At 72.3% G+C, this 113,226-nt stretch carries 104 protein-coding genes, 1 tRNA gene and 2 pseudogenes; 69 read left to right on the plus strand and 38 right to left on the minus strand.

The features are described from left to right. Positions 1–171: 171 nt before the first annotated feature. The 17 genes and pseudogenes from Sru02f_RS01070 (at position 172) to Sru02f_RS01150 (ending at position 17,777) form a co-directional block, all read left to right on the plus strand. Positions 172–1,332, plus strand: coding sequence for a sensor histidine kinase (locus Sru02f_RS01070; RefSeq protein ID WP_109029329.1), 1,161 nt, complete (start codon positions 172–174; stop codon positions 1,330–1,332). Then, entirely contained in the window at positions 1,329–2,075 is a 747-nt protein-coding gene (locus Sru02f_RS01075) for a response regulator transcription factor (protein ID WP_109029330.1), read from the plus strand. Before Sru02f_RS01070 ends, Sru02f_RS01075 begins: the two co-directional genes overlap by 4 nt. A 52-nt stretch (positions 2,076–2,127) precedes the next feature. Further along, positions 2,128–2,998, plus strand: a pseudogene (locus Sru02f_RS01080) (SRPBCC domain-containing protein). Between the two features lie 137 nt (positions 2,999–3,135). Then, complete coding sequence (locus Sru02f_RS01085) at positions 3,136–3,924, plus strand: aldose epimerase family protein (protein WP_109029332.1); 789 nt, start codon at positions 3,136–3,138, stop codon at positions 3,922–3,924. Between the two features lie 10 nt (positions 3,925–3,934). Then, complete coding sequence (pyrE, locus tag Sru02f_RS01090) at positions 3,935–4,483, plus strand: orotate phosphoribosyltransferase (protein ID WP_109029333.1); 549 nt, start codon at positions 3,935–3,937, stop codon at positions 4,481–4,483. A gap of 163 nt (positions 4,484–4,646) precedes the next feature. Beyond that, positions 4,647–5,678 (plus strand): class II fructose-bisphosphate aldolase, encoded by a 1,032-nt coding sequence (gene fbaA / locus Sru02f_RS01095; protein WP_109029334.1) that lies wholly within the window; start codon positions 4,647–4,649, stop codon positions 5,676–5,678. 70 nt (positions 5,679–5,748) lie between these two features. Continuing rightward, positions 5,749–7,218 (plus strand): MFS transporter, encoded by a 1,470-nt coding sequence (locus tag Sru02f_RS01100; RefSeq protein ID WP_109029335.1) that lies wholly within the window; start codon positions 5,749–5,751, stop codon positions 7,216–7,218. Positions 7,219–7,431: 213 nt separating this feature from the next. After that, positions 7,432–7,845 (plus strand): DUF3151 domain-containing protein, encoded by a 414-nt coding sequence (locus Sru02f_RS01105; RefSeq protein WP_109029336.1) that lies wholly within the window; start codon positions 7,432–7,434, stop codon positions 7,843–7,845. A gap of 148 nt (positions 7,846–7,993) precedes the next feature. Continuing rightward, the gene (locus Sru02f_RS01110; protein WP_109029337.1) at positions 7,994–8,809 is read left to right on the plus strand and encodes a tryptophan 2,3-dioxygenase family protein; all 816 of its coding nucleotides are present in this window, start codon (positions 7,994–7,996) and stop codon (positions 8,807–8,809) included. After that, positions 8,802–10,040: a kynureninase gene (kynU, locus tag Sru02f_RS01115; protein ID WP_109029338.1), complete on the plus strand. Its 1,239-nt coding sequence runs from the start codon at positions 8,802–8,804 to the stop codon at positions 10,038–10,040. Before Sru02f_RS01110 ends, kynU begins: the two co-directional genes overlap by 8 nt. Before the next feature lie 165 nt (positions 10,041–10,205). Next, positions 10,206–11,111, plus strand: coding sequence for an alpha/beta hydrolase (locus Sru02f_RS01120; protein WP_109029339.1), 906 nt, complete (start codon positions 10,206–10,208; stop codon positions 11,109–11,111). A gap of 212 nt (positions 11,112–11,323) precedes the next feature. Beyond that, entirely contained in the window at positions 11,324–12,313 is a 990-nt protein-coding gene (locus Sru02f_RS01125; RefSeq protein WP_109029340.1) for an alpha/beta hydrolase, read from the plus strand. Beyond that, the gene (locus Sru02f_RS01130; protein WP_109029341.1) at positions 12,306–13,574 is read left to right on the plus strand and encodes an acyltransferase family protein; all 1,269 of its coding nucleotides are present in this window, start codon (positions 12,306–12,308) and stop codon (positions 13,572–13,574) included. Before Sru02f_RS01125 ends, Sru02f_RS01130 begins: the two co-directional genes overlap by 8 nt. Continuing rightward, positions 13,567–14,982, plus strand: a complete 1,416-nt coding sequence (locus Sru02f_RS01135; RefSeq protein ID WP_239106630.1) for a sensor histidine kinase — start codon at positions 13,567–13,569, stop codon at positions 14,980–14,982. Before Sru02f_RS01130 ends, Sru02f_RS01135 begins: the two co-directional genes overlap by 8 nt. Continuing rightward, positions 14,979–15,665, plus strand: a complete 687-nt coding sequence (locus Sru02f_RS01140) for a response regulator (RefSeq protein ID WP_031085127.1) — start codon at positions 14,979–14,981, stop codon at positions 15,663–15,665. The genes Sru02f_RS01135 and Sru02f_RS01140 overlap by 4 nt, the downstream gene beginning before the upstream one ends. Before the next feature lie 13 nt (positions 15,666–15,678). Beyond that, a complete protein-coding gene (locus Sru02f_RS01145; protein WP_109029342.1) occupies positions 15,679–17,106 on the plus strand; it encodes a sensor histidine kinase in 1,428 nt (475 codons plus the stop codon). Then, positions 17,103–17,777 carry a response regulator gene (locus Sru02f_RS01150; RefSeq protein ID WP_109029343.1) on the plus strand — a complete coding sequence of 225 codons (675 nt, stop codon included), beginning with the start codon at positions 17,103–17,105 and terminating at the stop codon, positions 17,775–17,777. Before Sru02f_RS01145 ends, Sru02f_RS01150 begins: the two co-directional genes overlap by 4 nt. A 24-nt stretch (positions 17,778–17,801) precedes the next feature. On the opposite strand, the gene Sru02f_RS01155 is transcribed toward Sru02f_RS01150, so the two are convergent. Next, positions 17,802–18,314 carry a hypothetical protein gene (locus tag Sru02f_RS01155; RefSeq protein WP_244941728.1) on the minus strand — a complete coding sequence of 171 codons (513 nt, stop codon included), beginning with the start codon at positions 18,312–18,314 and terminating at the stop codon, positions 17,802–17,804. Between the two features lie 46 nt (positions 18,315–18,360). Here Sru02f_RS01155 and Sru02f_RS01160 point away from each other — a divergent pair, with 46 nt between their 5' ends. Then, positions 18,361–19,599, plus strand: a complete 1,239-nt coding sequence (locus Sru02f_RS01160; RefSeq protein WP_109029344.1) for a cytochrome P450 — start codon at positions 18,361–18,363, stop codon at positions 19,597–19,599. Here the strand turns inward: Sru02f_RS01160 and Sru02f_RS01165 are convergent. The 4 genes from Sru02f_RS01165 to Sru02f_RS01180 form a co-directional block, all read right to left on the minus strand. Continuing rightward, positions 19,582–19,875: a hypothetical protein gene (locus Sru02f_RS01165; protein WP_109029345.1), complete on the minus strand. Its 294-nt coding sequence runs from the start codon at positions 19,873–19,875 to the stop codon at positions 19,582–19,584. The two genes, Sru02f_RS01160 and Sru02f_RS01165, sit on opposite strands and share 18 nt — an antisense overlap. Before the next feature lie 57 nt (positions 19,876–19,932). Then, on the minus strand, positions 19,933–20,397 hold the full coding sequence (locus Sru02f_RS01170) for a cupin domain-containing protein (RefSeq protein WP_109029346.1): 465 nt from the start codon (positions 20,395–20,397) through the stop codon (positions 19,933–19,935). Between the two features lie 125 nt (positions 20,398–20,522). Continuing rightward, positions 20,523–22,142 (minus strand): ABC transporter permease, encoded by a 1,620-nt coding sequence (locus Sru02f_RS01175; protein ID WP_109029347.1) that lies wholly within the window; start codon positions 22,140–22,142, stop codon positions 20,523–20,525. Next, positions 22,139–23,059: an ABC transporter ATP-binding protein gene (locus tag Sru02f_RS01180; protein WP_109029348.1), complete on the minus strand. Its 921-nt coding sequence runs from the start codon at positions 23,057–23,059 to the stop codon at positions 22,139–22,141. The genes Sru02f_RS01175 and Sru02f_RS01180 overlap by 4 nt, the downstream gene beginning before the upstream one ends. 88 nt (positions 23,060–23,147) lie before the next feature. On the opposite strand from Sru02f_RS01180, the gene Sru02f_RS01185 reads away from it, so the two are divergent. Then, positions 23,148–23,657 carry a GbsR/MarR family transcriptional regulator gene (locus Sru02f_RS01185; protein ID WP_174854982.1) on the plus strand — a complete coding sequence of 170 codons (510 nt, stop codon included), beginning with the start codon at positions 23,148–23,150 and terminating at the stop codon, positions 23,655–23,657. A 52-nt stretch (positions 23,658–23,709) separates the two neighbouring features. Further along, complete coding sequence (locus Sru02f_RS01190; RefSeq protein ID WP_109029349.1) at positions 23,710–24,300, plus strand: Uma2 family endonuclease; 591 nt, start codon at positions 23,710–23,712, stop codon at positions 24,298–24,300. Positions 24,301–24,318: 18 nt separating this feature from the next. Here the strand turns inward: Sru02f_RS01190 and Sru02f_RS01195 are convergent, their stop codons facing one another. Continuing rightward, entirely contained in the window at positions 24,319–25,224 is a 906-nt protein-coding gene (locus Sru02f_RS01195; protein WP_109029350.1) for a diacylglycerol kinase family protein, read from the minus strand. A gap of 185 nt (positions 25,225–25,409) precedes the next feature. Between Sru02f_RS01195 and Sru02f_RS01200 the strand changes: the two genes are divergently transcribed. The 5 genes from Sru02f_RS01200 to Sru02f_RS01220 all read left to right on the plus strand — a co-directional run bounded on the left by Sru02f_RS01200 (position 25,410) and on the right by Sru02f_RS01220 (position 28,951). Continuing rightward, a complete protein-coding gene (locus Sru02f_RS01200; protein WP_003975310.1) occupies positions 25,410–26,693 on the plus strand; it encodes an adenylosuccinate synthase in 1,284 nt (427 codons plus the stop codon). A gap of 131 nt (positions 26,694–26,824) precedes the next feature. After that, entirely contained in the window at positions 26,825–27,316 is a 492-nt protein-coding gene (locus tag Sru02f_RS01205; protein WP_109029351.1) for a DUF3515 family protein, read from the plus strand. A gap of 76 nt (positions 27,317–27,392) precedes the next feature. Next, positions 27,393–27,593, plus strand: coding sequence for a hypothetical protein (locus tag Sru02f_RS01210; RefSeq protein ID WP_109029352.1), 201 nt, complete (start codon positions 27,393–27,395; stop codon positions 27,591–27,593). 144 nt (positions 27,594–27,737) lie between these two features. Beyond that, the gene (locus Sru02f_RS01215) at positions 27,738–28,622 is read left to right on the plus strand and encodes a sigma-70 family RNA polymerase sigma factor (protein WP_109029353.1); all 885 of its coding nucleotides are present in this window, start codon (positions 27,738–27,740) and stop codon (positions 28,620–28,622) included. A 38-nt stretch (positions 28,623–28,660) separates the two neighbouring features. Next, a complete protein-coding gene (locus Sru02f_RS01220; RefSeq protein ID WP_109029354.1) occupies positions 28,661–28,951 on the plus strand; it encodes a hypothetical protein in 291 nt (96 codons plus the stop codon). Positions 28,952–28,966: 15 nt separating this feature from the next. Here Sru02f_RS01220 and Sru02f_RS01225 read toward each other — a convergent pair whose 3' ends face one another. The 3 genes from Sru02f_RS01225 to Sru02f_RS01235 form a co-directional block, all read right to left on the minus strand. Next, positions 28,967–29,617, minus strand: coding sequence for a hypothetical protein (locus tag Sru02f_RS01225; protein ID WP_109029355.1), 651 nt, complete (start codon positions 29,615–29,617; stop codon positions 28,967–28,969). 116 nt (positions 29,618–29,733) lie between these two features. Continuing rightward, a complete protein-coding gene (locus Sru02f_RS01230; protein ID WP_003975316.1) occupies positions 29,734–30,435 on the minus strand; it encodes a GntR family transcriptional regulator in 702 nt (233 codons plus the stop codon). Positions 30,436–30,561: 126 nt separating this feature from the next. Beyond that, entirely contained in the window at positions 30,562–31,917 is a 1,356-nt protein-coding gene (locus tag Sru02f_RS01235; protein ID WP_109029356.1) for an aspartate aminotransferase family protein, read from the minus strand. A gap of 237 nt (positions 31,918–32,154) precedes the next feature. Here Sru02f_RS01235 and Sru02f_RS01240 point away from each other — a divergent pair, with 237 nt between their 5' ends. Then, positions 32,155–34,335, plus strand: a complete 2,181-nt coding sequence (locus Sru02f_RS01240; protein WP_109029357.1) for a serine/threonine-protein kinase — start codon at positions 32,155–32,157, stop codon at positions 34,333–34,335. 38 nt (positions 34,336–34,373) lie between these two features. On the opposite strand, the gene Sru02f_RS01245 is transcribed toward Sru02f_RS01240, so the two are convergent. Beyond that, positions 34,374–35,138: an SLATT domain-containing protein gene (locus tag Sru02f_RS01245; RefSeq protein WP_030867879.1), complete on the minus strand. Its 765-nt coding sequence runs from the start codon at positions 35,136–35,138 to the stop codon at positions 34,374–34,376. A 270-nt stretch (positions 35,139–35,408) separates the two neighbouring features. Between Sru02f_RS01245 and Sru02f_RS01250 the strand changes: the two genes are divergently transcribed. From Sru02f_RS01250 to Sru02f_RS01280, 7 genes are all read left to right on the plus strand, one after another. Then, on the plus strand, positions 35,409–35,756 hold the full coding sequence (locus Sru02f_RS01250; protein ID WP_109029358.1) for a YbaB/EbfC family nucleoid-associated protein: 348 nt from the start codon (positions 35,409–35,411) through the stop codon (positions 35,754–35,756). A 95-nt stretch (positions 35,757–35,851) separates the two neighbouring features. Beyond that, positions 35,852–36,451 (plus strand): recombination mediator RecR, encoded by a 600-nt coding sequence (gene recR, locus Sru02f_RS01255; protein ID WP_109029359.1) that lies wholly within the window; start codon positions 35,852–35,854, stop codon positions 36,449–36,451. Further along, positions 36,444–37,103: a DUF5063 domain-containing protein gene (locus Sru02f_RS01260; RefSeq protein ID WP_109029360.1), complete on the plus strand. Its 660-nt coding sequence runs from the start codon at positions 36,444–36,446 to the stop codon at positions 37,101–37,103. The genes recR and Sru02f_RS01260 overlap by 8 nt, the downstream gene beginning before the upstream one ends. Before the next feature lie 381 nt (positions 37,104–37,484). Next, entirely contained in the window at positions 37,485–38,762 is a 1,278-nt protein-coding gene (locus tag Sru02f_RS01265; protein WP_003975324.1) for an aspartate kinase, read from the plus strand. Beyond that, positions 38,762–39,850, plus strand: coding sequence for an aspartate-semialdehyde dehydrogenase (locus Sru02f_RS01270; RefSeq protein WP_109029361.1), 1,089 nt, complete (start codon positions 38,762–38,764; stop codon positions 39,848–39,850). Before Sru02f_RS01265 ends, Sru02f_RS01270 begins: the two co-directional genes overlap by 1 nt. Positions 39,851–40,334: 484 nt before the next feature. After that, positions 40,335–40,907, plus strand: a complete 573-nt coding sequence (locus Sru02f_RS01275; protein ID WP_030183825.1) for a SigE family RNA polymerase sigma factor — start codon at positions 40,335–40,337, stop codon at positions 40,905–40,907. Then, positions 40,904–42,241, plus strand: coding sequence for an SNUT3/LISCH7 family protein (locus Sru02f_RS01280; RefSeq protein ID WP_109029362.1), 1,338 nt, complete (start codon positions 40,904–40,906; stop codon positions 42,239–42,241). Before Sru02f_RS01275 ends, Sru02f_RS01280 begins: the two co-directional genes overlap by 4 nt. A 111-nt stretch (positions 42,242–42,352) precedes the next feature. On the opposite strand, the gene Sru02f_RS01285 is transcribed toward Sru02f_RS01280, so the two are convergent. Then, on the minus strand, positions 42,353–43,171 hold the full coding sequence (locus Sru02f_RS01285; protein WP_280524867.1) for an SURF1 family protein: 819 nt from the start codon (positions 43,169–43,171) through the stop codon (positions 42,353–42,355). A 132-nt stretch (positions 43,172–43,303) separates the two neighbouring features. Here Sru02f_RS01285 and Sru02f_RS01290 point away from each other — a divergent pair, with 132 nt between their 5' ends. Further along, on the plus strand, positions 43,304–45,124 hold the full coding sequence (locus tag Sru02f_RS01290; protein ID WP_109029364.1) for a S9 family peptidase: 1,821 nt from the start codon (positions 43,304–43,306) through the stop codon (positions 45,122–45,124). A gap of 91 nt (positions 45,125–45,215) precedes the next feature. Here Sru02f_RS01290 and Sru02f_RS01295 read toward each other — a convergent pair whose 3' ends face one another. Next, positions 45,216–47,129: an NAD(P)-binding protein gene (locus tag Sru02f_RS01295; RefSeq protein ID WP_109029365.1), complete on the minus strand. Its 1,914-nt coding sequence runs from the start codon at positions 47,127–47,129 to the stop codon at positions 45,216–45,218. Positions 47,130–47,362: 233 nt separating this feature from the next. On the opposite strand from Sru02f_RS01295, the gene Sru02f_RS01300 reads away from it, so the two are divergent. Together Sru02f_RS01300 and Sru02f_RS01305 are read left to right on the plus strand one after the other, a co-directional pair. Then, the gene (locus Sru02f_RS01300) at positions 47,363–47,872 is read left to right on the plus strand and encodes an NfeD family protein (protein ID WP_109029366.1); all 510 of its coding nucleotides are present in this window, start codon (positions 47,363–47,365) and stop codon (positions 47,870–47,872) included. Between the two features lie 106 nt (positions 47,873–47,978). Further along, positions 47,979–49,481 (plus strand): flotillin family protein, encoded by a 1,503-nt coding sequence (locus Sru02f_RS01305; RefSeq protein WP_109029367.1) that lies wholly within the window; start codon positions 47,979–47,981, stop codon positions 49,479–49,481. A 39-nt stretch (positions 49,482–49,520) separates the two neighbouring features. Here the strand turns inward: Sru02f_RS01305 and Sru02f_RS01310 are convergent, their stop codons facing one another. Further along, positions 49,521–50,603 carry a PucR family transcriptional regulator gene (locus tag Sru02f_RS01310; RefSeq protein WP_109029368.1) on the minus strand — a complete coding sequence of 361 codons (1,083 nt, stop codon included), beginning with the start codon at positions 50,601–50,603 and terminating at the stop codon, positions 49,521–49,523. Positions 50,604–50,724: 121 nt separating this feature from the next. After that, positions 50,725–51,009, minus strand: coding sequence for a zinc-ribbon domain-containing protein (locus Sru02f_RS01315; RefSeq protein ID WP_109029369.1), 285 nt, complete (start codon positions 51,007–51,009; stop codon positions 50,725–50,727). 282 nt (positions 51,010–51,291) lie between these two features. Here Sru02f_RS01315 and Sru02f_RS01320 point away from each other — a divergent pair, with 282 nt between their 5' ends. The 3 genes from Sru02f_RS01320 to Sru02f_RS01330 all read left to right on the plus strand — a co-directional run bounded on the left by Sru02f_RS01320 (position 51,292) and on the right by Sru02f_RS01330 (position 54,998). After that, positions 51,292–51,582 carry a DUF3040 domain-containing protein gene (locus Sru02f_RS01320; protein WP_109029370.1) on the plus strand — a complete coding sequence of 97 codons (291 nt, stop codon included), beginning with the start codon at positions 51,292–51,294 and terminating at the stop codon, positions 51,580–51,582. Between the two features lie 147 nt (positions 51,583–51,729). Beyond that, a complete protein-coding gene (locus Sru02f_RS01325; protein ID WP_109029371.1) occupies positions 51,730–53,271 on the plus strand; it encodes a potassium/proton antiporter in 1,542 nt (513 codons plus the stop codon). Positions 53,272–53,789: 518 nt separating this feature from the next. Continuing rightward, a complete protein-coding gene (locus Sru02f_RS01330; RefSeq protein ID WP_109029372.1) occupies positions 53,790–54,998 on the plus strand; it encodes a cation:proton antiporter in 1,209 nt (402 codons plus the stop codon). A gap of 42 nt (positions 54,999–55,040) precedes the next feature. On the opposite strand, the gene Sru02f_RS01335 is transcribed toward Sru02f_RS01330, so the two are convergent. Continuing rightward, positions 55,041–55,526 (minus strand): cation:proton antiporter regulatory subunit, encoded by a 486-nt coding sequence (locus tag Sru02f_RS01335; RefSeq protein ID WP_109029373.1) that lies wholly within the window; start codon positions 55,524–55,526, stop codon positions 55,041–55,043. Positions 55,527–55,630: 104 nt separating this feature from the next. Next, the gene (locus Sru02f_RS01340) at positions 55,631–56,170 is read right to left on the minus strand and encodes a helix-turn-helix domain-containing protein (protein ID WP_109029374.1); all 540 of its coding nucleotides are present in this window, start codon (positions 56,168–56,170) and stop codon (positions 55,631–55,633) included. Positions 56,171–56,234: 64 nt separating this feature from the next. Between Sru02f_RS01340 and Sru02f_RS01345 the strand changes: the two genes are divergently transcribed. The 3 genes from Sru02f_RS01345 (at position 56,235) to Sru02f_RS01355 (ending at position 59,053) form a co-directional block, all read left to right on the plus strand. Continuing rightward, complete coding sequence (locus Sru02f_RS01345; RefSeq protein ID WP_109029375.1) at positions 56,235–57,191, plus strand: alpha/beta hydrolase family protein; 957 nt, start codon at positions 56,235–56,237, stop codon at positions 57,189–57,191. Between the two features lie 129 nt (positions 57,192–57,320). Beyond that, positions 57,321–58,190: a CPBP family intramembrane glutamic endopeptidase gene (locus Sru02f_RS01350; RefSeq protein WP_244941730.1), complete on the plus strand. Its 870-nt coding sequence runs from the start codon at positions 57,321–57,323 to the stop codon at positions 58,188–58,190. 11 nt (positions 58,191–58,201) lie between these two features. After that, a complete protein-coding gene (locus Sru02f_RS01355; RefSeq protein WP_109029376.1) occupies positions 58,202–59,053 on the plus strand; it encodes an MBL fold metallo-hydrolase in 852 nt (283 codons plus the stop codon). A gap of 36 nt (positions 59,054–59,089) precedes the next feature. Here the strand turns inward: Sru02f_RS01355 and vanX are convergent, their stop codons facing one another. The 5 genes from vanX to vanJ all read right to left on the minus strand — a co-directional run bounded on the left by vanX (position 59,090) and on the right by vanJ (position 64,352). Then, positions 59,090–59,698: a D-Ala-D-Ala dipeptidase VanX gene (gene vanX, locus Sru02f_RS01360; RefSeq protein ID WP_109029377.1), complete on the minus strand. Its 609-nt coding sequence runs from the start codon at positions 59,696–59,698 to the stop codon at positions 59,090–59,092. Continuing rightward, complete coding sequence (gene vanA-Sc / locus Sru02f_RS01365) at positions 59,695–60,735, minus strand: D-alanine--(R)-lactate ligase VanA-Sc (protein ID WP_109029521.1); 1,041 nt, start codon at positions 60,733–60,735, stop codon at positions 59,695–59,697. The genes vanX and vanA-Sc overlap by 4 nt, the downstream gene beginning before the upstream one ends. A gap of 10 nt (positions 60,736–60,745) precedes the next feature. Beyond that, a complete protein-coding gene (gene vanH-Sc, locus Sru02f_RS01370; protein WP_109029378.1) occupies positions 60,746–61,777 on the minus strand; it encodes a D-lactate dehydrogenase VanH-Sc in 1,032 nt (343 codons plus the stop codon). A gap of 97 nt (positions 61,778–61,874) precedes the next feature. Beyond that, the gene (locus tag Sru02f_RS01375; RefSeq protein WP_109029379.1) at positions 61,875–63,068 is read right to left on the minus strand and encodes a lipid II:glycine glycyltransferase FemX; all 1,194 of its coding nucleotides are present in this window, start codon (positions 63,066–63,068) and stop codon (positions 61,875–61,877) included. 195 nt (positions 63,069–63,263) lie between these two features. Further along, positions 63,264–64,352 carry a teicoplanin resistance protein VanJ gene (gene vanJ / locus Sru02f_RS01380; RefSeq protein WP_373103358.1) on the minus strand — a complete coding sequence of 363 codons (1,089 nt, stop codon included), beginning with the start codon at positions 64,350–64,352 and terminating at the stop codon, positions 63,264–63,266. Positions 64,353–64,439: 87 nt separating this feature from the next. Between vanJ and vanR-Sc the strand changes: the two genes are divergently transcribed. Together vanR-Sc and vanS-Sc are read left to right on the plus strand one after the other, a co-directional pair. Then, positions 64,440–65,135, plus strand: coding sequence for a VanSc-type vancomycin resistance response regulator transcription factor VanR (vanR-Sc, locus tag Sru02f_RS01385; protein ID WP_109029380.1), 696 nt, complete (start codon positions 64,440–64,442; stop codon positions 65,133–65,135). Next, entirely contained in the window at positions 65,128–66,222 is a 1,095-nt protein-coding gene (gene vanS-Sc / locus Sru02f_RS01390; protein WP_109029381.1) for a VanSc-type vancomycin resistance histidine kinase VanS, read from the plus strand. Before vanR-Sc ends, vanS-Sc begins: the two co-directional genes overlap by 8 nt. Positions 66,223–66,271: 49 nt before the next feature. Here vanS-Sc and Sru02f_RS01395 read toward each other — a convergent pair whose 3' ends face one another. Continuing rightward, entirely contained in the window at positions 66,272–67,639 is a 1,368-nt protein-coding gene (locus Sru02f_RS01395; RefSeq protein ID WP_167469287.1) for an erythromycin esterase family protein, read from the minus strand. 139 nt (positions 67,640–67,778) lie between these two features. Here Sru02f_RS01395 and Sru02f_RS01400 point away from each other — a divergent pair, with 139 nt between their 5' ends. Continuing rightward, entirely contained in the window at positions 67,779–68,366 is a 588-nt protein-coding gene (locus Sru02f_RS01400; RefSeq protein WP_109029382.1) for a TetR/AcrR family transcriptional regulator, read from the plus strand. 307 nt (positions 68,367–68,673) lie between these two features. On the opposite strand, the gene Sru02f_RS01405 is transcribed toward Sru02f_RS01400, so the two are convergent. The 3 genes from Sru02f_RS01405 to Sru02f_RS01415 all read right to left on the minus strand — a co-directional run bounded on the left by Sru02f_RS01405 (position 68,674) and on the right by Sru02f_RS01415 (position 70,619). Beyond that, positions 68,674–68,747 (minus strand) — tRNA-Pro (locus tag Sru02f_RS01405). Between the two features lie 67 nt (positions 68,748–68,814). Next, the gene (locus Sru02f_RS01410; protein ID WP_109029383.1) at positions 68,815–69,567 is read right to left on the minus strand and encodes a Pr6Pr family membrane protein; all 753 of its coding nucleotides are present in this window, start codon (positions 69,565–69,567) and stop codon (positions 68,815–68,817) included. A 122-nt stretch (positions 69,568–69,689) separates the two neighbouring features. Beyond that, positions 69,690–70,619, minus strand: coding sequence for a metallophosphoesterase (locus Sru02f_RS01415; RefSeq protein WP_109029384.1), 930 nt, complete (start codon positions 70,617–70,619; stop codon positions 69,690–69,692). 120 nt (positions 70,620–70,739) lie between these two features. Here Sru02f_RS01415 and Sru02f_RS01420 point away from each other — a divergent pair, with 120 nt between their 5' ends. Continuing rightward, positions 70,740–71,204, plus strand: coding sequence for a GatB/YqeY domain-containing protein (locus Sru02f_RS01420; protein ID WP_109029385.1), 465 nt, complete (start codon positions 70,740–70,742; stop codon positions 71,202–71,204). Between the two features lie 116 nt (positions 71,205–71,320). Here the strand turns inward: Sru02f_RS01420 and Sru02f_RS01425 are convergent, their stop codons facing one another. Next, a complete protein-coding gene (locus Sru02f_RS01425; RefSeq protein ID WP_109029386.1) occupies positions 71,321–73,585 on the minus strand; it encodes a transglycosylase domain-containing protein in 2,265 nt (754 codons plus the stop codon). Between the two features lie 460 nt (positions 73,586–74,045). Between Sru02f_RS01425 and wblA the strand changes: the two genes are divergently transcribed. After that, positions 74,046–74,384: a transcriptional regulator WblA gene (gene wblA, locus Sru02f_RS01430; RefSeq protein ID WP_174854983.1), complete on the plus strand. Its 339-nt coding sequence runs from the start codon at positions 74,046–74,048 to the stop codon at positions 74,382–74,384. A 14-nt stretch (positions 74,385–74,398) separates the two neighbouring features. Here wblA and Sru02f_RS01435 read toward each other — a convergent pair whose 3' ends face one another. After that, positions 74,399–75,856 (minus strand): ArsA family ATPase, encoded by a 1,458-nt coding sequence (locus Sru02f_RS01435; RefSeq protein WP_109029388.1) that lies wholly within the window; start codon positions 75,854–75,856, stop codon positions 74,399–74,401. After that, a complete protein-coding gene (locus Sru02f_RS01440) occupies positions 75,853–76,830 on the minus strand; it encodes an ArsA-related P-loop ATPase (RefSeq protein WP_109029389.1) in 978 nt (325 codons plus the stop codon). Before Sru02f_RS01440 ends, Sru02f_RS01435 begins: the two co-directional genes overlap by 4 nt. A gap of 152 nt (positions 76,831–76,982) precedes the next feature. Here Sru02f_RS01440 and Sru02f_RS01445 point away from each other — a divergent pair, with 152 nt between their 5' ends. The 5 genes from Sru02f_RS01445 (at position 76,983) to Sru02f_RS01465 (ending at position 80,744) form a co-directional block, all read left to right on the plus strand. Next, positions 76,983–77,144, plus strand: coding sequence for a DUF4177 domain-containing protein (locus Sru02f_RS01445; RefSeq protein ID WP_003975360.1), 162 nt, complete (start codon positions 76,983–76,985; stop codon positions 77,142–77,144). After that, positions 77,141–77,608: a RidA family protein gene (locus Sru02f_RS01450; RefSeq protein ID WP_003975361.1), complete on the plus strand. Its 468-nt coding sequence runs from the start codon at positions 77,141–77,143 to the stop codon at positions 77,606–77,608. Before Sru02f_RS01445 ends, Sru02f_RS01450 begins: the two co-directional genes overlap by 4 nt. Positions 77,609–77,842: 234 nt before the next feature. Then, on the plus strand, positions 77,843–78,907 hold the full coding sequence (locus Sru02f_RS01455) for an alpha/beta fold hydrolase (RefSeq protein WP_109029390.1): 1,065 nt from the start codon (positions 77,843–77,845) through the stop codon (positions 78,905–78,907). A gap of 59 nt (positions 78,908–78,966) precedes the next feature. Then, positions 78,967–79,905, plus strand: a complete 939-nt coding sequence (locus tag Sru02f_RS01460; protein ID WP_109029391.1) for an NUDIX hydrolase — start codon at positions 78,967–78,969, stop codon at positions 79,903–79,905. Further along, the gene (locus Sru02f_RS01465) at positions 79,902–80,744 is read left to right on the plus strand and encodes an MBL fold metallo-hydrolase (protein ID WP_109029392.1); all 843 of its coding nucleotides are present in this window, start codon (positions 79,902–79,904) and stop codon (positions 80,742–80,744) included. The genes Sru02f_RS01460 and Sru02f_RS01465 overlap by 4 nt, the downstream gene beginning before the upstream one ends. Before the next feature lie 40 nt (positions 80,745–80,784). Here the strand turns inward: Sru02f_RS01465 and Sru02f_RS01470 are convergent, their stop codons facing one another. Continuing rightward, entirely contained in the window at positions 80,785–81,459 is a 675-nt protein-coding gene (locus tag Sru02f_RS01470) for a Crp/Fnr family transcriptional regulator (protein ID WP_003975365.1), read from the minus strand. A 369-nt stretch (positions 81,460–81,828) separates the two neighbouring features. On the opposite strand from Sru02f_RS01470, the gene nth reads away from it, so the two are divergent. From nth to Sru02f_RS01485, 3 genes are read left to right on the plus strand one after another with little or no spacing between them, the layout of a single operon-like run. Continuing rightward, entirely contained in the window at positions 81,829–82,920 is a 1,092-nt protein-coding gene (gene nth / locus Sru02f_RS01475) for an endonuclease III (protein ID WP_167469288.1), read from the plus strand. A 52-nt stretch (positions 82,921–82,972) separates the two neighbouring features. After that, a complete protein-coding gene (locus Sru02f_RS01480) occupies positions 82,973–83,716 on the plus strand; it encodes an NUDIX hydrolase (protein ID WP_109029393.1) in 744 nt (247 codons plus the stop codon). Between the two features lie 45 nt (positions 83,717–83,761). After that, positions 83,762–84,967: a MarP family serine protease gene (locus tag Sru02f_RS01485; RefSeq protein ID WP_109029394.1), complete on the plus strand. Its 1,206-nt coding sequence runs from the start codon at positions 83,762–83,764 to the stop codon at positions 84,965–84,967. A 48-nt stretch (positions 84,968–85,015) separates the two neighbouring features. On the opposite strand, the gene Sru02f_RS01490 is transcribed toward Sru02f_RS01485, so the two are convergent. The 6 genes from Sru02f_RS01490 to Sru02f_RS01515 form a co-directional block, all read right to left on the minus strand. Beyond that, on the minus strand, positions 85,016–85,201 hold the full coding sequence (locus tag Sru02f_RS01490; protein WP_078582024.1) for a hypothetical protein: 186 nt from the start codon (positions 85,199–85,201) through the stop codon (positions 85,016–85,018). A 171-nt stretch (positions 85,202–85,372) separates the two neighbouring features. Beyond that, positions 85,373–86,347, minus strand: coding sequence for an alpha/beta fold hydrolase (locus Sru02f_RS01495; RefSeq protein WP_109029395.1), 975 nt, complete (start codon positions 86,345–86,347; stop codon positions 85,373–85,375). Next, on the minus strand, positions 86,344–86,832 hold the full coding sequence (locus tag Sru02f_RS01500; protein ID WP_109029396.1) for a phage holin family protein: 489 nt from the start codon (positions 86,830–86,832) through the stop codon (positions 86,344–86,346). Before Sru02f_RS01500 ends, Sru02f_RS01495 begins: the two co-directional genes overlap by 4 nt. A 134-nt stretch (positions 86,833–86,966) precedes the next feature. After that, complete coding sequence (gene nhaA / locus Sru02f_RS01505; protein ID WP_109029397.1) at positions 86,967–88,391, minus strand: Na+/H+ antiporter NhaA; 1,425 nt, start codon at positions 88,389–88,391, stop codon at positions 86,967–86,969. A 183-nt stretch (positions 88,392–88,574) separates the two neighbouring features. Next, on the minus strand, positions 88,575–90,530 hold the full coding sequence (gene acs, locus Sru02f_RS01510) for an acetate--CoA ligase (RefSeq protein ID WP_109029398.1): 1,956 nt from the start codon (positions 90,528–90,530) through the stop codon (positions 88,575–88,577). Positions 90,531–90,792: 262 nt separating this feature from the next. Then, positions 90,793–93,270: a SulP family inorganic anion transporter gene (locus tag Sru02f_RS01515; protein WP_109029399.1), complete on the minus strand. Its 2,478-nt coding sequence runs from the start codon at positions 93,268–93,270 to the stop codon at positions 90,793–90,795. 255 nt (positions 93,271–93,525) lie between these two features. Here Sru02f_RS01515 and Sru02f_RS01520 point away from each other — a divergent pair, with 255 nt between their 5' ends. Further along, positions 93,526–94,821 carry a polysaccharide deacetylase family protein gene (locus tag Sru02f_RS01520; protein WP_109029400.1) on the plus strand — a complete coding sequence of 432 codons (1,296 nt, stop codon included), beginning with the start codon at positions 93,526–93,528 and terminating at the stop codon, positions 94,819–94,821. Positions 94,822–94,877: 56 nt separating this feature from the next. On the opposite strand, the gene Sru02f_RS01525 is transcribed toward Sru02f_RS01520, so the two are convergent. Further along, positions 94,878–95,858: an ATP-binding protein gene (locus Sru02f_RS01525; RefSeq protein ID WP_167469289.1), complete on the minus strand. Its 981-nt coding sequence runs from the start codon at positions 95,856–95,858 to the stop codon at positions 94,878–94,880. Positions 95,859–95,969: 111 nt separating this feature from the next. Between Sru02f_RS01525 and Sru02f_RS01530 the strand changes: the two genes are divergently transcribed. Then, positions 95,970–96,794, plus strand: coding sequence for a Fic family protein (locus tag Sru02f_RS01530; RefSeq protein WP_109029402.1), 825 nt, complete (start codon positions 95,970–95,972; stop codon positions 96,792–96,794). Positions 96,795–97,220: 426 nt separating this feature from the next. Here the strand turns inward: Sru02f_RS01530 and Sru02f_RS01535 are convergent, their stop codons facing one another. After that, the gene (locus Sru02f_RS01535; protein ID WP_167469290.1) at positions 97,221–98,078 is read right to left on the minus strand and encodes an HAD family hydrolase; all 858 of its coding nucleotides are present in this window, start codon (positions 98,076–98,078) and stop codon (positions 97,221–97,223) included. A gap of 612 nt (positions 98,079–98,690) precedes the next feature. On the opposite strand from Sru02f_RS01535, the gene ssd reads away from it, so the two are divergent. The 7 genes and pseudogenes from ssd (at position 98,691) to Sru02f_RS01570 (ending at position 104,636) form a co-directional block, all read left to right on the plus strand. Further along, on the plus strand, positions 98,691–99,890 hold the full coding sequence (gene ssd / locus Sru02f_RS01540; RefSeq protein WP_109029404.1) for a septum site-determining protein Ssd: 1,200 nt from the start codon (positions 98,691–98,693) through the stop codon (positions 99,888–99,890). A gap of 404 nt (positions 99,891–100,294) precedes the next feature. Continuing rightward, a complete protein-coding gene (locus tag Sru02f_RS01545; protein ID WP_167469307.1) occupies positions 100,295–101,467 on the plus strand; it encodes a TadA family conjugal transfer-associated ATPase in 1,173 nt (390 codons plus the stop codon). 35 nt (positions 101,468–101,502) lie between these two features. Next, positions 101,503–102,438: a type II secretion system F family protein gene (locus Sru02f_RS01550; protein ID WP_167469308.1), complete on the plus strand. Its 936-nt coding sequence runs from the start codon at positions 101,503–101,505 to the stop codon at positions 102,436–102,438. Continuing rightward, positions 102,435–103,237, plus strand: a pseudogene (locus Sru02f_RS01555) (type II secretion system F family protein). Before Sru02f_RS01550 ends, Sru02f_RS01555 begins: the two are co-directional and overlap by 4 nt. A gap of 79 nt (positions 103,238–103,316) precedes the next feature. After that, positions 103,317–103,544, plus strand: coding sequence for a DUF4244 domain-containing protein (locus Sru02f_RS01560; RefSeq protein WP_109029406.1), 228 nt, complete (start codon positions 103,317–103,319; stop codon positions 103,542–103,544). 7 nt (positions 103,545–103,551) lie between these two features. Further along, on the plus strand, positions 103,552–104,004 hold the full coding sequence (locus Sru02f_RS01565) for a TadE family type IV pilus minor pilin (RefSeq protein WP_109029407.1): 453 nt from the start codon (positions 103,552–103,554) through the stop codon (positions 104,002–104,004). A gap of 146 nt (positions 104,005–104,150) precedes the next feature. Further along, positions 104,151–104,636: an Rv3654c family TadE-like protein gene (locus tag Sru02f_RS01570; RefSeq protein ID WP_167469291.1), complete on the plus strand. Its 486-nt coding sequence runs from the start codon at positions 104,151–104,153 to the stop codon at positions 104,634–104,636. On the opposite strand, the gene Sru02f_RS01575 is transcribed toward Sru02f_RS01570, so the two are convergent. After that, positions 104,590–107,055 (minus strand): DEAD/DEAH box helicase, encoded by a 2,466-nt coding sequence (locus Sru02f_RS01575; protein WP_167469292.1) that lies wholly within the window; start codon positions 107,053–107,055, stop codon positions 104,590–104,592. The genes Sru02f_RS01570 and Sru02f_RS01575 overlap by 47 nt on opposite strands. 82 nt (positions 107,056–107,137) lie before the next feature. On the opposite strand from Sru02f_RS01575, the gene bldG reads away from it, so the two are divergent. The 5 genes from bldG to Sru02f_RS01600 all read left to right on the plus strand — a co-directional run bounded on the left by bldG (position 107,138) and on the right by Sru02f_RS01600 (position 113,131). Further along, positions 107,138–107,479, plus strand: coding sequence for an anti-sigma factor antagonist BldG (bldG, locus tag Sru02f_RS01580; protein ID WP_003975386.1), 342 nt, complete (start codon positions 107,138–107,140; stop codon positions 107,477–107,479). Positions 107,480–107,588: 109 nt separating this feature from the next. Further along, complete coding sequence (locus tag Sru02f_RS01585) at positions 107,589–108,020, plus strand: ATP-binding protein (RefSeq protein WP_106518192.1); 432 nt, start codon at positions 107,589–107,591, stop codon at positions 108,018–108,020. Between the two features lie 336 nt (positions 108,021–108,356). After that, entirely contained in the window at positions 108,357–110,741 is a 2,385-nt protein-coding gene (locus tag Sru02f_RS01590) for a sodium-translocating pyrophosphatase (RefSeq protein ID WP_109029410.1), read from the plus strand. Between the two features lie 219 nt (positions 110,742–110,960). Then, positions 110,961–111,551 carry a hypothetical protein gene (locus tag Sru02f_RS01595; RefSeq protein WP_003975389.1) on the plus strand — a complete coding sequence of 197 codons (591 nt, stop codon included), beginning with the start codon at positions 110,961–110,963 and terminating at the stop codon, positions 111,549–111,551. A gap of 62 nt (positions 111,552–111,613) precedes the next feature. Beyond that, positions 111,614–113,131, plus strand: a complete 1,518-nt coding sequence (locus Sru02f_RS01600) for a DUF7059 domain-containing protein (protein ID WP_109029411.1) — start codon at positions 111,614–111,616, stop codon at positions 113,129–113,131. The last annotated feature ends 95 nt before the right edge of the window (positions 113,132–113,226 follow it).

Below are 113,226 nucleotides of genomic sequence, written 5' to 3' on the forward strand. Positions count from 1 at the left end.
CCCCCCTGTGGATCGCTCGCACCCGGAATCTACGGCCGCCCGCGCGTCCCGGAATCCGGCGGTGGGTGGAGAACGGAGCCAACCCAGCGCGGTAGTCCCCCGGTTCCTGCAACTTCTGCGGTACGGCAGAAGGATGACGCCGACGCCGGGCGGCGGACCTACGCTGCGGGAATGCGCCTGCACCCCCTGGCGGCCGACGGCCTGATCGCCGCGGCGCTGACGACCGTGGCCGTCCTGCTCGGCACCGAGGCCGTCGCCCAGGGGTGGCCCGCGCTCGACCCGCTCGCCTGGACGCTCGTCGCCCTGCTCACCCTCCCGCTCGTCCTGCGCACCCGCGCCCCCGTCACCGTCTGCCTCGCCGTGCACGCCTGCTGGGCGCTCTACATCACCCTCGACTACTGGCCCGTCGTCGGCTCCTTCGGCCCCATGCTCGCCGTCTACACCGTCGCCGCCCAGCGCCCCACCCGCATCGCCGCCGCCTGCGCCGCCCTGCTCGCCGGGGTGTGGATCTACGCCGGGCTGCGCAGCGACTCCGGGGCCATGGCCTCGGTGGCGGGGCAGGCCGTGGGCTTCCCGCTGGTGCTGTGGCGGTTCGGGTACGTGGCCCGCCAGACCGGCGAGCTGACGCTGCGGCTGCGGGCCGAACAGGCCGACCGGGCCCGCCGCGAGGTCGCCGAGGAACGCGTGCGGATCGCCCGCGAACTGCACGACGTGGTCGCCCACCACATCGCCGTCATCAACGTCCAGGCCGGACTGGCCCGCTTCGTCTTCCGGTCCGACGCCCGCACCGCACGCGACGCCCTGGACACCATCGAGGGCGCCAGCGGCGAGGCCCTGGCCGAACTGCGCCGCATGCTCGGCCTGTTGCGCGCCGACGGCGTACAGGGCGCGGACGGCGCCCCCGCTCCCGGCCTCGACCAGCTCGACGAGATGGTCACCCGGGTGCGTACCGGCGGCGTGGGCGTCCGGCTGCGTGTCACCGGCACCCCGCGCCCCCTGCCGCCAGGCGTTCAGCTGTGTGTCTACCGGGTGGTGCAGGAGGCCCTCACCAACGTGCTCAAGCACGCGCCCGGCGCGGACGCCGCCGTCGAACTCGCCTACCGCGCGGGCGAGGTGACCGTCTCGGTGACCGACGACGGACCGGCCGGGGGACCGGATCCGGACACACCTGCCGAAGGGGGCGGCCACGGCTTGATCGGGATGCGGGAGAGGGCCAAGCTCTACGGCGGGACGATCGCCGTCGGCCCGCGCAGCGAGGGTGGATTCGGCGTGCGCCTGACCCTTCCGACGCCGGTACAAGTCGCACGCCGGGGAGACTCCGTGCGGGAATGACCGACGCAGACCGCCCGACGGACGGGCCGCACCACGACGCCGCCGGGCCGATCCGCCTGCTGGTCGTCGATGACCAGTACCTCGTCCGCACCGGCCTCGCCACGCTGCTGCGCGCCGCCCCCGGCATGGAGGTCGTCGGCGAGGCGTCCGACGGCGCCGAGGCGGTGGAGCTGGCCGCCCGGACCCGGCCGGACGTGGTCCTGATGGACATCCGCATGCCCGGCCTCACCGGCATCCAGGCCACCGAGCGGATCCTCGCCGAGGCGGTGGACCCGGCGCCCCGCATCCTCGTCCTGACCACCTTCGACCTCGACGAGTACGTGTACGGCGCCCTGCGGGCCGGCGCGTCCGGCTTCCTGCTCAAGGACGCGGGCCCCGAGCGGCTGCTGGCCGCGGTCACCGCGGTGCACGGCGGCGACGCGCTGTTCGCACCCGCGGTCACCCGGCGGCTGGTGGAGGCGTTCACGCGGATGACGGACACGGGGCGGGCGGACCCGCCGGACGCCGGTCCGCCGCCGCCCGCGCTGACGACGCTGACCGGCCGCGAGGCCGAGGTCCTGCAACTGGTCGGCCGCGGACTGAGCAACGCCGAGGCCGCCGACCGGCTGTTCATCAGCGAGGCCACCGTGAAGACCCACCTCAACCGCACCATGACCAAGCTGGGCCTGACCAGCAGGGCCCAGGCGGTGGTCGTGGCGTACGAGACGGGACTGGTGACGCCGGGGAGCGCGGGCGCCGGGTGACTTTGCGCCGACGGGGGGTGCGGCGGGCCGCCGCTGGGTAGGGTGCCGTGACATGGAGCATGAGGTGTTCGTTCCGGTTCCGGCCGAGCGGCTCAGGGACGTGCTGGCCGACCCCGTCCGGGTCGCCCGGGCGGTTCCGGGGCTCCAGCAGGACGCCGGGGCCGAGCCCGTCGCGGGCCGGCTGAAGGTGCGCATCGGCAGTCACTCCATCACCTACCGCGGCTCCCTGCGCCTGTCCGCGCGCGAGGACGGCACGTACTCCGTCGAGGGCGACGCCACCGAGTCGCGCGGCACCGGCGCGGTCGCGCTCGCGCTGACCCTCCGCGCGGACGACGCCGAGGGCGGCGCCACCCTCACCTTCACCGGGACGGCCACCGCGGACGGGCGGGTCACGGAGCTGCCGCCGGACTCGGTGGCGTCGGCCACGACCCGGCTGCTGGCCCGGTTCGCGGAGAACCTGGGCACGGCGGCGCAGACGCCCCCCGCGCCGGAGCCGGGGCCGGGCCCGCAACCCGAGCCGCGCCCCGCCTCCGTCTTCGACACCGAGGTCCCCCCGTCCTCCCTCGCGGACAGCGACGGCGACGGCGACGGCGACAGCGACGCGGACGAGGACGCAGGCGCAGGCGCAGACGCGCACACGGACGAGAAGACGGAGGCGGAGGCGGAAGGGGACGCGGACCGCGGCGGGCGCACGGACGACGAGCCGGCCGTCCCGCCCCCCGCCGAGGCGGCGCACGCGCGCCGCACGATGATCGGCCGCAGCGCCGAGGAGGTGGACCACGCCCCGCCGCGCGGCCGGTACGCCCCGTGCCCGCGCCCCAGGCGAGCGCGGTCGGCGCCCCCTGCGCTGGGCCGCCCCCGCGGCGGCGCTGGCCGTGGCGTCGGCGATCGTGGTGGGCCGCGCACTGCGCAGACGCCGCTGACCACCGCCGGACCCGCCGCTGGCCACCGCCGGACCCGCCGCGGAGTCACGTCCGTACCCGGCGCGGAGCCACGTCCGGACCCGCCGCGGAGCCACCGCCGGGTGGGGCGCCCTTGATCGCCCCAGTAGGGTCGTGGCGTGAGTAACGAACCCATCACGCTGACCGCGGGCGACGCGGAGGCGACCGTGCTGCCGGGCAACGGCGGCCGGATCGGCGGACTCCGCGTCGGCGGCACGGAGCTGCTCCGCCAGGGCGAGCGCTACGGCTGCTTCCCGATGGTCCCCTGGTGCGGACGCATCCGCGACGGCCGCTTCAGCGACGGCGCCGTGGTCCACCAGATGCCGCTGAACTCCCCGCCGCACGCCATCCACGGCACCGCCCGCGACGCCGCCTGGCGCACCGCCCGCGTCACCGCCGACGAGGCCGTCATCACGTACGACCTCGTCGACCCCTGGCCCTACCCCGGCCGCGTCACCCAGGTGGTCGCGCTCGCCGAGGACGGGCTCACGCTGTCGATGTCCGTGGAGACGTACGAGTCGTCCTTCCCGGCGCAGATCGGCTGGCACCCCTGGTTCAACCGGACCCTCGACGGCACCGGTGTGGAGATCGCCTTCGACCCCGCCTGGCAGGAGGAGCGCGGCGACGACCACCTCCCCACCGGCAACCGCGTCGAGCCGAAGCCCCGCCCCTGGGACGACTGCTTCGGCATGCCCGACGGCGTCGACGTCACGCTGACCTGGCCGGGGCTGCTGGAGCTGAAGGTGACCAGCCGGGAGCAGTGGGCCGTGGTGTACGACGAGCAGGAGGCCGCCGTCTGCGTGGAGCCGCAGACCGGCCCGCCCAACGGCCTGAACACCCTCCCCCGCCTGGTCACGCCCCTGGAGCCGCTGGAGGCCACGACCACCTGGTCCTGGCGCCGCCCTTAAGCTGGCGTACATGACGGACGTACGCGGCGAGCTGCTGCAGCAGATCAAGGACAAGGCCGTGGTGCACGGCAAGGTGACCCTCTCCTCGGGGCTGGAGGCCGACTACTACGTCGACCTGCGCCGCATCACCCTGGACGGCGAGGCCGCGCCGCTGGTCGGCCAGGTGCTGCTGGACCTCGCCGCCGACCTGGAGTTCGACGCGGTGGGCGGGCTCACCATGGGCGCCGACCCGGTCGCCGCGAGCATGCTGCACGCCGCCGCCGCGCGCGGCCGCAGGCTGGACGCGTTCGTCGTCCGCAAGTCCGCCAAGGCGCACGGGCTGCAGCGCCGCGTCGAGGGCCCGGAGATCAAGGGCCGCCGCGTCGTGGTCGTCGAGGACACCTCCACCACCGGCGGCTCCCCGCTCACCGCCGTCGAGGCCGTGCGCGAGGCCGGCGCCGAGGTGGTCGCCGTCGTGACGATCGTGGACCGGGCGACGGGCGCCGCGGAGAAGATCCAGGACGGCGCGGGGGTGCCGTACCTGTACGCGTACGGCAAGGACGAGCTGGGCCTGGACTGACGCCAGGGGTACCAGGGGGACCAGGGGCCGAGACGGGGCCGGGGTCCACTCGGGTATTCCCGTTCCGTCTGGAAGGATGGGGCCGACGATGACGTCGCCCCCCAGTCCTAGGTCAGGGCCATAAGCAGCAACACGCCCACCCGCACATACAAGGAGCGGACAGATGCCCATCGCAACTCCCGAGGTCTACAACGAGATGCTGGACCGGGCGAAGGCAGGAAAGTTCGCCTACCCCGCCATCAACGTGACCTCTTCCCAGACGCTGCACGCCGCCCTGCGCGGTTTCGCGGAGGCGGAGAGCGATGGCATCGTCCAGATCTCCACCGGCGGCGCCGAGTTCCTGGGCGGCCAGCACAACAAGGACATGGTGACCGGCGCCGTCGCCCTCGCCGAGTTCGCGCACATCGTCGCCGAGAAGTACGACGTCACCGTCGCCCTGCACACGGACCACTGCCCCAAGGACAAGCTCGACGGGTACGTACGCCCGCTGATCGCCGTCTCCGAGGAGCGCGTCAAGGCCGGCCGCAACCCGCTCTTCCAGTCGCACATGTGGGACGGTTCGGCCGAGACCCTCGCCGACAACCTCTCCATCGCCGAGGAGCTGCTGGCGCGCGCCCGTGCCGCCAAGATCATCCTCGAGGTCGAGATCACCCCGACCGGCGGCGAGGAGGACGGCGTCTCCCACGAGATCAACGACTCCCTGTACACCACGGTCGACGACGCGGTCCGCACCGTCGAGGCCCTGGGCCTGGGCGAGAAGGGCCGCTACCTGCTCGCCGCGTCCTTCGGCAACGTGCACGGCGTCTACAAGCCGGGCAACGTCGTGCTCCGCCCCGAGCTGCTCAAGGAGCTGAACGAGGGCATCGCGTCGAAGTACGGCCAGCCGGCCGGCAGCAAGCCGTTCAACTTCGTCTTCCACGGCGGCTCCGGCTCCACCGCCGAGGAGATCGCGACCGCCCTGGAGAACGGCGTGGTCAAGATGAACATCGACACGGACACCCAGTACGCCTTCACGCGTCCGGTCGTCGACCACGTCTTCCGCAACTACGACGGCGTCCTGAAGGTCGACGGCGAGGTCGGCAACAAGAAGACGTACGACCCGCGCACCTGGGGCAAGCTGGCCGAGGCCGGCATGGCCGCGCGTGTCGTGGAGGCCTGCGGCCACCTGCGCTCGGCGGGCCAGAAGATCAAGTAGCACCCGGTCGACACGACCGTACGCACGAGCCCGGCGCCCTTCGCGCCGGGCTCGCTGTATACCTGGGGGCATGCCCGACGTCCGGCTGTCCTCACCGCAGGGCAAGTGGATCCTGCTGACCACCGTCCTCGGCTCCAGCATGGCGCTGCTGGACTCGACCGTCGTCAACGTCGCGCTGCCCCACATCGGGCGCGACCTCGGCGCGGACCTGGCCGCCCTCCAGTGGACCGTCAACGCGTACATGGTCACGCTGGCCGGCCTGATCCTGCTCGGCGGCGCCCTCGGGGACCGGTTCGGCCGCCGCCGGATCTTCGTCCTGGGGGTGCTGTGGTTCGCCGCCGCCTCCCTGCTGTGCGGCCTCGCGCCGAACGCCGGTGTGCTGATCGCCGCCCGCGCCCTCCAGGGCGTCGGCGGGGCGCTGCTCACCCCCGGCTCCCTCGCCCTGATCCAGGCCTCCTTCCACGCCGACGACCGGGGCCGTGCGGTGGGCCTGTGGTCGGGGTTCGGGGGCGTCGGCGCGGCGGTCGGGCCGTTCCTCGGGGGCTGGCTGGTGGACGGCGCGGGCTGGCGGTGGGTCTTCCTGCTCAACGTGCCGCTGGCGCTGCTGTGCGCGCCGATCGCGCTGCGGCACGTCCCCGAGTCCTCGGACGAGCGCGCCCACACCCGCTTCGACGTCCTCGGCGCCGCCCTGTGCGCGGCGGCCCTGGCGCTGCTCACCTACGCGCTGATCGAGGCCCGTACGGCGTCCTGGGCGGTGGCGCTCAGCGCGGTGGCCGGGGCGGTGGCCGCCGTGGCCTTCGTCCTGGTCGAGCGGCGCGGCAAGGACCCGATGATGCCGGTCGACGTCTTCTCCTCCCGCCAGTTCACGGCGGTCAACCTGGTCACGCTGTGCGTGTACGCGGCCTTCGGCGGCTTCTTCTTCCTCGCCGCGCTCCAGCTCCAGGTCGTCGTCGGCTGGTCCGCACTGGCCGCCGGTACGGCCCTGCTGCCGACCACCGTGCTGATGCTGCTGCTCTCGGCCCGCTCCGGCGAACTCGCCGAGCGCCTCGGCCCGCGCCTCCAGCTCACCGTCGGCCCCCTGCTCTGCGCCGCCGGGATGGTGCTGATGCTGCGGGTCGGCCCCGGCGCCTCGTACCTCGCCGACGTGCTGCCCGCCCTGCTGGTGCTCGGCCTCGGCATGGTCACGCTGGTCGCCCCGCTGACGGCGAGCGTGCTGGCCGCCGTGGACACCGCGCGCGCCGGTCTGGCCAGCGGCATCAACAACGCGGCGGCCCGTGCGGCGGGGCTCGTCGCGGTCGCCGCGCTGCCCCTGCTCACCGGCATGGGGGAGGAGGCCTACCGGTCGGCCGACGCGTTCGACGACGCGTTCGGGCCGGCCATGCTGATCTGCGCGGGCGTCCTGGTGGCGGGCTCCCTGATCGCCTTCACCACGGTGCGCCGCCCGGCCCCGGACTGCCCCCGCCCCGAGTGCCGCACCCACGGCTCGGTCCTGACACCCCCGCTGGAGCAAGGGGCGCGGGGAACCGCGCACGAAGGGTGACGCAGGGCACCGCCCCGGACCGGCGCCCGGATCATGCCGTCGAGGGGCGCGGGGAACCGCGCACGGAAGGGACTGCGGGGCACCGCCCTGGCCGACGCCCGGGTCATGCCCTCGAGGGGCGCGGGGAACTGCGCGCTCAACCACCACGCACCCGCACCCGACAACGCACCCCACCCCGCCCGGCCGCCCCCGGCGATGCCGCAGACTTGTCCCATGGCCATTCACGAGAACCTTCTCGGGGGACCGCCCCCGACCCACCTCCCCGACGACCCCGGGCCGCGCGAGCTGCTGGCGGGCGGCACCTCCCCCGCCGACGTCGCCGCGAAGTACCCGACGTCCTCGCTCGCCTGGGCCCGCCTGGCCGACGAGGCGTTCGAGCGGGGCAGCGTCGTGGAGTCGTACGCGTACGCCCGTACGGGCTACCACCGCGGCCTCGACGCCCTGCGCCGCAGCGGCTGGAAGGGACACGGCCCGGTGCCCTGGGAGCACGAGCCGAACCGCGGCTTCCTGCGCGCCCTGCACGCCCTCGCCCGCGCCGCCCAGGCGATCGGCGAGAAGGAGGAGTACGAGCGCTGCAGCCAGTTCCTGAAGGACTCCTCGCCGGCCGCGGCCGAGGTGCTGGGCTGACCCGGCCCCGACGCCCCCGGGCCCGTCCGCCGTGCGCGGGCGGGCCTTGCGGTTTCCTGCGACGATTGCGGAGGATGCCGTTGGGGACCGGGGCCCCGTGCCGGTAACGGCAGGGCGGACCGCTACCCGTGCACATCAGGAGACAGCGATGTCCCACGACGCCCCGAATCTCGACTTCGAGGGCAGCACGCCGTACGAGGACTACGTCAAGGCGGACGTGCTCACCCACCTCCAGCACACCCTCTCGGACGATCCCGGAGAGATGGTCTTCCTGGTCACGACCCAGGTCATGGAGCTGTGGTTCACCGTCATCGTCCACGAATGGGAGACCGCCGCCCGCGCCCTGCGCGAGGACCGGATCCCGGTGGCGACCGACGCGCTCAAGCGTTCGGTGCGGGAGCTGGAGGCGCTGAACGCCTCCTGGACGCCGCTCGCGGGCCTCACGCCCGCCCAGTTCAACTCCTACCGGTCCGCCCTCGGCGAGGGCTCCGGGTTCCAGTCGGCGATGTACCGCCGCCTGGAGTTCCTGCTCGGCGAGAAGTCCGCGTCCATGCTCGTCCCGCACCGCGGCGCCCCGCGCGTCCACGCGGAACTGGAGAAGGCGCTGCACGAGCCGAGCCTGTACGACGAGGTGGTCCGGCTGCTCGCCCGGCGCGGGTACGACATCCCGGACGCCGTGCTCCGGCGCGACCTCACCCGGAAGTACGAGGCCGCCCCCGAGGTGGAGGCCGCCTGGACGGCCGTCTACTCCGGCGACCAGAACGGCGAGCTGGCCCGCCTCGGCGAGGCCCTCACCGACGTCGCCGAGCTGGTGTGGCGCTGGCGCAACGACCACCTGGTCGCCACCCGCCGCGCGATGGGCTCCAAGACCGGCACGGGCGGCTCCGCCGGGGTGGCCTGGCTGGAGAAGCGGGCCCGGGGCAACGTGTTCCCCGAGCTGTGGACGGCGCGGTCGTATGTCTGAGCCGACGAGCCTCGCGGGCGAGGCGGAGCAGCTGGACGCCGCCGACGGGCTGGCGGCGGTGCGCGGGCGGTTCGTCCTCGACGACGTGACCTACCTCGACGGCAACTCGCTGGGCGCCCTCCCCGCGCACGTCCCCGCGCGCGTGGCGGACGTCGTGGGGCGGCAGTGGGGCGAGCTGCGCATCCGGTCCTGGGAGGAGAGCGGCTGGTGGACCGCGCCCGAGCGGATCGGCGACCGGATCGCCCCGCTGGTCGGCGCGGCCGCAGGCCAGGTCGTGGTCGGCGACTCGACCAGCGTCAACGTCTTCAAGGCGCTGGTCGCCGCGGTGCGCATGGCGCAGGAGGACGGCGCCGGTGGAGGCGACGGCGGGGCCGGTCCGGTCCGGGACGAGATCCTGGTCGACGCCACCACCTTCCCCACGGACGGGTACATCGCCGAGTCGGCGGCCCGGATGACGGGCTGTGCCCTGCGGCCCGTGGCCCCGGCCGAGGTCCCCGGCGCCCTGGGCGACCGCACCGCCGCGGTACTGCTCAACCACGTCGACTACCGCTCGGGCCGGCTGCACGACCTGCCCGGACTCACGGCCGCCGTGCACGCGGCGGGCGCGTACGCGGTCTGGGACCTGTGCCACAGCGCGGGCGCGCTGCCGGTCGGGCTCGACGAGCACGGCGTGGACCTCGCGGTCGGCTGCACCTACAAGTACCTCAACGGCGGCCCCGGCTCGCCCGCGTACCTGTACGTGCGCCGTGACCTCCAGCCCCGCTTCGACTCCCCGCTGCCGGGCTGGAACTCGCACGCCGAGCCGTTCGGCATGCGGCCCGCCTACGCCCCGGCCTCCGGAGCGGTGCGCGGGAGGGTCGGCACGCCGGACGTCCTCTCCCTGCTCGCCCTGGACGCGGCGCTGGACGTGTGGGACGAGGACGCGGTCTCGGTGGCGGCGGTGCGGGCCAAGTCGCTGGCGCTGACGGACTTCTTCCTGCGCTGCGTCGGGGCGTACGTCCCGGACGGCCGCGTGGAGTCCGTGACCCCGGCGGCGCACGCTGAGCGGGGCAGCCAGGTCGCGCTGCGCTGCGAGGACGCGGGCGAGGTGATGAAGCGGCTGATCGAGCGCGGGGTGGTCGGCGACTACCGCGCGCCCGACGTGCTGCGCTTCGGCTTCACCCCGCTGTACGTCGGCTTCGCGGACGTGGAGCGGGCGGCGCGGGTGCTGTCCCGGACGCTGGCCGGCTGAGTCGCGGCCGGGGCCGCCGAGTGGGGACCGTGCGCATCCGCGTCCGGTCCTCACCCAGCGTCACATCCCCATGTCCGCGCACGTCATCGGCCTGATAACGTCCCGCCAACGGCCGATTTCATTCTTCCGGTCCGCCAACACCGTTCCGCCGCTGAGAGGTTGACCATGCCGGACGCCGCCGCAGAACCGGGCGCCGCTGCCGCGAGGGACGCGGCGGAGGAGAAATCGGCCCTCTCCCACCCGGCGGTCGAACCCGACAGCACCGCCGGTTACGGCGACCACCCCGACCAGGTGATCGACTTCTACGTGCCGCGCGGCGGGACGGGCCCGGGCGAGGCCGCTCCCGTCGTGGTGGTCCTGCACGGGGGCTCGTGGCGGGCCCCGTACGACCGGCGCCACATCAGCCCGTTCGCCGGCTTCCTGGCCCGCCGGGGCTTCGCCGTGGCAAGTGTGGAGTACCGGCGCGGTGCGCAGGGCGCCGCTGCGCAGGGCACGGGTGGTGATCCCGTCGCGGGGCGCTGGCCCGACACGTTCGACGACGTGGCCGCCGCACTGGACGCCCTGCCGGAGCTGGTCCGTCAGCACCTGCCGCGGGCGGACGCGCGGCGCGTGGTGCTCACCGGCCACTCCGCCGGCGGCCACCTCGCCCTGTGGGCGGCCGCCAGGCACCTGCTGCCCGAGGACGCCCCGTGGCGGACCGACCGCCCGACGCCCCTGCGCGGCGTGGTCGCGCTCGCGCCGATCGCCGACTTCGAGGTCGCCGACCGGCTCGGCGTGTGCGATGGCGCGGCGCGCCAACTGCTGGGCGGCGGCGAGCTGTTCGCCGAGCGTCGCCCGTACGCGGACCCCGCCCTCCTGCTGCCCACGGGGATCGCGACGACCCTCGTGCAGGGCCGCGCCGACGTGGACGTCCCGCAGGCGGTCGCCGAGGCGTACGCGGACGCGGCGGCGAAGGCCGGGGAGGTGGTCGGGGTGACGCTGCTGGAGGACGTCGGCCACTATCCGCTGATCGACCCGGCGGCGGACGCGTGTGCGGTGGTGGCGGAGGAGATCGCGCAGTTGGCCTGGTAGGCGGGGAGGACGCGTCGCGAAGAGCGTGACCACTTCCGCCGGGAGTGTCACCGGCCCCCTCGATCGAGCGGACCGCGGGTGCCGTCGTACCCGTAGTACCTGAGAGCTACCCCGCAGGTGAGTTCCCTGGCGGGACGCGGGTTACCCGGCCCGATCCATAACTTCCCTTCCAGACGCGCCCGGTGGGCGGGCGTGCTGGAGGGGGGGCGGCCATGGGGCCCGGGACGACGGTACGTTGGCGGCGGCGGGTGGGCGGATGGCGCCGCGCCGGTTGTGCCGCCCTCATCGCGGGTGCCGTGGCGCTTCCCCTCTCCGGGGCCGCGCGGCCCGAGATCCCCGCCCCGCCGCCCGCCGCGCTCGCGGCCCCGACGGCCGCGACGCTGGAGAAGGCGTACACCGCCAACCGAGCCAACGCGGCCGAGGCCTCCCGGATGGCCGCCGACCACGGCGACCGCCACCGCGCGGCGGCGGACCGCGCGATGGCCGACCGGTCCCGCCACCTCCTCGCCTTCGACGGCCGGGGCGCCGGACTGGCCACCGAGGTCTTCGGCGACCTGGCGCGGGCCGACCGCGTCGCCGTCCTGGTCCCCGGCTCCGACACCGGCCTCGACACCTACGGCCGCTTCCGCGCCGCCGCGTTGGCCCTGCACCGGCAGCTCGTCGCCGAGGCTCCCGCGGGGACCCGCACCGCCGTCGTGGCCTGGCTGGGCTACGAGACGCCGGGCACCGTCAGCACCACCGTCGCCACGACCGACCGCGCCGACCGGGCCGCCCCCGAGCTGCGCGACCTGGTCGCCGACCTGCGCCGGATCACCGGCCCCGGCACCCACCTCGCCCTCCTCTGCCACTCCTACGGCTCGGTGGTCTGCGCCCGCGCCGCCGACGGCCTGGACGTGGCCGACATCGCCCTGGTCGGCAGCCCCGGCACCGGCGCCGACACCGCCGCCGGCCTGCACTCCGAGGCCCGGATATGGGCGGGGCGGGGCGCCGACGACTGGGTGGAGCACGTGCCGCATGTCAGCGCCGACCTCTTCGGCACCACCGTCGGCTTCGGCACGGACCCGGTCTCCCCGGCCTTCGGCGCCCGGGTCTTCGACGCCGGGGACGGCGGCCACAGCGACTACTTCGACCCCGGCTCCCGCTCCCTGACGAACCTGGCCCGGATAGCCCTGGGCGAGACCACGGAGGTGACCCATGCCTGACCTTGCCCCGACTCCGACTCCGACTGCGACTGCGACTGCGACGGCGACCGTCCCCCCGACCGTCGCACCGTCGTTCGCGCGCGGTGCCCTGCGCGAGGCCGCCGCCCGTGTCGACGCGGCCACCCCCGAGGACCGGGACCGGGCCGTGGACGCCCTGCGCGCCTTCGCCATCCTCGGCGTGGTCCTGGGCCACTGGCTGGTGACGGCCCTGGTCGCCGACGGCACCAGCCTGCACGCGGCCAGCCCGCTGGGGGAGATGCCCTGGCTGGCCCCGGTCTCCTGGGCCTTCCAGACCCTCGCCGTGTTCTTCCTGGTCGGCGGTCATGTCGCCACCCGCGGACACGCGTCGGCCCGGGCCCGGGGCGAGTCCTACGGCCGCTGGCTGACCGCCCGGCTGTCCCGGCTCTTCCGGCCGGTCCTGGCGGTCCTCGCCCTGTGGACGGTGACGGCGGCGCTGCTCCTGCTCACGGGCGCGGACTTCGGGACCGTGCACACGCTGGTGAAGCTGGCGCTGTCCCCGATGTGGTTCCTGCTGGTCTTCGCCGCGCTGACCGCGGCGACGCCGCTGCTGACCCGGCTGCATCCGCTGTGGCCACTGGTCGTCGTCCTCCACGTGGACCTGCTGCGCTTCGGCCTCGGCGCCCCGTCCTGGCTCGGCTGGGTCAACCTCGCCGCCGGCTGGCTGGTCCCGTACACCCTGGGCGCCGCCTGGTCCCGCGGTGAGCTGGACCGCCGCCGATCGGGCTGGATCCTGCTGGCCGGCGGCACGGCGGCGACCGCGGCGCTCGTCGCCTGGGCGGGCTACCCGGCGTCGATGGTCGGCGTCCCCGGCGCGTCGGTGTCGAACCTCAACCCGCCGACCCTGGCCGCCGTCACCTTCGGCCTGGCCCAGTGCGGTCTCGCCCTGCTGCTGCGCGAGCGGCTGCGCCGTGCGCTGCGGCGTCCCGTGGCGTGGGCCGCGGTCGCGCTGGTCAACCTCTCCGCGATGACGATCTTCCTCTGGCACCAGACGGCCCTGATGGCGACCACGGCCACCGGGCTCCTCGCGGGCCGTCTGCCCGGTCTGCACACGCGCCCCGACGGCCTGGACTGGGTCGCGGCCCGGATCGCCTGGCTCCCGGTGTTCGCGCTGGTCCTGGCCGGCTGCTGGGCCACCTTCCGCTCCTGCGAGCAGCACGGCCGGGGACGCGGGCGCTCCCGGGTCGTGCGCGCGCACCGCCCGCGGCGCCGGGCGACCACGGCAGGTGCACGCCATGTCTAGGGTGGACCCCGTGACGCGATGGGGGAAACGGCAGTGGGCCTGGTCCCGGGCCCGGGCCGAGCGTGTACTGAGGGTGCTGCACGACGACCTGTGGACCTGGCGGGCCGACCCGCTGCCGCCGTCGGTGTGGCTGCGCTGGGTCCCGCACGGGGTCGTCCTCCTCGCCGCGTTCGGTGTGCTGGTCGGGGACGCCGCCCAGCTCGGGGACAACGGCGGGATCGAACCGGGGTTCGCCTTCCTCATCGCCGTCGCCCAGGCGGGCGCGATGGCGCTCGCGCTGTGGCGACCGGTCGCGGCGTGGTGGCTGTCGATGGCGGGCATGCTGGTCGGGGCCTTCGCCGTGCGGGCCGAGATGGTCCCGGGCGGCTACGAGTTCACCTGGCCGTGGACGGCCGCCGGGCTCATCGGGCACCTGTTCGTGATGCTGCTGCTCGCCCTGCGGGTGCGTACGCGTGTGTCCCTGGAGGCGCTGGTCCTGACCGCGCTCACCACCTACCTGGTGCAGGGCTTGATGGGCGCGTCGAACTACCTGCCGACCGGTCAGCTCGCCGTCATCCTGTTCACGGTCGTCGTCGTCCTCGGCACCGCCCTGCGAGGCCGCCGTGAAGCACGCAACCAGCTGGCCGAGCAGACCACGCTCACCGCCGAGGAGCGGGCCCGGCGCACCCTGCTGGAGGAGCGCGGCCGCATCGCGCGCGAGCTGCACGACGTGGTTGCCCACCACATGTCGGTGATCTCCATCCAGGCCCAGGTCGCGCCCCTCCTCGTCGAGAACCCGTCGGACGAGCTCAAGGAGAACCTCGCCGGCATCCGGCAGAACGCCCTGGAGGCGCTCACCGAGCTGCGCCGGGTGCTGGGCGTGCTGCGTGCCGAGCACCCGGAGGTGCCGGTGGCCTCCGAGGCGGGCGACGGTGCCGTGCCGCACGCCCCGCAGCCGACGCTCGACCGGCTCGACGCGCTGGTGGACAACATCAGGGCGGCCGGCCTGCTCGTGACCACCGACAGCAGCGGCACGCGCCGACCGCTGCCGCCCGGCGTGGAGCTGTCGGCGTACCGGATCGTGCAGGAGGCGCTCAGCAACGTGTTGCGGCACGCGCCGGGCGCGACTGCCCGGGTCCGCCTCGTCCACCTTCCGATCGGGCTGCGCGTGGAGGTCACCAACACCCGCCCGAAGCGTGCCCCGGCGCCCTCGCAGGGGGCGGGGCACGGGCTGCTCGGCATGCGGGAGCGGGTGGCGATGCTCGACGGCACGCTGACGGCCCACCCGACGCCCGACGGCGGCTACCTGGTGGCGGCGCTCCTGCCGGCCGACGGCCCCGACCTGCCCGCCGGGCCCTTCACCGGTCCTTCGGACCCTTCCCACCCTTCGGATCCCCCCGCCCCTTCCACCGAGGACGACTCCCCATGACGACCAGCAGCAACGGCCGCGTGATCCGCGTGCTGATCGCCGACGACCAGCAGATGGTCCGGCAGGGTTTCACCGTGCTGCTCAACACCCAGCCCGACATCGAGGTGATCGGGCAGGCGGTGGACGGCCTGGACGCCGTGGCCAAGGTCGCCGAGCTGGCCCCGGAGGTCGTCCTGATGGACATCCGGATGCCCGAGCTGGGCGGGATCGAGGCCACCCGGCGCATCACCGGGGCGACCCCGGAGATCAGGGTGCTGGTGCTGACCACCTTCGACCTCGACGAGTACGTGTACGAGGCACTGCGGGCGGGGGCCTCCGGGTTCCTGCTGAAGGACGCCTCCGCCGACCAGCTCGCCGAGGCCGTCCGGGTGGTGGCCGCCGGTGACGCCCTGCTCGCGCCGGGGATCACGCGGCGGCTGATCGCCGAGTTCTCCCGGCTGGACGACCGCCCGCGCGCCCCGCTGAAGGCCCGCGTCGGCGAGCTGACCGAGCGGGAGACGGAGGTGCTCGCCCTCATCGCGCAGGGCCTGTCGAACGCGGAGATCGCCCAGCGTCTGGTGGTCGCCGAGCAGACGGTGAAGACCCATGTGGGCAGGATCCTGGTGAAGCTGGGTCTCAGGGACCGCACGCAGGCGGCGGTGTTCGCGTACGAGTCGGGGCTGGTGCGCCCCGCGGGGTACTGAGGAGCGACGCGCGGTGGCCCCCGTAGTACTTGAGACGGACGCCGGAGAACCCGTCTGCACGGGGACGACCGGCCACTTCCGGTCGGCCTACCGTGTGAGCGTGACCGAGACGATTCACCAGCAGCACGAGGGCGGGGCCCGCAGCCAGGAGTACCGGCTGGCCCGGACCTCCCTGCGAGGGCTGCGCCAGGACCTGTTCCACGAGCCCTTCGCCTACCGCGTCCTGCCGCCCCGCCACACGGACGGCCCGTTCGTCAGCCGACTGCCCGGCCGGCTGCGCTCGGACGCGCAGCACCTCCCGCACGCGGTGATCGGGGTGATCGCGTTCATCACCTTCGTCGTCGGGGCGGTCTCGGGCGACCTGCCCGGCGGCGACGTGCCGGCCCTGCTGAGCGGCATCCTGTGCGCCCTCCCGGTGCTGGCCACGCTGGTGCGGCCGATCGGCGCGTTCTGGCTGTCCCTCGCCGTGACCCCGCTGGTCGCGCTCATCAACGGCGCCGGGTGGGACTGGCCCTGGATGCCGGGTGCGTTCATCTGCCACCTCGCGGTGCTGATCGTCGTGGCGCTGCGCACCCGGCCCCGCACCGCTGTCTGGATGTGGGTCCTGACCTGCGTGTACGGCTTCCTCGCGGACGCCATCTTCGGCGGGTCGTACTCCTACACGAACAGCGGGCCCATGATGGTGACGTCCGCGTTCGCCCTGCTCGTGGTCTGTCTCTGGCACATACGGCAGACCGCCCGCAGGGAGGTGACCGCCCAGCAGACGGTCACGGCGCACGAACGCTCCCGCCGCACCCTGCTGGAGGAGCGCACCACCATCGCCCGCGAGCTGCACGACGTGGTCGCGCACCACATGTCGGTGGTCGCCATCCAGGCGGAGGCCGCGCCCTACCGCGTGGAGAACCCGCCGGAGGAGCTGGAGCGGGCCTTCGCCACCATCCGGGAGAACGCGGTGGCGGCCCTCACCGAGCTGCGCCGCGTGCTGGGAGTCGTCCGCGCCGAGGACTACGAGGCCCCGGACGCCCCGCAGCCGACGCTCGCCGACCTGGACGCCCTGCTCGCCAACGTGCGCGAGGCGGGCCTGGCCGTGGACAAGGCGGTGACCGGAGCGGTGCGTGAGCTGCCGCCCGGTGTGGAGCTGTCGGCGTACCGGATCGTGCAGGAGGCGCTGAGCAACAGCCTGCGCCATGCGCCCGGCGCGACGGCCCGCGTCGAGGTCTCCTACGTCCTGGGCGGCCTGGGCCTGCGCGTGGTCAACACCGCCGTCCCGCCGAACACCCTGGTCAAGGCGTCGCCCGGCGCGGGGCACGGCATCACCGGCATGCGTGAACGCGTCTCGATGCTGAACGGCGAGATGACGGCGGGACCGACGGACGACGGAGGGTACGAGGTGGCGGTGTTCCTGCCGGTCGCCGCTGCCCGGACCGAAGGTGAAGCATGACCGACAGCAGGATCCGCGTACTGATCGCCGACGACCAGATGATGGTGCGCGAGGGCTTCTCGGTCCTGCTGAACGCGATGCCGGACATCGAGGTCGCCGGCGAGGCGGTCAACGGCCGGGAAGCGGTGGCGAAGGTCCGCGAGCTGTCCCCGGACGTCGTCCTGATGGACATCCGCATGCCCGAGCTGAACGGCATCGAGGCGACCCGGGAGATCGTCGCGGCGGACAGCACGTCCAAGGTGCTGGTCCTCACCACCTTCGACCTCGACGAGTACGTGTACCAGGCACTGCGCGCGGGTGCCTCCGGCTTCCTCCTCAAGGACGCCTCGGCCCGCCAGCTGGCGGACGGTGTCCGGGTGGTGGCGGCCGGGGAAGCCCTCCTCGCCCCCTCGATCACCAAGCGCCTGATCACCGAGTTCTCCAAGCTCTCCGACACCCCGCGCCTGATGCCCTCGGCGCAGGCGGCCTACGGCGACCTGACCGAGCGCGAGACGGAGGTGCTGGTCCTGATCGCGCAGGGCCTGTCCAACTCGGAGATCGCCGAGCGCCTGGTGGTCGCCGAGTCGACGATCAAGACCCACGTCAGCCGCATCCTGGTGAAGCTGGGCCTGCGCGACCGCACCCAGGCGGCGGTCTTCGCCTACGAGGCGCGGCTGGTGACACCGGGCTGACCGCAGCGGCGACGCCGCTACCGGTCACCGGCCGCCGTCCGGTTGCTGTTGCCGCCGCAGCTCCCTCTGGCGCTGCCGCCGTTCGCGTCGCCGTCGGCTCCTACGGGCCCGTGCCCGTGCCAGCCGCTCCTCGCGCTGGCGCTGTGCGCGCTCGCGCTGCCTCGCTTCGCGCACCGCGTCGCTGTTCCACCATGTGCACCACGGGACGAGCGCCGCGGACGCCACCAGGACGAGTGCCACGATCCAGTGACCGAGGGAGGTCCCCATGGCCAGGGCGACCACGGCCCCGGCGACCGCGCCGGCCGAGTAGCCCAGAACCGGACGCCAGTCCCTGCGGTGGAAGCCGGTCTTGAACGGGACAACGAGCGGGACGGGCGCGATCATGATCGCGGCGAAGTACTTGCCGCCGCCCTCCGGGACACCGCAGCCTCCCCTCGGATGCGGCGCGCATCCCACCGTCACCGACCCCGCCAGTCCCCACCCGAACCACAGTGCCAGTCCCGCCGCCAAGGCGGCCCCCACCCATTTGGCATGCATCAGCGGAGTGTATGCACCGGCCGGGTCGGGGATCTATCGTCCGTCCATGACGGCTGCATCCGATGATTCGCACGTGTCCGACCTTGCGTTCGACCCCTGGAACCCCGCCTTCGTCGCCGACCCCTACCCCGCCTTCGCCGAGCTGCGGGCCCGGGGGCGCGTGCTCTACTACGAGCCGAGCGACCAGTGGCTGGTCCCGCACCACGCGGACGTCTCCGCGCTGCTGCGCGACCGCCGCCTCGGCCGGACCTACCGGCACCGTTTCACGCACGAGGACTTCGGCCGCACGCCGCCCCCGCCGGAGCAGGAGCCCTTCCACACGCTCAACGACCACGGCATGCTCGACCTGGAGCCGCCGGACCACACCCGTATCCGGCGCCTGGTGTCGAAGGCGTTCACGCCGCGTACCGTGGAGCGGCTGAAGCCGTACGTGCACGGCCTGGCGGACGACCTGGTGGCCCGGCTGGTCGCGGCGGGCGGCGGCGATCTGCTCACCGACGTGGCAGAGCCGCTGCCGGTCGCCGTGATCGCCGAGATGCTGGGCATCCCGGAGTCCGACCGGGCCCCGCTGCGCCCCTGGTCGGCGGACATCTGCGGGATGTACGAGCTGAACCCGTCCGAGGAGACGGCGGCGAAGGCGGTCCGGGCCTCGCTCGACTTCTCGGAGTACCTGCGCGCGCTGATCGCGGCCCGCCGCAAGGAGCCCGGCGACGACCTGATCTCCGGTCTGATCGCGGCCCACGACGAGGACGACGACCGCCTCACCGAGCAGGAGATGATCTCGACCTGCGTCCTGCTCCTGAACGCCGGCCACGAGGCCACGGTGAACGCCACCACCAACGGCTGGCTGGCGCTCTTCCGCCACCCCGACCAGCTGGCCGCCCTGCGCGCCGACCACTCCCTCGTACCGTCGGCCGTGGAGGAGCTGATGCGCTACGACACCCCGCTCCAGCTCTTCGAACGCTGGGTCCTGGACGAGATCGAGATCGACGGTACGACCCTCCCGCGCGGCGCGGAGGTGGCGATGCTGTTCGGCTCGGCCAACCACGACCCGGCGGTCTTCACCGACCCGGAACGCCTCGACCTCACCCGCCGCGACAACCCGCACATCTCCTTCAGCGCCGGCATCCACTACTGCATCGGCGCCCCGCTGGCCCGCATCGAACTGGCGGCGTCCATGACGTCCCTGCTGGTGCGGGCCCCGGGCCTGCGCCTGGCGGCGGAACCGGAACGCAGGCCGAACTTCGTGATGCGCGGCCTGACGGAACTACGCGTGGAACTCTGAGACCCCCGAGGACTCCGAGGGCTCCGAGGACTCGGGGCGGCGGCGCCGTCCCAGCAGCCAGGCCCCGAGCCCCCACACCACGGCGGGCACGACGGCCCCGGCGAGGAAGACGAACGGCAGCTCGGTGAGGACTGCGCCGAAGTCCTGCCCGTTGTTCTCGAACTCGTTGCCGAGGTGCCGCTGGGTGCGCGAGGTCTGCCACCACACGACCACCGCACCCACGGCCCCGGCGAACGAGACCGCACAGCCACCACCCGTCACCGCATCCCGACTCATACCTGCCCTGACGCTCAGACCCGGACGATCGGTTTCACCGCGGGTGCACGGCACGCCCTAGGCGTGGGGCGGGTCGTCCAGGAGGGCCACGCCGTAGCGGGCGAGTCCGTCCACGTGGTCCAGGTCGTGCCGGGCCCCGGCGGGCCCGACCGAGCGGAAGTAGCCCTCGATCGCCCCCGGGTTGTTGATGACCAGCACCTCCGCCGTGGTGGTGAGCGGCTGGAACGTGTGCGGGACCGACCGGGGGCCGAAGACGTAGGAGCCGGGCCCGGCGTCGTGGACCTCGCACGCGTCGAGTGAGGCCGAACCGACCCAGAAGCGGACCCGCCCGGACAGCACCACCCAGCTCTCGTCCTCGCGGCTGTGCACGTGCAGGGGCGGTGCGTCCGCGCGGCGCATGGTCAGCCGCGCGACGCTGACGACTCCCCGGGTCTCGGTGTGCGAGACGACCTGTTCCTGGACGCTGTCGTAGTAGTGGTAGTGGGTGCCTTCGCCGGGGTTGCGTACGAGCGCGACGCTCATGTGGGTGCTCCCCTTCCAGTGTGGTTTAGCGTTCAACTATTTCCGTCGCGCCGCCTCCCCGCAAGAGGGCGCCGCGATCCGCCGCGATCTGTCCGGATTCCGACGTCCCGCAGGCCCCGGGAACGTCACGTCAGGTCCCGCCGCCGCAGCCGGACGAGCCCCGCCCCCACCAGCGCCCCGGCGATCAGCACCAGCACCAGCACCGGCGACCAGCTCATCTCCCCGCCGGGCAGCTTCGGCAGGTGCCCGTACGGGGACACGTCCAGCACGGTCTGCGGCACGTCCAGCGCCGGTCCGACCCACCCGAGCAGCAGCACCGCGCCCGCGACGGCCCACGCGGCCACCGCCGCCCGGGGCAGCAGACCGTGCAGCAGCACCGCCGCCCCGCCGATCACCCACACCGCCGGCAACTGCACCAGGCAGGCGCCCAGGATCGCCCCGAAGTCCTGCCCGTACCCGGCGGCGAAACCGAGCCCGGCGAGCAGCATGATGAGCGCCGCGCCGCCGAAGGCGATCACCAGGTGGCCCGCGGCCCACCGCAGCCGGCCCACCGCGCCCGCCAGCACCGGTTCCGCGCGCCCGGACGTCTCCTCGCCGCCGAGCCGCAGCACCGACGCCACGACGTAGAGCGCGGCGATCAGCCCGAGCATGCCGACCATCGCCGACACGAACGCGTCGGTCAGCCCGGCCTGCCCGCCCATCCGCTCGATGATCTCGCGGGCCTGTTCGTTGTCCCCGACCAGATCGGCCGCGCCCTCCGTCATCCCGCCGTAGACGACCCCGGCGGCGAAGAAGCCGATGCTCCAGCCGAGGACGCCGCCCCGCTGCAGGCGCCAGGCCAGCGCACCGGCCGTACGCAGGCGTCCGGCGGCCGGACCGGGCCGGGTCGGCAGGAAGCTCATGCCGAGGTCCCGGCGCCCCGCCAGCCCGTAGGCCACGGCTCCCTGCGCCACCGTCGCGCCCGCGATCAGCAGCAGCACCAACCAGCGCTCACCGGCGAAGGCCCGCAGGTTCTCCAGCCAGCCGAGCGGCGACACCCAGGTGAGGACGGAGGAGCCGTCGTCCGTCGCGGAGTCGCCCGCCGCCCGCAGTACGAAGGCCCCGCCCAGCACCGCGGCCGTCAGCCCTCGGGCCAGCCGCGCGCTCTCGGTGAGCTGGGCGACGATCGCCGCCATGGTCGCGAAGAGCATCCCGACGCCCGCGACCCCGAGTCCGAGGGCCGACGCGCCGACCGCTCCCTGTCCGGCCAGTCCGACGGCGATCAGCAGCGCCAGTACGGCGTTGGCGACCGCCGCCGCCAGCAGCGCCGCCGTGAGCGGGGCCCGCCGGCCGACCATTCCGGAGGCGACGACCTCCTGCCGACCGCTCTCCTCCTCGTCCCGGGTGTGCCGTACGACGATCAGCAGGCTCATCACCGCGGCGAGCGCCCCCGCGTACAGGCCGACCCGCCAGGCGGTGAGCGCACCGAGACCGTCGTCGAAGACGGGGCCGACCAGCGCGCGCAGCGAGGAGTTGGTCTCCATCTGCCGCATCAGGTCGGCGCGTTCCGCGGCGGTGCCGTACAGGCCCTTGATGGTGCCCGGCATGGACAGCACCATGAGCGCGTTCACCCCGACCCAGACGGGGATCAGTACGCGGTCGCGGCGCAGGGCGAAGCGCAGCAGCGTGCCGGTGCCGGCCAGTTGGCGCGAGCCTCCGGACCGGGCCGCGAAGGTGCCGGCGGCGGTTTCGGCGGTGGCGGTCATCGCGCCGTCACCTCCGCGCCGGACTCCGTCTCGTCGGTGGCCTGGTAGTGCCGCAGGAACAGCTCCTCCAGCGTCGGCGGCGTCGACGTCAGCGAGCGCACGCCCGTCTCGCTCAGCGACCTGAGGACGGCGTCCAGCTTGTCGGTGTCGACCTGGAGCCGGACCCGGTGGCCCTGGACGTCGAGGTCGTGCACGCCGGGCAGGCGGGTGAGGCCGTTCGGGGCGCCCGCGAGTTCGGCGGTGACGCTGGTCCGGGTCAGGTGGCGCAGGTCGGCGAGCGATCCGCTCTCGACGGTCCGTCCCTTGCGGATGATGCTGACCCGGTCGCACAGCTCCTCGACCTCGCTGAGGATGTGGGAGGAGAGCAGCACGGTCCGGCCGCGCTCGCGCTCCTCCGCCACGCAGCGCTGGAAGACCTCCTCCATCAGCGGGTCGAGTCCGGAGGTGGGTTCGTCGAGGATCAGCAGGTCGACGTCCGAGGCGAAGGCGGCCACCAGGGCCACCTTCTGGCGGTTGCCCTTGGAGTACGTGCGGCCCTTCTTGGTCGGGTCGAGTTCGAACCGCTCGACCAGCTCCGCGCGCCGCCGGGTGTCGAGTCCGCCGCGCAGCCTGCCGTAGAGGTCCATGACCTCGCCGCCGGAGAGGTTGCGCCACAGCGTCACGTCACCGGGGACGTACGCGATCCGCCGGTGCGCCTCCACCGCGTCCGCCCACGGGTCGCGGCCGAGCACCTGAGCGGCGCCGGCGTCGGCGCGCAGCAGGCCGAGCAGGACCCGGATGGTGGTGGACTTGCCGGCTCCGTTGGGCCCGAGGAATCCGTGGACCTCGCCGGTCTCGACCTCCAGGTCGAGGCCGTCCAGAGCGTGCGTGCGTCCGAACGACTTGTGGAGTCCGGAGACGCTGATTGCCTTCGTCATGTTTCGGAAAGTACGCTACTTTCAGAAACTTGTGAAGTTAAGAAACCGTCAGGATGATGAGCGACGCAGGGTGAGAGATGATCGACGGATGACGAAGGAAGCAGCGGGAGCGGCGGGGCCGGGGCGCGACCCCGAGGCGGTGTCGAAGTTCGTGGAGGGCTTCGCGGCCCAACTCGTCGAGGCCGGGATGCAGCGCATGCCCGCCCGGGTCTTCGCCGCCCTGCTCGCCTCCGACTCGGGCACGCTGACCTCGGCGGAGCTGGGTGAGAGCCTTCGGGTCAGCCCGGCCGCCGTCTCCGGCGCCGTGCGCTACCTCTCGCAGCAGCACATGGTCTCGCGCGAGCGCGAACCCGGCTCGCGCCGGGAGCGCTACCGGGTGCACAGCAACCAGTGGTACGAGGCGCTCACCAACCGCGAGGCCGTCCTCAAGCGCTGGGAGAGCGCCCTGAGCGACGGCGTCGCCAGTCTCGGCGCCGACACCCCGGCGGGCCGGCGCATGGCCGAGACCCTCGCCTTCTTCGAGTTCGTCGACGGGGAGATCGTGGCGATGATGGAACGCTGGCGGGTGCACCGGGAGGAGCGGTTCGGGCGAGCGTGACCGGTCCGCTACGCCGAGTTGCGACTGGTCCGCATCAGGGGGAGGGCGCATCATGACTGTCATGGCGGAGCGACCGACGATGAGCGGCACTGAGTACCAGGGCTTCGAGGAACTGCTGGTAGCCCTCGACGAACTGGCTGTACCCGACGGCTACAGGGCCGAGATCATGAGGGGGAGCATCGTTGTGTCGCCGTGGTCCAGGGGTTACTACACCCTCGTGATGCGCCTGGTGTGCGAGCAGTTGGAGCCGCACCTGCCAGATGGGCATGTGATCGACCGCGCGCCGAGTCTCTTCGTATTCCCCGGCGTTGAAAGGGCGTTCGGGCCGGACGTCTACGCCGCGGAGGCGACCGCGCTGGCGACCGTCAGCAACCACCTGGACGGGGAAGCCCTCTCCTTCGTGGCCGAGCTGACCTCCTTCTCCACCCGGCACGACGACCTGACCGACAAGGTCGAGACGTACGCGAAGGCCGGCGTCCCCGTCTACCTGCTCCTCGACATGCAGGAGGAGCAGGCCACGGTCCTGTGGACGCCGTCCGCCAAGGGATACGAATCCCGCCTCACCATGCCCTTCGGCGAGAAACTGCCCATCCCCGCCCCGTTCGACTGCCTGCTGGACACCGCCGGTTTCAAGGCGCCCTGAGCGGCCCTACCCCCGGCCCTACCCCGCCGGCAGCGTCAGCCCCCACGCCCCCTCGCGCGCCACCCACGTCCGGGTCCCGACCGGCCCGCACACCACCGCGTCGGCCCGGTAGCGGAAGTGCGCCCCCGACACGGTCACCGTCCGTCCGCTCGCCGTCAGCGGCGACGCCTGCGCGCCCACCGACAGGGGCCGCACCTCCACCACGGCCACCCCCGCCGCGCCCGGCGTCACCGACACCCCCTCGACCGGCTGGTCCAGGTCCACCAGCGTCACCCCGTCGACCTCGACCCGCAGCCGGGCCGGACCGGGCGTCCCCGGCGCCACGGCGGTCCGGGCCGTACGCGAGGAGGCCAGCGTCCGTACGAGCGACTGGCAGGTCCGCAGCCAGGGGCGGACCGACGACGTCCCCTCAGGACCGGGGCCCGCGTCCGCCCGCACCGGTACCGGCACGGGAGCGGGCGGAATCCCCACCGTCCCCAGCACCACCCCGTCGCTGTCGTCGACGAGCAGGTCCAGGCGCCGCTCCGCCCCGTCGAGCACGGCCCGCGCCGCCGCCACCGCCCCCGTCGGCAGCCCCAGGGACCGGGCGAGGCCGAGCGCCGACCCCACCGGAACCACGGACAGCACGCAGCCCGCCAGCTCCCGCCGCCGGTGCAGCAGGGCCACGGCCCGCAGCAGCGCACTGTCGTCACCGATCACCACCGGGCGCCGCGAACCGCGCCGCCCGAGCGCCCGCGCGAACTCCTCCGGGTCGTCCGGCAGACACACCTTCGTGTGCGACGCACCCGCGCTGAGCACGTCTTTCGCGATCCGGACGGACTCCCCGTCCATGCGTCGGGCGACCGGATCGACGACCACCAGAAGCTGATCGGACCTCGCGGAAGAGTTCGCGGAAGAGCTCGCGGAAGTCGCCACCTCGGCCATGCCTCGCTTCCTCGGGTAGCATCTTTGTGCAAGAGCCCCTTGCGCTGTTGCGCCAGGGGCTTCGTCTATTCCGGGGCACCCGGTCCGACGGTTGGCGGCCAACGACGGTCGCGGTGTACGTGGCGGAAACCCGTCGCATACGCCCTCGACCATGGACATGCCCCGCCCGGAAGGGGTGTACGCGCGTGCCCGCACTTGTGCTGCTCGGTGCTCAGTGGGGTGACGAAGGCAAGGGAAAGGCGACGGACCTGCTCGGTGGTTCCGTCGACTATGTGGTGCGCTACCAGGGCGGCAACAACGCCGGCCACACGGTAGTCGTGGGCGACCAGAAGTACGCCCTTCACCTGCTCCCTTCCGGGATTCTCTCCCCCGGCTGCACGCCGGTTATCGGAAACGGCGTCGTCGTCGACCCGTCGGTCCTGTTCTCCGAGCTGAGCGGGCTGAACGAGCGCGGCGTCGACACGTCCAAGCTCCTGATCAGCGGCAACGCTCACATCATCACGCCGTACAACGTCACCGTCGACAAGGTGACGGAACGCTTCCTCGGCAAGCGCAAGATCGGCACCACCGGGCGCGGCATCGGCCCGACCTACGCCGACAAGATCAACCGCGTGGGCATCCGGGTCCAGGACCTCTACGACGAGTCGATCCTCACCCAGAAGGTCGAGGCGGCGCTCGACGTCAAGAACCAGATGCTCACCAAGCTCTACAACCGCCGCGCCATCGCCACCGGCCAGGTCGTCGAGGAGCTGCTGGGCTACGCCGACAAGCTCGCCCCGTACGTCGCCGACACCGTCCTGGTCCTCAACCAGGCCCTCGACGACGACAAGGTGGTCCTCTTCGAGGGCGGCCAGGGCACGCTCCTGGACATCGACCACGGCACGTACCCCTTCGTCACCTCGTCGAACCCGACCGCGGGCGGCGCCTGCACCGGCGCCGGCGTGGGCCCGACGAAGATCAGCCGGGTCATCGGCATCCTCAAGGCGTACACGACCCGCGTCGGCGCCGGACCGTTCCCGACCGAGCTGTTCGACGAGGACGGCGAGGCCCTGCGCCGCATCGGCGGCGAGCGCGGCGTCACCACCGGCCGCGACCGGCGCTGCGGCTGGTTCGACGCGGTGATCGCCCGCTACGCCACCCGCGTCAACGGCCTCACCGACTTCTTCCTCACCAAGCTCGACGTCCTCACCGGCTGGGAGCAGATCCCGGTCTGCGTGGCCTACGAGATCGACGGCAAGCGCGTCGAGGAGCTGCCGTACTCGCAGTCCGACTTCCACCACGCGAAGCCGGTCTACGAGACGCTGCCCGGCTGGAGCGAGGACATCACCAAGGCGAAGTCCTTCTCCGACCTGCCGAAGAACGCCCAGGCGTACGTCAAGGCCCTGGAGGAGATGTCCGGCGCCCCGATCTCCGCGATCGGCGTCGGCCCGGGCCGGGACGAGACGATCGAGATCAACTCGTTCCTGTAGGCACGGCGCACGCACCACGGCGGTCGGGACCCCGCACGGGGCCCCGGCCGCCGCCGTCGGGACGGCGGATACGCTGGCCGGAGCCGCCCTCCCGGCGGACGAACGGCACGGACAGCACGGAGCGAGCGGACATGCGGAAGCCCACCACCCGGACGTGGATCTGGCTGGCCGCGGCGGTCGTCGTCGTGACCGGCGGGGCCTTCTACGTCGACGGCCACCGGGTCTCCGCCGCGCCGCACGCCGGCGACCCCAAGTGCGACGAGGTCGTCTCCCGCCTCCCGGACGACATACCCGGCGCCTCGCGCGACTGGGCCCTCGGGGACGGGGTCGCGTCCTGGGGCGGCCAGAAGGCGGTGTTCCGCTGCGGCGCCGAGGAACTGCAGCCCAACGTCAACCTCTGCGTCACCGCGGACGGCGTCGACTGGGTCCTGGACGAGGCACGGCTCAAGCGCGACGGCGTGAGCGTCCTGCGGACGTACGGCCGCTCACCGGCCGTGGAGTTCACGTACTCCGGTCCGCGCGAGGAGGTGGGCGGCATCCTCGCCGCGCTGGACCCCGCCGTGAAGTGGATCCCGCAGGAACGCAAGTGCATCGGCCTCGACGACGCCGCCACCGTCCTGTAGCCGTTCGCTCCCCGCGGCCCTTCGTTCGGCCCCCTTCGCCGGGCGTCGGCGTGCCCGGTGGTGTCGGATCGGAGACATGACCGACCGCTACAGCGCCGCTTCCTGCCGGGGCCCGTACGGCGGCGAGAACGGCCTCGAGGACTGCGGGGACCCGGTCCGCTTCGAGGTCGCCCGGCACCTGCGGGCGCCGCTGCGGGTGTGCCCCGTCCACCTGGGACCCGCCCTGCTGCTGGCCACCGGGGTGCTGTGGCCGCCGGGCATCGTCCTGGTGCGGTGAGACGTGGTGTGCCGAGACGTGGTGTGCCGAGACGTGGTGCGCCGAGACCTGGTGCGCCGAGACCGCCGCGGTCGCGCGCACGCCGGGATGGTTCACTGGGGCGACGCGCCCCCGAGGGCGCCGGAGGCGGAAGGAACCCGTACGGTGCCCGCACGATCCGACGACATGGCCCGGCAGTTCGAGCTGGACCGGCCCCGGCTGCGGGCGGTCGCGTACCGGATCCTCGGCTCGCTCGGTGAGGCGGACGACGCCCTCCAGGAGGCGTGGCTGCGGGCCGACCGGGCGGACACCTCCGAGGTGGGCAATCCCTCGGGCTGGCTCACCACGGTCGTGGCCCGGGTCTGCCTCAACCTGCTCCGCGCCCGCGACACCCGGCGCGAGGAGCCGCTGGACGACGCGGCCCGCAGGCAACCGGCCGCCACCGGCACCGCCGCGGACCCGGCCGAGGAGGCGCAGCTCGCCGACGAGGTGGGGATCGCGCTGCTGATCGTCCTGGACACCCTCGGCCCCGCCGAGCGGCTCGCGTTCGTCCTGCACGACATGTTCGACGTGCCCTTCGACGACATCGCCGCGATGCTCGACAAGACCCCCGCCGCCACCCGCCAGCTGGCCAGCCGCGCCCGCCGCCGGGTCCGGGGCGTCCCCGCGCCCGAAGCCGACCTGCCCCGCAGGCGCCGCGCCGTCGACGCCTACCTGGCGGCCACCCGCGGCGGCGACTTCGACGCGCTGGTGGCCCTGCTGCACCCGGACGTCGTCCTGAGTGCGGACGCGGCGGTCGTCCCGACGCCCGGACCCGTCACCGTCAGCGGCATGGAGCAGGTGGCCAGGGGCGCGATGGCCTCGATGGCCCGGGCCAGGTCCGCCGCCGTCGTCCTGGTCGACGGCCGGGTGGGCATGGCGATGGCCGAGAACGGCAGGCTGCGCGTCGTGCTCCGCTTCGACTTCGCCGCCGACGGCCGCATCACCGGCATCGACGTGATCGCGGAACCCGCTCGCCTGAACGAACTGGACATCACGGGCATAGGCTGAATTCGTACACGTCGCGTCGGCAGAAGAAGGTGAGTGCGATGCGCGTGCTGCTCAAGGCGACGCTGGACACCGAGAAGTCGAACGAGGTGATCCGCAGCGGCAGGATGGAGGCCCTGATCAAGGAGACCGTCGACCGCATCGGGCCGGAGGCCGCCTACTTCGGCACCATCGACGGACGGCGGACCGCCCTGCTGGTCCTCGACATGCAGGACAGCTCGCAGATGCCGCCGATCGGAGAACCGTTCCTCATGGAGCTGAACGCCGAGGTCGACCTCTGCCCGATCATGAACATCGACGACCTGGCGAAGGGCCTCTCCCAGCTGGGCTGACGGCCCTTCGGCGGATCAGCTGAAGACGATCATCGACCCCTGCGCCAGGCTTCGTGTCGCCGCCGCGTGCAGACCCAGCCACACATGGCGCTCCCGGGCGAACGGGCTGGAGTCGTGCGGTGCGGGCACCGCCGGCTCCTCCAGCTCCGTCGGTGCGAGCGGCGGCTGCGGCGGGGCCGGCGGGTTGGCCGGGTCGATGCCGAGGGCCGGGGCGACGGCCTCCAGTTCCCGCAGCAGGGTGTGCGAGGAGCCCAACGGGCCGCCGCCCGACAGGAGTTCGTCACTGGAGAGCGGGTGCGGGAAGTCGACCGGCACGTAGGCGCCCGCGTGGTCGTAGTGCCAGACCAGGTGGGACTGCTGGGCCGTCGACTCGAACATCTCCAGCAACTGCTCGTAGTCGCCGCCGAGTTCGTCCACCGGCGTCACCGGGAGGCCGCACACCTGGAGGAGGTGCGCCCGGCGCAGGAAGTGCAGCGCGTCGTAGTCGAAGCCGGCCACCGGCGCGACCTCGCCGGAGAGCCCCGGCATGTACTGGTACACCGGCACCGGCGGCAGCCCGGCCTCGGCCAGCACCTTGTCGTACTGCGCGAGTTCCTCGGCGAACGGGTTGTCCGGCGTGTGGCACAAGACGTCGACGAGCGGTACCAGCCACAGGTCACAGGCCAAAAGAGGGCTCCTCACACAGCACGGTGGTCAGGGCAGCGTAGTCGGTGTGCGCCGGGGCGCGTCGCGTGCAGAACCCATACCCATCTGGGGCCGGGCCACGACACGTCCGGCGTTGGTCATTCGCCGGCGAGCCCCTCGATCAGGGCGAGCGAGTGGCTGTTGTACGCGTCGACGAGCGCACGCGCGCCCGGGACGTCCCGCCGGGCCAGGGCGTCGACCAGCGCGGTGTGCCCGGACCACAGCGCGCCGCGCAGCTCGCTGAGCCGGCGCAGGTGCTGCACGGTGCACACCCAGCTCTGCACGCGCAGCCGGTGCAGGAAGTCGCAGAGGTAGGGGTTGCCGAAGAGAGTGGCCAGCTCGCGCCAGTAGCGCAGGTCGTAGCCGATCAGGACGGTCAGGTCCCCGGCCGCGGCGGCGCGCTGGGCCTCCTCGCCTCGCCGGCGGACCCCGGCGAGGGCGGCGGCGATCCGCGGGTCGGCCGGGTCGGGACCCCCCGGCAGGTCGGCGGCCAGCGAGAGGAACATGCCGTCGGTCACGAGACTGCGGGCCTCGATCATGCCGCGGAAGTCGTCGACCGAGTACTCGTGGACGCGGAAGCCGCGGTGGTGGTCGGCGTCCAGGAGTCCCTGCGCGGACAGGTCGACCAGGGCCTCGCGCACCGGCGTCGCGGACACGCCGTACTGCTCGGCGATCTCCTTGACCGTGAACTCCTGCCCCGGCTGGAGCCGGCCGGCCAGCACCTCGTCACGGAGCGCGTCGGCGATCTGCTGCCGCAGGGTGCTGCGCGTGACGGCACCGGTACCGCTGGGACCGGGCATGGGCGGGCGTCTCCTCGTCGCGTTCGGGGCGTCGCCCGGAGGCGTCGCCCGGGGGCGTGCTCGTACACATGTCTACCGCGTACGAGCACGCCACCCTACGCGCTCGGTCCCCTCGGCCCGTTCCGCCTACTCCGTGTACTCGTCCGCCACGGACAGTGCCGTGTCCAGGGCCGCCAGGCCCTCCTTCAGCTCCGCCTCGGAGACGTTGCACGGCGGGACCACGTGGGTCCGGTTCATGTTCACGAACGGCCACAGGCCGTGCGCCTTGGCGGAGGCGGCGAACGCCGACATGGGCGTGGCCGCCTGCCCGGTCGCGTTGTACGGCACCAGCGGCTCCCGGGTCTCCCGGCTGCGCACCAGCTCCAGCGCCCAGAACATGCCGGTCCCGCGCACCTCGCCCACGCTCGGGTGGCGCTCGGCCAGCTCCCGCAGCGCCGGTTCGACGACCTCGGCGCCGAGCCGCGCCGCGTGCTCGACGACGCCCTCCTCCGCCATCACGTTGATCGTGGCGACGGCGGCGGCGCAGGCCAACGGGTGCCCGGAGTACGTCAGTCCGCCGGGGTAGGGCCGCTCGGCGAAGGTCGCGGCGATCTCGGCCGAGATCGCGACGCCGCCGAGGGGCACGTAGCCCGAGTTCACGCCCTTGGCGAAGGTCATCAGGTCGGGCACGACGTCGTACAGGTCGGCGGCGAACCAGGTGCCGGTGCGGCCGAATCCGGCCATGACCTCGTCGAGCACGAAGACGATGCCGTACTTGTCGCAGATCTCGCGCACCCCGGCCAGGTAGCCGGCCGGCGGCATCATGATCCCCGCGGTGCCCGGGATCGTCTCCAGGACGATCGCGGCGACGGTCCCCGGGCCCTCGAAGGCGATCGTCGTCTCCAGGTGCTCCAGCGCCCGCGCGCACTCCTGCTCCTCGGTCTCGGCGTAGAAGCGCGAGCGGTACAGGAACGGCGCCCAGAAGTGCACGACCCCGGCCGTGCCGGTGTCGGAGGCCCAGCGGCGCGGGTCACCGGTGACGTTGACCGCCTGCTGGGTGCCGCCGTGGTACGAGCGGTAGGCGGAGAGCACCTTGGGCCGGCCGGTGTGCAGCCGGGCCATGCGCAGGGCGTGCTCGACGGCGTCGGCGCCGCCGTTGGTGAAGAAGATCTTGTCCAGGTCGCCGGGCGTCCGCTCGGCGATCAGCCGGGCCGCCTCCGAGCGCGCCTCGACGGCGAACGCGGGCGCGAACGTCGTCATCCGCGCCGCCTGCTCCTGGATCGCGGCGACGACCTTGGGGTGCTGGTAGCCGATGTTGGTGTAGACGAGCCCGCTGGAGAAGTCGAGGTAGCGCTTGCCTTCGTAGTCCCAGAAGTACGACCCCTCGGCGCCGGCGACGGCGAGCGGGTCGATCAGCTCTTGGGCTGACCAGGAGTGGAAGACGTGCGCGCGGTCCGCGGCCTTCACGGCGGCGCTGGCCTGGGGGGAGGGCTGAGGGGTCATGCGGCCGAGGGTAGATGTCCGCGATGCGGAAACGGAATCGGCGTCCTGTCTGCGGTCGGGGGCTTTCCACGACAGGTTGTCGACGCGGCGACCGACGCGGCGCGGACGCGGTGCCGACGCGGCGGGGGCGCGCGGGGCCCCTCCGTTACGGAACCGTGGACGAGCGGCGACCTACCGCCGGGCCGCCCCGCACTATCCTCGGCCTGTTGCTCATGTTCGGGGGGAAGGCGGCGCGGCATGCGGAGACTGGGGGACGGGGACCCGCAGCACGTTGGGGCCTACCGGCTCTTGGGCCGGTTGGGCATGGGCGGCATGGGCCACGTCTACCTGGCCCGGTCCGACCGCGGGCGCACGGTCGCCGTGAAGCTGGTGCGCGAGGAACTGGCCGCGCTGGAGGAGTTCCGCGAGCGATTCCGGCAGGAGGTCGAGTCCGCGCGCCGCGTCGGCGGGTACTGGACGGCGCCCGTACTGGACGCCGACACCGAGGCCGCCGTGCCGTGGGTGGCCACCGGGTACGTCGCCGGGCCCAGCCTCCAGCAGGTCGTCGGGCACGACCACGGCGCGCTGCCGGAACGCTCGGTGCGCACCCTGGGCGCCGGTCTGGCGCACGCGCTCCAGGACATCCACGCCGCCGGGATCGTCCACCGCGACCTCAAGCCGTCCAACGTCCTGGTCACCATCGACGGCCCCCGCGTCATCGACTTCGGCATCGCCCGCGCCCTCCAGACGGTGACCGACGGCGGCCTCACCCGCACCGGCGCGCTCGTCGGCTCGCCCGGCTTCATGGCGCCCGAGCAGGTGCGCGGCGACCGGGTCACGCCCGCGTGCGACGTCTTCTGCCTCGGCTCGGTCCTCGCCTACGCCGCCACCGGCAAGCTGCCCTTCGGCGCCGCGAACAGCGGTGCGCACGCCCTGATGTTCCGCATCGCGCAGGAGGAGCCCGACCTGGAGGGCGTGCCCGAGGGCATCGCCGACCTCGTGCGCGACTGCCTGCGGAAGGACCCCGCGGCGCGGCCGGCCCTCGCCGACGTCCTGGAGCGCACGGGCGCGCAGGACACGGTCACCGGCGGCCGCTCCCGCGACCCGTGGCTGCCCAGCGCGCTGGTGGCCCAGCTCGGCCGCCACGCCGTACAGCTGCTGGACACGGAGAACCCCGAAGACCCGGCACGGCCCGGGGGCGGCCCGACCCCTTCCGGCACACCCGCAGCATCGGCAGCGACGCCCGGCGCCGCGCTGCCCGACGGCGCGGCGGTTGGCGGGGTGTGGCCTGGGGGTGCGGGACCCGGCGGTGCGGGGCGAGGCAGTGCGGGACCCGGCGGCGCGGAGCCTGGTGGTGCTGGTCCCGGGGGTGTGGGGCCTGGTGGTGCTGGTCCCGGGGGTGTGGGGCCTGGTGGTGCTGTCCCTGGCGGCGTGGAGCCTGGTGGTGCCGGCCCCGGCGGCGTAGGGCCTGATGGTGCTGTCCCTGGCGGCGCAGGCCCCGGTGGCGCATGGCCGGGTGGCGGTGGGGCCAGCGGCGACGGGTCCGGCGGCGAGGGTGCTGCCCAGGGCACCGACCCGGCGTCCGGCGGCGGGCCGCCTCCTCCGCGTGAGCCGGGCAGCGGCGGTGGCAACCCGCTGAACCATCTCCCCACCCAGGTCGCGGGCCACCCGGCCACGCCCCCGCCCGGCGTCCACGGCCACCCCCGGCCACCGGCCTCGGGGTACGACCCGGCCCCGGCCTGGCACCCGTCGCAGCCCGGACACCAGCACCCGTACGGCGGCGGGGGCGGCCTCGGCCCGACCCCGCCCCAGGGACCCCCACCCCCGTACGGACCGCCGCACGAGCCCGTCCGCAGCGGCCGCTCCACCGCGCTGCTGATCGTCGTCGCCCTGGTCGTCGCGCTGGGCGCGGGCGGCTCGGTCTACGCCCTGATGCGCGGGGACGACGACGGTCGTGCGGGCGGCGACCCCACGCCCACGCGGTCCACCGGCGCGCCGCAGGACCCGGGTACGGGCGCCTCCGGCTCGTCCGGTGCGACGGGGGGCCGGTCGCCGTCGACCGACCCGGCCGCCGACGAGGGCACGGTCCCGGCCGGGTACGTGGGCGACTGGTCGACCAGCATCGACAACGCCTCCGGGACACACCCCCGCACGCTGAGCATCGTGCCGGGCGAGGTCGGCGACACGGTGCTGACCCTCGTGGCGGACGGGCCGACGGACACCGGCACGTACCACTGCGTGTTCGAGGCCGCCCTCACGGCCGAACCGGGCTCCGGTGGTCCGCTGCGGCTCGGCCCGTCCGCGGTCAGGACCGGTCCGTCCAGCAGCTGCACCCCGGGCGGCCCCAGCACCGTCACCCTGCGGCCGGACGGCAGCCTGGAACGCACCAACGACGACACCGGCGAGTCCCTGCTCTACACCCGCGCACAGGGGTACTGACGGGGCGGGCGGCGGCCGGGGCGCGCGCCGCCTCGGGGTCAGCGGGGCTCCGGCGGACGCTGGCGGGGCATGTTCGGACGGGTGCCGTTCTGCGGGGGGAGCGGGAACCGCCCGGTGGCGCCCGTGCCCGCGCCGTCCGGGCGCGGCCCGTCGGCCGCCGCCGCGGCGTGCGGTCCCAGCGGCCCCGGCCCCGGACGGAAGCACACCATCCAGTCCGCCGTCTCCGCCCGCACCAGCTCCGTCACGTCCTCCGAGAACCGCCGCAGCACCAGCAGGCACCGCTCCGCCGCCTCGCTCGCCGTCCCGTCCGCCGGGCCCAGCACCTCCCGCACGCTCTCCGACGCCCAGTCGAACTGGAGCGCCTGGAGCCGCCGCTGCACCGCCTGCGCCGTGGCCACGTCCCGCATCCAGCCGGACGTCACCCCGAAGTACCGGTCGCCCGCCACACACGCCACCGCCCACAGCAGCGCCAGATACCCCCAGGGCGCGACCCCGCCCACCGCGCCCGACAGGTCGAGCAGCGGCAGCGCCGCCCCGGCCGCCGCACCCACCGCGGCCCCGCCCCGCAGCAGTACGGCACCGCGCCGCTTCCACACCCGGTCCGCGAGGTACCAGGCCGCCGTGTCCAGCGCGCCCCGCTCCACCCACCGGTACAGCTCGTCCAGCCGCTCGGCGGGCAGTGCCCAGTCCCCGAGGGGAAACGTCCGCCCGGTCAGGTCGCCCGGCCGCGTCCCGGCCGCCCCGCCCTCGCCGTCCCGCCCGCGCTGCGGCGGCCCCTCGGGCTGCATCTCCGGCTGACCCACCCGGCACTCCCTACTGCTCGCCACTGCTCGCCGTACCGCTCGCCGTCCCTGAGGACTCGTACGCCGGAACCCCGCGCCGGAACCCTTCCTACCGCCCAATGGGTGGCGAAGGGCCGGGTTCCGTCGCTTTTCCGCCCGGAAGAGGGCGTTGATCAGGTATAGGGCACCCAGGGCATCACTCGAAAGAGTGCTGGGGCGAGGGCCGCCCGGACCACGTAGGCTCGTGCCGAACGGCAAAACGGTAGTGACCGGACGCGATGGGAGCTGAACGTGATCCCCGGTGGTGGCCAGCCCAACATGCAGCAGCTGCTCCAGCAGGCCCAGAAGATGCAGCAGGACCTGGCGAAGGCCCAGGAGGAACTGGCACAGACCGAGGTCGACGGCCAGGCGGGCGGCGGCCTGGTGAGGGCCACGGTCACCGGCTCCGGCGAGCTGCGCGGCCTCGTCATCGACCCGAAGGCGGTGGACCCGGAGGACACCGAGACCCTCGCCGACCTGGTCGTCGCCGCAGTCCAGGCGGCCAACGAGAACGCGCAGAACCTCCAGCAGCAGAAGCTCGGACCGCTCGCCCAGGGCCTCGGCGGTGGCGGCAGCGGCATCCCCGGCCTGCCGTTCTGAGTCCGCGTCCCCGGCTTTCCGGGTTCGCCTTTCTCAGACCGGCCGAAGCCATCTACCGTACGTAGTGCACGAACCTCAGGAAGGACGGCAGTCCGTTGTACGAAGGCGTGGTCCAGGACCTCATCGACGAACTCGGGCGGCTGCCCGGCGTCGGTCCCAAGAGCGCGCAGCGGATCGCCTTCCACATCCTCCAGGCGGAGCCGGTCGACGTACGGCGGCTCGCCCAGGCCCTCATGGAAGTGAAGGCCAAGGTCCGCTTCTGCGCGACCTGCGGGAACGTCGCGCAGGAGGAGCAGTGCAACATCTGCCGCGACGCCCGGCGCGACCCTTCCGTCATCTGCGTGGTGGAGGAACCGAAGGACGTCGTCGCCATCGAGCGGACCCGCGAGTTCCGCGGGCGGTACCACGTGCTCGGCGGCGCGATCAGCCCGATCGACGGGGTCGGCCCGGACGACCTGCGCATCCGTGAGCTGCTGGCCCGCCTGGCGGACGGCACGGTCACGGAGCTGATCCTGGCCACGGACCCGAATCTTGAGGGCGAGGCCACGGCCACGTACCTCGCCCGCATGATCAAGCCCATGGGCCTCAAGGTCACCCGCCTGGCCAGCGGCCTCCCGGTGGGCGGCGACCTGGAATACGCGGACGAGGTGACCCTCGGCCGCGCCTTCGAGGGGAGACGACTCCTAGATGTCTGACGCCACGCTGCACGCGACCGACCAGAACCCGGACGACTTCGCGGTCCAGATCGCCGACCAGATCGAGAGCTTCCTGGTGGCCGTCACCGAGGTGGCGAAGGGCGACGAGCCCGACTCGGCCGTCCCCTTCCTCCTCCTGGAGGTCTCCCAGCTGATGCTGGCCGGCGGCCGGCTGGGCGCCCACGAGGACATCGTCCCGGACGAGCGCTACGAGCCCGACCCGGGCCCGGAACTCGACGTGGACGAGATCCGCGAGAACCTGGCCCGCATCCTCGACCCGGTCGACGTCTACTCCGAGGTCTTCGACCCCTACGAGCCGCGCAAGGCCCCGGTCCCGGCCCGCATCTCCGACGACCTCACCGACGTCATCACCGATCTCCGCCACGGCATGGTCCACTACAAGGCCGGCCGCACCACGGAGGCCCTGTGGTGGTGGCAGTTCTCCTACTTCTCCAACTGGGGCTCCACCGCCTCCGCGACGCTGCGCGCCCTCCAGTCGGTCGTCGCCCACGTCCGCCTGAACCAGCCCCTGGAGGAGCTGGACGGCCTCGACACCGACCAGGAGCTGGGCGACGAGACCCTGGAGTCGGAGGCCGGCCGGGTCATGGTCCGGGAGATCGCGGGACCGCTGGGCCTGCGGCCGGTCAAGTAGCGGCGCCTTCCGGGGGTTCCGGGGCATCCAGGGAGTCCGGGCCATCCGCATCAGCGGCGCCGGCAGCACCCGTCGGAACGTGGCGCGGGCGCCGTCTTCGCGGGTGTGGTCGTGAGGCGTCGGACGCACCAGGGGCCGCAAGGGTTGTACGTTCAACCAACCCGGTCTTCCACGTGGCGGGAAGCCACTTGTGAACGTGTGACACACCGCACTTTCCCGAGTGACCCGCGTCCCCCTGGGCATGAGCCACCCCGAACAGTGGGCGGTCCGGAGTCTCACCATGCGATACCGCAGGGGTGAAACCCGGACGCTCGGTAAAATGAGCCGACCGCAGTACATATACGTACGTGCGGAAAGAGACGGATTGAGCGAGGAGCGCACGTGGGCCTTGTCGTGCAGAAGTACGGAGGCTCCTCCGTAGCCGATGCCGAGGGCATCAAGCGCGTCGCCAAGCGGATCGTGGAAGCGAAGAAGAACGGCAACCAGGTGGTCGCCGTCGTTTCCGCGATGGGCGACACGACGGACGAGCTGATCGATCTCGCCGAGCAGGTTTCCCCGATCCCTGCCGGGCGCGAACTCGACATGCTGCTGACCGCCGGGGAGCGTATCTCCATGGCGCTGCTGGCCATGGCGATCAAAAACCTGGGGCACGAGGCCCAGTCGTTCACCGGCAGCCAGGCCGGAGTCATCACCGACTCGGTCCACAACAAGGCCCGGATCATCGACGTCACGCCGGGTCGCATCCGCACCTCGGTCGACGAGGGCAACGTGGCCATCGTGGCCGGCTTCCAGGGCGTCAGCCAGGACAGCAAGGACATCACCACGCTGGGCCGCGGCGGGTCCGACACCACGGCCGTCGCCCTCGCCGCCGCGCTCGACGCGGACGTCTGCGAGATCTACACCGACGTCGACGGCGTGTTCACCGCCGACCCGCGCGTGGTGCCCAAGGCGAAGAAGATCGACTGGATCTCCTTCGAGGACATGCTGGAGCTCGCTGCCTCCGGCTCCAAGGTGCTGCTCCACCGTTGCGTGGAGTACGCCCGCCGGTACAACATTCCGATTCACGTGCGGTCCAGCTTCAGCGGACTGCAGGGCACGTGGGTCAGCAGCGAGCCGATCAAGCAAGGGGAAAAGCACGTGGAGCAGGCCCTCATCTCCGGAGTCGCGCACGACACCTCCGAGGCCAAGGTCACGGTCGTCGGGGTGCCCGACAAGCCGGGCGAGGCGGCCGCGATCTTCCGCGCCATCGCCGACGCCCAGGTCAACATCGACATGGTCGTGCAGAACGTGTCCGCCGCCTCCACCGGCCTGACGGACATCTCGTTCACGCTCCCCAAGAGCGAGGGCCGCAAGGCCATCGACGCGCTGGAGAAGAACCGCCCGGGCATCGGCTTCGACTCGCTGCGCTACGACGACCAGATCGGCAAGATCTCGCTGGTCGGAGCGGGTATGAAGAGCAACCCGGGCGTCACCGCCGACTTCTTCACCGCGCTCTCCGACGCCGGGGTGAACATCGAGCTGATCTCGACCTCCGAGATCCGCATCTCGGTCGTCACCCGCAAGGACGACGTGAACGAGGCCGTGCGCGCCGTGCACACCGCCTTCGGACTCGACTCCGACAGTGACGAGGCCGTGGTCTACGGGGGCACCGGGCGCTGATGTCCGCCAGGCAAGACACCGGCCGGGACGGCGGCCGTACCGGCCGGCCCACGCTCGCCGTCGTGGGCGCGACCGGTGCCGTCGGCTCGGTCATGCTCCAGATCCTGTCCCAGCACGCGGACGTCTGGGGCGACATCCGCCTGATCGCCTCCCCGCGCTCGGCCGGCCGCAAGCTGGCCGTGCGCGGGGAGGAGGTCGAGGTCGTCGCGCTGAGCGAAGAGGCCTTCGACGGGGTCGACGTCGCCATGTTCGACGTGCCCGACGAGGTCGCCGCCCAGTGGGCGCCGCTCGCCGCCGCCAAGGGCGCGGTGGTGGTCGACAACTCCGGCGCCTTCCGGATGGACCCGGAGGTGCCGCTGGTCGTGCCCGAGGTCAATCCGCACGCGGTGCGGATGCGGCCGCGCGGGATCGTCGCCAACCCGAACTGCACGACGCTGTCCATGATCGTGGCGCTGGGCGCGCTGCACGCCGAGTTCGGGCTGCGCGAGCTGGTCGTCTCCTCGTACCAGGCGGTCAGCGGGGCCGGGCGGGACGGCGTGGACACGCTGCGCCGGCAGCTGTCGCTGGTGGCCGGCACCGAGCTGGGGACGCACCCCGGTGACGTGCGGCGGGCCGTCGGCGACGACACCGGGCCGTTCCCGGAGCCGGTCGCGCTGAACGTCGTACCGTGGGCCGGATCGCTGCGGGAGGACGGCTGGTCCTCGGAGGAGATGAAGGTGCGGGACGAGTCCCGCAAGATCCTCGGGCTGCCGAACCTCCCGGTCGCGGTGACGTGCGTACGGGTGCCGGTCGTCACCACGCACTCCCTGACCGTGCACGCCCGCTTCGAGGGCGAGGTCAGTGTCCAGGGGGCCCGGGAGATCCTGGCCACCGCCCCCGGCGTCGTCCTGTTCGACAACCCGGCCGCGGGGGAGTTCCCGACGCCCGCCGACGCGGTCGGCACCGACCCGACCTGGGTCGGCCGGGTGCGCCGGGCCCTGGACGACCCGACCGCGCTCGAACTCTTCGTCTGCGGGGACAATCTGCGCAAGGGCGCCGCGCTCAACACCGCGCAGATCGCGGAGCTGGTGGCGGCCGAGTTCGGCTGAACCGGGATCAGAGAGGCGAAAAGGCCCGGCGGCCGTGGGTTTCGTTTGTAGGATCCATGGACGAGATGTGATCCGGAAGTTGGTCCGGACTACTTGTACCGGGCACCCGCGCCGTCAGAGGATTTCCTCCCCGCCCTCCGCAACCGTGCGAGCGGCGGGGAGCGTCTTTGCGGTCACCCATTCGTGGCGCGGGGCGTGGTTCGGCGCGGGGACGCCGAGGGCGGGCGTGGGGACGCCCGTTCACATGGAACACAGGGGAAGAGCGGACGATGAGGGCCTATGACGCACCGTCAGCCGGGTGGCCGCCCGGGCGGCTGCCCGACGGACACGGGAACGTGACGCCCGGCACGTACAACCCTCACGGGGGTGGACGTGTCCAACTGGCGTGGCAGAGGTTCTCGATTTCACCGCAGGCACGCGGGGCGCGGCTCTGCGCCCTCCCGTCCGGTCCGTCCGTCCCCGTGTGGCCGGTCCGGCCGGTGGCATGCCGGTGATCGCGCCGATGCCCGCAGCGCGGCCGGCCCGCATATCGAACCAGCGCGACGGCGCCGAGGACGTGGCGGCGGGCACCACCGTCGACCACCTCACCGAGACCTACCGGGCGCACTACCGCTCGCTGCTCGGTCTCGCCGCCCTCCTCCTCGACGACACGGCCTCCTGCGAGGACGTCGTCCAAGAGGCCTTCATCCGGGTGCACTCGGCGCGCAAACGCGTCCGCGACCCGGAGAAGACCCTGGCGTACCTGCGGCAGACCGTCGTCAACCTCTCGCGCTCGGCGCTGCGCCGCCGCATCCTCGGCCTCAAGCTCCTCTCCAAGCCCATGCCGGACATGGCGAGCGCGGAGGAGGGGGCGTACGACCAGCTGGAGCGCGACTCCCTGATCAAGGCGATGAAGGGGCTCCAGCGCCGGCAGCGCGAGGTGCTGGTCCTGCGCTACTTCGCCGACATGACGGAGGCCCAGGTCGCCGAGACGCTCGGCATATCCCTGGGCTCGGTCAAGGCCTACGGGTCGCGCGGGATCGCGGCGCTCAGGGTGGCCATGGAGGCTCCCGCATGAGCGACGGCAACGACGCGCGACCGGACGCCCGCGACGGGCGTGATCCGGGGTCGGACGTCCACGACGGGCGTGACCCGGGGCCGGTGGCCCGCGACGGGCGTGACCCGGGGGCGGACGCCCGTGACGGGCACGACGCAGGACCGGACGCCCGCGACGGTCACGACGCAGGACCGGACGCCCGTGACGGGCATGGCGCGCCCGCCGGACCGGCCGGGCGGGAACAGCAGAAGCACACGCACGACACGCACGCTGGGAAGGGAACTGTGAACCACGGCCCCGCCGCGCAGGGCCCCGACGCTCCCGGGGCCGACGGGCCGGCCACCGACGAGGCCGCCCTGCGCGCGATGATGCAACGGGCGGTCCGGGAGATGGAACCGAGCGACGGCACCCTGGAGCACCTGCGGCGCGCGGTGCCCGCCCGGCGGGCCCGCAAGCGCCAGGCACTCGTCGGCGCGGCGGCCGCCGCCCTCTTCCTCGGCACGGCGGTCCCGGCCCTCGTACACGTCTCCAACGCCACCGGCGCGGGAGCCGACCCGTCCGTCGCGGGCAACGCCTCACAGGCCCAGGGCGGCGCCTCCCAGGGCAAGGACCCGGCCGGCGGGCAGAGCGGCGTCGCCGGCTCCGGGGACACGCCCGAGGACCCGGACAAGGTCGGCCCCAAGGAGACGCCCGGCGGCAAGGAGCCCGGCGCCGCGACGGGCGCGCCCCCCTCGGGCGTCCCCAGCGCCAGCAGCCCCGCCGACGTCCCCGCGTGCGCGCCGGGGTCGCTCGGCCCGGCCGTCGCGAGCAGTGCCGAGCCCGACTCCACGGGCGTGGTCTACGGCTCCTTCCGCGTCACCAACGTCTCCTCGGACGGCTGTACCGTCACCGGCCCCGGCAACGTGGTCACCGCTTCGCTGGGCGCCGCCGAGGCCACCAGGATCGGCACCGCACGGCACGCCGCCGGGGACGCCGCGGCCGGACTGCCCGACCCGTCGCTGGAGACCGCCTCGCTGGCCCTGGCGCCGGGCGCCGCGTACGAGGTGCAGTTCGCCTGGGTGCCCTCGGAGACCTGTCCCACCACCGGCGGCACCACGGGAGGCAGCAGCGGCGGGCCCTCGCCCGATCCCTCGCCCACCGCGGACACGACCGCCGCGGGCGGCACCTCCGCGGGCGGTGGCGAGGCCGGACCCACGACCCAGCTGATCACCGAGGACGGCCCGGCCGAGGGCAGCGTGTCGGTGACGTACACGCCGGAGGGCGGTTCCGGATCGGCGACGGCCACGGTGTCCAACGCGTGCGTGGGGACCGTCTACTGGACCGGCCTGCTGGCGGACTCGGGCTCGGGAGCGTAGCCCCCGCGGGGCAAACCGCGCGGGGGAGGTCCCCGTGGGTCAGGCCCCGCGGACGCAGGTCCCGTGGGTCAGGCCCCGCGGACGCAGTTCCCGTGGGTCAGGCCCCGCGGGTCAGGAGACGAGCCCCGCCCTGGCCCGTCCGGCGTCCTCGTCCTCCGTGTCCTCCCCGTCCTCCGCGACCAGGCCCAGCTCGGCGTCCCGGGCGAGTTCGACCTCGCGGCGCAGCAGCCGGAACCACATGAAGATCACGAAGCCGACGAACGCGAACCACTCGGCGGTGTAGCCGAGGTTCTGGAAGGCCTTCAGGTCGAGGCCGGTGTTCTGCGGCGCGCTCACGGGCACGGTCCGCATCCCCGAGTCGCCCTCGTTCAGCGTGACCCAGGCGTCGTACACGTCGTAGGGCACGAGGTTCAGCAGCGTCGCCGCGCTGATCGCGCCGGTCTGCCCGTCGGGCCACCCGGAGCGCCCGCTGACGCCGCCCGCGCCGGGGGACTCGGCGGCCTGGAGCGCCCCGGTGACGGTGACCTCGCCGGTGGGCGGGGCCGGGGCCTTGGCCGGGTCGGGTTCGCCGGGGAGCCAGCCCCGCACGACCGGCAGGGCCTCACCGCTGTCGGTGCGCAGCAGCGTGAGGACGTAGAAGCCCTCCCGGTCGTCGAGCTTCCGCTCCGGGACCAATAGCTGATCGTCGTACCGGCCGGTGACGGTGGTCTGCCTGCCGACCGTCGCCTTGTCCACGGGCAGCAGCTCGGTCAGCGGGCGTGCGGCGTCCCGGGCGGCCGACTCCTGCTGCGTGGAGGCCGTCTCGTGGTCCTGCACCCGGTCCTCGAAACGGCCGAGCTGCCAGGAACCCATGAAGATGCAGAAGGGGATGGACAGGACGACGAAGACGTTGATCCCCCACCATCGGGGCGTCAGCAGAAACCGGTACACGCTCTCCACGGTACGGTGCGCGCCCGGACCACCCGGCCGCGGGGCTGTGGAAAACGTGACGGACGGAGGAGGTTGTCCACAGGCTGGGGATCTCTTCTGCGCGGTGTCGCCGGGTCGGGGCAGTATGGGGCCATGACTGAGAGCAACGGGTTGCGGCAGACGCAGGGCGAGCAGGTGCCCGACTGGGAGAAGCGGTTCCGGGCGCCGAGGGTGTCGCTGCCCGACTGGGCCGAGGACGCCCCGGACCGCTCCCTGTTCGTCTCGAACGCGACGGGGACGTACGAGCTGTACGCCTGGGACCGGTCGAGCGGGGAGCAGCGCCAGGTCACGGACCGGCCCAACGGCACGACGGACGGCGTGCTCGCGCCGGACGGCGACTGGATCTGGTGGTTCGACGACAAGGACGGCGACGAGTTCGGCGTCTGGCGCCGCCAGCCCTTCGCGGGCGGCGCGGACGAGGAGGCCGTGCCCGGTCTCGACCCCTCCTATCCGGCGGGCCTCGCCCTCGGCCGGGACGGCCGCACGGCGGTGATCGGCCGCTCCACCGACGAGGACGGTACGACGATCCACCTCGCGCGCGGGGACGGCGGCGCCCCGGCGGAGATCTACCGGCACCGCGAGTCCGCGGGCGTCGGCGACCTCTCCCACGACGGCTCCCTGATCGCGATCGAGCACACCGAGCACGGCGACGCCATGCACTCGGCGCTGCGCGTCCTGCGTCCCGACGGCAGCACGGTCGCCGAGCTGGACGACACCAGGGGCGGCGAGGAGGAGCTGGGCCTGGAGGTGCTGGGCTTCGCGCCGGTCGACGGCGACACCCGGCTGCTCATCGGCCATCAGCGCCGGGGCCGCTGGGAGCCCCTGGTGTGGGACGTGGCGACGGGCGAGCAGACCGACCTGGCCCTGGAGCTGCCCGGTGACGTCAGCGCCGAGTGGTATCCGGACGGTTCCGGCCTGCTGATCGTGCACGGTTTCGAGGCCCGCAGCGAGCTGTTCCGCTACGACTTCGCCGAGCGCGGCCTGACGGAGATCGACACCCCCGCCGGCACCGTCTCGGGGGCCACGGCCCGCCCCGACGGCAGCGTGGAGTACCTGTGGTCCTCGGCCGCCGAGCCGTCGGCCGTCCGCTCCACCACCGGCCGCGTCGTCCTCGACCCGCCCGGCATGAAGTCGCCCCGCTCGGTCCCGGTGGAGGACGTGTGGGTCGAGGGGCCGGGAGGCCGCATCCACGCCCTGGTCCAGAAGCCGGCCGGGGCGGCCGGTCCGCTCCCGACGGTCTTCGACATCCACGGCGGCCCGACCTGGCACGACAGCGACTCCTTCGCCGCGGGCCCGGCCGCCTGGGTCGACCACGGGTACGCGGTGGTCCGGGTCAACTACCGGGGCTCCACCGGTTACGGCCGCGCGTGGACCGACGCCCTCAAGCACCGGGTGGGCCTCATCGAGCTGGAGGACATCGCGGCGGTGCGGGAATGGGCGGTCGCCTCGGGCCTCGCGGACCCCGAGCGCCTGATCCTCACCGGCGGCTCCTGGGGCGGCTACCTCACCCTCCTCGGCATCGGCACCCAGCCCGAGGCGTGGACGCTGGGCATCGCGGCCGTGCCGGTCGCCGACTACGTCACCGCGTACCACGACGAGATGGAGGGGCTCAAGGCACTCGACCGCACCCTGCTGGGCGGCACCCCCGAGGAGGTCCCCGAGCGCTTCGAGGCATCCTCCCCGCTGACCTACGTCGACGAGGTCAAGGCCCCGGTGTACATCTCGGCGGGCGTCAACGACCCGCGCTGCCCGATCCGCCAGGTAGAGAACTACGTCGAGCGCCTGGAGGCCAGGGGCGCCGTCCACGAGGTCTACCGCTACGACGCGGGTCACGGTTCCCTGGTCGTCGACGAACGCATCAAGCAGGTCCGTCTGGAACTGGACTTCGCGGAGAGGAACTTGCCGAAGAGCTAGCTTCTCGGCCGACCGAGTCGGGTGGTGGGTCGGCACAGGCCGGGGGCCAGGGGGCGGCGCCCCCCCTGGCGGGGCCGTAGGGGCGGCGCCCCTACACGTCCACCCCTCGCCGGGCGGCCCGCCGCCCCAGCAACTCCGCCAGCCCCCTCCGCGTCGCCGCCAGCACCACCCGGTCCGAGCCCCGCAGGACATACGTGTCGGGCAGCTCCCACACCAACCGCGACTCCCGCGCCCGCTCCGGCGCACCGCCCTGCGCCCGCCCACCGTCGGAGACCTCGCCGTCGGGGACCTCGAGCGCCAGTACCCGCCACGCCCCCGCCCGGAACGCCTCCCCGACCGTCTTCCCCTCCAGCTGCGGATGCCCCGCCACCTCCACCGCCGCGAACAGCAGCACCCGCCGCTCCACGGGGATCGCCCCGAGGATCTGCCGGCCCATCATCGCCCCGGCGAAGGACGGCGCCGCCAGGTGCGTCACGCTCCGGCTGCGGGTGAGCGCGCCCGGGTGGGCGGCCCGCAGGGTGCGGTACACGGCGGTCGCGAAGTCGTCGTCGTACAGGCGCAGTACCACCCGCAGCCGCGACCGTACGGACCGCGCGTACAGCACCGCCTCCAGGTTGGTGGTGTCCACGCTGGTCAGCGCGAGCAGGGAGTGCGCGCGGTGGATCTTGGCGGCCTCCAGGACGCCCTCCTGGGTGACGTCCCCGAGTACCACCGGCACCCGCAGCCGCCGCGCGGTCGCCATGCCGCGCGCCTCGGGGTCCGCCTCGACGCACACCACGGGGATGTCCATCTCCCGCAGCCGGGTCAGGACGCGGGTGCCGATCTTGCCGAGACCCAGCAGTACGACATGCCCGCCGAGCCCGCGCGGCGGCTTCCGCAGTGCCGACGCGCTGCGGAAGGTTCCGAGCGCCTCCAGCACGGCGGCCAGCAGGACGGGCAGCAGCAGCAGTCCGACGAACCCGGAGAGGAGCTGGAGGATCTGACGGCCGGTGTCCTTGTTGTGCGCGGGTTCGTTGATGGAGAACAGATCGAGCAGTGTCACGTACGTGGCGTGCAGGGGATGGTCGCCGGTGACCAGCATCAGTGCCACGGCGAGGGCGACCACGCAGGCCGCCAGGCCGGCCAGCGACCACCGCAGCCGCCGTGAGAACAGTTCGCCGAAGGCGGGCACACCGGCCCGCCCGGCGGGCAGCGGCGGCCCGGAGTACGACACCTGCTCCAGGGCCACGGTCCCGCGTCCGGTGGCCGCCTCCACCGCCGCCGCGTCGGGCAGCAGTTGCGGCCCGTGCTCGCCGCTGCCCTCCGAACCGTCCGCACCGGCCGGGTCGTTGCTCGTCGCGGACAGCAGCGCCAGAGTGCACAGCCCCGGGTCGGCCACCTCGCCGGGGCGGGGCGGATTGCGTTCGACCGCGCGCAGCAGCAGACCGTCCGTCTCGACGACCTTGCTGGTGCCGACGAGGGCGGTGGCCGCCAGCGCGGGCGCGGCGGTGTCGGCGTCGGACAGGACGGTCGTGGACCCGGCTCCGGTGCCGGTGCCGGAGCCGGTACCGGACCCGGGCCCGTCGCCCGTCGCCAAGGTCGCGCTCTGATCGAGGAGTTCCTCGATGTGCTGGCCCAGACGCCGGTTGTACAGCCGCAGGACCAGCCGCAGCCGGGGGTTGAGCCGACGGGCGGTCAGGGCGGCCCGGATGTTGGTCTCGTCGTCGTCGTACACCAGGGCCAGCGCGGTGGCCCGCTCGACACCGGCGTCCGCGAGTACGTCCTCGGTCGGCTCGGTGGCGTCCAGTTCTCGGTCGGCGCCGCCCGGATCGGCGTTGCCCGTCCGGTTGACCGCCGCGTTGACCATGTCCAGCAGCGCCGCCGAGGCCGCGCGGGCCCGCCCGACCACCGGCTGGCGCACCCGGCGCCCGGCGGGCGGGACGACGAGTGTGACCTGTTCGCGGTAGACGCCGCGCAGTTCGGCGGCCAGCCGGTGGGCCAGCCCGTCGTCGCCGCACACCACCATGTGCGCGTACTCGTCGCCCTGCGGAACCTGGTTCGGAACGCTCCCCGTATGAGTCCCCATTTGGGGAAGGACAGTACAGGCATCGGGCGCGGTTCCAGGAGCGCCGGAAGAGATCGAGGGCGGCATCAAAGACGCGTAAAGATTGCCGGTACTCGGCAATGACGTGCTGTCGCGCCGCGTGTGACGATTCATCTCACCGAAGCTCAGCGACGGGCGGGAGGGGGACGGCACGCATGGCCTGGTTTCTCGGGCTGGGTATCACGGGGGTCGTGCTGCTCGCCCTGTCGCTGGTCTTCGACGGACTGCTGGAAGGCGTCTTCGACGGAGTGCTGGACGGCGTCCTGGAGGGGTGGCTGTCGCTGCCGGTCGTCGCCGGGTTCGTGGCGATGACCGGCTTCGGTGGCGCCATCGCCCTCGGCACCGGCTGGACCGGTCCCGCGGGCGCCGCCGGCGTCGGCGCGGTCGCCGGAGTGGGGGCCGGCTGGCTGACGTACCGCTTCGGCCGCGCCCTGATGCGCGACCGGACCGCCGTCACGCCTCGTACCGACGACCTCCTCGGCACGTCCGGCAAGGTCGTGACCGCCATCCCGGCGGACGGCTACGGCGAGGTCCTGCTCCGGCTCGCCGGGCAGCCGCTGAAGTGCGCGGCGCGCAGCACGGTGCCGCTGGCGCGGGGCGCCGAGGTGTGGGTCGAGGCGGTGCCGACGGGGACGTCGGTGCTGGTGCGCCCGGTGGACCGCTGAGGCCCGCGCCTTCTCTGCCGTCTCTGCCTTCACTCGTTCTCTGTTTGTTCTGTTCTCTCTGCTCTCTGTTCTCTCTGTTCTCTCTGTGTGATTCGGGGGCGTTGTCATGAGTCCTGTCGTCATCGCGGTGGTGGGAGTCGTCGTACTCCTGGTGCTGCTCGCCCTGGTGGTGGTCAGCCGCTACAAGGTGGCCGGTCCGAGCGAGGCGTTCATCGTCACCGGGCGGCGCGGCAAGAGGTCCACCGACCCGGAGACGGGCCGGGTGTTCACCGACAACAGCGGCCAGAAGGTCGTGGTGGGCGGCGGCGTGTTCGTCGTGCCGTTCGTGCAGCAGCGGTTCACGCTCGACCTCTCCTCCCGGCACATCCCGGTCGCTGTGCGCGGCGCGGTGACGCTGCGCGGGGTGAAGGCCAATCTCGAAGGCGTCGCCATCGTCAAGGTCGGCGGCACGGAGGACGCGATCCGCGCCGCCGCGCAGCGGTTCCTGATGCAGCAGGACGGCATCGTCGGCTTCACCCAGGAGGTGCTGTCCGGCGCGCTGCGCGCGATCGTCGGCCGGATGTCCGTGGAGGACGTCATCCGGGACCGGGCCGCCTTCGCCGGCCAGGTCGCCGAGGAGGCGGAGGCGAGCCTGTCCGGGCAGGGCCTGGTGCTCGACGCCTTCCAGATCCAGGACATCACCACCGAGGGTTCCTACCTGGAGGACCTCGGCCGTCCCGAAGCGGCACGCGCGAAGCAGGAGGCCGACATCGCGGAGGCGGTCGCCCGGCGGGCGGCCGAGCAGGCGCGGCTGAAGGCGGAGGAGGAGATCGCGGTCGCACAGCGGACCCTCTACCTGAAGCAGGCCGAGATCAAGGCCGAGACCGACCAGGCCGAGGCCCGCGCCAACGCCTCGGGTCCCCTCGCGGAGGCGGCCCGGCAGCAGGACATCCTCGCCGAGCAGGAGAAGGTCGCCGAGCGGCAGGCCGCGCTGAAGGACCGCCAGTTGGACACCGAGGTGCGCAAGCCCGCCGACGCCCAGCGGTACGCCGCCGAGCAGGAGGCGGAGGCCCGCCGGGTGGCGCGGGTGAAGCAGGCCGAGGCCGAGCGCGCCGCCGGTATCGCCGCGGCCCAGGCGGAGGCCGAGCGGGCCCGCCTGACCGGTGAGGGCGAGAAGCAGCGGCGCAGCGCCCTGGCGGACGCCGTACGGCTGGAGGGTGACGCCGAGGCCGCCGCGATCGGTGCCAGGGGCGCGGCCGAGGCCGAGGCGATGGAGAAGAAGGCGGACGCCTTCGACCGGTACGGCGACGCCGCGGTGCTGCAGATGCTGGTCGAGGTGCTGCCGCAGGTGGTGGCGAAGGCGTCCGAGCCGCTGGCGGCCGTGGACAAGATGACGGTCATCTCCACGGACGGCGCGAGCCGGCTCACCCGCACGGTCGCCGACAACGTGGCGCAGGGCATGGAACTGCTGGGCTCGACCACGGGCGTCGACCTGGCGTCCCTGCTGAAGGGCATCACGGCCAAGGAGGGCACGGCCAAGGAGGGCATCACGGCCAAGGAAGGCATCACGGCCAAGGGCGAGGCAGGCCGGGACACCTCCGAGAACGGCAAGGTGGAGATCACGGACTGACGCCCCCGGGCCGACCGGTCGCCGGGAGGGCCCGCGAGGCTAGATCTCCTGGGCGGGCCACCCCAGCAGCCGGGCTCCGATGACCGCGGTCTGCAGCGTGTAGCGGTGGACCGGGTCGGAGGCGTTCGCCCCGGTCAGCTGGTGGATGCGGTCCAGCCGGTAGGTGAGCGCCCGCACGCTGAGCGTGAGACGCCGGGCGGCCTCGGCCGCGGTGCAGCCGGCGTCGAAGTACACCTCCAGGGTCCGCAGCAGCGGTTCGGCACCGCCGCGGGCCTCGCGCAGCGGACCCAGCACGCTCAGCACCAGGTCGGCCATCGCCTGCCGGTCCCGGGCCAGGACCGGGTAGACCAGCATGTCCGCGGCACGCACCACCGGCTCCTCCAAGCCCAGCCGGTCGGCGAGTTCGAGGGTGCTGAGCGCCTCCTCGTAGCTGTGCACGACGCCGCCCGCGCCGTTCTGCGGCCGCCCGACGGCCACCCGGTTGCCGTCCGTGGCGGCGTAGGCCTGCTTGGCGAAGAAGGTGAGGACCTCGTCCTGGTCGCCGGGCGCGATGCAGATCAACTGCCCGTTCTTGGTGGTGATCAGGACGCGCCGGTCGCCGAAGCGGGAGATGAGCGCGCTCTCCACGATCCGTGTGACCGGGGCGGTGTCGTCGTACGCCTCGGGCCCCTGGGCCACCGCGACGGCGTGGGCGTGGGAGAGGACGAGCCCGAAGCGCTCGGCCCGTTCGGCGAGGCGGCCGAGGTCGCTGCGCCCGTAGAGCAGGTCGTCGATGAACTCCCGCCGCGCGGCCTCCTCCTGGCGTACGGCGAGCCGCTGCGCGCGTTCGTAGCCCTCCGCGAAGGCGTCCACGGCCTGGGCGACGGCGGCGAGCACGGTGCCCGTGACGTCGGTGCCGGAGACCGCCGCACCGCGGCCGGGCCAGGACGTGCGGGTGGCGTCCAGGTGCAGCCGGACGAGACTGCGCAGGCTGTGACCGGCCTCCGCGGCCTGCTCTCCGAAGAGCCTGCGCTCCTCCAGCTCGTCGCGGGTCAGCCGGCGCCCCGTGTCGGCGACGCCCGCCAGGATCTCGGCGTACCCGGCCAGGTACGTCTCCCGCTGCTCCGTCTGCAGGTCCGTCACCCCGCGCCTCCCCTGCCGTTCACGCCCGGTGCGCGGTGTCCGGCAACGTGAGGGTAGTCAACGCTGCCGGAAACCGGCAACGCGGAAGGCAGGGGGCAGCGGCTAACCTCCGCCGCCCTCGCTAGGGCCGCTGGTACGGCTGCTGACCGGACGGCCCGTACGCCTGACCACCGGCCTCCTGCGCCTGGAGCTGCTCCGCCTGCTCCCTGGTCACCTGCTGCTCGGCGCCGCAGAAGGTGCACTGGGTCGCGTACTTCGTCGAGAAGGGGAACAGCGGCACGAAGAACAGGGTGAACTTCGTGACCCGCTTCCTGAGCGTGTGCGCGGCGGGGTTGCCGCACCGGTCGCACACCAGGGTCAGTATCGCGAGTTGGTAGAGGTATCCCTTGGTGCCAAAAACGATCACGAGCTGGTCCTTCCCGGTCGGCCCCCTGCGGGCGCGCAGGACACCCGGATCACGTACGGATCACGTGCGTCTACACGTACACCTACAGGTCGCAGGCCGCCGTATTTGGGTGCCGCCCCGGATGGCCCGGACATGCCCGTGCGGGCGAGTCTGGAACCCACTCCCCTTACCCGGCCGCTCCGTCCTGGTGTGATCGTGATGCCCCACCCCGCAAGGAGAGCACATGGCCCGCCCCGCTGACCGCGTCGCCCGTCCAGGGCCCCGCGTCGGGAGGAGGACCCCATGCCCGTACCCGAAGACCGTCGGCTCGACGAGATCGAGTCCCGCCTGCACCGCGAGGATCCCCAGTTCGCCCGTGCCATCGCCGACGGCCGGCCCTGCCGCCCGCGCGAGTACCGGTACCACCGGGCTTGGCTGCTGCTCGCCGCCGCCCTGGGCGCGCTGGCCGCCGGCCTGTTCCTGGCCCACGGGCTGCTCATCGCCGCCGGGCTGGTCTTCGCCGGAGTCGCCGGTGAACTCTTCGACCCGCACCGGCGCGAGCGCGGTACCCGGTGCCCGCCGTCCGGGTCCTGAACCCGGCGGGCACGGGGCGGTGGGCACGGGCGTGTACGGGGCGGTGGGCACTGGCGTGTACGTGGTCGTGGAGACGGCCGCGTACGGGACTGCGCACGCCGGTTACGGGGCTGTGCACGCGGGCGCGGGCGGCCCGGAGCGCGTCCGATGACCCTGTCCGAGCTGTACGTGATGCTGCTGATCGGCGGCACGGTCCTGCTGGCCAGCATCGCCGCGGCCCGCGCCGCCCACCGCATCGGCCTGCCCAGCCTGCTGCTGTTCCTGTGCGTCGGGCTCGTCGCGGGCGAGGACGGGCTCGGTCTGCGCTTCGACGACGCCCAGCTGGCCCAGGCACTGGGTGCCGCCGCCCTCGCGCTCATCCTGGTCGAGGGCGGGCTGACCACCCGGTGGAGCGACGTCCGGAGCCTGCTCGCTCCGGCCGGAGTGCTCGCCACGGTGGGCGTGGTGATCTCCGTGGTGGTGACCGCCGCGGGCGCGCACTGGCTGCTGGGGATCGACTGGCGGCTGGCCCTGCTGATCGGTGCGATCGTCTCCTCCACCGACGCCGCCGCCGTCTTCGCCGTACTGCGCGCCCTGCCGCTGCCGCGCAAGGTGAGCGTGCTGGTGGAGGCCGAGTCCGGCTTCAACGACGCGCCCACCATCATCCTGGTCCTGCTCTTCTCCACCACCTCCGATCTGCCGGGCCCGCTCCCCGTCGTGGGCAACCTCCTCTTCCAGCTCGTGGTCGGCGGCGTCCTGGGCGTGGTGACCGGCCGCCTGGGCGTCGCCGCGCTGCGGCACATCGCCCTGCCCGCGACCGGCCTGTACCCGCTGGCCACCGTCGGGTTCGGCGTCATCGCCTTCGCCGCCGCCGGAGCGCTGGGCGCCAGCGGCATCATCGCCGCCTACCTCTCCGGGCTCGTCCTCGGCAACGCCAAGCTGCCCCACCGCGCGGCCACCCGCTCCTTCTCCGAGGGTGTCGGCTGGCTGGCCCAGATCGGGCTGTTCGTCATGCTCGGCCTGCTCGTCGACCCGAGCGAACTGCCCTCCGCGATCCTCCCGGCCCTGGTCGTGGGCCTGGTCCTGCTGCTGCTCGCCCGGCCGGTGTCGGTACTGCTCTGCCTGCTGCCGTTCCGCGTGCCCTGGCGCGAGCAGGTCTTCATCTCCTGGGCCGGTCTGCGCGGCGCGGTCCCCATCGTGCTCACGACCTTCCCGGTCGTGGCGGGGGTGACCGGCGCGCGCGACGCCCTGAACATCGTGTTCGTGCTCGTCGTCCTCTTCACCCTGCTCCAGGGGCCCACCCTGCCCGCCGTGGCCCGGTGGACGGGGGTGACCCGTCCGGACGCGCTGCGCGAGATCCAGGTCGAGACGGCGCCGCTCGACCTCCTGGACGCCGACCTGCTCACCGTGTCCGTCCCGCCGGGTTCACGGCTGCACGGCGTCACCGTCTTCGAACTGCGGCTGCCGCACCCGACGGCCGTCACCCTGGTCGTCCGCGACGGCGCCAGTCTCGTCCCCGACCGCGACACCGTGCTGCGCGCCGGTGACGAACTGCTCCTCATCACCACACCCCAGGTCCGGGAGGCGGCGGAACGCCGACTGCGCGCCGTCGGCCGCCGCGGCAAACTGGCCCGCTGGCTGGGCGAGCACGGCACTCCGGAGTCCGAGCCATTGCTCCCCATGCACCCCGAAAAGCATCACAATGCGTAATAAGTGATGCGGTAAACTTCTTTACCGAGCCGTGATGCTCCGTCGAGCGGACGGGCGATCAGTTCACCCAGACGGTACGGCAGTTCGAGGAGACGGGGGCAAGCCGGATGCACCAGACGCACCGAGCCGCCCCGACCGTCAGCCCCGCCGACCCCGTGAACCCCACGCGCATCGACAACACGGCCCGAGACAGCGTCCCCGAATCCTGACGCACCTCCTCGCTCCACCTCAGCCACGAGCAACGGCAGGCATCCGCCGAACGCCGTGGTAACCGCGGACAGCCGCCACGCCGTCGTTGGCCACCCGCCGCGACACCGGGCATCCGTCGGCCGCTGTCGTAGCTGAGGGCAGCCGCAACGCCGCTGCCGCTGCGGGCAGTCATGCCGTTGGGGGCGGCACGGGTGGACGCAGCGGCGGCCCTGCAACGCCGGGCAGCGCCCCCGCCCGGCCCGCACCCCGTACCCCGCCCCGCGGCCCCGCGCGCCCGCCGCCACCGACCCCCCGGAGGACAGACGCCCGTGCACAACACCACCGCCGTGCTCATCGAACTCGGAGCGATCATCCTCGCCCTGGGCCTCCTCGGCCGCATCGCCGGCCGCGTGGGCTTCTCGCCCATCCCCCTCTACCTCCTGGCCGGCCTCGCCTTCGGCCACGGCGGCATCCTGCCCATGCAGGCCAGCGAGGAGTTCACCGCCACGGGCGCGGAAATCGGCGTCATCCTGCTCCTGCTCCTGCTCGGCCTCGAGTACAGCGCCTCCGAACTGGTCACCAACCTCAAGACCCAGTACCCCTCCGGCGCGGTCGACTTCGTGCTGAACGCCGTACCCGGCGCCGTGGCGGCACTGGTCCTGGGCTGGGGCCCGGTGGCCGCCGTCGCACTCGCGGGTGTCACCTGGATCTCGTCCTCCGGCGTGATCGCCAAGGTCCTCGGCGACCTGGGCCGGCTGGGCAACCGCGAGACCCCCGTCGTCCTCGGCGTCCTCGTCATCGAGGACCTCGCCATGGCCGTCTACCTGCCGATCCTCACGGCCCTGCTGGCCGGCGTCAGCCTGGCCGGCGGCGCCGTCACCTTGCTGATCTCCCTGGGCACCGTCGGCGCCGTCCTCTACCTCGCGCTGCGCCACGGGCGGCTGATCAGCCGCGCGGTCTCCTCCGACAGCGCGGAAACGCTCCTGCTGGTGGTCCTCGGCCTGACCCTCGTCGTGGCGGGCATCGCCCAGGAACTCCAGGTCTCCGCGGCGGTCGGCGCGTTCCTCGTCGGCATCGCGCTGTCCGGCGAGGTCGCCGAGGGCGCCAGCAGCCTCCTCACCCCGCTGCGCGACCTGTTCGCCGCCGTCTTCTTCGTCTTCTTCGGCCTGTCCACCAACCCGGCCGACATCCCGCCGGTCCTGGTCCCGGCCCTGCTCCTCGCCGCCGTCACCGCTCTCACCAAGGTCGCCACCGGCTGGTACGCGGCCCACCGCGCCGGCCTGCGCGGCGCGGGCCGCTGGCGGGCGGGCGGCACGCTGGTGGCCCGCGGCGAGTTCTCGATCGTCATCGCCGGGCTCGCGGTGGGGGTCGAGCCCCGCATCGGCCCGCTGGCGACGGCGTACGTCCTCATCCTCGTCGTACTCGGTCCGCTGACGGCGCGTTTCACCGAGCCCCTCGCCCGCCGCCTCACCCGTGGCCCCCGCAAGGCCGCGCCGGCCACCGCGGCTCCCGCGGAGTCGACGCACGCCAACGCGTGAGGTCGGGGCGGCGGCCCGGCGCACCGGCGCGAGGGGCCGGGTTCACTCCCGCCCGAGGATCTCCGCGGCCGCGTCGACGCCCTCCCGCGTACCGATCACGATCAGTGTGTCGCCGTCGGCCAGCCGGAAGTCCGGCCCCGGGGACGGGAGCGCCTCGGCCCGCCGCAGCACCGCGACGACGGACACGCCGGTCTCGGTACGGGTACGGGTGTCGCCCAGCAGGCGCCCGTTCCAGTGCGACGCCGCCGACAGCCCGATTCGCTCCGCGACCAGGCCCAGCTCGGCCGTCGACAGCAGGCTCGGACTGTGCTGGGCGGGCCTGAGGGCGTCGACGACCGCGGCCGCCTCCTCCGCGTCCAGCCGCAGCGAGAGCGCGGCGTCGTCCGGAGCGTCCCTGCGGTACGCGCTCAGCGTCCGCGCCCCGCCCTGCTCCGCCACCACCGACAGCCGGCGCCGCTCACGGGTGACCAGGTCGTAGCGCACGCCCGTCCCCGGCAACGGTGTCCTGCTCGTACGCGCAGCACCCACGGCCGCCTCCCTGTCTCTCCAGGCCAGTCCTTCCGGCAATCCGGGACACCCTAGATCCTGTCCGGCCGGGCGCCACCATCCCGTGCCACTCCCATACGCCTCCCTTACGCCGTACCGCCCTCCTTGTCCGGCATGACGACGAGACTGATGAGGTGGCGGACGCGGCCGTCGTCCGGTCTGCGCCCGGTGCGACGGGCGACCACGGCCTCCAGCTCCGCGACGAGTTCGGTGAACTCCTCGCCCGTCAGCCAGACCGCGCCCTGCCGGTAGAGGACGCCTTCGCGTACGGGCTCGGTGTCGTCGCGGGAGAGGTAGCGGTCGAAGTCGGCCATGAGGGCGCCGGTGAAGACGGTGAAGGCCTGCCGGTGGTCGTCCTTGGTCATGGCGGCGCGGGCGTCCTCGTCGACGAGGGCCTCGTCCTGGCGGACCCGGTAGCTGCGCTCGACGGTGCCGCGCACCCGCTTCTCCTGGCTCACCTCCAGGACACCGGCCTCGGTGAGCGTGGCCATGTGCCGGTACATGGACGCGGGCGAGACGTCGGGGAGCCGCTCGCGCAGCTGAGCCGTGGTCAGTTCGCCTGCGCCGACCAGGGTTTGGAGGATGCGCATGCGGACCGGGTGGAGGAGGAGATTCGAGGTAGCCATGAGACTCATGTTCTCACATCTGATAACGTTCTCGTAGTTGAGAGCGATCGAGAGAGGCGGAGCCTTGCCCGAAACCGACCTGACGGTCACCGCGGACGACGGGACCTCACTGGCCGGCACCCTGAGCCTTCCCGCCGGCCCCGGACCGCACCCCGCCGTCCTCCTGCTGCACGGTTCGGGCCCCCTGGACCGCGAGGGCAACACGCCCAGGCTGCCGCTGAACCTCGGGCGCCCGTTGGCCGACGCCCTGGCCGCGGCGGGCGTCGCCACGCTGCGCTACGACCGGCGCGGCGCGGGGTCCACGCCCGGCGTCTGGGAGGAGAGCGGCTTCACCGACAACCGCCGCGACGCCAGCGCCGCCCTGCGCGCCCTGGCCGCGCACCCGGACATACGCCCCGACGCCGTCGGCGTCGTCGGCCACAGCGAAGGCGCCCTCCACGCCATGACCCTCGCCGCCCGGCAGGAGGTGGCGGCGGTGGTACTGCTGGCCGGGTTCGCCCGCGAGGGCGAGGCGGCCTTCCGCTGGCAGGCGGCGTCGGTCTTCGGGGGCATGCCCGCCCCGGTCCGCCTCCTGCGCCGCCCGCTGGGCGCTCTGGGCGAGCGCGTCCTGGCCCGCGTCAAGCGCACCCGCACCGACGTGGCGCGCATCGCCGGTCTCCGGGTCAACGCCCGCTGGATGCGCGAGATGCTCGTCCACGACACCCGTGACGACCTGGCCGCCGTTCCGGCCGTGGTCCCCGTGCTCGCCGTCACCGGCGACAAGGACGTCCAGGTTCCTCCCGCCGACCTGGACGAGATCCGGCGCCTGGTGCCCGGCGGTCACGCCGAGATCCACCGCATCCCCGACCTGACCCACGTACTGCGCCGCGACCCGGGCCCGCCCACGCTCCGTGCCTACCGTCGCCTCCTGCGTGAGCCGGTCGACCCGGAACTGCTCGCCCTCGTCGCCACCTGGCTCCAGGCCGGCCTGCGCGAGCCCTCGGGCGCCCCTGCGGCGGAGCGGCGTACGACCCGCTCCTGACCGCAGCGCAACGAAACAGCGTCGGGCGCGCACGACACGCATCACCCACGACATCCGCCACCCACGACATCCACCACCACGACCCCCATTACCGCGACCTCCATCACCACGGACAACCGAAGGTTTGGCATGCCCACTTCACGCACGGCGTCGCACGGCACCACACTCGGCGCATCCGCCCACACCGTCGCACCGGCCCCCGGCCGCAACTACCGCGCCGACCTGACCCTCTTCATGGTCATCGCCTTCGCCGTGAGCTGGCTCTCCTGGGGTACGGCGATCGCGCTGGGCGGCACGGAGACGAACGAAGCCGCCAACGCCCCCTACATGCTCGGCGCCTTCGGCCCCCTGATAGGCGCCCTCGTCATCCGCGTGCGCCGCCGCCGACGCGGCGAACCCGTCCCGGAACACGTGGTCCCCTTTCGGGCGGCACACCTGCTCAAGGCCGTACTGCTGCTGGTACTGGGCTCGGCGACCGTACTGGCCGCCGCCCTGCTCGCGAGCCGCGCGGGCGGCCCCGAACTGAGCCTGGACGTGGCCAAGGACGCCGTCGAGGACTTCGGCGGGCCCGCCGCGTTCCTGGTCGGCATGCTGGTCAGCGGCCCGCTGTCCGAGGAGCCGGGCTGGCGGGGCACCGCCTACCCGCGGCTGCGCGAGAAGCTGGGCACCCTCCAGGTCTGCCTGGTCCTGGGCGTCACCTGGGCCGTGTGGCACCTCCCGCTCTTCTTCATCGACGGCACCGTCCAGCACGACCTGGGCCTCGCCACCCCGAGCGGTGTCCTGTTCGTCGTCAGCAACATCCCGATGGCCATGCTGGTCACCGCCGCCTACGAGCGCGCCGGCATCGCCGCCTCGATCGCCGTGCACTTCGCGGTCAACGCGACGATGATCCTGCTCGCCGTGGAGGAGCCCGAGGTGCAGGCCATGATCCTCGGCATCCAGGCTCTGACGGTGGCGGCCCTCCTGCTCACCCACCGCACGGGACGGCAGCGCTCGTAGACTCCGCGACCATGACGGACGATCTCCGCTTCACGGTCCTCGGCAGCGCGAGCCCGTACCCCCGGGCAGGGAATCCCTGCTCGGGGTACCTCGTCGAAGGCGGTGGCGGTGGCGGTGGCGGTGGCGGTGGCGGTGGCGGTGGCGGTGGCGGTGGCGGTGGCGGTGGTGAGGGCGAGGGTGGGGTCACCCGACTGTGGATGGACGCCGGAAGCGGGACGCTCGGCGCGCTGCGCGAGCACATACGCCTGGACCAGCTCGACGGCATCTGGATCTCCCACCTGCACGCGGACCACTGCGCCGACCTGCTGACCGCGTACTACGGCCTGCTGTACGCGGAAGTCGAACTCGCCGCCCCCGTCCCCCTGCTGGCACCGCCCGGCATCGCCGACCGGCTCGCCGACTTCCTCACCAACGGCCCGGAGCGGAGCCCGGTCGAGGACGCCTTCCGGGTCGTCGAACTCCACGACCGACACCGTGCCCGCATCGGTGGCCTCACACTCACCAGCCGCGCCGTGTCGCACGGGATGCCCGCCTTCGGGGTCCGCGTCGCGACCGAGGACGGTGCACGTCTCGCCTACTCCGGGGACAGCGCCCCGTGCGAGGCGCTCACCGAGCTCGCCGACGACTGCACGGTGCTGCTGTGCGAGGCGGACTCCGCGCAGGCACCGCCGGCCGGTACGGAGGCGGTGCACCACACCCCGGAGGAGGCGGGTACGACCGCCGCCACCGCCGGCGCGCACCGCCTGGTCGTCACCCACCTCGGCCCGTACCTGGAGCCGTCGGCCGCTCTCGCCCGGGCGGCGGCGCGCTACCAGGGCCCGGTGGAGTACGCCGCGCCCGGCCGCACCTTCGTGGTGGCGTGAGCGTGGCTCCGCTCACTCGGCCCCTCGCCCGCACGCCTACGCGATGGGAAAGTCGAAGTAGGTGTCCGGGTGAGGTTCCTTCTTCAGCGTGTAGTGCCACCACTCGCAGTCGTACGAGGCGAAACCGCAGGCGGCCATGATCGAGCGCAGATGCCGTCGGTTCGCCGCCTCGGCCCGCGAGACGGCTGGGGCGTCGTGATGCGATATCGCGTCCATGAGGTCGTGGTCGCCGCCCATGGCCGCGAGTTCACCGGTGGTCAGGTGGTACAGCGTCAAGTCGACGGTGCCACCTCGGCTGTGGCCCGACCTGGCGGCCACGTACCCCCTGTCGAACATCTCGGCCCTGCCGATGTTCGGATAGTGCCGGGCCTTCGTCCGCCCGTCCTCCGGCTGTTGTGACCAGCGGAGGAAACTGTCCACGGCGCGTTGCGGGCGGTAGCCGTCCCAGAGGAGCAGCCCGAAGCCGAGGTCTTCGGCCCGTTCTTGTGCCCTTCCCAGAGCCGCGCACAGGGCCTTGGTGCCGACGATCCGGTTCGCCAGGTATCCGTCCACGGGTTTGCCGGTGAAGTTGTCCCAGGTGGCGTACTTGGCGTCCCACCGGATTCCGGACACCAACTCGTCCACGAAGGCGAAGTCCCCGGTCATCGGAGCTTCCCCGTCAACGCCAGGGACAGCAGCCGGTCGATCACCTCGGACAGTGGCATCCCCGCGGCCGCCATCATTCTCGGATAACGGCTGTACGAGGTCATGCCGGGCAGGGTGTTGACCTCGTTGAGGACGACTTCCCCGTCCTCCTTGAGGAACATGTCCACGCGGGACAGCCCTCGGCATCCCAGCGCTCGGTACACGGTCTTCGCGGTCTCCTGGACGAGCGACCGCTTCTCCGCCGGGATGTCGGCGGGAACGACCGGCGTCGAGTTCTCCGAGCCGTTCTCGGGCTGCTCCTCCTGGTGGATCCGGAAGAATCCGTGGGAGAGCGCGATGCGGTCCACCTCGCCCGCGATCAGGTCGGGGTCGTTCCCCAGGATGGCGCAGCCGATCTCGCTGCCGACGACGGCCGCCTCGATCAGCACCTTCGTGTCGTACCGCCGGGCGGACTCCACCGCGGTCGCCAGGTCTTCCGGCCGGGACACCTTGCTGACGCCGAAGGACGACCCCGAACGGGCCGGCTTCACGAAGACGGGATATGTGAGCCGGCCGGGATCGACGGTCTCGTCCCCCGTCACGGTCCAGAAATCCGGAGTGGCGATCCCCGCGCTCCTGGCGACGACGTACGCGAGGGATTTGTCCATGCACAGGGCGGAGCTCTGGACGTCGCAGCCCACGTACGGAATGCCGGAGAGCTCCAGCAGCCCCTGCGTCGCACCGTCCTCACCGAGGGTGCCGTGCAGGACGGGAAGGACGACGTCCAGGCGGACCGACCGATACCGCCCCTGCTCCAGGACGAGCAGCCCGTGCAGGCTCCGGTCCGGTGACAGCACGACCGGACGGCAGTCACCGTTCTCCCAGTCCGGGCCTGGACCGTCGCAGAGTCTCCAGGCGCCGTCCTTCGTGATCCCCACGAAGAAGGGCTGGTATTTTTCCGTGTCGAGGTTGCGCGCGACCTCCTGGGCGGACTTGACGGAAACGACGTGTTCTTCGGAAGAGCCCCCGAATACAATGCCGACCTTCAACCTGGCCAACTTGTCCGACTCAGCCATACTGTTTCCTGCTTCCGAAATTGAGGCAGTTGATGATGGAGTTCTCGACCGTGTCCCTCAGGGCGTGGTCGGTGTAATAGGCGGTGTGCGGGCTGATGAGTACGTTCGGCATCTTTTGCAGCCGTGAGAGCCACGTGCTTTCGATGGTTCTGTTTCTGCAGTCGGCGTAGAAGATTCCTTCCTCGCCCTCGACGACATCCAGCGCCGCGCCACTCAATTTGCCGCTCTCCAACGCCGGTACCAGTGCCTCGGTGTCGATGAGCGGGCCGCGTCCGGTATTGATGACGAACGCGCCCTTTTTCATCCGTCGGATACGTCTTTGATCGAGAAGGTGATGCGTGTCCGGGGTCAGCGGTACGTGAAGCGAAACGATGTCGCTCGACCGCAGCAACTCGTCGAGCGAGACGTAATCTGCCGCGATGGTGGGCCGATTTCCGTGGGCCAGCACGCGGGAGCCAAAACCCCGCAGCCTGTCCACGACCGCCGCACCGATACGCCCCGTCCCGATCACCCCGACGGTCAGGTCGCGCAGCTCCTTACCGCGTATCTCGTTCAGCCGGTAGTCGTGCAGCTCCACGCGGCGAACGGTGGATTTCGCGTTGCGCACCGCCATCAGCATGAGCATCAGGGTGTAGTCGGCCACGCTGGCGGGGGAGTAGGCGACGTTCTCGACGGATATCCCCAGGCCGGCCGCGTATGCCACATCGATGTGGTTGTAACCGATACTCCGGGTGGATATGTACGTCACGCCGGCTCGGTGGAGTGCACGGAGAGTGGCAGGCGTGACCGGGGCCTTGTGGTCAATGCTGATGCATTGATGTCCGGCCGCCAGCTCGGCGTTCTCTTCGCATACGGCGGCCTCCGTGAGATTTGCATCGACGCCGAAACGGGGCGCCGTGCGGCGGAACAATGCGGCCTCGTCCAGTCCGCAGCCGTAAATCGTGATTTCCGTTACCGGAAGGGGCGATGACGGGGGAGGGGTCGAGGAGGGCGAAGAGGCCGAGGAGGACGAAGAGAAGGTCATGCCTCTATTCAAGGCGTCTCGGTGTTGCCGTCCCGTATGCGCTTTTCGATATCCTGACGATATATTACCTACCAGTAATGTCGGGTGGGGGGGCGGCTCATCGACCACGTCGCTTCATATAGAGGTCGAAGGTCCGGTACACCAACGGCCGCAGCGGCAGGTCCCACTCGCCCACGTACCGCACGGCCCGACCCCCGGTGCCGACCTTGAACTTGATCAGTCCGACGTGCGGATCGTCCGCGTCGAGGGTCGGAGTGATGCCGCGCAGGTCGTAGACGTCGCAGTCGGCGGCGAACGCGTCGCGGATCATCGCCCACTGGCAGGCGTTGGAGCCACGCACCTCACGCTTCCCGGTGGACGAGGCGCCGTAGGCGTACACGGCCCGGGTGCCGACCCGGACCATGACGGTGGCGGCGACCAGGTCGCCGTGGTGGCGGGCCAGGTAGAGCTTGATCCGCTCGGGGTCCTCGGCACCGAGCACGGTGAACATGGTCGCGAAGTAGCTCAGCGGCCGGGGGGTGAAGCGGTCCCGGTCGGCGGTGTGGACGTAGAGGTCGTGGAACGCCTTCACGTCGTCCGCGACCGCCGCCTCCCCGACCGCGGCATACCCAGGCGTGGCGTTACCGAGCGTGACCTCGACGCCCTCCTTGGCTGCCTTCCGTATGTTGCGCCGCCAGAGCTGGTTCATGCCCTTGAGCAGGTCGTCCTCAGTTCTTCCGGCCAGTGGCACCTCGTACTTGAACTGCGGATGCCCGACCCCGAAGCCGTCTTCCGGGCTCTGCGGCAGCCAGCCGGCGTCCCTGAGCCGACCGGTCACGTGGGCGCCGACCGGATCCGTCCACCGAGTGGGCAGTCCGGTGAGTCGCCGCGTGCCCGGATCGGCGATGCCCACCTTGATCTCGTCCGCGCTCCACACGTCCGTGCACACCGGCGGACCGACCCGTATCGCGAACGCACCACGCGCCTTGAGATACGCGGCCAGCGGATCGAGCCACGCGTCGATGTCACCGGTCCAGTCGATGACCGGCCCCTCGGGCAGATAGGCCAGCGTGAAGCGCTCGAGCCGTGGCACCGGCCGGTGCAGGACGAGCCCGGCACCGACCAGCCGCCCGCCGTCGAACCAGCCCAGGGACTCGCTGCGCCACTCGGTCTTGACACGCCCCCAGGCGGGGGTCTGCAGGAAGCTGACCGTGCGCTGCGCCCGCACGAACGCCAGGTGCTCTGCTGCGCTGATCGGCCGGACGGTCGGCCGCGCCGGGGCCGCTGTTCGTACTGGTTCGCTGTAGGCCATGGCCCCAGTCAAGGCGGCGGGGTGTTGTCGACGCGTATGCGGTTTTCGATACGCCGACGATATGTTCCCGGCCGGGCTGGGGGCTGGGGCTGGGGCTGGGCCGGGACGGACCGAACCGACCCCGCCCCCTGCCCCGTCAGACGATGCTCACAATCGGGCCGACCAAGTCGACCAGGCCAACGAGGCTCACCAGGCTCACCAGCTGACCCCGGCCGCCACGGGCAGATGGTCGCTGCCGGTGGCGGGGAGCGTCCATGAACCCGTCGGCTCCACGCCGCGGACCAGGATCTGGTCGATCCGCGCCACCGGGAACTTCGCCGGCCAGCTGAAGCCGAACCCGTCCCCGGCCGTTTCCTGCACCGAGTGCAGCTGCGAGGTGATGCCCGTCAACGCGCGGTCGTCCACAGTGCCGTTCAGGTCGCCGAGCAGCGCGACCCGCTCACTGCGGTCGGCGGCGAGGGCCGCGCCGAGCGCCCGCGCGTTCCGGTCGCGGGAGTCCGTCCAGAATCCCGACCGGGGATTGAGCCGTACAGAGCCCAGGTGGGCCACGTACACCACCAGTGGGCCCTTGTCCGTGGCCACCGTGGTGCGCAGCGCGCGATTGCCGGCCATCGTGACGTCGGCCGGTTTGGTCTCCGCCAACGGCCCGTAGTCCGTCGCGATGTCGACCGGCCGGGTGCCCGACAACGGCAGCTTGCTCCACACCCCGACCGTGCCCTGCACCGTGTGGTAGGGATACTCCCTGGCCAGCCCCTTCTCGTACACCTCCCGGTCCTGGGCGGTGATCTCCTCCAGCGCCAGTACGTCCACTCCGGAGGCGGCCAGGTCGCGGGCGGTGCCGGCCGGGTCCGGGTTCTCGGCGCCAACGTTGTGGGAGGCCATGGTGAGGTCGCCGCCCGAGCCGGACTTGTCGCCGAGCAGTCCGCCGAAGAGGCTCAGCCACACCGTGACCGGCAGCACCAGCGCGGTCACCGCGGCGGGGGAGCGGCGCCACAGCGCTCCGGTGGCCAGCACGGGGAGGAACAGGCCGAACCACGGCAGGAAGGTTTCGACCAGGCTGCCGACGGACCCGAACCGGTTCGGAATCTCCGCGTGCAGCATCATCACGAGGCCCAGCAGCAGCGCCGACACCGTGAGTACCGGCGCACGCCTCCAGAGCTCCGGCCGGGCGGCGCTGCGGAGCGCTGTCCGGGAAAGCCGTCTCCGTGCCGGTGCCGGTACCGCTGCGGTCGGCGGCAGTGGGACTGCTGGTGCTGGCGGCGGCGGTGGTGAGGTCTGACGCATGCGCCCAGTCAACGCGGCGGCGTGTTGCCGGCACGTATGCGGTTTTCGATATGCCGACGATATGTGGCGACTCGTAACCTCGAAACCATGCGTGTGCTGATTGTCGAGGACGAGCCCTACCTGGCGGAGGCGATCCGCGACGGCCTGCGCCTGGAGGCCATCGCGGCCGACATCGCGGGCGACGGCGACACAGCGCTGGAGCTGCTGAGCGTCAACGCCTACGACATCGCCGTCCTCGACCGCGACATCCCGGGCCCGTCCGGTGACGAGATCGCCGAACGCATCGTCGCCTCCGGCAGCGGCATGCCGATCCTCATGCTCACCGCGGCCGACCGCCTCGACGACAAGGCGTCCGGCTTCGGACTCGGCGCCGACGACTACCTGACCAAGCCGTTCGAACTGCAGGAGCTCGCGCTCAGGCTCCGGGCACTCGACCGCAGGCGGGCCCACAGCAGGCCTCCGGTGCGGGAGATCGCCGGCCTGCGCCTGGACCCGTTCCGCAGGGAGGTCTACCGGGGCGGCCGCTACGTCGCGTTGACCAGAAAGCAGTTCGCCGTGCTCGAAGTCCTGGTCGCTGCCGACGGAGGCGTCGTCAGCGCAGAGGAACTTCTGGAACGCGCGTGGGACGAGAACGCCGACCCGTTCACCAACGCCGTCCGCATCACCGTCTCGGCCCTGCGCAAGCGACTGGGCGAACCGGGGATCATCGCCACCGTGCCGGGCGTCGGCTACCGCATCGACACGGCACCCGTCACCGAGCAGGCGGGCGGCGACAGTGGATAGGAGACCCGGCCTGAGCGTCCGACTGAAGCTCACCCTCAGCTACGCGGGATTCCTCATGCTCGCCGGTGCTCTGCTGCTCGCAGCCGTGGGGGTGTTCCTCGTACGACAGGGGTGGTTGATCACCAATGAATGGGGGTCGGTGCGAGCGACTCCCGGCACGATCTTCCTCCGCAGTTTCGCGCCCACGGCAGCCTGGGTCATGGCGTTCCTCCTGGTGTTCGGCCTCGTGGGCGGATGGTTCCTCGCCGGACGCATGCTCGCCCCGCTGGACCGCATCACGGAGGCCACCCGCACGGCAGCGACCGGCTCCCTCGCCCACCGCATCCGGCTGCCGGGCCGCAGGGACGAGTACCGCGAACTGGCCGACGCCTTCGACGAGATGCTCGCCCGCCTCGAAGCCCACGTGGCCGAACAGCGGCGCTTCGCGGCCAACGCCTCGCACGAGCTGCGCACCCCGCTGGCCGTCTCGAAGGCCATCCTCGACGTGGCCCGCACCGACCCGCACCAGGATCCCGGCGAGATCATCGACCGCCTCCACGCCGTGAACACCAGGGCGATCGACCTCACCGAGGCCCTGCTCCTGCTCAGCCGCGCCGGCCAGCGCTCCTTCACCCGGGAGCAGGTCGACCTGTCCCTCCTCGCCGAGGAAGCCACCGAGACCCTGCTCCCCTTCGCCGAGAAGCACGGTGTCACCCTCGAAACCAGCGGCCACGTAACCCTGGCCCTCGGATCACCGGCCCTCCTCCTCCAACTGACCACGAACCTCGTCCACAACGCGATCGTTCACAACCTCCCCGGCCGGGGCAGGGTCTGGATCCACACCGCCCCCGGCCCCCGAACCACGCGGCTCGTCGTCGAGAACACCGGCGACCTGATCAGCCCCGACCAGGCCTCGACCCTCACCGAACCCTTCCAGCGCGGTACCGAACGCGTACACACCGACCATCCCGGCGTCGGCCTGGGCCTGGCCATCGTCAACACCATCACCCAGGCCCATGACGGCACCCTCACCCTCACCCCACGCCACAGCGGGGGCCTCCGCGTCACGGTGGAGCTGCCCGAGGCCGCCCCGTACACCGGCAGATGAGCGCCAAGGCCCGCCCACCGCTGGTGAGCACCGCGTCCCGCACAGCGGCTCAGCGGTGGCTCTGACCGTCCTCGACGCTTGTGAACGCCCGGAGGCGGGCCGCCTCGACGCGGTGCAGGTGGATGACTATGTCGTAGGAGCGGCCCAGGGCGGTCTCCGGATCCTGGTCGGACCAGTACAGGCCGTAGGAACGGGTGGGGCGGGCGGTGTCGAGCCAGGCCCGGGCCGCGGGCGGGGCGGTGCGCAGGTCCAGGGCGAAGTCGCGGTGGCGGACCTGGTCCAGGGTGTGCTCGTTGTGCCCGGCCGGAGCGGGGTCCACGGCGTACTTCTGCGGCTGCTGTGCGGTGAAGTCGGGCAGGGCGTTGAGGCTGCCCTCGTTGAAGGTCAGGCCGACGCTCACGTACTTCCCGCCGAGCTTCCTGCGCAGGAACGCGCCGACCGGTTCGGGAAACTCCTGCGGGTTGTCGCTGGTGTAGGCGACGTGACCGTTGTTGGAGGCGAGCAGGATCCTGCCGTTCGTGTGGGCCAGCCACCAGGCGGTGTTGTCGGCCATGACCTGGTCCCGGTAGCGCATCCGCTCCGGGAACTCCTCGTCGGGAAAGGCATACCCGGTGAAGCTCTGGGCGACGGCGGTGGCGTTCTGGACGGCCCAGTCGTAGGCCCGGCCCGCGGAGCCCCGTGGCCGCCCCGACGCGCGCAGGACGGTGAGGGCCCGCTCCGCACGGTCGGCCTCGGTCCGGCGGGACGCCGGATTCTTGCCCAGCTGCTGCCCCATCCAGGTACCGGCCGACGCGTCCCGGGCAGGCCGTAGCCCGCCGTACAGGGCGGCAATCCGCCCGGCGACACCGGGCCGGTGCGCGGTGACGTACGAGGTGACCTGGTCGAAGGCTTCGGGCCCGGGATAGCCGAGGTCGTTGCCGACGAAACGGAGCGACGGCCGGCCGGGGTGGCTGACGTTGTAGTGCCGCATCCACCGGATGAGATCCAGGTACTCGTCGGTGTTCCAGAAGACGTACTGGCCCTGGAACTCCTCACGCATGATCTGTTCCGGGTCACCGAGACCGCGGGTCACGTAGGTGTCCAGACGCGACCCGGCGCTCCAACTCGCCTCCAGGACGAACGTGGTGAAGCCCCGCGTGGCCAGCCTCTTGAAGAGGCGCGCCTTGAGCGCGAAGAACTCGTGGCCGCTGTGGCTCGCCTCGCCCAGGGCCACCACCCGCGCGTCGCCGAGCATCCGCACGACGCCGTCCAGATCGCCCAGGGGCACGGCGCGCCGCTGCAGCGCGTCGACCACTGGGTCCGGCTTCCCGGCGGCGGCCCCGGCGGAGGCGGTGCTCGCGGAGGCGGTGCCGACGGGCAGGAGGGTTCCTGCGGTGAGTGCGGCGGCGGTGAGCGCGAGCAGACGACGGCGGTTCATGGCAACTCCCGGAGGTCCCGAAGGCATTGGTCGATGCGAACGGGACGACCATAGCCAGCCTTTGCGCGGACGCGCAATACACTTGTATAGATCGCATGCCTAAGGCGTACGCGCCAGCCCTCCGGTAGCCTGCCCTGCCATGGGAAACCGCGAAGATCTGCTCTCCGGAGCCCGGCGCTGCCTGGAGGAAAAGGGCTGGGCGCGGATCACCGTGCGCGACATCGCCGCCGCCTCGGGCGTGAGCATGGCCGCGATCGGCTACCACTTCGGCTCCCGCGAGGCACTGCTCACCTCGGCCCTCATCGAGGCGATCGACGAATGGGGCACCCGGCTCGGCCGGACCCTGTCCGCGTACGGCACCGAAGGCGCGAGCGCAGCCGAGCATTACGAGGCCCTGTGGGCAGCGGTCATCCGGTCGTTCACCGAGGACCGCACGCTCTGGCTCGCCACACTCGAAGCCCTCGTGCAGGCCGAACACTCCGACGACCTGCGCCGCTACCTCGCCACCGGCCAGGCCCAGGGCCGCCGAGGTCTCGCCGCCCTCCTGCGCGGCACCCCCGAGGACGACATCGACGACGCGACCGCTCGCACCCTCGGCTCGACCCAACTGGCCCTCTTCACCGGCCTGATGGCCCAATGGCTCACCGACCCCGATCAGGCCCCCCGAGCCCCCGAGGTCGTCTCCGGCCTACGAGCCCTCACGCGCCTCGTCCACTCGGAGGCCTAACGGCCCGACGTGCACGCGCGAAGCTGCCGCCCAGGAACGCGGCCGCGCTTCGGAATGCTTCCTCTACGACGGCGCGTGCGGCATCAATCGCCTCCATGTGCCAACTATCAGCACGGCTTCGTGTACGTGTCACACAGCGGGAAGGAGACCGCGCGGCAGCGGGGGACTCTCTGCCAGGAAGGCACGTTCAACGGAGGGCAGCTGGTCTGTCGCGGGACAAGGCACGTGCAGAGTGTCCCCTGCCCCCGGAACCACTCAGGGGCCCGACCCGCTAAGCGGATCAGGCCCCTGACCTGGTACTTCACTGTCGGGGTGGCGGGATTTGAACCCACGACCTCTTCGTCCCGAACGAAGCGCGCTACCAAGCTGCGCCACACCCCGATCGTCGCTGCTCGTCGCGGCGACGTCGTTTACTTTAGCCCACCGGTGGCCGGAGACGAAATCCGGTTTATCGGGGGCGGCGGACCGGGTCCGGGCGGATGTGGTCCAGGGCCACGAGGAGTACGGCCAGGGCGTAGAGGGCGAGGCCGACGAGGAGGGCGTTGCCGAGGACGATCTTGTAGCCGTGCTGGGCGACGTCGAGAAAGGGGTAGAGGTAGCGGTCCTGGGCGCCAGGGGGGAGCAGCTCGCCGCGGGCCAGGGTGAAGGCCAGGTAGGCCAGGGGGTACAGGAGCCATGCGGGCGCCTGGCGCAGGTGCAGGCGGCCGGCGGGGGTGAGGAGGAGCCAGTCCAGGGCCGCGGCCACCGGTACCGCCGTGTGGAGGATGTGGGTCGCGGCGGTCTGCCATGCCGTGCCGGTGACGTCGGGCGTGGCGAACGGGCTGGACGCGTGGGCCAGGAGCACGTGGTGGACCAGGGCGGCGGCGATGACGTAGAAGAGGGCCGCGCCCGTGAGGGCGCCCGGCAGCGGGTGGTGGGCGGACCAGGCGCACCGGGCGGAGGCGAGCATGACCAGCGCGAGCAGGATGCCGCTCTGGATCGTGAAGTGGCTCAGGGCCGTCGTGGGCGGGATGTCGGCGGCGAGCAGCTCGATCGCCATGCCGGTCAGGGCCAGCAGGGCGATCAGGCCTCGGAAGGCGGCGACCGTGCGACGGCGGGCCGGGATCAGTACGGCCCGTGCCGGTACGACGGTGGGCGGCAGGACGACGTGGCCCGGGATCGGGGGGAGGTCCGGGATGTCCCTGGGTATCGGGGCTGTCATGGCCTCAACGTAGACAGACCGGACATAGTGGGCTATGTGGGTGGGCCGTGTGGGTTACTCGGTTGCCCGGCTACCCCGGTGACCGTCTGGATCCGCCCGCAACCTCCCCCCCCGGGGGTCGGTCAGCCCTCCCGGCCCACCAGCGTCAGCAGCGTCGCCTCCGGTGGGCAGGCGAAGCGGAACGGGGTGTATCGGTTCGCGCCGCAGCCGGCCGAGACGTGGAGGTGGGCCGTGTGACCGTCGGACGTGTGCGTGGACAGGCCCTTCACGCGGTCGGTGTCCAGGTCGCAGTTGGTGACGAGGGCGCCGTAGAAGGGGATGCACAGCTGGCCGCCGTGGGTGTGGCCGGCCAGGATCAGGGGGTAGCCGTCCGCCGTGTAGGCGTCCAGGACGCGCAGGTACGGCGCGTGGACCACGCCCATCGAGAAGTCGGCCGTGGCGGACGGGCCGCCGGACACCTCGGTGTACCGGTCCCGCTTGATGTGCGGGTCGTCCAGTCCCGTCAGCTCGACCGACACGCCCTCGATCTTGAGCGTGCCGCGGGTGTTCGTCAGGTTCTGCCAGCCCGCGGCGTCGAAACCGTCGCGCAGGTCCTCCCACGGGTTGTGGACGGCACCGACGACGGGCGGGTTGCCGTTGAGGCCGTGGCGGCCCTGGACCTTCTCGAGCAGGTACCGGGCGGGGTTGCGGGGCCGCGGACCGTAGTAGTCGTTGGAGCCGAAGACGTAGGCGCCCGGGAATTCCATCAGGGGGCCCAGGGCGTCCAGGACCTCGGGGACCCCCTCCGGGTCGGACAGGTTGTCGCCGGTGTTGATCACGAAGTCGGGACGCAGCCCGGCCAGCGACCGCAGCCAGCGCTGCTTCTTGCGCTGACCGCCGACCATGTGGATGTCGGAGACCTGGAGCACCCGCAGGGGACGCATCCCGGACGGGAGGACGGGGACCGTCACCCGCCGGAGGCGGAAGGAGCGGGGCTCGATCCCCGCCGCGTAGACCAGACCGGCGGCGCCAACCGCCGTGACTCCCAGGGGTACTCCATATCGCGCGCGCATACGTCCATCGTGTCAGAAGCGGCGGGGGAAGCGGCGCCGGGAGGCCGGCCGCGGTCGCCGTCACCGTGGGCACGGAAATCGGCGGGCGCCGTTCCTCGCGTACCTGCGACAATCAGGTCCATGACCACGCTCAAGGCGAAGCTGCACGACGACCTCAACTCCTCGATCAAGGAGCGCGACGAGCTCCGCTCCTCCACGCTCCGGCTGACGCTGGCCGCGATCACCAAGGAGGAGGTCGCGGGGAAGGAGAAGCGCGAGCTCTCCGACGACGAGGTGCAGAAGGTGATCACCCGCGAGGCGAAGAAGCGCCGCGAGGCCGCCGAGGCCTTCGCCCAGGGCGGCCGCGCCGAGCAGGCCGAGCGGGAGAAGGCGGAGGGCGAGGTGCTGGCCGCCTACCTGCCGAAGCAGCTCTCCGACGACGAGCTGAACGCGATCGTCGCGCAGGCCGTGCAGGAGGCGAAGGCGGGCGGCGCCGAGGGACCGCGGGCCATGGGCGCCGTGATGAAGATCGTGAACCCGAAGGTGGCCGGGCAGGCCGAGGGCGGCCGGGTCGCCGCCGCGGTCAAGAGGCTCCTGGCCGGCTGAGCCGTCGCGGCGTCGTCCTTACGACACGGCCGAAGCCGGTCCCGCCGTAACGTCGGAAACGTGTGAGGGCCCTCTCCGCAGTCGCGGGGAGGGCCCTCACACGTGAAGGGAACGGGTCAGCGTCGTCCGCCGGGTCCGTTGCCCGGGCCCTGGATCAGGTTGCCCGGGAAGCCGCCGTCCCCGCCGCCGTTGCCGGTGCCGCCGTCGGTCAGACCGGCGATGAAGCCGTCGTCGTCGCCGTTGTTCCCGTCGTCGGGCTTGTCCTCGTCGCGGCCCTTGTCCTTGTCCTTGTCTTTGTCCTTGTTCTTGTCGCCGTCCGGGATGTCGACGAGGTTGAACGAGGGGGAGTCCTTGCCCGACAGGGCGCCGGTCATGGCGTCCTTCCAGATCGGGCCCGGGACCGCGCCACCGAAGACGAGGGGGTGGTAGACGCCGCCGATCGTGATGTTCTTCATCTCGACCTCCTGGCTGGCGCTGCCGACCCAGACGGCGCCCGACATGTTCGGCGTGTAGCCGACGAACCAGGCGTTCTTGCGCTCGTCGGTCGTACCCGTCTTGCCGGCGTTGGCGCGGTCGCTCAGACCGGCTGCCTTACCGGTACCGGAGTCGACCACGCCCTGCAGCAGGGTGTTCACGCTGTCCGCGGTCTTCTCCGTCATGGCGCGCGAGCACGTCGACTTCGGCACCTCGAGCGACTTCTGCTTGTTGCCGACCTTCTGGGTGATCGACTCGATCGCGACCGGCGTGCAGTACATGCCGCGCGAGGCGAAGGTCGCGTAGGCGCTCGCCATCGTCAGCGGGGACATACCGACCGAGCCGAGGGCGAGGGCCGAGGGGTTCTGCGGCAGCTTGTCCCCGTTGCCCTGGTGGACGTGGAGCTTGTCCGCCATGGACGCGACCGGGCACAGGCCGATGTCGGCGAGCATCTGGACGAAGTAGGTGTTGACCGACTTGGCCATCGCCTCCTTCAGCCGGTACGGGCCGACCTCCGACTCGTTCTCGTTCTCGAGGCGGTAGCCCGAGTCGTTGATCCAGGGCTTGTCACAGGTCTGGATGGGGCTCGGGTAGTCCATGTCGTACGGCGACGAGTACTCCTTCGTCGCCGGTACGTTCTCCTCCAGGGCCGCGGCCGCCAGGAACGGCTTGAACGTCGAGCCCGTCGGGAAGCCGTAGTTGGAGCCGCCGACCGCGTGGTCGACCGAGTAGTTGATCTCGGTCTCGTTCTTGCCGTAGCCGTACGGCTTCGACTGGCCCATGGCGACGATCCGGCCGGTGCCGGGCTCGACCAGGGTGCTGGCCGCGGCGACCGAGTCCGACTTGTTGACGTGGTCCTTGAGGGACTGGTGCACCGACTCCTGGGCCTGCGGGTCGAGCGTCGTGCGGACGGTCAGGCCGCCCTGGTTCCAGACCTTGGCCCGGTCCTTGCGGGTCTTGCCGAAGACCGGTTCGCTCAGGAAGACCTCGCGCACGTAGTCGCAGAAGAAGCTCGCGTCGTTCACGGCCGTGATGCAGCCGTTCTTCGGCTTGCTGACCTTCAGCCCGAGCGGTGCCTTCTTCGCCTTGTCGGCCTGGGCCGGGGAGATGTCGCCGACCTGGGCCATGCGTGTCAGGACGACGTTGCGCCGCTTGGTGGCCTCCGCCTCGTCGTTGACCGGGTCGTACCGGCTCGGCGACTGGACGATGCCGGCCAGGAGGGCGGCCTCCTGGACGTTGAGGTCCTTGGCGTGCTTGGAGAAGTAGCGCTGCGAGGCGGCCTCGACCCCGTAGGCCTGCTGGCCGAAGAACGTGATGTTCAGGTAGTTCTCGAGGATCTTCTTCTTGCCCAGCTCCTCCTCGACCTGGATCGCGAGCTTCAGCTCCTGGATCTTGCGGCCGATGGTCTGCTGGGTGGCCTGGGCGACCTTCGTCGGGTCGTCGCCCGCCTCCTCCACGAAGACGTTCTTGACGTACTGCTGGGTGAGGGTGGAGGCGCCCTCGGAGACCCCGCCGCTGCGCGCGTTCTTGTTGAGGGCGCGCAGGACGCCCTTCAGGTCGACCGCGCCGTGCTCGTAGAAGCGCGAGTCCTCGATCGCGACGATCGCCTTCTGCATGTACGGCGAGATGTCCTTGAGGTCGACCACCGTGCGGTCGCGCGAGTAGACCGTGGCGATGGTGCCGCCCTCGGCGTCGAGGATGGCGGTGCGCTGGCTCAGCGGGGGAGTCTTCAAGTTGGTCGGGAGGGCGTCGAAGCTCTCCACCGACCCCTTGGCGGCCAGCCCCAGCGCGCCCACGGCGGGCAACGCGATGCCGGCCAGCACTGCTCCCGCGAGCACACTGACACCGAGGAACTTGGCGGCCTGCTGCGTTGGCGACAGACCACCGCCCGAGCGCTTCTTTGGCATGGAGGCAGCCTACGTTCTCATTCGCCGGACACGCGTATATGCCTTGGCCTAAGCTGCACTCAACTGTCACAGCAGTGAGGCCACGTATCAATACGTCCGGCGACCCCGAATCGTTCCGGATCCGCTCGATTTTTTTCCGAGGGGCCCCGCTGGGGGGCGCGTTGGTGTGTACCGGCGCGTGCCACGGCGTGTGGGGTGCGTGTCCGAATCCGCCTTGTGTGTCAATCGGTGTCCGTTGTGGCGCAACAGAGATGACCCGAATGTCTGGATCGTCGCGCATGTCGCCAGCTCACTCCCCCGGGTGATCTGCCGCTTACCCATAGTCCGTTCGGGCCATTCAAGATTGGGCCCGAAGGGGGTGTTGCGCTGTGCCCACCTTCCGTAACGTCCTCAACTGGCGGCGGTGAATATGCCGCTGCCGCCGTGGGGGAGCCTCGATTCGGGAGAGGACGGCGCCGGTATGGGCTGGGTAACCGACTGGAGTGCGCAGGCCGCCTGCCGCACTACCGATCCGGACGAACTGTTCGTTCAGGGAGCAGCGCAGAACAGGGCCAAGGCGGTGTGCACCGGATGTCCGGTGCGGACCGAGTGCCTGGCCGACGCGCTCGACAACCGCGTCGAGTTCGGCGTGTGGGGAGGCATGACGGAGCGGGAACGCCGCGCGCTGCTGCGCAGGCGGCCCACCGTGACCTCCTGGCGCCGGCTACTCGAGACGGCGCGGACAGAGTACGAACGAGGGGTCGGCATCGTGCCCCTCGAGGACGACGAGGTGTACGAGAACTACGCGGCCGTGGTCTGAGCCCCGAGGCCGGATCAGGCGCCCGGCTCGGGCAGCTCGGGTCGGCCGGTGGCCAGGCGTGCCCCGATGTCCCGCAGTCCCGCGAGGTCGTGCACGTCGCCGGGCAGCGCGGCCACCTCGGTGACCGCCACCTCGGGATGACGCGCGGTGAAGCGGTCACGCGTGCGCTGCTCGCGGGCGAGCAGGTGCATGCGCTCCGCGTGCAGCCGTAGCAGGCCCGCGGCGAGCGCGTCGACCGACCGCTCCGCCGAGTCGGAAACCTCGGGTGAGGTGTCGGAAGCCTCCGGTGAGCTGTCGGAAGCCTCGGGAGGGGCGTTGGTGGCCCCGGGTGAGGTGTCGGGGGCCGAGTCGCCGGGCTCGGAGCCGGCCGGTTCTGAACTGCCGTACGTGTCGGGAGAGTTGCCGGAAGAGGTACGAAGTCCAGCTTTCCCGCCGTCCTGATCCACAATGCGGGGATCCTCAAGATTTTCCGCGGCGGCGAGTGCCCGCTCGGCCGACAGTCGGTCGGCGCCGCTGCCGTGGACCCGGTTGAGCACCAGACCGGCCAGCGGCATGTCCTCGGCCGCCAGCCGCTGAACGAAGTACGCGGCCTCGCGCAGGGCGTCCCGCTCCGGGGCCGCGACCACCAGGAACGCCGTCCCGGGCGCCTGGAGCAGCTTGTACGTCGCGTCCGCGCGCGTCCGGAAGCCGCCGAACATCGAGTCCATCGCGGCCACGAAGGTCTGCACGTCCTTGAGGAACTGCCCGCCCAGCACCTTCCCCAGGACGCCGGTCATCATCGACATGCCGACGTTCAGGAACTTCATTCCCGCCCGGCCGCCGACCTTCGCCGGGGCCAGCAGGACGCGGATCAGCTTGCCGTCCAGGAAGGAACCGAGGCGCTTGGGGGCGTCCAGGAAGTCCAGCGCCGAGCGGGACGGAGGCGTGTCGACGACGATGAGGTCCCACTCGTCCCTCGACCGCAGCTGCCCCAGCTTCTCCATCGCCATGTACTCCTGCGTGCCCGCGAAGCCCGCCGAGAGCGACTGGTAGAACGGGTTGCCGAGGATCGCCGCCGCCCGTTCGGGATCCGCGTGGGACTCGACGATCTCGTCGAAGGTCCGCTTCATGTCGAGCATCATGGCGTGCAGCTCGCCGCCCGCCGCGTCGTCGACGCCCTTCACACGGCGCGGGGTGTTGTCGAGCGAGTCGATGCCCATGGACTGCGCCAGCCGCCGGGCCGGGTCGATGGTGAGGACGACCACCTTGCGGCCGCGCTCGGCCGCCCGCAGGCCCAGGGCCGCGGCCGTGGTCGTCTTGCCGACCCCGCCCGAACCGCAGCACACCACGATGCGGTTGCGCGGGTCCTCCAGCAGGGCGTCGACGTCGAGCACGCGCGCGGGGGCCAGACGGCGCGCGCCGCCCTCCTGGTGGCGGGCCTGGTGGCCGGCCTGGCCGCCCTTCTGATGACGGGCCGGGTCGTCCGGACTCATGCGATCCCCTGCTTCCGCAGCTCGGTGGCCAGCTCGTACAGGCCCGCCAGGTCCATGCCCTCCGCGAGCAGCGGCAGTTCGTGCGTCGGCAGGCCCAGCTCGCCGAGGACCGCCCGCTGCTCCTGCTCCAGCGCGTATCGCTCGGCGTACTCGCCGGCCTGGGCGAGGAGCGGGTCCACCAGCCGCTCGGCGTGGCCGCCCCGCCGTGCCCCGCCGAGTCCCGCCCCGGACAGGGACCGGGCCAGCGCCGTACGCGGTGTCTCCCGGACCAGCTCCAGATCGGTGGCGTCCAGGACCTGCGGACGCACCATGTTGACGACGACCCGGCCCACCGGGAGCCCTGCCGTCCGCAGCTCGGCGATGCCGTCCACGGTCTCCTGGACCGGCATCTCCTCCAGCAGCGTCACCAGGTGCACGGCGGTCTCCCGCGACTTCAGCACCCGCATCACGGCCTGCGCCTGATTGTGTATGGGGCCGACCTTCGCGAGTCCCGCCACCTCGTCGTTGACGTTGAGGAAGCGCGTGATGCGACCGGTCGGCGGGGCGTCCATGACGACGTAGTCGTACACGAACCGCCCCTGCTTGTCCTTGCGCCGGACCGCCTCGCACGCCTTGCCGGTCAGCAGGACGTCCCTGACCCCAGGCGCGATGGTGGTCGCGAAGTCGATCGCGCCGAGCTTCTTCAGGGCCCGTCCGGCGCTGCCGAGCTTGTAGAACATCTGGAGATAGTCCAAAAGGGCCAGTTCGGCGTCGATGGCGAGGGCGTACACCTCCCCGCCCCCGGGAGCGACGGCGATCTTCCGCTCCTCATAAGGCAGCGCCTCCGTTTCGAAGAGCTGCGCGATGCCCTGGCGGCCCTCGACCTCGACGAGAAGCGCGCGCTTCCCCTCGGTGGCCAGGGCCAGCGCGAGGGCCGCGGCCACCGTGGTCTTGCCGGTACCGCCCTTGCCGCTGACGACCTGGAGCCTGCTCACGTATTCGAGCGTAACCAGTCCGCGCGCGGAGTACGCCGGTGGCTGTGGACAACGTGGTCCCGGCCGGCGCCCGCGGGGGCCGGGCAGCGGCCGCGGACGGCCCCCGGACAGCGGCTGCGGAGGTGCCCCGGCCAGCGGCTAGAGTCGGCCGCATGACCAAGTGGGAATACGCAACCGTGCCGCTGCTCGTCCACGCCACGAAGCAGATTCTGGACACCTGGGGCGAGGACGGCTGGGAGCTCGTCCAGGTCGTGCCCGGGCCGAACAACCCCGAGCAGCTCGTCGCCTACCTGAAGCGGGAGAAGCAGGCATGAGCGCCGTCGAGGCGAAGCTCGCCGAGCTGGGCCTGACGCTGCCCGAGGTCGTTCCGCCGCTGGCCGCCTACCAGCCGGCCGTGCAGTCCGGCCCGTACGTCTACACGTCCGGCCAGCTGCCGATGCTGGGGGGCAAGCTTCCGGTCACCGGCAAGGTCGGTGCCGAGGTCACTCCGGACGAGGCGAAGGAACTGGCCCGCACCTGCGCGCTGAACGCCCTGGCCGCCGTGAAGTCCGTCGCCGGTGACCTCGACCGCGTCGCGCGTGTCGTCAAGGTCGTCGGCTTCGTCGCGTCCGCCGCCGACTTCACCGGCCAGCCCGGTGTGATCAACGGTGCCAGCGAACTCCTCGGCGAGGTCCTGGGCGACAAGGGCGTGCACGCCCGCAGCGCGGTCGGCGTGGCGGTCCTGCCGCTGGACGCGCCGGTGGAGGTCGAGATCCAGGTGGAGCTGGTCCAGCCGTAGCGGACCGGGCGTCCGGTACGCCGACTGGGCGGACTTCCCGCCGTACACCGACGGAGCGGGGAGAGCCGGCGCCGGGTGCGGCTGGCGCGTTGCCAGCCCGGCAACAAACCTCGCGCCCGCCGCACCGCCCCCCGCAGGATCGGTCCCGGTGCCCCGTACGGAGCGGTAGCCGGCCCAGGCCGGTCCTCCCGGTTCCGACGGGGGCCGTACCGACCGTATGCGCCAGGAGGAGCCATGCCGCAGCCGCCCGTGACCGACCAGCAGACCGGCGAACGAGACGCCCGGCAGGACGGCGGGCCCGGACAGGCCGCCGACCGGCCCGTGCACCGGCTGGTGCCCTCACCCGCCGGCCGGATCCACCTGGTGGAGCAGGGCAGCGGGCCGCTGGTCCTGCTCGTGCACGGCTTCCCCGAGTCCTGGTACTCCTGGCGCCACCAGCTGCCCGCACTGGCCGCGGCCGGGTTCCGCGCCGTCGCCCTCGACGTACGCGGCTACGGGCGCTCCTCGCGGCCGGACGTCGTCGAGGCGTACCGGATGCTGGACCTGGTGGCGGACAACGTCGCCGTGGTGGAGGCGCTGGGAGAACGCTCCGCCGTGGTCGTCGGCCACGACTGGGGCGCGAACATCGCCGCCCACTCCGCGCTGCTGCGGCCGGACGTGTTCCGCGCGGTGGGCCTGCTGAGCGTGCCGTACACCCCGCCGGGCGGACCGAGGCCAAGCGACGTCTTCGCCGGCATGAGCGACCCGGCCGGGCCTTTCGCCGGGCAGGAGTTCTACGTCTCCTACTTCCAGGAGCCCGGCCGCGCCGAGGCCGAGATCGAGCCCGACGTACGAGGCTGGCTCGGCGGCCTCTACGCCGCCCTGTCCGCCGACACCATGCCCGGCCCGGAGGAGCCCGACCCGCACTTCGTCGCCCCCGGCGGCCGGATGCGCGACCGGTTCCCGGCCGCCGGGCGGCTGCCCTCCTGGCTGACCGAGGAGGACCTGGACGTCTACGCCGGGGAGTTCGAGCGCACCGGCCTGACCGGCGCCCTCAACCGCTACCGCAACATGGACCGAGACTGGGCCGACCTGGCCGCGCACGAGGGCGCCCCGATCACCCAGCCGTCCCTGTTCCTCGGCGGCGCGCTGGACGCCTCCACGACCTGGCTGACCGACGCGATCGAGGCGTATCCGGTCACCCTGCCCGGGCTGCGCGCCTCGCACCTTCTCGACGGCTGCGGCCACTGGCTCCAGCAGGAGCGCCCCGAGGAGACGAACCGGCTGCTCACCGAGTGGCTGACCGGCCTGCCCTCCTGACGCCCACCGGGTCCCTTGGGCCACTCGAACATCCGCCCGTCACCGGATAGCCTCCGGCCATGGCGAATGGTCAGGCGAATGGTCAGTGGTACCCACCGGAATGGCCGGACCGTATCCGCGCGCTGGCGGCCGGCACCCTCACCCCGGTCACCCCGAAGCGCGCGGCCACCGTCATGCTCCTCAAGGACACCGGTACCGGCACCGAGCCCACCGGGGCCCGGTCCGGTCCCGCCGTCCACATGCTGCGCCGCCGTACCTCCATGGCGTTCGCCGGTGGCGCGTACGCCTACCCGGGCGGCGGGGTCGACCCGCGCGACGACGACCGCGCCGTCGGCTGGGCGGGCCCCACGCGCGCGTGGTGGGCGGACCGGCTGGGCGTCGACGAGGCGGGCGCCCAGGCGATCGTCTGCGCGGCCGTACGCGAGACGTACGAGGAGGCCGGTGTCCTGCTCGCGGGTCCGACCGGTGACTCGGTGGTCGGCGACACGACGGGCGCGGACTGGGAGGCCGACCGGGCCGCCCTGGTCGACCGTGAGCTGTCCTTCGCGGAGTTCCTGGACCGCCGGGGCCTGGTCCTGCGTTCCGACCTGCTGGGGGCCTGGGCGCGCTGGATCACCCCGGAGTTCGAGTCCCGGCGCTACGACACCTGGTTCTTCGTGGCGGCGCTTCCCGCGGGGCAGCGCACCCGCAACGCCTCCACCGAGGCCGACCGCACGGTGTGGATCACACCGGCCGACGCGACCGCCGGGTACGACAAGGGCGAACTGCTGATGATGCCGCCCACCGTCGCGACCCTGCGCGGTCTCGCCGGGTGCGCCACGGCGGCCGAGGCGCTGGCGTCGGCGCCCGGCCGCGACATGACGCCCGTGCTGGCGCGGGCACGGATCGTCGACGGCGAGATCGTCCTGTCCTGGCCGGGTCACGAGGAGTTCACCAAGCACGTCCCGAGCACGGCACCGGCGACGCCCACCGACCCGACCGGGGGAGCCCCCGCATGACGGACGCAGCAGCACTGCCCGGACAGCCGCGCGGCGGCGTCCTGTCGGGACCGGCCACCGCGCGCGCGGTGAACGTCCTCGCGCCCAACGCCTCCGCGATGACCCTGGACGGCACGAACACCTGGATCGTCGCCGAGCCCGACTCCGACCTGGCCGTCGTCGTCGACCCGGGCCCACTGGACGACGCCCACCTGCGGCACGTCGTCGACACGGCCGAGCGGGCCGGCAAGCGGGTCGCGCTGACGCTGCTGACGCACGGTCACCCGGACCACGCGGAGGGCGCCGCGCGCTTCGCCGAGCTGACCCGCACGAACGTACGGGCCCTGGATCCGGCGCTGCGGCTGGGCGACGAGGGCCTGGCGGCCGGTGACGTGATCGGGGTCGGCGGCCTGGAACTGAGGGTCGTGGCGACGCCGGGGCACACGGCGGACTCCCTGTGCTTCCATCTCCCGGCCGACCGTGCGGTCCTGACGGGCGACACCGTCCTGGGCCGCGGCACGACGGTGGTGGCCCACCCGGACGGCCGTCTCGGCGACTACCTGGACTCGCTGCGCCGGCTCAGGTCGCTCACGGCCGACGACGGGGTGCACACGGTGCTTCCGGGGCACGGGCCCGTCCTCGAGGACGCCCAGGGTGCCGTGGAGTACTACCTCGCCCATCGCGCCCACCGTCTCGCCCAGGTCGAGACGGCGGTGGAGGACGGCCACCGCACGCCGCGCGAGGTCGTCGCCCACGTGTACGCGGACGTCGACCGCTCCCTGTGGCCGGCCGCGGAGCTGTCGGTGCGGGCGCAGCTGGAGTACCTGGGCGAACACGGGATCGTCCAGCTGCCCGAATAGGAGCCCCGGGTAGACCCCGAGGGGTCTGCGGGGCGGCGGATCAGCGGGAGCGCTTGGCCAGTCGCTCCACGTCCAGGAGGATCACCGCGCGGGCCTCCAGGCGGAGCCAGCCGCGCTGGGCGAAGTCCGCCAGCGCCTTGTTGACCGTCTCGCGGGATGCGCCGACCAGCTGGGCCAGCTCCTCCTGCGTCAGGTCGTGCACCACGTGGATGCCCTCCTCCGACTGCACGCCGAAGCGGCGGGAGAGGTCGAGCAGGGCGCGGGCGACACGGCCGGGAACGTCCGAGAAGACCAGGTCCGACATGGCGTCGTTGGTCTTGCGCAGGCGGCGCGCGACGGCGCGCAGCAGCGCGGTGGCCACCTCGGGCCGGACGTTCAGCCAGGGCTGGAGGTCGCCGTGGCCGAGGGCGAGCAGCTTGACCTCGGTCAGCGCGGTGCCGGTCGCCGTGCGCGGGCCCGGGTCGAAGAGCGACAGCTCGCCGATCAGCTCGCTGGGGCCGACGACGGCCAGCATGTTCTCGCGCCCGTCGGGGGACGTGCGGTGGAGCTTGACCTTGCCTTCCGTGACCACGTAGAGGCGGTCTCCGGGGTCCCCCTCGTGGAACAGGGTGTCGCCGCGGGCGAGGGTCACCTCACTCATGGAGGCGCGGAGCTCCGCGGATTGCTCGTCGTCGAGCGCCGCGAAGAGCGGGTTGCGCCGCAGAACGTCGTCCACGAGTTCTCTCCTTGTCGACCGGCTCAGAGGATCTTGTTCCCCCGGTGTACCAGGGGTCCGTGGTGCCCATTTTGCCGGACAGTCCAAACAGTGTGATCTGTCACAAGGATGCCGCACTGATGTCCCGGGGTACGCGGCAGGGGTCCAATTGGGCGCCGGTCTTCGAGGTCCGGGGCGGATGTCGGTGCCGGGTCGTAGGCTGGCCGGGTGTCCAAATCGCCGGTGAGAGCACAGGCCGAGGGGGCTGCGCGGGTGAGTGCACATCGCGATTCCGCTGTGGGCGAACAGGGTCCCGATGGCGGTAGGAAAACGGCGAAAGCGACAAAGAAGGCAGTGCCTGCCAAGAGGGTGACTGCGGAGAAGGGTGCCGTGGAGAAGAGCGCCGCGAGTAAGAAGACCGCAGCGAACGCGAGTAGGAAGTCCGCCGCGAAGAAGAGCGCCGCGAAGAAGACGGCGGCCAAGGAGACCGAGGCGAAGAAGACGGCGGCCAAGAAGACCGCGGCGAAGGAGACGGCGGCGGCCAAGAAGACCGCCGGCAAGACGGGCGCCAAGGCGGCCGCCGCGAAGCAGGTCCCGCCCGTCAAGAGGCAGGCGCCCGCCAAGAAGCCCGCCGTCGCCCCGGGGAAGGCCACCGCCGCCGTCAAGGGCGTCGCCCCGGCGAAGACCGTCGCCCCTAAGCCGCCGCGCGGCGAGTCGCGCACCGCGCTGGTGCGCCGCGCCCGCCGTATCGACCGGGAGCTCGCCGAGGTCTACCCGTACGCCCACCCGGAGCTGGACTTCGAGAACCCGTTCCAGCTGGTCGTGGCCACGGTGCTGTCCGCCCAGACCACCGACCTCAGGGTCAACCAGACGACGCCCGCCCTCTTCGCCAAGTACCCGACCCCCGAGGACCTGGCCGCCGCCGTCCCCGAGGAGGTCGAGGAGATCCTGCGTCCGACCGGCTTCTTCCGGGCCAAGACCAAGTCGGTCATAGGGCTGTCCAAGGCGCTCACGGAGGACTTCGGCGGCGAGGTCCCCGGGCGCCTCGAAGACCTCGTCAAACTGCCCGGCGTCGGCCGCAAGACCGCCTTCGTCGTGCTCGGCAACGCCTTCGGCCGCCCCGGCATCACCGTGGACACGCACTTCCAGCGCCTGGTGCGCCGCTGGCGCTGGACCGAGGAGACCGACCCGGACAAGATCGAGGCCGCCGTCGGCGCGCTCTTCCCGAAGAGCGACTGGACCGACCTCTCCCACCACGTCATCTGGCACGGCCGCCGCATCTGCCACGCCCGCAAGCCGGCCTGCGGCGCCTGCCCCATCGCCCCGCTGTGCCCGGCGTACGGCGAGGGCGAGACGGACCCGGAGAAGGCGAAGAAGCTGCTGAAGTACGAGAAGGGCGGCTTCCCGGGGCAGCGGCTGAAGCCCCCGCAGGCCTACCTGGACGCGGGCGGGAAGCCGGCGCCGCCGCTGGGGGCCGGGTGACGGAACGATCTCGGGGGCTCGGGGCGTTGGAGTCTGCAGGACGGGGGTGGCGATGACACGGGCGAGCGACACTCAGGGTCCCGCGAGGGACCGCACTCGGGGCGCGCTGCTCAGCAAGGAGGGTCTGCCGGGCTGGCTGGACCCGGTGGTGCGGGCCGTCGAGACGGTCCGGCCGACCCAGCTGAGCCGCTTCCTGCCGCCGGCGGACGGCGCCGGCCGCCAGTCCGCCGTCCTGATCCTGTTCGGCGACGGCACGCGCGCGGGCGAGGGCGGCGAGGAGGCCGGCCGGGGCCCGGAGCTGCTGCTCATGGAGCGGGCCGGCTCCCTGCGCTCCCACCCCGGCCAGCCCGCCTTCCCGGGCGGCGCCCTGGACCCGGAGGACGGTGATCCGCGCGGTGACGGCCCGTTGCGGGCCGCCCTGCGCGAGGCGGAAGAGGAGACCGGACTCGACCCGGCCGGCGTCCAGCTCTTCGGGGTGCTGCCCAAGCTCTACATCCCGGTGAGCGGTTTCGTCGTCTCCCCGGTGCTGGCCTGGTGGCGCGAGCCCACCCCGGTCGGTGTCGTGGACCCGGCCGAGACCGCACGCGTCTTCACGGTCCCCGTGGCCGATCTCACGGATCCCGCCAACAGGGTGACGACCATCCACCCCAGCGGGCACCGGGGTCCGGCATTCCTGGTCGAATCGGCGCTCGTGTGGGGCTTCACCGCCGGCATCATCGACCGTTTGCTGCACTTCGCGGGCTGGGAGCGGCCCTGGGACCGGGAGAAGCAGGTCCCGCTGGACTGGCGCGCATGACAGGGTGGCCTGCGTACCGCAGACGACAAGGCGAGGCCTGAATCAGTGAACGTGCTGGACATCCTGTTGCTGCTGGCCGCCGTCTGGTTCGCGATCGTCGGCTTCCGGCAGGGCTTCGTCGTCGGCATCCTGTCGGTGATCGGCTTCCTCGGCGGCGGTCTCGTCGCCGTCTATCTGCTGCCGGTGATCTGGGACGCGTTGACGGACAACGCGGAGGTGAGTCAGACCGCCGCCGTCGTCGCGGTCGTCATCGTCATCGTGTGCGCCTCCGTCGGCCAGGCCCTGACGACCCATCTGGGCAACAAGCTGCGCCGCTACATCACGTGGTCCCCGGCCCGCGCCCTGGACGCCACCGGCGGCGCCCTGGTCAACGTCGTGGCCATGCTCCTGGTCGCCTGGCTGCTCGGCTCCGCCCTCGCGCGGACCACGATGCCGACGGTCGGCAAGGAGGTGCGGCAGTCCACGGTGCTGGCGGGGGTGCAGGAGGTGCTGCCCGCGCAGGCCGACACCTGGTTCGACAGCTTCACCTCGGTCCTCGCGGAGAACGGCTTCCCGCAGGTCTTCAGCCCGTTCTCCAACGAGCCGGTCCTCGACACGCCGCCGCCCGACCCCGCGCTGGTGAACAGCCCGGTCGCCGTCACCGCCAAGCGCTCCATCGTCAAGGTCATGGGCACCGCCCCCGACTGCGGCAAGGTCCTCGAGGGCACCGGGTTCGTCTTCGCCGACCGCCGGGTCATGACCAACGCGCATGTCGTGGGCGGCGTCGACGAGCCCACGGTGCAGATAGGCGGCGAGGGCCGGAAGTACGACGCGACGGTCGTCCTCTACGACTGGCGGCGCGACATCGCCGTACTGGACGTGCCGGAACTGGACGCGCCCGCGCTGCGGTTCACCGGCGAGGACGAGGACGCGCGGGGCGACGACGACGCGATCGTCGCGGGCTTCCCGGAGAACGGGGCGTACGACGTCCGTGCCGCGCGGGTCCGCGGGCGCATCACGGCCAACGGACCGGACATCTACCACCGCGACACCGTCCGCCGGGACGTCTACTCGCTGTACGCGACCGTCCGTCAGGGCAACTCCGGTGGCCCGCTGCTGACGCCGGAGGGCGAGGTGTACGGCGTGGTCTTCGCCAAGTCCCTGGACGACCCCGACACCGGTTACGCGCTCACCGCGGACGAGATCCGCGAGGACATCAGCAAGGGCCGCACCGCCAGTCAGCAGGTGGACAGCGACAGCTGCGCGCTCTAGCCCCGCGTCCGGGCAGGCCCGTGCACGGGGGCGCCGGTGCGGCGTGTCTCAGGTCCGTGGATGGCGCAGGCGTACGGAGACCCAGCGGGCCCGGCGGCGCAGGATGCGCGGAATGCCCACCCGAAGGTCCGCACCCGCGAGTTGCGGGGTGCCGCCGCGTCGGTGGGTGCTGCTCACGCCGCTCGTGGAGCGGCCGTCGCGTGCTACGTCACTGTAGTCGTGCGTCCAGCCCATACCCGGACGTGTGCCCCCGCCCCAAGGTCGATAACCGTTCCCGGCGCCCCCAATTGGCCTATGCGCCGGGCAAGTGGCCGTTCATAGGACGAGCGTTCCGATTCGGATACCGGGTGCTTCCGTTCGGTGACCGAACGCTGACCGATCGCTCACCGAACGATCGCTGAACCGTCATCGATCGGGTTCGGGATCCTTCAGCCAGTTGATCAGTTCGGTCGAGAAGGCGACCGGATCCTCTTCGTGCGGGAAGTGTCCGAGCCCGTCGAACAGCCGCCAGCGGTAGGGCGCTTCGACGTACTGCCCCGACCCGGCCGCGCTCCGCGTCCGCATCACGGGGTCCAGGGAGCCGTGCAGGTGCAGGGTCGGCACGCGCACCGGCCGCTTCATCCGGCGGTAGAACTGGATGCCGTCCGGGCGGGCCAGGGAGCGCACCAGCCAGCGGTACGGCTCGACCGAGCAGTGCGCCGTGGAGGGGATGCACATGGCACGCCGGTACGCCGTCACCGCCTCGTCGTCGAGCAGCCGCGGCCCGGACCAGTCGTGGAGCAGCCGGCCGACCAGCGCGCCGTCGTCCGCGGTCAGTTGACGCTCCGGCACCCAGGGCCGCTGGAAACCCCAGATGTAGGAGCCCGCCCGGCTCTGGCGGACGTCCCCGAGCATGGCCGAGCGCCAGCGCCTGGGGTGCGGCATGGAGGACACCGCGAGCCGTCGTACGAGCTTGGGCCGCATCGCGGCGGCCGTCCAGGCCAGGTAGCCGCCGAGGTCGTGACCGACCAGCGCGGCGTCCGGCTCGCCGAGCGAGCGGATCACGCCGGTGATGTCGAGCGCGAGGCCCGCGGGGTCGTAACCGCGCGGGGTCCGGTCGCTGCCGCCGACGCCGCGCAGGTCCATGGCGACCGCGCGGAAACCGGCGTCGGCGAGCGCCACCAGCTGGTGCCGCCAGGTCCACCAGAACTGCGGGAAGCCGTGCAGCAGCAGCACCAGCGGCCCGTCACCCAGCTCGGCGATGTGGAAGCGGGCGCCGTTGGCCGCGACGTCCCGGTGGGTCACCTCGGGTCCGCCCGGGATGCCGAGGCGCACGACCGAGGTGGGGTTGGGGTGCTGCGGCGAGGGGGATTGCCCCGGAGGTGTGCTGGAGCCCGTCATGAGGACGAGCGTGCCACAGCCTCGATCGCTTCGGGGGACCGGTCCGCGGGCAGTTCCGGGCGGGGGTGCGGCTTGGCGTTCTGGAGCACGCCCGCCGACTGCTTCACCGAGGCGGCGACCTTCTGCGGGCCGCGGCCCTTCTTGGCCTTCTTCATGAAGACGACGCCGATCAGTGCGAGGACGATCGCGACCAGCACGTTCGCGGCGAACGACAGCAGGAAGCAGAGCGCCATGTTCCAGCCGCTCCAGGTCCGGATGCCGTAGGCCAGTGCGAAGCTCAGCATCGGCAGCGAGAAGAGCAGGACCAGCCCCGCGGCGGACAGGGCGCCGCCGCTGGTGGCCCCGCGCTTGACGTCCGTCTTCAGCTGCGCCTTCGCCAGCGCGATCTCGTCGTGCACGAGCGCCGACATTTCGGTGGTCGCCGAGGCGAACAGCTGGCCGATGCTGCGTTCGGTGCCGACCGGGCTGCCGTCGGGTGCGCTCATCGCGGTCTCCCTCTTCTGCTGGCTCTTCTGCGTACGGTTCCGTGGCGTCGTGTCGTCCTCGGCCCGGCCGTGTCCGGCCCGGCCCGTGTCCGCTCGACTGCGTACGGCCCCGTCTTTTGTACCGTCTCGTCAGATCATGCCGGACCGTCGCCCTCATCGCCTGCCCCGCCCGCCACTTCGGCAAGCCGCGCCGACTCCATCTCCTGGGCGATCCGGCGGTGCTCGGCGGCCTTCTTCTCATAGACGGCGGCCACCCGCAGGTGGTACGCGGGGTCGTCCTCCTCGTAGATGTCGGGGACACCGCTGAGGTCGTCGTCGCGCTCCTCCTCCGCGACCATCCCCCGGTACTTCGCGTTCCGTATCTTCAGCAGCACCGTGGCCAGGGCGGCCGCGATCAGCGAGCCGGTCAGGACGGCGGCCTTGACCTGGTCGGTCATCGCCGCGTCGTCCTCGAAGGCCAGCTCGCCGATGAGCAGCGAGACGGTGAACCCGATGCCGGCCAGGGTCGCCACCGCGAACACGTCGGCCCACTGGAGGTCGTCGCTGAGCGAGGCCCTGGTGAAGCGTGAGGTCAGCCAGGTGCCGCCGAAGATGCCCAGCGTCTTGCCGACGACGAGCCCGAGCACCACACCGAGGGTCTCCGGCTTGGTGAAGACGTCGGCCAGCGCCCCGCCGGAGATGGCCACACCCGCGCTGAACAGGGCGAACAGCGGCACCGCCAGGCCCGCCGACAGCGGACGCACCAGGTGTTCGATGTGCTCGCCGGGTGAGTGGTCCTCGCCCTCGCGCGTGTGGCAGCGCAGCATCAGGCCCATCGCGACACCGGCGATGGTGGCGTGGACGCCGCTGTTGTACATCAGGCCCCAGATCACCAGCCCGAGCGGGACGTACACGTACCAGCCGCGCACGCCCTTGCGGAGCAGCAGCCAGAAGACGACGAGCCCGACGACCGCGCCGCCGAGCGCGGCGAAGTTGAGACCGTCGGTGAAGAAGACCGCGATGATCAGGATGGCGAACAGGTCGTCGACGACCGCGAGGGTCAGGAGGAAGGCGCGCAGGGCGCTCGGCAGCGACGTGCCGATGACGGCGAGTACGGCGAGCGCGAAGGCGATGTCGGTGGCGGTCGGCACGGCCCAGCCGGACAGGGAGCCGCCGCCCGCGGTGTTGGTGACGGTGTAGACGACCGCCGGTACGACCATGCCGCACAGCGCTGCCACCACCGGGAGCGCGGCGGCCTTGGGATCCTTCAGGTCACCGGCGACCAGTTCGCGTTTGAGTTCGATGCCGGCGACGAAGAAGAAGACCGCGAGGAGCCCGTCGGCGGCCCAGTGTGCGACCGACAGGTTCAGGCCGAGCGCCGCGGGGCCGAAGTGGAAGTGGCTGACGCTCTCGTAGCTGTCGTGCAGCGCCGGAATGTTCGCCCACACCAGGGCGGCGATCGCGGCGACGAGCAACAGGACGCCACCGACGGTCTCGGTGCGCAGCGCGTCCGCGATGTAGGTGCGCTCCGGCAGGGACAGCCGTCCGAAGGCTTTGCGGGGGGTGCGGGGCGCGGTCACGAGGAGAACCTCCGGTCGGTGGGCAGCACGGAACACATGCCGACCAGACTTCCCGGCGCACCATGAGGATCTTGATGATTCTCTTACGTTCCGTCCAGCTTACCCGGGCCCCGGATGCCGCACAGGGCGAGGGCACCCGGCGCGCGTCCGGCGCCGGGTGCCCTCGGGGTGCCTGCGGCCGGCTCAGTCCTCGCTGGGCGCGGCCGGAAGCTTCGTCTGGATGAGGTCCATGACCGTCGAGTCCGCCAGCGTCGTGACGTCGCCGACCTGGCGGTTCTCCGCGACGTCCCGCAGCAGGCGCCGCATGATCTTGCCGGAGCGGGTCTTCGGCAGCTCCGAGACCGGCAGGATCCGCTTGGGCTTGGCGATCGGACCGAGCGTGGCACCGACGTGGTTGCGCAGCTCGGCGACCAGGTCCTCGCTCTCCGCAGTGGTGCCGCGCAGGATCACGAAGGCCACGATGGCCTGTCCGGTCGTCTCGTCCGTCGCGCCGACCACGGCCGCCTCGGCGACCGACGGGTGGGAGACGAGGGCCGACTCCACCTCGGTGGTGGAGATGTTGTGGCCGGAGACGAGCATCACGTCGTCGACGCGGCCGAGCAGCCAGATGTCGCCGTCGTCGTCCTTCTTGGCGCCGTCGCCCGCGAAGTACTTGCCCTCGAAGCGCGACCAGTAGGTGTCGATGAACCGCTGGTCGTCGCCCCAGATGGTGCGCAGCATCGACGGCCACGGCTCGGTGAGCACCAGGTAGCCGCCCCCGCCGTTCGGCACCTCGTTGGCCTCGTCGTCCACGACGGTGGCGGAGATGCCGGGCAGCGGGCGCTGGGCGGAACCCGGCTTGGCCTCCGTGACGCCCGGCAGCGGCGTGATCATCATCGCGCCGGTCTCGGTCTGCCACCAGGTGTCGACCACCGGGGTGGCGTCCGCGCCGATGTTCTTGCGGTACCAGATCCACGCCTCGGGGTTGATCGGCTCGCCGACCGAGCCGAGGACGCGCAGCGAGGACAGGTCGAACTTCGCGGGGATGTCGTCGCCCCACTTCATGAACGTCCGGATCGCGGTGGGCGCCGTGTACAGGATCGTCACGCCGTACTTCTGCACGATCTCCCAGAAGCGCCCCTGGTGCGGGGTGTCGGGGGTGCCCTCGTACATGACCTGCGTCGCGCCGTTGGCGAGCGGGCCGTAGACGATGTACGAGTGTCCGGTGACCCAGCCGACGTCGGCGGTGCACCAGAAGACGTCCGTCTCCGGCTTGAGGTCGAAGACCGCCCAGTGGGTGTACGCCGTCTGTGTGAGGTAGCCGCCGGAGGTGTGCAGGATGCCCTTGGGCTTCCCCGTCGTGCCGGACGTGTACAGGATGAACAGCGGGTGCTCGGCGTCGAACGCCTCGGGCGTGTGCTCGGCGGACTGGCCGTCGACGGTCTCGTGCCACCACTTGTCCCGGGAGTCGTCCCAGGCGACGTCCTGGCCGGTGCGGCGGACGACGAGCACGTGCTCGACGATCCCCGCGCGCTCGACGGCCTCGTCGACGGCCGGCTTGAGCGCCGACGGCTTGCCGCGCCGGTAGCCGCCGTCGGCGGTGATGACGACGCGGGCGTCGGCGTCCTGGATGCGGGTGGCCAGCGCGTCCGAGGAGAAGCCGCCGAAGACGACCGAGTGCGCGGCGCCGATGCGGGCACAGGCCAGCATCGCGATCGCCGTCTCGGGGATCATCGGCATGTAGATGGCGACCCGGTCGCCCTTCTGCACGCCCAGCTCCAGCAGGGCGTTGGCGGCCTTGGAGACCTCGTCCTTCAGCTGGGCGTAGGTGATGGCGCGGCTGTCGCCGGACTCGCCCTCGAAGTGGATGGCGACGCGGTCGCCGTTGCCGGCCTCCACGTGGCGGTCCACGCAGTTGTAGGCGACGTTCAGCGTGCCGTCCTTGAACCACTTGGCGAACGGCGGGTTCGACCAGTCGAGCGTCTCGGTCGGCTCCTTCGCCCAGGTCAGTCGGCGGGCCTGCTCGGCCCAGAAGCCGAGCCTGTCAGCCTTGGCCTGTTCGTACGCCTCCGCCGTGACGTTGGCGTTCGCGGCCAGGTCGGCGGGGGGTGCGAACCTGCGTTCTTCCTTGAGCAGGTTGGCCAAGGATTCGTTGCTCACGACATCTCCCTTTCTCAGGGTTGTCCGTTGTGTCCCAGGCCACAGCTCATCAGACCCGGGGGGCCGATGACAAGGGTCGACGGGCAAATGGTTTAGACCTGTTCTGGTCGCCGTCTGCCTGCTGTGTCTCCTCCGTGGCTCTGTGGTCCGTGGTCACCCGTACCCACGGACGCCGACGGCGCGGGGTTCAGGGTGTGTAACGCCGCTCACACCCGCCCGCGCCGTGGTTCCCCGGGACCGCTCGGACGGTCCTGCCGGGCGGTCAGGCGGTCAGGTTCGTCTCCCGCACCAGCTCGAACACGCCGCCTTCCGCGTCCTCGGACAGCAGGTACGACTGGGCCTCGCCCACGTGGAAGTACATGCCGTGCAGCTCCAGGTCTCCGGCGTCCAGCGCGCGGGCCACCGAGTCGTGGGCGCGCAGGTGCTCCAGCTGCTGGACCACGTTGGCCAGGCACAGCCGCTCGGCCGTGTCGGCGGCCCCGCGTCCGGCCAGCCGGGGGCGGGCGCGACCGGGCCCCTGCTTCTGCTCCTGCTCGTTCCCGTCCACGTCGACGTCCGGCAGGGCGCGCTCCAGGCTGGGCAGGCCGTGCCGCAGCCACCGCTGGAGGGGCGTGCGCGCACCACCGTGTTCGGCGCCGAGCAGTGCCTGCATCGCCCCGCACCCGGAGTGCCCGCACACCGTGATGGAGCGCACCTTCAGCACGTCCACGGCGTACTCGATCGCCGCGGCCACCGAGTCGTCGCCGCTCTCCTCGCCGGGCAGCGGCACGAAGTTGCCGACGTTGCGCACCACGAACAGGTCGCCGGGACCGCTGGAGGTGATCATCGATGTGACCACCCGTGAGTCTGCGCAGGTCAGGAAGAGCTGGGAGGGCTGCTGTCCCTCCCGGGCCAGCCGGGCCAGCTCACGGCGCATCAGTGGGCCGGTGTTGCGGTGGAACGCGCTGATGCCGCGGGCGAGTTCGTGCCCGCTGGGCCCGTCGGGGGCACCGGACCCGTCTGTTGCGCCTGTTGTTTCTCTTGTGCCGGGTGCGTTCGGGCCGGTCGTGGTGCCGAGGCTTCCGGCGGGGGATCCGTCGGTGGCCGCCTGCCGGTCCGTGCCGCGTGGTGGGGCCGTCGGCGGGTGTTCGCACTGGTGGTTGCGCCAGGGCGTCCAAGGACGGCAGCGGCAGCCGTCCTCCTCGGCCGGTTCGGAGATCCGGGTGCCGGGCCGGCGGCCGGTGATGTCGACGGAGCCGCCCTGGGCGGTGTGCGTCTTCTGCCAGTCCTGCAGCGTCTCGTACGCCGCGTGGTCCATGAACGACCCGTCCAGCTCGACGACGGCGTCCGCTCCGTGGGGCACCTGGTGCAGGACCCGGCTGAGCCGGGGCACCGCGAGGAAGGTCAACTGGCCGCGTACATGTACGTGATGGACTCCCTCCGTGTCGTCGTGAGTGATCCGGGTGCGGGTGAGCCGGTGCAGGGCGACACCGACGGCGACGGCGATGCCCAGTGCGACGCCCTCCAGGACGCCGAGGAACACCACGCCGCAGGTGGTGACCGCGTAGACCAGCACCTCACGGTGGCGGGTCACCGTGCGGATGTGGTTCAGCGACACCATCTTGAGGCCGACGGCCATGACCAGGGCGGCGAGCGAGGCCAGCGGGATGAGCTCCAGGGCCGGGACCATCAGCAGTGCGGCGATCACTACGAGAACGCCGTGCAGCATCGTGGAGTTCCGGCTGACGGCGCCCGCCGCCACGTTCGCGGAACTGCGCACGGCCACACCGGCGATGGGCAGTCCGCCGAGCGACCCGGAGACGATGTTGGCGGCACCCTGACCGAGCAGTTCCCGGTCGAGGTCGGAGCGCTTGACGCGGCCGGTCAGGGAGGGCCGGGCGGCGACCAGTTTGTCGACGGCGACCGCGCCGAGCAGGGACTGCACGCTGCACACCAGCGTGGTGGTGAGGACGGCGGCGACGAGACCGAGTACCGGACCGTCGGGCAGCGAGGCCAGGGCGTGGCTGCTCCAGGACGGCAGGTCGACCTTGGGCAGGCGAAGCCCGGTGAGGGCTGCGACCACGGTGGCACCCGCGACGGCGATCAGGGCGGCGGGCAGCTTGCCCAGAACCTGGCCCGCCCGGCCGGGGATGCGGGGCCAGAGCAGCAGCAGGGTCAGGGTCAGCACGCTCACGGCCAGGTCGGCCGGGTGGAGGTTCGCCAACTGGGCCGGCAGCGCGACCAGGTTGTCGGGCACGGAGCTCTGGGGGGTGCCGCCGAGGACGATGTGCAGCTGGGCGACGGCGATGGTGACGCCGATGCCGGCGAGCATGCCGTGCACGATGGCGGGGCTCACGGCGAGCGCCGAGCGTGCCACGCGCAGGCAGCCCAGCCCCAGCTGGGCGATCCCGGCGAACACGGTGATGGCGCAGGTCGTACGCCACCCGTAGTGCTGGATGAGGTCGGCGGTGACCACGGTGAGCCCGGCGGCGGGGCCGCTGACCTGGAGCGGGCAGCCGCCGATTCGTCCGGCGACGATCCCGCCCACCGCGGCGGCGACGAGGCCGGCCTGGAGGGGGGCGCCGGTGGCGAGGGCGATGCCCAGGGAGAGGGGGAGGGCGATCAGGAAGACCGCGATCGCGGCCGAGACGTCGGCGCCCGCGACGCGGAAGCGCCGGGGGCCGTGGGGCGGCGGGCTGTGGGGTTGGTGGACGTGCTTGGTCCGGGCCGAATCGGCGCGGGCGGGGACGCAGGCTGACATGTTCCTGTCTCCTGAGAATCCGTTCGATTACAGCGAGTAAATAGAGAGTAATTCAGAGTAAAGAAGAGGCATAGGTTTTTAGCGCGAATGGAGTAACGCCCCGCGCATTCGGGTGGAGCGGTTATTTCATCGGCTTGTCGTACTAATTCCTTCTCATTTCCGTGTCACCTTGACGGCGCTGACGGCACGGCCCGGCTCAGCACCCGACATCGCCTAGTCGGCGTTGGCCCGAGAGAAGGAAGAAGGTGGGCGGACATGGCCGCCACCCGCAGGATGGCCTCCCGCAAGACGGCCGCGCGCGCCGTGGTCGCCGCGGTCTGCGCCGCGTCGCTGGCCGGTTGCGCGATCGACAACGGCACCGGTTCCGGCGAAGGGACCCAAGGTCCGGAGAAGGAGAAGGGGAAGGCGGCACCGGCGCCCAAGAACGCGGTCCGGCTGATCGGTGACGGTTCCACCGCGTACACCGGGGCCCAGCCGCACCTGCCCCGGCCCGAACGTCTCAAGCCCGGTCAGAAGCCCCCGCAGTTCGTGGTGTTCTCGTGGGACGGTGCGGGTGAGGACAGTCAGAAGTTGTTCTCCCACTTCCGCGAAGTGGCCAAGGAGAACAACGCCACCATGACGTACTTCCTGAGCGGCGTGTACATGCTGCCGACCGAGAAGCGGGACCTGTACAGCCCGCCCCAGCACTCCCCGGGCCGCTCCGACATCGGCTTCAACGACGAACAGGGCATCGCCGACACCGTCAAGCAGCTGCGGCTGGCGTGGCAGGAGGGCAACGAGATCGGCACCCACTTCAATGGGCACTTCTGCGGCGCCGGCGGCGGGGTCGGCGAGTGGTCCGTCGAGGAGTGGAAGGAGGAGATCAGCCAGGCCAAGCAGTTCGTGAAGACCTGGAAGACCAACACCGGGATGAAGAACGCGGCGCCCCTGCCCTTCGACTACGAGAAGGAGTTGATCGGCGCCCGCACCCCGTGCCTGGAGGGCCAGAAGAACTTCACGAAGGCGGCGAGCCAGATGGGCTTCCGCTACGACAGCAGCGGGGTGAACAACCAGGTCTGGCCGTCGAAGAAGGAGGGCCTGTGGGACCTGTCGATGCAGCTCGTGCCGTTCCCCGGCCACTCCTACGAGCAGCTCACCATGGACTACAACTACATGGTCAACCAGTCGGGCACCGCCACCCAGGGCGACCCCGCCAAGCGCGAGTTCTGGGGCGACCAGATGCGTGACAGCCTGCTCAAGGGCTTCGAGCGGGCCTACGACGGGAACCGCGCGCCGCTGATCATCGGCAACCACTTCGAGTCCTGGAACGGCGGCACCTACATGCGCGCCGTGGAGGAGGTCGTCGAGACGGTGTGCACCAAGGAGGAGGTGCGCTGTGTCTCCTTCCGGCAACTCGCGGACTGGCTGGACGCCCAGGACCCCAAGGTCCTGAAGAAGCTGCGCACCCTCGGCGTCGGTGAGGCTCCGAAGAAGGGCTGGGCGTCCTTCCTGTCGGCCGCGCCCGCACCGGCGCCCAAGGGTGTGCCCGGGGCACCGGCCGCCAAGCAGTAGGGCGGCCGGGCCGCCGGCGCCGCTCCGAGGCGTACGAGGTCGCGGTGACCGGCGGGTCACGCCGGGGTGGCGACCTCCTCGCCGAGGACGAAACCGGGGTCGACCTGCGCCGCCAGGTCGTCCCCGGTGCGCTCGTTGCCCCAACTGTGGGCGTTCTTCAGGTGGAAGTGGACCATCTGCTGGGTGTAACGCGCCCAGTCCCGCAGCTCGTACGTCGCGTCGACGGCCGTGTGCAGCGTGCGCAGCGCCCGGCCGTTGGTCTCCTCCAGGAGCTCGAACCGGGGCGGGCGGCCCTTCTCCATGGCGCGCACCCAGTCCGAGTGCCCGACGGTGACCAGCAGGTCGTCCCCGACCTCGTCGCGCAGGAAGTCGAGGTCGTCCTGCCCCTGCACCTTGTTGCCGACGACCTTCAGGGTGACGCCGAAGTCGCGGGCGTACTCCTTGTACTGGCGGTAGACGGAGACCCCCTTCCGGGTCGGCTCGGCGACGAGGAACGTGATGTCGAAGCGAGTGAACATGCCGGAGGCGAACGAGTCCGAGCCGGCGGTCATGTCCACCACGACGTACTCGTCGCGGCCGTCGACCAGGTGGTTCAGACACAGCTCCACCGCGCCGGTCTTTGAGTGGTAGCAGGCGACTCCCAGGTCGGCGTCCGTGAAGGGCCCGGTGACCATCAAACGGACGGCTCCGCCGTCGAGTTCCACCGGCCGGGCGCAGGCGTCGTAGACCGGATTGTCCTCGCGCACCCGCAGCAGGCGCGAGCCCTCGCCGGGCGGCGTCGTCTTGATCATCTTTTCGGCGGAGGAGATGCGCGGGTTGGTGCCGCGCAGATGGTCCTTGATCAGCGAAAGGTGCTCGCCCATCGCGGGCAGCCCGGCCGCCTCCGCGTCGTCGAGACCCAGCGCTGCCCCCAGGTGCTGGTTGATGTCGGCGTCGATCGCGACGACGGGTGCGCCGGTGGCGGCGAGGTGGCGGACGAACAGGGAGGACAGGGTGGTCTTGCCGCTGCCGCCCTTCCCGACGAAAGCAATTTTCATGTTCACCAAGAGTAGTGGCTTGATAGCTGTAGGTGGCACGAGGGGCGGGCCGGGGGTGAAGAAGACCACTCATTCGTGGGGCACGGCGCCGGGTTGCGTAGGGTCTTACTCATGAGTACGACAGGCGCGAACGCCGATCCGCTCGCGGCCCTGGGCGCCCTGCCCGGCGTGGCCGAGTCCGTGGAGTCCGTACGCAAGGCCGTGGACCGCGTCTACGGTCACCGGATCATGCGGCGCCGCAGCAACGAGATCACCTCCGAGGCGGCACTGCGCGGCGCCCGGGGTTCGGCGGCGCTGTCCGGGGCGGACTGGGCCCTGGAGGAGGTGCGCCGGCGGAGCGACTTCAGTGGAGACGTCGAGGCCCGCGCGGTGGGCGCCGCGTTGCGGCTGACCGCCGAGGCGGGGCAGCTGCTGTCCATCTGGAGGCAGTCGCCGCTGCGCGTGCTGGCCCGGCTGCACCTGGTGGCGGCCGCGGACAAGGCCGACCAGGTGGGGCGGCCCCGCCAGAACGGCGAGCCGGTGGACGAACCGCTGGTCGAGCTGCCGCTGCCCGACGCCGCGGAGGCGCACGGCCGCCTGGACGGGCTGGCCGCGCTGGTCGCGGCCGGCGGTTCCGCGCCGGCGCTGGTGACGGCCGCGGTGGTGCACGGGGAACTGCTGGCGCTGCGCCCCTTCACCTCCGACAACGGCCTGGTCGCGCGCGCGGCGGAGCGCATCGTCCTGGTCGGCAGCGGACTGGACCCCAAGTCGGTGTGCCCGGCCGAGGTCGGTCACGCGGAGCTGGGCCGCGCGGCCTACCTGGCGGCGCTCGACGGCTACGTCTCCGGAACCCCGGAGGGCATGGCCGCCTGGATCGCCCACTGCGGCAAGGCGGTCGCCCTCGGCGCCCGCGAGTCGACGGCGGTGTGCGAGGCGCTCCAGCGCGGGGCGGCGTAGGGCCCGTCCGCGCCTGTTCGTGCTTGTTCCCCGGACAGGGGGCCGGGTCCGTGGGCGGAAGCCAAAGGAATGCGGCGGTACGAGAGCCTCGTACCGCCGCTGGCATGACCACCCGGTTACCAAGCGTCCTCGATATGTGCCCATCAGGCCGGGAACTTCGCCCGTGACCTGGTGCGGCTGGCCCGTAATCGACGGGTCGACGTCGCGTGGGTGCCCGGTGTCCATGCTCGGTCCGTGGGGCCAAATGCGTGTTTAAGGTGATCCTTTCGGATGTCCTTGGTCTCGCGGGCCGTTGAATCCTTTGTACTACCGGTCCCGAGTAAGCGGAAGTGCTCGCCGCACTTCTTTACTTTCACGGTCATACGCGGGTGAAAGGGCTGATCCGGTCGAGGATGAGCCGACGACCGATCGGCCCGAGGGCGCTGATCAGGCCGCCGGGGACCGTCGTCGGCTCGCGTACCAGACGAGACCCGCGGTCGCCGCCGCTGCGCCTATCGCGGCGGCCGCGACGAGGGCGGGACGCGGGGGGACGGACAATCCCCCGATCCGCTGCTTGAGCCGCACCGGGCGATGGAAGTCGAGAATCGGCCACTCGCGCGCGAGGGCTTCCCGGCGCAGCGCCCGGTCCGGGTTGACCGCGTGGGGGTGGCCGACGGCCTCCAGCATCGGCAGGTCGGTCGCCGAGTCGCTGTAGGCGTAGCAGCGGGACAGGTCGTACCCCTCGGACCCGGCCAGCTCCCGGATCGCCTCCGCCTTGGTCGGGCCGTACGCGTAGTACTCCACCTCTCCGGTGAAGCAGCCGTCCGCACCGACGATCATGCGGGTCGCCACCACCCGGTCGGCGCCGAGCAGCTCGCCGATCGGCTCGACCACCTCGGCTCCCGAGGTCGAGACGATCACGACGTCGCGACCGGCGGTGTGGTGCTCCTCGATCAGGGAGGCCGCCTCGTCGTAGATGATCGGGTCGATCAGGTCGTGCAGGGTCTCGGCGACGAGTTCCTTGACCAGCTGGACGTTCCACCCGCGGCACAGTGCGGAGAGGTACTCGCGCATCCGCTCCATCTGGTCGTGGTCGGCGCCGCCGGCGAGGAACACGAACTGGGCATATGCGGTACGCAACACGGCCCTGCGGTTGATCAGCCCGCCTTGGTAGAACGACTTGCTGAACGTGAGCGTGCTCGACTTCGCAATGACCGTCTTGTCCAGGTCAAAGAAGGCCGCCGTGCGGGGCATGGAGTGAGACGCGGAGTGGGGCGAGGGGTGGTTTTCCACAACCCTGAGCATAGGCGCAGCCCATTCGGCGTAAGCTGTGGCGCGTGGGTTTGCCTGAGAGGGCTCTCGGGTACACCATGGAAGTCACGGATCGTTCGCGACCGTGCTAACCCGGTCCGACTCCTCCCCCCCCCGAGTCGGCCGTGGAGACGACCCCCGCTCTCCCCCCCGGCGGGGGTCGTCGCATGTCCGGGTGGGTTTTCCGCTCTTCTTACGATCTGGGCCCCGTGCCGTTGCGGCGCGGGGCTCAGGCGTTGTCGCGACCACGATCCGCTACACAGCGTAGTGACCGGACTGCTCTGCGGCAGTCGCACGCGGGGCGGAGCGGAACCGGAGGAGGGTCACCGGTTCGAGTGAGTCGATATTCACAACCATCGAGTTGTCCACAGTTTTTGACCAAGATCCACACGATTTCCCGGATCGCTGCACCGTGATTCCCATGCGTCCGGGCCGTGCCGACTTCCTCGGCCGGATCTGTTTGCCGGACGCGTGATGTGAGCCGCTCGTGCGGGGACCGCTTTCCGGTTCTTCACGCGGCCGCGAATCGCGGGGCCACGGCGGCTGCGCGAGAGACCACAAGACACGGGGCGCGCCGGCGGTAGCCGCGCCGAAGGGGGAAAGACCATGACTGGAACGATCACGCACGACCCGCCGTCCGCCGCCGGAGGGCGGCAGAGCGGGCCCCTGATCGTCACCGAGGACACGGAGCTCCTCGACGACCTGCTGCGCCTGTGCGCGGCCGCGGGCGCCACGCCGGAGGTGCACCACTCGGTGCCCGTGACGCCGCCTTCACCTCCGTCGACGCCCTCGGCGCCGACGGCGGTGGCTTCCTCGGCGTCGCCCGCACCCGCGGCGGCCGGGAGGCGGACCGGATGGGAGACCGCGCCCCTGGTCCTCGTCGGGGACGACGCCGCGCGGCGGGTCCGGGGAGCGGTGCGGAGACGGGGAGTGGTCCTCGTGGGCCGCGATCAGGACGACTCGGGGATCTGGCAGCGGGCCGTCGAGATCGGCGCCGACCACGTCCTGATGCTGCCCGACGGCGAACAGTGGCTGGTCGACCGCATCGCCGACGTCGCCGAGGGCGTCGGCCGTCCGGCCCTCACCGTCGGCGTCATCGGCGGCCGGGGCGGCGCCGGAGCGTCCACGCTGGCCTGCGCGCTCGCCGTCACCTCGGCGCGGGAGGGGCTGCGCAGTCTCCTGGTGGACGCCGACCCCCTGGGCGGCGGCCTCGACGTCCTGCTCGGCGGTGAGACGGCCGAGGGGCTGAGGTGGCCGGCGTTCGCGGCATCGCGAGGGCGGGTCGGCGGCGGTGCCCTGGAGGAGTCGCTGCCCCAGTTGCATTCGCTGCGGGTGCTGAGCTGGGACCGGGGCGACTGCGTCGCGGTACCGCCGCAGGCCGTTCGAGCGGTGCTCGCGGCGGCCCGGCGAAGGGGCGGCACGGTCGTCGTCGACCTGCCCCGCCGGATCGACGACGGGGTCGCCGAGGTCCTCGCGCAGCTCGACATCGGGCTCCTCGTCGTCCCCGCCGAGCTGCGGGCCGTCGCGGCGGCGGGCCGGGTGGCGGCGGCGGTGGGCATGGTGCTGCGCGACCTCCGGGTCGCGGTGCGCGGACCTTACGGCTCCGGACTCGACGACCGTGAGGTGGCCCGGTTGCTCGGCCTTCCCCTGGCCGGAGAGGTGCCGGTCGAGTCCGGCCTGCTGCGGGCCACGGAGAGCAGACGCCCCCCGGGCACACCCACCCGCGGCCCGCTGGCGCGCTTCTGCCGGGAGTTCTGGGATCGGGCGCTGGCGGAGACGGACGAGCGGGGCGGGAGCGGCTCGTGAGGGGCGTGACCGGGTCGGTGGTGAGCGGTGGAAGGCGGGTCGGGGTGGACGCGGTGGCGGCGGGAGCGCAGAGCGGCTTTGCGGGGGCGGCTGAGGGAGAGGGGCGGGGAGGGCAGGCGCTCGGGGCCCCGGGGACCCCCGACGGACTGGACACGCGGGTGGCTCCGAGCTGGGTGATCCGGCAGCCCGGCAGGCCGCCTACGGGACCGTTGCCGCCCGCTGGTGGCGCTGGGCGCCGGGACCCCGGAGCATCGGCGGGCTCGGCGCCCACGACATGGCTGGGTTCGGCGCCCTCAGGGCTGACGGGACCGGCTCCCGGGTCGGCGTCGGCGCGGACGCAGGCGCAGGGCTCGCTGCGGTCTCCGGTGCCGGTCGCACAGAACGGTCTCGGCGCCGCGCCCGGCATGCTCGACGGTGTGCGGCGGTGGCTCGCCGAGAGCGGGGCGGAGCCGACGCCCGCGCGAGTGGCGCAGGCGTTGCGGGAGCAGGGGCGGGTGCTCGGGGACGCCGAGATCCTCGGTGCCGCCGAACAGCTCAGGTCGGAACTGGTCGGCAGCGGACCACTCGAGCCGCTGCTCGCCGACCCATCGGTGACCGACGTGCTGGTCTCCGCACCGGGCCGGGTCTGGGTGGACCGGGGCGGCGGCCTGGAGCTGGCACCGGTCTCCTTCCCCGACGCGGCGGCGGTACGGCGGCTCGCGCAGCGCCTCGCGACCGTCGCAGGGCGCCGGCTCGACGACGCACGGCCCTGGGTGGACGCCAGGCTGCCCGACGGCACCCGGCTGCACGCGGTGCTGCCACCGGTCGCCGTCGACTGCACCTGCCTCGCGCTGCGGGTCGTACGGCCGCGCGCCTTCACCCTCCGCGAGTTGGCTGCGGCGGGCACCGTGCCGCCCGACGGTGACCGCGTGCTGCGCGCCCTGCTGCGGGCCCGGCTGTCCTTCCTCGTCAGCGGCGGTACCGGCAGTGGCAAGACGACGCTGCTCAGCGCCCTGCTCGGTCTGGTCGGACCGGACGAGCGCATCGTGCTGGCCGAGGACTCGGCGGAACTGCGACCCGACCATCCGCACGTCGTCCGTCTGGAGACGAGACCGGCCAATCAGGAGGGTGCCGGTCTGGTCACCCTGGAGGACCTGGTGCGCCAGGCGCTGCGCATGCGGCCGGACCGGCTGGTCGTGGGTGAGGTCCGGGGTCCCGAAGTGGTCCATCTGCTCGCCGCGTTGAACACGGGCCACGAAGGCGGGTGCGGAACGGTGCACGCCAACGCCGCCGCCGACGTACCGGCGCGGCTGGAGGCGCTCGGCACGACCGCGGGCCTGAACCGCGCGGCTCTGCACAGTCAGCTCGCGGCGGCCCTCTCGGTGGTCCTCCACCTGGTCCGCGACCGCACGGGACGGCGCCGGATCGCCGAGGTGCACGTATTGGAGCGGGACCCCTCGGGGCTGGTGAGGACGGTGCCGGCGCTGCGATGGGGGGCGGAGGCATTCGTGGCCGAACGCGGCTGGCAGCGGCTGCGGGAGCTGTTGCGCGGTGCGGGGGTCGAAGAGCAGGCGTTCGGACGGGAGGCGCGGAGGTGATGAGCATGACGGTGACCGGCACTCCGGTGACGGGCATGCCGGGGACGGGCGAGCTGTCGACGGGCGTGGTCCTGGTGTGCCTGGGCGCGGCCGCCTGGCTGGCAGGAGGGTGGCACTCAGGCGTACGGCGAGCGCGGACGGTCCTCGCCGAGAGCCGGACGCGCGCGACCAGTGGGCCGAGCGGGACTGACGGGTCTGGTGGGACTGACGTGCCTGGTGGGGCATGCGCCGCCGGGTTGCCCGCGGCGCGTCGGACGACGGAGGAGTTGCGGCGTCTCAGGGGCCGGCTGAGGCCCGAGTGGTGGTCACTGGCCGCCGGGCTGGTGCTGGCGATCCTGGGCACCTCGGTGCTGCCGGTCGTCGCGGGGGCGGCCGGAGTGCCAGTACTGCGACGGGTGCGGCTGGCCGCTCGGGAGCGGCGGGCCAAGGAGCGCCGACAGGACGCGGTGATCGCCCTGTGCGGGACGCTCGCCGGGGAGGTGCGGGCGGGGCGGCAACCGGGCGAGGCGCTCCTGTGCGCCGCGCAGGACTCCGCCGGGCTCGGTGAGGCGCAGGCGGCGGTGCTCGCGGCGGCCCGGTTCGGCGGGGACGTCCCCGGCGCGCTGGCGTCGGCGGCCGGGCAGCCCGGCGCCGAGGGACTGCGCGGGCTCGCGGCGTGCTGGCGGGTCGCGGTCGACCAGGGCGCGGGGCTCGCGGCCGGTCTCGACCGGCTGGAGGGCGCGCTGCGCGCCGAGCGGGACCAGCGCTCGGACCTGCGCGCCCAGTTGGCCGGCGCCCGGGCCACCGCCGTGATGCTCGCCGGCCTTCCGGTCCTGGGCCTGCTGCTCGGTGTCGCCCTCGGGTCCGACCCCCTGCACGTGCTGCTGCACACCGGTGCCGGGGTGGGCTGTCTGCTGGCCGGCGGGGTTCTGGAGAGCCTGGGCGTGTGGTGGGTGACGCGGATCGTGCGCGGAGCGGAGGCGGCTTCGTGAACGGCGACTTTGTCCACAGGCTGGGGGCGGCGGTGGCGATGGCGGTGGTCGTCGGCCGGCTGACGCGCGGTCTCGGAGCCGCGCGGCGGGGCCGGGCGCTGCGCAGGCGGCTCAGGGGCCTACTGGCACCGCAGCCGGCGCCGGTCCGCTCCGCCGGGCGACGCGCCGAAGCGCTGAGCGCCCTGCGCCCCTGGCTGCCGCTGGTCGGCACGGTGGGCGCTGGCTGGGCCCTGGTCGGCGGTGCGGTCGGGGTCCTGGTGGGGCTGGTGGGCGCGGCCGCACTGTGGCGTTGGAGTGCCCGGCGTTCGGCCGCGGGCACCGAGGCGGCGGAGGTTGCTGCCGCACAAGCCGCTCGCCAACTGCCTTTGGCGGCCGATCTGCTGGCGGCCTGCATCGCGGCGGGCGCGAGCCCGGTGGCGGCGGCGCGGGCGGTCGGCGAGGCCCTGGGCGGGCCGGTCGGGGACGCGCTGGGGCGCGGTGCCGCGGAGGTGCGCCTCGGCGGCGAACCGGCAGGTGCCTGGCAGGGGTTGGCGGCCGTCCCGGGGCCGTGCCGCTGGCGCGGCTGCTGGAGCGCGCCGAGGTGTCCGGCCTGCCCGCGGCGGGCCCGGTCGCCCGCCTGGCCGCCCAGGCCCGTGCCGACTGGGCCCGCACCACGACGGTCCGGGCCCGTCGAGCGGCCGTCATGGTCACCGCGCCGGTGGGGCTGTGCTTTCTGCCCGCGTTCATCGCGGTGGGCGTACTGCCGGTGGTCATCGGACTGGCCGGCGGGGTGCTGGGTGGCGGCGGAGGTGGTGGCTGACGGATCGGGCGTCGGACGAGCAGCGGTCGAGCAACGGATGAACAAGCGAGCAACGGAACCGAACCTTACGGGGGTTGTGATGTATCAGATGGTGCGGGCACGGCTGGGTGCCCTGGTGGGCGGAGTACTCGGTGCGGTGCGACGGCGGGCCGCGCGGCGGGACGCGGGAATGGTCACCTCCGAGTACGCGATGGGGATCGTCGCCGCGGTGGCCTTCGCCGTGGTCCTGTACAAGGTCGTCACGAGCGGCACGGTCAGTGCGGAGCTGCAGGGCATCGTGAAGGGGGCTCTCGATGCGCGGATGTGAGAGGGCGGTGAGAGCCGGGGCCCTGGTCCGCGGTGCGTGCGGAGGCCGCCTGCGCGGAGCCCCGGCCGCCGGGGCGAGCCCCGGTCCGGACAGCGGATTCGTGACGGCGGAGGCTGCCGTGGTGCTTCCCGTGCTGGTGGTGTTCGCGATGGCGCTGGTGTGGGGGCTGCTCGTGGTGGCCGCTCAGATCCAGTGCGTGGACGCGGCCCGGGCTGGGGCCCGTGCGGCGGCACGACAGGATCCGGAGGACGCGGTCGTGCAGCTCGCCCGTGAGGCGGCACCACGCGGAGCGCGGGTCAAGGTGAACCGGGAGGCGGGCCTGGTCCGTGTCGTCGTGGTGGCTGAGCCACCGGCTCTGCACGGACTGCCCTTCGAGGTACGGGAGGAGGCCGTGGCTTCGGCGGAGCAGACGGTGGGGACGGGGCCGACGGAGGCGGAACCGGTGGGGGGCGAGCCGTGAAGGACCGAGCCCGTGGGGGCCGAGCCGTGAGAGGCGGAACCCGCGAGGGCCGAGCTGTGAGGGACCGAGCCCGTGGGGGCCGAGCCGTGAGAGGCGGAACCGGTGAGGGGCGAGCCGTGAGGGACGCAACCGGCGGAGGCCGACCCATGCGGGACGCAACCGGTGAGGGCGGTGCCGTGCGGGACGGCGCCGGTGGGAACGCCTCCGACCGGGGGTCGGCGACCGTGTGGAGCGTTGCCGCCATCGCCGTTCTGTGTTTCGTGTTCGGCATCGTGCTGGCCCTGGGGCAGGCCGTCGTGGCCCGGCACCGCGCGGCGGGCGGCGCCGATCTGGCCGCGCTCGCCGCGGCGGACGACTGGGCGCAGGGCGCCACCGCGGCGTGCGAGAGGGCGGGGCGGGTCGCGCGGGCGCAGGAGGTGCGGTTGGTGCGCTGCGTGCTCACCGGGCAGATCTCTGACGTGACGGCGGCGTCGGGCAGCGGGCCGTTCACGGCGGAGGTCCGGGCGAGGGCGGGCCCCGCGCCGCTCGAAACGCCCGCGCCCGCACCACCCCCGCCCTCCGCGAGGTCGCTCCCGTCTATCCCGACTACCCCGCCTGCTCCGTCTCCGCCGCCCCCCGCAGCAGCACCGTGAGGAGCCGTACCGCTCCCCGCTTGTGCAGCGGATCGTTGCCGTTGCCGCACTTGGGGGACTGGATGCAGGACGGACAGCCCGCGTCGCACTCGCAGGAGGCGATGGCTTCGCGGGTCGCGGTGAGCCAGTCGCGGGCCGTGTGGAAGGCCCGCTCGGCGAAGCCCGCGCCGCCGGGGTGGCCGTCGTACACGAACACCGTCGGCAGCAGCGTGTCCGGGTGCAGGGGGACCGACACGCCGCCGATGTCCCAGCGGTCGCAGGTCGCGAACAGGGGCAGCATGCCGATCGAGGCGTGCTCGGCGGCGTGCAGGGCCCCGCCGAGGATCTCCGGGTTGATCCGGGCCGCGTCCAGCTGGTCCTCGGTGACCGTCCACCACACCGCGCGGGTGCGCAGCGTACGGGGAGGGAGGTCGAGCTTCGTCTCGCCCAGGACCTCGCCGGTGATCAGGCGCCGGCGCAGGAAGGAGACCACCTGGTTGGTGACCTCGACGGAGCCGTAGCAGAGGCGCCCGTCGCCCCAGGGGACCTCGATGTCGGTCTCCAGCACCGAGATCGCCGTGGTGTCGCGGGCCACCGTCGAGTAGGCGGGGGTGGCCTGCTCGACCAGCGCGACGGAGTCCTCCAGGTCCAGGGAGCGGACGAGGTACGTGCGCCCCTGGTGGAGGTGCACGGCGCCCTCGTGGACGGCCGTGTGGGCGGCACCGGCGTCCACGGTGCCCAGCAGCCTGCCCGTGCCCTCCTCGACGACCTGGACCGGACGTCCGCCCTCGCCGCGGATGTCCGTCAGGTCGGCGGCCCGCTCGCGGCGGGTCCAGTGCCAGGCCCGGGTCCGGCGGCGCAGCAGCTTCGCCGCCTCCAGCTGGGGCAGCAGTTCCTCGCAGGCGGGACCGAAGAGCTTCAGGTCCTCCTCGGTCAGGGGCAGTTCCGCCGCCGCCGCGCACAGGTGGGGGGCGAGGACGTACGGGTTGTCCGGGTCGAGGACGGTGGACTCCACCGGCTGGTCGAAGAGGGCCTCCGGGTGGTGGACGAGGAAGGTGTCCAGCGGGTCGTCACGGGCGACCAGCACGGCCAGCGCCCCCTGCCCGGCCCGCCCTGCCCGGCCCGCCTGCTGCCACAGCGAGGCCCGCGTGCCCGGGTACCCGGCGATCACCACGGCGTCCAGGCCGGAGATGTCGAGGCCGAGTTCGAGGGCGTTCGTCGCCGCGAGGCCGAGGAGGTCGCCGGAGTGCAGGGCGCGTTCCAGGGCCCGGCGCTCCTCGGGGAGGTAACCGCCCCGGTACGCCGCCACCCGCCGGACCAGGGAGCGGTCGACCTCGGCCAGACGCTCCTGGGCGATCACCGAGATCAGCTCCGCGCCACGCCGGGAGCGGACGAAGGTGATCGAGCGCATGCCCTGCACCGTGAGGTCGGTGAGCAGGTCGGCGGCCTCCGCGGTGGCCGTGCGGCGGACCGGTGCGCCCTTCTCGCCCTCCAGTTCGGTCAGCGGCGGTTCCCACAGGGCGAACACCAGTTCACCGCGGGGTGACGCGTCGTCGGCGACCTCGATCACCGGGAGCCCGGTGAGCCGGCGGGCCGCCACCGAGGGCTCGGCGGCGGTGGCGGAGGCGAGCAGGAACACCGGCGACGCGCCGTAGCGCGCACACAGTCTGCGCAGTCTGCGCAGCACCTGGGCGACGTGGGAGCCGAAGACGCCCCGGTAGGTGTGGCACTCGTCGATGACGACGTACTTCAGTGCCTTCAGGAACGACGACCAGCGGGGGTGGGAGGGCAGGATGCCGCGGTGCAGCATGTCCGGGTTGGTCAGGACGTACGTTCCGTACTGGCGGATCCACTCGCGTTCCTCGAACGGCGTGTCGCCGTCGTAGACCGCGGCCCGCACGGAGGTCCCCAAAGGTTGTGAAAGTTCTTTCACCGACCGGCACTGGTCGGCCGCCAGCGCCTTGGTGGGGGCCAGGTAGAGGGCCGTCGCGCCGCGCCCGTTGGGCGCCTCGGAGCCGTCCACGAGGGCCGACAGGACCGGCACCAGATAGGCCAGGGACTTGCCGGACGCGGTGCCCGTGGCGACGACCACCGAGTCGCCGTCGAGGGCGTGCTCCGCCACGCGTGCCTGGTGGGCCCAGGGATGTTCGATCCCCGCGGCGTGCACCGCGGCGAGGACCTCCGGTCGAATCCGGTCGGGCCAGACGGCATGACGGCCCGCACGCGGGGGCAAGTGCTCCGTATGAGTGATGCGCGCAGCCCGGCTCGGTCCCGCGGCGAGCCGGTCCAGGAGCATGCCCGGTTCCGGCCGGGAGCCGGGCTCCGCCGGGGATCGATCGGGTCGGTGATTCTTGGCCATCGGCACCGAGTCTGTCACTGGCGTGACGGACAATGGGACCAAGGCGTCGTGCACGCCTGCCGGTAAGTGATTGAATGCCATCGCGGCTGGCGAACCGTCCTGGGGGCTTCAAGCCGAGGTGTCCCGAGGGACGACCGCTCGATAGCAAGGTGCTGGAGGATCCGTGGACCTGTCCCTGTCGACCCGTACCGTCGGCGATCGTACGGTCGTCGAGGTCGGTGGCGAAATTGACGTATACACCGCGCCCAAGCTGCGTGAGCAGCTGGTCGAGCTCGTGAACGACGGGAGTTTCCACCTCGTCGTCGACATGGAGGGCGTGGACTTCCTCGACTCCACAGGGCTCGGCGTGCTGGTGGGTGGACTGAAGCGAGTGCGTGCCCATGAGGGCTCGCTGCGGCTGGTCTGCAACCAGGAGCGCATTCTCAAGATCTTCCGTATCACCGGCCTCACCAAGGTGTTCCCCATTCACACCTCGGTCGAGGAAGCGGTGGCGGCCACCGACTGACGACCGGTCCCGGGCCCCTCGGGGCCCGGGACAGCAAGTAGAACGAGGGGGGTCCGGGCTGTCGGCGGCCCGGACCCTCGAAAGCACGCCCGCAGTCCGAGGGGGATGCATGGCCACCGTCGAACTCCGTTTCAGCGCGCTGCCCGAGCACGTCCGTACCGCCCGTCTGGTGGCGGCCGCGGTGGCGCGCAGGGCCGGAGTGGACGAGGCCGTCCTCGACGAGGTCAGGCTCGCCGTCGGCGAGGCCTGCACCCGGGCCGTGGGCCTGCATCAGCACGTCGGCATCACGGCGCCGGTCAAGGTGTCGCTGATCGAGGAGGAGAAGCAGTTCTCCATCGAGGTCGGTGACGAGGCGCCGCACGCGGTCCCCGGGGTCAAGACCTCGGGGGACGCCGCCGACGAGCTGGAGGCCGAGGAGGACGAGATGGGCCTCGCGGTGATCAGCGGACTCGTGGACGACGTGGAGGTCTCGGCGGGCGAGGACGGCGGACTGATCCGCATGACCTGGCCCACCGCGTCGGCGGTGCTGCCACCGATCTGACCCCCGCGTCACCCCCGCCCGACCCCCGCATTCACCCATGTGTCACCCGGAGGGCCCCACCTGGTGGGGCCCTTTGCCATGGGCGGACATACATTGGTGCCGTGCGGACGTTAAGTGAATTCATTCACGATCAATGGCATGGGGAATTGATCACCAAGCTGTTCGTGAAACGGATCATCGAGCGGATCGCGGAATTAATGCCGGAGGGCCATTACTACTTCCGGTGCCCTTGTGGTTGACAGAGCAATTCCTTTTGTCGTGCACTGTTTTGATCGGCTTCCGGTACCTACAATCCCGTCCACATCTTGAGCTCAGCCCAAGCGTCAAGGAGGACGAATGGCGGAGCTTCCTACCTCTCATCTCGCGGCTGCCGTGCTGACCGACGGAAACCGCGCGCTGGTCGCGGTCATCGCGGTCGTCGCGCTGGCAGCGCTGGTGCTCGCGGGTGTCCTGGTGCGCCAGGTGCTCGCCGCGGGCGAGGGAACCGACAGCATGAAGAAGATCGCGGCGGCCGTCCAGGAAGGCGCGAACGCCTACCTGGCCCGGCAGTTGCGCACGCTCGGCGTATTCGCCGTCGTCGTGTTCTTCCTGCTCATGCTGCTGCCCGCGGACGACTGGAATCAACGTGCCGGACGTTCGATCTTCTTCCTGATCGGCGCGGCCTTCTCGGCGGCCACCGGCTATATCGGCATGTGGCTCGCGGTACGCAGCAATGTGCGCGTCGCCGCGGCGGCCCGGGAAGCGACTCCGGCGCCCGGCGAACCGGAAAAGGATCTCACTCTCGTCTCGCACAAAGCGACGAAGATCGCGTTTCGCACGGGCGGCGTCGTCGGCATGTTCACGGTGGGGCTCGGCCTGCTGGGCGCCTGCTGCGTGGTGCTGGTGTACGCGGCCGACGCGCCGAAGGTCCTGGAGGGCTTCGGCCTCGGTGCCGCGCTGATCGCGATGTTCATGCGGGTCGGCGGCGGCATCTTCACCAAGGCCGCCGACGTCGGTGCCGACCTGGTCGGCAAGGTCGAGCAGGGCATTCCGGAGGACGATCCGCGCAATGCCGCGACCATCGCCGACAACGTGGGCGACAACGTCGGCGACTGCGCGGGCATGGCCGCCGACCTCTTCGAGTCGTACGCGGTCACCCTGGTGGCCGCGCTGATCCTCGGCAAGGTGGCGTTCGGCGACTCCGGGCTGGCGTTCCCGCTGCTGGTCCCGGCGATCGGCGTGCTCACCGCCATGATCGGCATCTTCGCGGTGGCGCCCCGGCGCTCCGACCGCAGCGGCATGAGCGCGATCAACCGGGGATTCTTCATCTCCGCGGTGATCTCGCTGGTGCTGGTGGCGGTCGCCGTCTTCGTCTACCTGCCCGGCAAGTACGCCGACCTCGACGGTGTCACCGACGCGGCGATCGCGGGCAAGGGCGGCGACCCGCGGATCCTCGCGCTGGTCGCCGTCGCGATCGGCATCGTGCTCGCCGCCCTGATCCAGCAGCTCACCGGATACTTCACCGAGACCACCAGGCGCCCGGTCAAGGACATCGGCAAGACCTCGCTCACCGGTCCCGCCACCGTCGTCCTCGCCGGAATCTCGCTCGGCCTCGAATCCGCCGTCTACACCGCCCTGTTGATCGGCCTCGGCGTCTACGGGGCCTTCCTGCTCGGCGGTACGTCGATCATGCTGGCGCTGTTCGCGGTGGCGCTGGCCGGCACCGGCCTGCTCACCACGGTCGGCGTGATCGTCGCCATGGACACCTTCGGGCCGGTCTCCGACAACGCGCAGGGCATCGCCGAGATGTCCGGCGACGTCGAGGGCGCCGGCGCCCAGGTGCTCACCGACCTGGACGCCGTAGGCAACACCACCAAGGCCATCACCAAGGGCATCGCCATCGCCACCGCCGTACTCGCCGCCGCGGCCCTGTTCGGGTCGTACCGCGACGCGATCACCACCGGCGCGGCGGACGTGGGCGAGAAACTCAGCGGCGAGGGCGCGCCGATGAACCTGATGATGGACATCTCACAGCCCAACAACCTCGTCGGGCTCATCGCCGGCGCGGCGGTCGTCTTCCTCTTCTCGGGGCTGGCGATCAACGCGGTGTCGCGGTCGGCGGGCGCGGTGGTCTACGAGGTGCGGCGGCAGTTCCGGGAACGGCCCGGAATCATGGACTACAGCGAGAAACCCGAGTACGGCAAGGTCGTCGACATCTGCACCAGGGACGCCTTGCGGGAACTCGCCACGCCCGGACTGCTCGCCGTGATGGCGCCCATCTTCATCGGGTTCACGCTCGGCGTCGGCGCGCTCGGCGCGTTCCTGGCGGGCGCGATCGGCGCCGGGACGCTGATGGCGGTGTTCCTCGCCAACTCCGGCGGTTCCTGGGACAACGCCAAGAAACTCGTCGAGGACGGCCATCACGGCGGCAAGGGCAGCGAGGCCCATGCCGCCACCGTGATCGGTGACACGGTCGGCGACCCGTTCAAGGACACCGCGGGTCCGGCGATCAACCCGCTGCTGAAGGTCATGAACCTGGTGGCGCTGCTCATCGCGCCGGCGGTCATCAAGTTCTCCTACGGAGCCGACAAGAGCGTCGGCGTACGGGTGCTGATCGCCGTCGTCTCGTTCGCCGTCATCGCGGCGGCCGTCTACGTGTCCAAGCGGCGCGGGATCGCCATGGGCGACGAGGACGACGCCGACCCGGAACCCAAGTCGGCGGATCCGGCGGTGGTTTCGTAGCCTCCGCCCTCCGGACCACCGCACGGGTCCGGTCCGGGCCCCGCTCAAGGAACGGGCGGACGGCGCGTGTTGACGCGTCGTCCGCCCGTTTCGCGCCCGCGCGCGCCGTCTCACCGTGAGCCTTCTCTCTCTTGGTGCAAATGGCTTCAATACCGTCATAACGGATGTTCGTCCGGTCGATGTCCCCCATCCGGCGTGTATGTTCCGGGGCCGAGAGCCATGGAAGGGACCAATCCGGTGAACAAGAAGCTCGCGGCCGCACTGTCCGGCGGTGCGGTACTGGTACTGGCGCTGACGGGATGCAGCAGCAGCGACGACAACGAGAAGTTGGACTCCTGGGCCAAGGACGTCTGCGAGGGTGTGCAGCCGCAGGCCAAGAAGATCGAGGCGGCCAACGCGGCCATCCAGAAGGAGACCTCGGACAACAGCACCCCCGCCGAGGTCCAGAAGACCGACGCCAAGGCGTTCCAGGACATGTCCGACGCCTACAAGGCGATGGGCGCCACCGTGCAGAAGGCCGGTCCGCCGGACGTCGACGACGGCGAGAAGAAGCAGAAGGACGCGGTCACCGAGCTGAACGGCCTCTCCGCCTCGTACGCCTCCCTGCGCAAGCAGGTGGAGGAGCTCGACACCAAGGACCAGGCCAAGTTCGCCGACGGCCTCAAGGACATCGCCACCGAGCTGAACAAGCTCAGCAAGAGCGGCAGCAACGCGCTGAAGACCCTGGAGGAGGGCGACGTCGGCCAGGCAATGGCCAAGCAGCCCAGCTGCAAGTCGGCCTCGGTGACCCCGTCGGCCGCCGAGGGCTGACCGGGCCGAAGACCCCGCGCGGACGCGGGGCGGGGTGCGGACCGCAGGGCCACAATGGGGGTGTGAGTAACGCCAGCCTGTCCCCCCTGCCCTCCGCCGACCGCCCCGACGTCGCCACCCGGCTGCGGGACGCCCTGCTCGGGGCGTCCTTCACCGCCGACGGACTGCTGGAGCTGCTCGGCGCCCCCGCCTACGCGGCGCTGTCGCGCAGCGAGACCGTGCCCGCGCTCCGGGCGACCCGCGGCGACACGCCGCTGGAACTGCTCGTCCGGCTGTTCCTGCTCCAGCAACCCGTCCCCCACGCGCGCGTGGCGGACGTCCTGCCCGTCGACGCCTGCCTGGAGAGCGGCTGGCTCGACCGCGCGGGCGACGACGAGGTGACGGCCACCGTGGACGTACGGCCCTACGGCGGGCCCGGTGGCGAGGACTGGTTCGTCGTCTCCGACCTCGGCTGCGCGGTCGGCGGCGCCGGCGGCATCGGCAACCACGCCGAGGGCGTCGTCCTCGGCGTCGGCGGCGCCTCCACGACCCTGGCCGGCCTCACCGTCCGTACGCCCGTCTCCGCCGCCCTCGACCTCGGCACCGGCTCCGGCATCCAGGCGCTGCACGCCGCCGCGCACGCCACCCGCGTGACGGCCACCGACGTCAACCCGCGCGCGCTGCACATCACCGCGCTCACCCTCGCCCTGTCCGGAGCCCCGGCCGCCGACCTGCGCGAGGGCTCCCTCTACGAACCGGTCGCCGACGACGAGACGTACGACCTGATCGTCTCCAACCCGCCGTTCGTGATCTCGCCCGGCGCCCGGCTCACCTACCGCGACGGCGGGATGGGCGGGGACGATCTGTGCCGCTCGCTCGTTCAGCAGACGGGGGAGCGCCTGAACGAGGGCGGGTTCGCGCACTTCCTCGCCAACTGGCAGCACGTGGAGGGGGAGGAGTGGACGGACCGGCTGCGCTCCTGGGTGCCGCGCGGCTGCGACGCCTGGATCGTCCAGCGCGAGGTGCAGGACGTCACCCAGTACGCCGAGCTGTGGCTCCGGGACGCGGGCGACCACCGCGGTGATCCCGCCGACTACCAGGCGCGGTACGACGCCTGGCTGGACGAGTTCGAGGCGCGCAAGGTCAAGGCCGTCGGCTTCGGCTGGATCACGCTGCGCCGGACCGGGGCCGCGGACCCCTCGGTCGTCGCCGAGGAATGGCCGCACCCGGTCGAGCAGCCGCTCGGCGAGGCCGTGCGCGCCCACTTCGACCGCGTCGACTACCTGCGCTCCCACGACGACGCGGCCCTGCTGGAGGCGCACTTCACGCTGTCCGCCGAGGTCGTCCAGGAGCAGGTCGGGCTGCCCGGCGCCGAGGACCCGGAGCACGTCGTCCTGCGCCAGAACCGCGGGATGCGCCGGGCCACCCGGGTCGACACCGTCGGCGCCGGGTTCGCGGGCGTCTGCGACGGCACGATGAGCGCGGGCCGCATCCTGGACGCCATCGCCCAGCTGGTCGGCGAGGACCCGGTGGCCCTGCGCGACCGCACGCCCGCGCAGATCCGGCTGCTGGTGGAGCAGGGCTTCCTCGAACCGGCGTAGGGCGGCCCGGTCGCCGGGCGTGGGTGCGCGCACCCAATTTCTTTTCCCGTGGTCGCCCGCGCCGCCCGCCCCAGCCGGTGCACGGGACCCGGCCC

Source organism: Streptomyces rubrogriseus (assembly GCF_027947575.1).
GTDB classification, from domain to species: Bacteria; Actinomycetota; Actinomycetes; order Streptomycetales; family Streptomycetaceae; genus Streptomyces; species Streptomyces rubrogriseus.

Bases quoted from the DNA above. Each gene is read 5' to 3' on its own strand.
- Sru02f_RS01070 (WP_109029329.1), top strand. From the start codon at position 172: ATGCGCCTGCACCCCCTGGCGGCCGACGGCCTGATCGCCGCGGCGCTG.
- Sru02f_RS01075 (WP_109029330.1), top strand. From the start codon at position 1,329: ATGACCGACGCAGACCGCCCGACGGACGGGCCGCACCACGACGCCGCC.
- pyrE (WP_109029333.1), top strand. From the start codon at position 3,935: ATGACGGACGTACGCGGCGAGCTGCTGCAGCAGATCAAGGACAAGGCC.
- fbaA (WP_109029334.1), top strand. From the start codon at position 4,647: ATGCCCATCGCAACTCCCGAGGTCTACAACGAGATGCTGGACCGGGCG.
- Sru02f_RS01100 (WP_109029335.1), top strand. From the start codon at position 5,749: ATGCCCGACGTCCGGCTGTCCTCACCGCAGGGCAAGTGGATCCTGCTG.
- Sru02f_RS01105 (WP_109029336.1), top strand. From the start codon at position 7,432: ATGGCCATTCACGAGAACCTTCTCGGGGGACCGCCCCCGACCCACCTC.
- Sru02f_RS01110 (WP_109029337.1), top strand. From the start codon at position 7,994: ATGTCCCACGACGCCCCGAATCTCGACTTCGAGGGCAGCACGCCGTAC.
- kynU (WP_109029338.1), top strand. From the start codon at position 8,802: ATGTCTGAGCCGACGAGCCTCGCGGGCGAGGCGGAGCAGCTGGACGCC.
- Sru02f_RS01120 (WP_109029339.1), top strand. From the start codon at position 10,206: ATGCCGGACGCCGCCGCAGAACCGGGCGCCGCTGCCGCGAGGGACGCG.
- Sru02f_RS01125 (WP_109029340.1), top strand. From the start codon at position 11,324: ATGGGGCCCGGGACGACGGTACGTTGGCGGCGGCGGGTGGGCGGATGG.
- Sru02f_RS01130 (WP_109029341.1), top strand. From the start codon at position 12,306: ATGCCTGACCTTGCCCCGACTCCGACTCCGACTGCGACTGCGACTGCG.
- Sru02f_RS01135 (WP_239106630.1), top strand. From the start codon at position 13,567: ATGTCTAGGGTGGACCCCGTGACGCGATGGGGGAAACGGCAGTGGGCC.
- Sru02f_RS01140 (WP_031085127.1), top strand. From the start codon at position 14,979: ATGACGACCAGCAGCAACGGCCGCGTGATCCGCGTGCTGATCGCCGAC.
- Sru02f_RS01150 (WP_109029343.1), top strand. From the start codon at position 17,103: ATGACCGACAGCAGGATCCGCGTACTGATCGCCGACGACCAGATGATG.
- Sru02f_RS01155 (WP_244941728.1), bottom strand. From the start codon at position 18,314: ATGCATGCCAAATGGGTGGGGGCCGCCTTGGCGGCGGGACTGGCACTG.
- Sru02f_RS01160 (WP_109029344.1), top strand. From the start codon at position 18,361: ATGACGGCTGCATCCGATGATTCGCACGTGTCCGACCTTGCGTTCGAC.
- Sru02f_RS01165 (WP_109029345.1), bottom strand. From the start codon at position 19,875: ATGAGTCGGGATGCGGTGACGGGTGGTGGCTGTGCGGTCTCGTTCGCC.
- Sru02f_RS01170 (WP_109029346.1), bottom strand. From the start codon at position 20,397: ATGAGCGTCGCGCTCGTACGCAACCCCGGCGAAGGCACCCACTACCAC.
- Sru02f_RS01175 (WP_109029347.1), bottom strand. From the start codon at position 22,142: ATGACCGCCACCGCCGAAACCGCCGCCGGCACCTTCGCGGCCCGGTCC.
- Sru02f_RS01180 (WP_109029348.1), bottom strand. From the start codon at position 23,059: ATGACGAAGGCAATCAGCGTCTCCGGACTCCACAAGTCGTTCGGACGC.
- Sru02f_RS01185 (WP_174854982.1), top strand. From the start codon at position 23,148: ATGACGAAGGAAGCAGCGGGAGCGGCGGGGCCGGGGCGCGACCCCGAG.
- Sru02f_RS01190 (WP_109029349.1), top strand. From the start codon at position 23,710: ATGACTGTCATGGCGGAGCGACCGACGATGAGCGGCACTGAGTACCAG.
- Sru02f_RS01195 (WP_109029350.1), bottom strand. From the start codon at position 25,224: ATGGCCGAGGTGGCGACTTCCGCGAGCTCTTCCGCGAACTCTTCCGCG.
- Sru02f_RS01205 (WP_109029351.1), top strand. From the start codon at position 26,825: ATGCGGAAGCCCACCACCCGGACGTGGATCTGGCTGGCCGCGGCGGTC.
- Sru02f_RS01210 (WP_109029352.1), top strand. From the start codon at position 27,393: ATGACCGACCGCTACAGCGCCGCTTCCTGCCGGGGCCCGTACGGCGGC.
- Sru02f_RS01220 (WP_109029354.1), top strand. From the start codon at position 28,661: ATGCGCGTGCTGCTCAAGGCGACGCTGGACACCGAGAAGTCGAACGAG.
- Sru02f_RS01230 (WP_003975316.1), bottom strand. From the start codon at position 30,435: ATGCCCGGTCCCAGCGGTACCGGTGCCGTCACGCGCAGCACCCTGCGG.
- Sru02f_RS01235 (WP_109029356.1), bottom strand. From the start codon at position 31,917: ATGACCCCTCAGCCCTCCCCCCAGGCCAGCGCCGCCGTGAAGGCCGCG.
- Sru02f_RS01240 (WP_109029357.1), top strand. From the start codon at position 32,155: ATGCGGAGACTGGGGGACGGGGACCCGCAGCACGTTGGGGCCTACCGG.
- Sru02f_RS01260 (WP_109029360.1), top strand. From the start codon at position 36,444: ATGTCTGACGCCACGCTGCACGCGACCGACCAGAACCCGGACGACTTC.
- Sru02f_RS01270 (WP_109029361.1), top strand. From the start codon at position 38,762: ATGTCCGCCAGGCAAGACACCGGCCGGGACGGCGGCCGTACCGGCCGG.
- Sru02f_RS01275 (WP_030183825.1), top strand. From the start codon at position 40,335: ATGCCGGTGATCGCGCCGATGCCCGCAGCGCGGCCGGCCCGCATATCG.
- Sru02f_RS01280 (WP_109029362.1), top strand. From the start codon at position 40,904: ATGAGCGACGGCAACGACGCGCGACCGGACGCCCGCGACGGGCGTGAT.
- Sru02f_RS01290 (WP_109029364.1), top strand. From the start codon at position 43,304: ATGACTGAGAGCAACGGGTTGCGGCAGACGCAGGGCGAGCAGGTGCCC.
- Sru02f_RS01295 (WP_109029365.1), bottom strand. From the start codon at position 47,129: ATGGTGGTGTGCGGCGACGACGGGCTGGCCCACCGGCTGGCCGCCGAA.
- Sru02f_RS01300 (WP_109029366.1), top strand. From the start codon at position 47,363: ATGGCCTGGTTTCTCGGGCTGGGTATCACGGGGGTCGTGCTGCTCGCC.
- Sru02f_RS01305 (WP_109029367.1), top strand. From the start codon at position 47,979: ATGAGTCCTGTCGTCATCGCGGTGGTGGGAGTCGTCGTACTCCTGGTG.
- Sru02f_RS01320 (WP_109029370.1), top strand. From the start codon at position 51,292: ATGCCCGTACCCGAAGACCGTCGGCTCGACGAGATCGAGTCCCGCCTG.
- Sru02f_RS01325 (WP_109029371.1), top strand. From the start codon at position 51,730: ATGACCCTGTCCGAGCTGTACGTGATGCTGCTGATCGGCGGCACGGTC.
- Sru02f_RS01340 (WP_109029374.1), bottom strand. From the start codon at position 56,170: ATGGCTACCTCGAATCTCCTCCTCCACCCGGTCCGCATGCGCATCCTC.
- Sru02f_RS01350 (WP_244941730.1), top strand. From the start codon at position 57,321: ATGCCCACTTCACGCACGGCGTCGCACGGCACCACACTCGGCGCATCC.
- Sru02f_RS01355 (WP_109029376.1), top strand. From the start codon at position 58,202: ATGACGGACGATCTCCGCTTCACGGTCCTCGGCAGCGCGAGCCCGTAC.
- vanX (WP_109029377.1), bottom strand. From the start codon at position 59,698: ATGACCGGGGACTTCGCCTTCGTGGACGAGTTGGTGTCCGGAATCCGG.
- vanH-Sc (WP_109029378.1), bottom strand. From the start codon at position 61,777: ATGACCTTCTCTTCGTCCTCCTCGGCCTCTTCGCCCTCCTCGACCCCT.
- Sru02f_RS01375 (WP_109029379.1), bottom strand. From the start codon at position 63,068: ATGGCCTACAGCGAACCAGTACGAACAGCGGCCCCGGCGCGGCCGACC.
- vanJ (WP_373103358.1), bottom strand. From the start codon at position 64,352: ATGCGTCAGACCTCACCACCGCCGCCGCCAGCACCAGCAGTCCCACTG.
- vanR-Sc (WP_109029380.1), top strand. From the start codon at position 64,440: ATGCGTGTGCTGATTGTCGAGGACGAGCCCTACCTGGCGGAGGCGATC.
- Sru02f_RS01395 (WP_167469287.1), bottom strand. From the start codon at position 67,639: ATGAACCGCCGTCGTCTGCTCGCGCTCACCGCCGCCGCACTCACCGCA.
- Sru02f_RS01400 (WP_109029382.1), top strand. From the start codon at position 67,779: ATGGGAAACCGCGAAGATCTGCTCTCCGGAGCCCGGCGCTGCCTGGAG.
- Sru02f_RS01410 (WP_109029383.1), bottom strand. From the start codon at position 69,567: ATGACAGCCCCGATACCCAGGGACATCCCGGACCTCCCCCCGATCCCG.
- Sru02f_RS01415 (WP_109029384.1), bottom strand. From the start codon at position 70,619: ATGCGCGCGCGATATGGAGTACCCCTGGGAGTCACGGCGGTTGGCGCC.
- Sru02f_RS01420 (WP_109029385.1), top strand. From the start codon at position 70,740: ATGACCACGCTCAAGGCGAAGCTGCACGACGACCTCAACTCCTCGATC.
- Sru02f_RS01425 (WP_109029386.1), bottom strand. From the start codon at position 73,585: ATGCCAAAGAAGCGCTCGGGCGGTGGTCTGTCGCCAACGCAGCAGGCC.
- wblA (WP_174854983.1), top strand. From the start codon at position 74,046: ATGGGCTGGGTAACCGACTGGAGTGCGCAGGCCGCCTGCCGCACTACC.
- Sru02f_RS01435 (WP_109029388.1), bottom strand. From the start codon at position 75,856: ATGAGTCCGGACGACCCGGCCCGTCATCAGAAGGGCGGCCAGGCCGGC.
- Sru02f_RS01445 (WP_003975360.1), top strand. From the start codon at position 76,983: ATGACCAAGTGGGAATACGCAACCGTGCCGCTGCTCGTCCACGCCACG.
- Sru02f_RS01450 (WP_003975361.1), top strand. From the start codon at position 77,141: ATGAGCGCCGTCGAGGCGAAGCTCGCCGAGCTGGGCCTGACGCTGCCC.
- Sru02f_RS01455 (WP_109029390.1), top strand. From the start codon at position 77,843: ATGCCGCAGCCGCCCGTGACCGACCAGCAGACCGGCGAACGAGACGCC.
- Sru02f_RS01460 (WP_109029391.1), top strand. From the start codon at position 78,967: ATGGCGAATGGTCAGGCGAATGGTCAGTGGTACCCACCGGAATGGCCG.
- Sru02f_RS01465 (WP_109029392.1), top strand. From the start codon at position 79,902: ATGACGGACGCAGCAGCACTGCCCGGACAGCCGCGCGGCGGCGTCCTG.
- Sru02f_RS01480 (WP_109029393.1), top strand. From the start codon at position 82,973: ATGACACGGGCGAGCGACACTCAGGGTCCCGCGAGGGACCGCACTCGG.
- Sru02f_RS01490 (WP_078582024.1), bottom strand. From the start codon at position 85,201: ATGGGCTGGACGCACGACTACAGTGACGTAGCACGCGACGGCCGCTCC.
- Sru02f_RS01495 (WP_109029395.1), bottom strand. From the start codon at position 86,347: ATGACGGGCTCCAGCACACCTCCGGGGCAATCCCCCTCGCCGCAGCAC.
- Sru02f_RS01500 (WP_109029396.1), bottom strand. From the start codon at position 86,832: ATGAGCGCACCCGACGGCAGCCCGGTCGGCACCGAACGCAGCATCGGC.
- Sru02f_RS01515 (WP_109029399.1), bottom strand. From the start codon at position 93,270: ATGTCAGCCTGCGTCCCCGCCCGCGCCGATTCGGCCCGGACCAAGCAC.
- Sru02f_RS01520 (WP_109029400.1), top strand. From the start codon at position 93,526: ATGGCCGCCACCCGCAGGATGGCCTCCCGCAAGACGGCCGCGCGCGCC.
- Sru02f_RS01525 (WP_167469289.1), bottom strand. From the start codon at position 95,858: ATGAAAATTGCTTTCGTCGGGAAGGGCGGCAGCGGCAAGACCACCCTG.
- Sru02f_RS01530 (WP_109029402.1), top strand. From the start codon at position 95,970: ATGAGTACGACAGGCGCGAACGCCGATCCGCTCGCGGCCCTGGGCGCC.
- Sru02f_RS01535 (WP_167469290.1), bottom strand. From the start codon at position 98,078: ATGCTCAGGGTTGTGGAAAACCACCCCTCGCCCCACTCCGCGTCTCAC.
- ssd (WP_109029404.1), top strand. From the start codon at position 98,691: ATGACTGGAACGATCACGCACGACCCGCCGTCCGCCGCCGGAGGGCGG.
- Sru02f_RS01545 (WP_167469307.1), top strand. From the start codon at position 100,295: ATGCTCGACGGTGTGCGGCGGTGGCTCGCCGAGAGCGGGGCGGAGCCG.
- Sru02f_RS01550 (WP_167469308.1), top strand. From the start codon at position 101,503: ATGCCGGGGACGGGCGAGCTGTCGACGGGCGTGGTCCTGGTGTGCCTG.
- Sru02f_RS01560 (WP_109029406.1), top strand. From the start codon at position 103,317: ATGTATCAGATGGTGCGGGCACGGCTGGGTGCCCTGGTGGGCGGAGTA.
- Sru02f_RS01570 (WP_167469291.1), top strand. From the start codon at position 104,151: ATGCGGGACGCAACCGGTGAGGGCGGTGCCGTGCGGGACGGCGCCGGT.
- Sru02f_RS01575 (WP_167469292.1), bottom strand. From the start codon at position 107,055: ATGGCATTCAATCACTTACCGGCAGGCGTGCACGACGCCTTGGTCCCA.
- Sru02f_RS01585 (WP_106518192.1), top strand. From the start codon at position 107,589: ATGGCCACCGTCGAACTCCGTTTCAGCGCGCTGCCCGAGCACGTCCGT.
- Sru02f_RS01590 (WP_109029410.1), top strand. From the start codon at position 108,357: ATGGCGGAGCTTCCTACCTCTCATCTCGCGGCTGCCGTGCTGACCGAC.
- Sru02f_RS01595 (WP_003975389.1), top strand. From the start codon at position 110,961: ATGGAAGGGACCAATCCGGTGAACAAGAAGCTCGCGGCCGCACTGTCC.